Here is a 113,332-nt window from a genome sequence, read left to right as displayed (position 1 = left end):
GCCACGCCGGCGCCGGTAGCGACGAGGCTGCGCACCGCTTCGACCGAGCGGGTGCGGAAGGCGACATGCGGCTTGGCGCCGATTGCCGTCAGCAGCTTTCCGGTATTCTCCTCGATCTCGTCGACGGTCAGCATGATCAGCGGTTCCGAGGCGATGTCGCCGATGCCGATGATGTCGGCACCGGCCAAGGGGTGTCCGAGCGGCAGCCACAGCCGGTAGGCCGAGACTTCGAGGATTTCGGACTGCAGCGCGGTGCGGTCGCGCAGGTTCGAGGTGACCATGACGGCAATGTCAAGCTTGCCGCCGATCAACAGATGCTCGAGATAGTCGCCATTGTCCTCGATCGCCGAGACCTCGACACCCGGATAGGCGCGGCGGTAGCGGGCAAGAAGATCGGAAAGCACATAGCCAGCGACCAACGAGGTGACGCCAAGTTGCAGCCGCCCGCTTGCCGCGATCCGTTCGCCGAAGAAGGCGCGGCGCGCATCGGAAACGTCGGCCAGGATCTTCCTCGCATGGCGCAGGAACTGGTGGCCTTTGTGGGTGATGTTCAAGCCGCGCGGGTGGCGCTCGAACAGCTCGACGCCGAGATCGTGCTCCAACTCCTTGATCGCTTCGGTGACCGAGGATTGCGAGATCGACAGGTTCTGGGCGGCGCCCGACACTGTGCCCTGCTCGGCGACGGCGATGAAGAACTGCAATTGGCGGATGGTGAAAGCCATGGCCGGACTAAACACGGCAGAGGCGGCGCTGGGAAGTGGGTGCTGGTGCCGATCTGCCGATAGAGCTCAGCCCTCGCTTCCGCCGTCCGCAATGCTGAGCCGCGCGCCGGCCTGGACGAGGGCGGCGGCGATGTCGTGCGGCGGCGGCCGGTCGGTGGCGAGTTCGGAAAAGCCGCCGAAGCCGCAGACCTGAACAAGGCCCTGGCGGCCGAATTTGCTGTGGTCGGTGACGACAAGCGAACGCTGGCCGCGCGACAGCACCATGCGGGCGAATTCGGCCTCTTCCAGGTCATAGTCCATGACGCCGGTGACGGCATCGACCGCACCGGTCGATATCACTGTATGGTTGACGGAAAAGCGGCTGACGAATTCGATGGCCGAGACGCCGAAGGCAGCACCGGAATCGCTGCGCAGCTCGCCGCCGGCCATATAGACTTTGTTGCCGTTGACGGTGGCCAGTGTGCGGGCGATGTCGGAGGAGTTGGTGACGACCGTCAGCCGCCGGTGGCCGAGCAGTTCCCGGGCCAGGAAAGAGGTGGTGGTGCCGGTGTCGAGCATGATGGACTCGCCGTCGCGGATGGTGGCGGCGACCATGCGGGCAATAGCCCGCTTGGCATCGGCGTTCTCGCGCATGCGCCGCTCGAACGGCGCTTCGCCGGCAAACGACGGCAGGCTGATTGCGCCGTGCATCTTGAGGATGGAACCGTCGCTGGTCAGTGGCTTGACGTCGCGGCGTACCGTCTCCAGCGAGACGCCCAGCCGGTCGGCCAGGCTGGCAATGGTGACAGTGCCTTCCTCCTTGAGGAGGCGCAGGATTTCGCCATGCCGCTTCGAGTGGACCATCGGTTCCATCCGGTCGGATTGTTGCAGCGTTGACCGTTTCTACGGCAAAAACGCTACTAGCTTCAATAAATTTCGCAAAATTCGGGCAAAAACGCAGAGAACACCACAATTTCGCGTTGACAACGCCTCCAGCGTGGCGCGACATTATCGCTGTGACAGGCTCGGAACGGAGGACGACGGCTGAGCCGCACGAAAAATCGCCTGCCCGAACGCCCGGGAAAACTGTTGGGTGCAAGGGTGCCGAAATTCAGGATCCGCGGGGGCGGATGCCGGCGTCGAAGAAACCCGGCACAAAGGGGCTCGTCGGTGCGGTGCGGGATACCGATCCCGAGATCTGCACCGACGAGATCTTCGCGTTGCCGCCATTCCTCTGTCCGATTGTCATCCCCGGCCAGCCGTGACATGCGTGGAAAATTGACCCGATGTTGGACGAGATCGTGACTGTCGAAGACCGCATCCGCGCGCTGCCTTGCTGGACCGGCAGCATCGACATTGCGCCGCTGCCGGGTGGGCTGAGCAATGCCAATTATCTGGTCAAGGACGCGGCCGGGCGGCACGTCGTACGGCTCGGCCAGGACTATCCGTTCCACCATGTCTTTCGCGAGCGCGAGATGATGACCGCGCGGGCAGCGCACGCCGCAGGCTTCGCTCCGGCCGTCCACTACACCGGACCGGGCGTCATGGTGACGGAGTATCTCGGCGCCAAGGCCTACGTCGCGCAGGACGTGCGCGCCGATCTCGGCCGCGTTGCCGCGTTGCTGCGCGGCTTCCACCGGGAGATGCCCAGTCACATCTCCGGCGCCGGCTTCATGTTCTGGGTATTCCATGTCATTCGCGACTATGCGCGCACGCTGGAGGAAGGCCGCAGCCGCAAGCTGGGCGAATTGCCACGCCTTTTGACTCTGGCGGACGAGCTCGAGCGCGCGCAAAAACTGCTGCCGATCGTCTTCGGTCACAACGATCTTCTGCCGGCTAACATAATCGACGACGGTCACAGGCTGTGGCTCATCGACTTCGAATATGCCGGCTTCAACACCGCGATGTTCGACCTTGCCGGCGCGGCTTCGAACGCCGGCATGAGCGACGAGGAATCCTTCGCCTTCCTGACTGCCTATTTCATGAAGGAGCCGGACCCGGCGATACGGCGCTCGCACGCCGCCATGCAATGCGCGTCGCTGCTGCGCGAGGCGATGTGGGGCATGGTTTCCGAGCTCTACCTCGATGCGCCCGGTGTCGACTACGCCGCCTACGCGGACGAAAACCTGGCGCGGCTCGAAGCCGCCCTGGAAAACTACAGGACAAAATACGGGACGCGGACATGACCTTGCCCGCCCAGGCCGGGATCGTGGTCATCGGCGGTGGCATCATCGGCTGTTCGACGGCCTATCATCTGGCGCGCGACCACAAGGCCGAAATCGTGCTGCTCGAACAGGGCAAACTGACCTCGGGTTCGACCTGGCATGCTGCCGGGCTGGTCGGCCAGCTACGCTCGTCGGCGTCGATCACGCGCGTGCTCAAATATTCAGTCGATCTCTACAAGGGGCTGGAAGCCGAAACCGGCCTCGCCACCGGCTGGAAGATGACTGGCTGCCTGCGCCTCGCCACCAATGCCGACCGCTGGACGGAGTATAAGCGGCTGGCAACGACGGCCAAAAGCTTCGGCATGGACATGCATCTGCTGTCGCCGGCCGAGGTCAAGGAAATGTGGCCGCTGCTGGAAACCGGCGACCTCGTCGGCGCGTCCTGGCTGCCGACCGACGGTCAGGCAAGCCCTTCCGACATCACCCAGTCACTGGCCAAGGGCGCGCGCATGCATGGCGCAAAATTGTTCGAGGAGGTGCGGGTCACCGGCTTTGAACTGACCAACGGCCGGATCGTCAAGGTTAGGACGAACAGGGGCGATATCGCCTGCGACAAGGTGGTGAACTGCGCCGGGCAATGGGCGCGGCAGGTGGGTGCGTTGGCCGGCATCAACGTGCCGCTGCAGCCGGTGAAGCACCAGTACATCATCACCGAGAGGATCGTCGGCCTGGCGACCGACGCGCCGACAATTCGCGACCCCGATCGCCGCACCTATTTCAAGGAGGAGGTGGGCGGGTTGGTGATGGGCGGCTACGAGCCGAACCCGCAGGCGTGGACGACCGGCCTGCCCGGCGGCGATGTGCCGGACGATTGGGAGTTCCGGCTGTTCGACGATGATTACGATCATTTCGAGCAGCATATGAGCCAGGCCATCGAGCGCGTCCCGGCGCTTGCCAATGTCGGCGTCAAGCAGATGATCAACGGGCCGGAGAGCTTTACGCCGGACGGCAATTTCATCCTCGGCGTGGCGCCGGAATGCCCCAATATGTTCGTCGGCGCCGGCTTCAATGCCTTCGGCATCGCGTCCGGCGGCGGCGCCGGCTGGGCGCTGGCGCAATGGGTCGTCGACGGCGAGGCGCCGCTCGATTTGTGGGTGGTCGACATCCGCCGCTTCTCCGACCTGCACCGCGACCGGAAATGGGTCGGCGACCGCACGCTGGAAGCCTACGGCAAGCACTACACGATCGGCTTCCCGCATGAGGAATATGCCAGCGGACGGCCGCGCATCGTCTCACCTTTGTACGAGCGGCTGCAAAAACATCGCGCCGTGTTCGGCTCGAAACTTGGCTGGGAGCGGCCGAACTGGTTCGCGCCGGCAGGCATCGAGCCGAAGGACGTCTATTCGATGGGCCGGCAGAACTGGTTTTCACCCGTCGGCGACGAGCATCGCCATGTGCGCGAAAAGATCGGTATTTTCGACCAATCGTCGTTTGCCAAATACGAAATGACCGGAGCCGACGCGCTGAAGGCGCTGGACTGGATCTGCGCCAATGACGTCGCCAAGCCGGTCGGCCGGCTGACCTACACACAGCTCCTCAATACGCGCGGCGGCATCGAGGCCGAGTTGACCGTGGCGAGGCTCGGTGAGGAAAAATTCTACATCGTCACCGGCACCGGGTTCCGCACGCACGATTTCTCCTGGATTGCCGATCATATCGGCAGGGAGTTCGACGTGACGCTGACCGACGTCACCGAGGATTTTGGCACGTTGTCGCTGATGGGGCCGCGCGCACGTGACGTGCTGTCGGCGGTGACCGATGCTGACGTCTCGAATGCCGCCTTTCCGTTCGGCCATGTTCGCGAGATCGCCATTGCCGGCCACGCCGTGCGGGCACTGCGCGTCACCTATGTTGGCGAACTGGGCTGGGAATTGCATGCGCCGATCGCGGCGACAGGCGAGGTTTTCGACGCGCTGATGGCGGCGGGCGCTACCCACGACATCCGCCCGGTCGGCTACCGGGCGCTGGAATCGCTGCGGCTGGAAAAAGGCTACCGCGCCTGGGGCGCCGACATCACGCCCAACGACACGCCGCAGGAGGCCGGCCTCGGCTGGGCGGTGAAGCTCAGGAAGAACACCGATTTCCTCGGCCGACGGGCGCTTGAAAAGCTCGGTGGCTCGACGCTCAGGAAACGCTTTGCCGGCTTCACTGTCGACGATCCCGACGTCGTGCTGCTCGGGCGCGAGACCATCCTGCGCAACGGCGAGGCGGTCGGTTACCTCACCAGCGGCGGCTATGGCTACACCATCGGCAGGAACATCGGCTACGGCTATGTGCGCAATGCCTATGGCGTCAGCGATGATTTCCTCACCTCCGGCGACTACGAGCTGGTTGTGGCAATGGAACGGACGCCGGCGAAGATTCACCTCGAGCCGCTTTACGATCCGGCAGGAGTAAAGGTGAAGGCGTAGAGCGTTCCGATTTCAGCCTCAGTTCACGATGAGCACCAGCCCCCGGCTAGGCACCGTATCGGCCTCGCCTGGCATCGAGACATAGGGCGGCGTCTCCTCGGCGCGGGTGACGATGCCTTGCGCCTCGAGCTCGGCGATCCGCGCGGCAAAGCCCGTGTCCCACAGCGTGTTCTTCACCGTCAGTACGATCACTCCGCCCGGCCGGCAGATGCGGATCAGCTCGTCCAGCCCCTCGGCTCCGACATGGCCCGACGTGAAGACGCCGGCTGAGATGATCCCGGCATAGGCATCGTCCACGAAGGGCAGCGGCCCGCCAAGCGCCAGGCAGTGCAGCGCCGAATAGATACCTTTGCGCGCCGCTTGCGCCAGCATTCCTTCCGAGATGTCGAGCGCCTCGACCTGCGGATAACCGGTGATGGCGAGCCACTCGCCGATGAGCCCGGTGCCGGCGCCGGCATCGAGGAGAGGTGCGGCGCCGCGCGGCAGATGGCGGGCCAGCAAGGCAAGGCAGATGGTGGGATGGCGATAGCCGGCCGCCGACATGTCGGCGTCGTAAGTGCCGGCCCAGCTGTCGTAGAGCGCGGCTACGTCTTCCGGCCGCTTCGCCGCATAGGCTGCGGCGAGTGCGCTCTGCTGTTTGCTGTCCGTCATTGCTGTTTCGTCGCCCGGTATTGATCCGCTACGCGATGATAGCCAAACGGTGAAAACTGTGGAACCGTCGTCGCGACAATAAAGATGGGAAAAGGAGCGAAAGCCATGGCGGATGACCAGGCACGCGCCGCGCTTGCGGCAATTCCGATGCTGGCCGGCTATGACGGCCCGCTGGAACGGCTCGGCGGCCTGACCAACCTCGTCTTCAGAGGTAAGGATTTCTGCCTGCGTATCCCCGGCAAGGATACCGAGGAATACATCAACCGCGCCAACGAGGCAGTGGCGGCCCGGGAAGCGGCGAAGGCCGGCGTCAGCCCGGAAGTGCTGCATGTCGATGCCGAGACCGGCGTGCTGGTGACCCGCTTCATCGCCGGCGCCGAGACGATGTCGCCGGAAAAATTCAAGACCCGACCGGGCAGCCCGGCACGCGCCGGCAAGGCCTTTCGCAAGCTGCACACATCCGGCGCGGTGTTCCCCTTCCGCTTCGAGCTGTTCGCGATGATCGACGATTATCTGAAAGTGCTGTCAACCAAGGACGTCGCCCTGCCTGCCGGCTACCACGATGTGGTCCGCGAGGCGGAGGCAGTGCGCTCAGCACTTGCAGCTCAACCTCTGCCGATCGTCGCCTGCCACTGCGACCCGCTCTGCGAAAACTTTCTCGATACGGGCGACAGGATGTGGATCGTCGACTGGGAATATTCCGGCATGAACGATCCGCTCTGGGATCTCGGCGACCTCAGCGTCGAAGGGCAATTCGACGCCGCGCAGGACGAGGAAATGATGCTGGCCTATTTCGGCGGCGAGCCGAGACCGGCGGAGCGCGCCCGCATCGTCATCTACAAGGCGATGTGCGACCTTTTGTGGACGCTGTGGGGACTGATCCAGCTTGCCAACAAAAATCCGGCCGACGACTTTCGCGCCTATGCAGACGGCCGGTTTGCGCGCTGCAAGGCACTGATGGAGATGCCGGAATTTTCGCGGCATCTCGCAGCGGTGCGCCGGGGTTAATTCACACCCTTCGGCACGTTCTCGGGCGGCACCACGGTTTCGACCACCTTCTGGCGATGGAAAATGAACAGGCCGGCCAGCACGACGATGGCCGAGCCGATCAGGATGCGCGGCCCAGGCACATCGCCGAAGAAGGCGAGGCCGAAGACCACTGCCCACAACAGCAGGCTGTAATGCAGCGGCGCCAAGGTCGAGGCCGGCGCCAGCTTCAACGCCCTGGTGATCATCAGATGCGCACCGCAGGAGACGATGCCGAGAAGCAGCATGGCGCCGAAGTCGAGCGAGGACGGCGTCCTCCAGCTGCCGAGGGTCAGCGCAGCGCCGACCAGCAGCGTGCCGATGGTTTGCCAGGTGACCAGCGAAGTGTCGCTGGTGCCGCGGAGCCGCCGATTGAGGATGATGGCGAAGGCAAAGGAAATGCTGCCGGCGAGCGCGAACATCGAGGACAGCGAGAACGCGGCCGACGACGGCTTCAGCATGATCAGCACACCGCAGAAACCGAGCAGGATAGCCGCCCAGCGGCGCCAGCCGACCCTTTCGCCGAGCAAAAAGTGCGACAGCGCCGCGACGTAGATCGGCCCGGCCATGTAGAAGCTCATCACATCGGCGAGCGGCAGATAGACGACCGCCGCGTAGAACAGCGCCGTGTCAAGCGTCGTCATCACCACGCGCAGCAGCTGCAGCTCCGGCCGCTCCATGAGAAACAGCTTGGCCGCACCCTGATGGGCAATCATCGGCCCAAGTATGAAAAACGCGCCGATCGAGCGGATCAGCACGACCTGGCCGACGGAAAAACTGGCAACCAGCCACTTGCCCATCGCATCGTTCAGCGCAAACAGGAAATCGCCGGCGAGCATCAGCAGGATGCCGGCCAGCAGCACGTTCCTGATCGTCGAATTATGGGCTGCGGGCTGCGCCATTCCGTTACCGGTTCCTCGCCGTGGGGTACGGTGACCCGCGTCGTAGTCGCAAGCTGCGGCCGTGACGAGGCGAAAATCGAGAATTCGGTAAGACCAGCGCCGGAAATCGGCTGGACTAATGCATGTCGCGCAAAAGTGTGCAGCGGTTTTGCGACAACGACATGCATCAAAACAGGAACTTAAGCGCGTCGCATGAGGCCGGTCGAGCGCGACGCGCTTTAAGCGTGGCGCCGGTTCACCGTGCCCGGCCTTCCGGCGATCGAAAGCCGCGTGTCCTGCCGGCTGCGCTCGGCCACCACCTTGCCCCTGGCAATGACGCAGAGACGCTCTGGGCGCAGCCGCAGCGCCTCGACCGGGTTGCCGGCATCGAGAACGACCAGGCTGGCGCGCTTGCCGACCGCCAGGCCAAGGTGGTCGAGGCCCATGATGGCGGCATTGACGTTGGTGACCATGTCGAAGCAGCGCGCCATCTCTGCCGGGCTCGACATCTGGGCGACATGCAGGCCCATGAAGGCGACGTCGAGCATGTCTGCGGTGCCCAGCGAATACCAGGGGTCGAGCACGCAATCCTGGCCCCAGCCGACGCGGATGCCGTGCGCCAGCATCTCCTTGACCCGCGTCAGCCCGCGGCGCTTGGGAAAGGTGTCGTGGCGGCCCTGCAGCATGATGTTGATCAGCGGATTGGGGATCGCCGAAACGCCGGCCTCGGCAATCAGCGGCAACAGTTTCGAGACGTAGTAATTATCCATCGAATGCATCGATGTTAGGTGCGAGCCGGCCACTCTGCCCTGCAATCCAAGCCGCTGCGTCTCATAGGCAAGCTGCTCGATGTGGCGCGACAGCGGATCGTCGGTCTCGTCGCAATGCAGGTCGACCATCAGGCCGCGCTCGGCCGCGATCTCGCAGAGCTCGGTGACGGAGCGCGTGCCGTCGGCCATGGTGCGCTCGAAATGCGGAATGCCGCCGACGACATCGACGCCTATGTCGAGCGCCCGGATGGTGTTGCTGCGCGCCGTCGGCGAGCGATAGAAGCCGTCCTGCGGGAAGGCGACCAATTGCAGGTCGATATACGGCGCAACGGTCTTCTTCACGTCGAGCAGCGCTTCGACCGCCAGCAGGCGGTCGTCGCAAACATCGACATGGGTTCGGATCGCGAGCAGGCCCATCGACACCGCCCAGTCGCAATAGGCAAGCGCACGGTCGCGCACCGCCTCGTGGGTCAGAAGCGGCTTCAGCTCGCCCCACAGCGAAATGCCTTCGAGCAACGTGCCCGAGACATTGATGCGCGGAATGCCGAGCGAGAGCGTTGCGTCCATATGGAAATGCGGATCGACGAAAGGCGGCGAGACCAGATTGCCACGGGCATCGATCGCCGTGCCGGCGCTGACGTTCAGCTCGGGCTCAATCGCTGCGATCGTTTCGCCGACGATACCGATATCGGCGATCCTGCCGTCCGGCAGCGTGCCGCCGCGCACCACAAGGTCGAAATCCATCTATCGTTACCCCTTTGAAGAGTATGCCTATTCCGGCACGTACCGCACCGCCCCCTTGGCGGCACTTGTCGCCATCGCCGCATAGGCGCGCAAGGCGGTCGTCACCTTGCGCTTGCGCTTTTCCTCGGGCTTCCAGGCAGTTGGTCCCTTGGCCTCCATCGCCGCGCGACGGGCGGCGAGTTCGGCGTCGTCGACAGCAAGCCTGATGGTGCGGTTGGGGATGTCGATCTCGATCGTGTCGCCTTCCATGACCAGCCCGATCAGACCGCCTTCCGCGGCTTCCGGCGAGACGTGGCCGATCGACAGGCCGGAGGTGCCGCCGGAAAAACGACCGTCGGTGATCAGTGCGCAGGCTTTGCCGAGGCCCTTCGATTTGAGATAGCTGGTCGGATAGAGCATTTCCTGCATGCCGGGGCCGCCGCGCGGGCCTTCATAACGGATAACGACGACATCGCCGGCCTTGATCTCGTTCGACAGGATCGCCTTGACGCTGGCATCCTGGCTTTCGAACACTCTTGCCGGACCGGTGAATTTCAGGATCGATTCATCGACACCGGCCGTCTTCACTATGCAACCGTCGAGCGCGAGATTGCCTTTCAGCACGGCAAGGCCGCCGTCCCTTGAGAAAGGATGTTCGGCCGAGCGGATGACGCCCGTCTCGCGGTCGAGATCGAGATCGTCCCAGCGGCGGTCCTGGCTGAAAGCGACCTGCGTCGGCACGCCGCCGGGTGCCGCGAGGAAGAAGTCGCGGACGTTCTGGCTGCTCGTGCGCGAAATATCCCAGTGGTCGAGCGCTTCGCCGAGGCTGGCGGTGTGCACCGTCGGCAGGTCGCGCTTGATCAGCCCGGCGCTATCCAGCTGGCCGAGGATCGCCATTATGCCGCCGGCGCGGTGGACGTCCTCCATGTGGACGTCGGCCTTGGCCGGCGCCACCTTGCATAGCACCGGCACCCGCCGCGACAGCCGGTCGATGTCTTCCATGGTGAAGTCGACCTCGCCCTCATGTGCCGCGGCGAGGATGTGCAGCACGGTGTTGGTCGAGCCGCCCATGGCGATGTCGAGCGTCATGGCGTTCTCGAAGGCGCCCTTCGACGCGATGCTGCGCGGTAGCGCGGTGTCGTCGTCCTGCTCGTAATAGCGTTGGGCGAGATCGACGATCAGATGGCCGGCCTCGACGAACAGCCGCTTGCGGTCGGCATGCGTCGCCAGCGTCGAGCCGTTGCCGGGCAGCGACAGGCCGAGCGCCTCGGTCAGGCAGTTCATCGAATTGGCGGTGAACATGCCCGAGCACGAGCCGCAGGTCGGACAGGCCGATCGCTCGATGATCTTGACGTCCTCGTCGGACACCTTGTCGTCAGCGGCCGCGACCATGGCGTCGACCAGGTCAAGCGCCTGGCTCTTGCCGGCGAGCACCACTTTGCCGGCCTCCATCGGTCCGCCGGAGACGAAGACGGTCGGGATGTTGAGGCGCAGCGACGCCATCAGCATGCCCGGCGTGATCTTGTCGCAATTCGAGATGCAGACCATGGCGTCGGCGCAATGCGCGTTGACCATGTATTCGACCGAGTCGGCGATCAATTCTCGCGACGGCAGCGAATAGAGCATGCCGTCATGGCCCATGGCGATGCCGTCGTCGACGGCTATGGTGTTGAATTCCTTGGCGACGCCGCCGGCCTTTTCGATCTCGCGGGCAACCAGCTGGCCTAGGTCTTTCAGATGGACATGGCCGGGCACGAACTGGGTGAAGGAATTGACCACGGCGATGATCGGCTTGCCGAAGTCCGAATCCTTCATCCCGGTGGCGCGCCACAGGCCGCGGGCGCCGGCCATGTTGCGGCCATGGGTGGTGGTGCGGGAACGGTAGGCGGGCATTGAACTGTCCTTGCTGTCTGCTCGCGCCGCACAGGCGCGGAAAACCGGAATTGAGCCGCAGGCCTTATAGGCGCCAAGCTCTGGTCTGGCCACAATTTTGCGCTGCGCCAGGGCGCGGAACGAGCGCCAGCCAAAGACGCAGCCGGTCCAGACCGACCGAAAAAAAGTCAGAGGTGCTGTCGGATCCGGTTTTGCTCGAGCGTCCTTGGGCAGACGGCGGGGCTGGGCAACATTCGCCAGCCGGCCGTTTTGCCAGTAAAAACAAAGCCAAAACCAGTCCGAGGAGCAAGAGAATGCAAAAGATCACCCCCTGCCTGTGGTTCGACGACCAGGCCGAGGAGGCCATGAACCATTACATCTCCATCTTCAAGAATTCGAAGGTGCTGAGCGTGATGCGCTGGCCCAAGGGCAGCGGCGATAATGAGGGCAAGGTGCTGATGGTCTCATTCGAGCTCGACGGCGTTCAGTTCCAGGCGCTCAACGGCGGGCCGCAATTCAAGTTCACCCAGGCAGTCTCGCTCTCCATCGACTGCAAGACGCAGGAAGAGGTTGACTATTTCTGGGACAGGCTCATCGCGGGCGGTGGCGAGCCCAGCCAGTGCAGCTGGCTGAAGGACAAGTTCGGCCTCTCCTGGCAGGTCGTTCCCGAGCAGTTGCCCAAGCTGCTGCTGGACCCCGACAGGGAAAAGGCCGGCCGGGTGATGCAGGCGATGATGCAGATGAGCAAAATCGACATCGCCAAGATCGAAGAGGCAGCGAAAGGGTGAACGAACGCGATCTTTCCTTCTCCCCTGTGGGAGAAGGTGGATCGGCGCGAAGCGCCGAGACGGTTGAGGGGTGCTGGACGGAATGAGACGTTGGTGTTTCCTGGAACACCCCTCATCCGTCGCCCTCGGCGACACCTTCTCCCACAAGAAGGGGAGAAGGGAAGGGGCGCATCAGGCCGCTTTGTCGCGGACCTGATAATCCTTTACCGCCGCAAAGCGGATCGCCTTCCAGCTTTCAGCCTCGTAATTGAGCGAGAAGGCGTGCTGGGCGAGGAACACCGGGTCGTTGTCGAGGTCGCGGGCAATGTCGCCGCGATGCGCCTCGATGAAGCGCTGGAGCTCGGCCTTGTCGTCGGCCGAGATCCAGCGGCAGACCGAAAAGCGCGACATCTCGAAATCGACCGGCAGTGTGTATTCGAAGTTCAGCCGCTCTTTCAGGACATCGAGCTGCAGGGCGCCGACGACGCCGACGATGGCCGGCGAGCCGTCCTCCGGCGAGAACAATTGCACGACGCCTTCCTCGGCCATCTGGTGCAGCGCCTCCTTGAGCTTCTTGGCCTTCATCGCGTCGCCGAGGCGGACGCGGCGCAGGATTTCCGGCGCGAAATTCGGCACGCCGCGAAACAGGATCTCCTCGCCTTCGGTCAGCGTGTCGCCGATGCGCAGCGTGCCGTGATTGGGAATACCGACGACGTCGCCGGCAAACGCCTCGTCGGCGGTGACGCGGGTGCGGGCGAAGAAGAATTGCGGCGCCGACAGGCTCATCGGCTTGCCCGTGCGCACCAGCTTGGCCTTCATGCCGCGCTCGAGCTTGCCGGAGCAGACGCGGACGAAGGCGATGCGGTCGCGGTGGTTGGGGTCCATATTGGCCTGGATCTTGAAGACGAAGGAGGTCATCTTGTCCTCGGTCGCCTCGACCTTGCGCGTGTCGGCCTCCTGCGCGCGCGGCGGCGGCCCATAGGCACCGAGCGCCTCGATCAGGTCGCGCACGCCGTAATTGCGCAGCGCCGAGCCGAAATAGACCGGTGTCAGATGGCCTTCGCGAAAGGCTTCCAGATCGAGCGGGCGGCAGGCCTCGCGCGCCAGCTCCAGCTCCTCGATGAAAGCCTCCCGGTCGTTCTCCGGCAAGAGACCGGCGACACGGTTGGAATCGGGGCCGTTGACCGGCGTGCGCTCCTTTTCGGCGTCGCCCTTGCGAACCGCGTTCAGCGCCAGATGGTAGGTCCCGGAAAAGGTCTTGGCGCGGCCGATCGGCCAGGTGATCGGTGCGGTATCAAGCGCCAGCTTCTGCTCGATCTCATCGAGGATGTCGAACGGGTCGCGGCTTTCTCGGTCCATCTTATTGACGAAGGTGATGATCGGGATATCGCGCAGCCGGCAGACCTCGAACAGTTTCAACGTGCGCGGCTCGATGCCCTTGGCGGCGTCAATGACCATCACCGCGCTGTCGACCGCCGACAGCGTGCGATAAGTGTCGTCGGCGAAATCCTCGTGGCCGGGCGTGTCGAGCAGGTTGAAGACAGTGTCCTCATATTCGAAGGTCATCACCGAGGTGACCACCGAAATGCCGCGCTCGCGTTCGATCTTCATCCAGTCGGACCGGGTCTGGATGCGGTCCTTCTTGGCCTTGACCTCGCCGGCAAGCTGGATCGCACCGCCGAACAAAAGCAGCTTTTCGGTGAGCGTCGTCTTGCCGGCGTCGGGGTGAGCAATGATCGCGAAAGTGCGGCGGCGCGATACCGCATCTGTAATCGTTTCGGACATTTTCAGGATTTCCGTGTGAGGCCGGGCTTCTAGCAGCGGAGTGCAGAGCTGTCGACCTCTCCGGCGGAGTGGCCACGCTCCCGGCTTCACGCCGGTTCGGCGGCATGGCTCTCGAAGGCTATCTCGGGAATCCACTCGGCAATGGCGGTACCGATCCTGTCGGCATGGTCCTCCTGCAGATAATGCGCGCCGGGTCCGAGATCGATCAACCGGCAGTTCTTTAGGCCGGCTGCGAATTCCCGTGCCGCCTGCGGCGAGACGAGGGCGCCCGGATCGCCTGAGAAAAGCAGCTTCGGGTAGGAGGAAGCCCGGAGCGCCCGATGGTCGTGCTCACTGATGGCGGCGACATCGGCGGGCTGGCCTTCGATCGGCAGGTCGCGTGGCAGCCGCAGGATCGGCTTGCGTGATCGCGGTGTCGGGAACGGCGCCCGGTAGGCGGCCATTTCAGCATCGCTCATCGTGCGCAGAACCGAGGCCGGCAGCACCTTTTCGACGAAGACGTTGTCTTCCAGAACAAGCTTCTCACCGATGCCGGGCGTGCGCATTGCCTTGAACAATTCGCGCGCCTGCGAACGCTGGTGAAAATCGTCCCAGCTCTCGAAGGGGCGGATGAACTCCATGAAGGCGAGGCCGAGGATCCGCTGCGGCCGCCGTGCGGCGAGATGGAAGGCGACCGCGGTGCCCCAGTCCTGCGCGATGACCACCAGTTCGGTGATGCCAAGCGTCTCGATGAAGGCGTCGAGATAGCGGACGTGGTCGAAGAAGCGATAGTCGATGTCCGGCTTGCCGGATTGGCCATAGCCGATCAGGTCGGGCGCGATGCAGCGGCCGAATGGCGCCACATGCGGGATGATGTCGCGCCAGATGTAGGACGACGTCGGGTTGCCGTGCAGGAAGAGCACTGTCGGGCCAGCCGTGCCTGCCTCGACATAGGAGATGGTGGAATCGAGTACCGCGATTTGCGACCGTCGCAGCATTGTGCGGGATTGCTGCTTTTCGAATTTCGGGTTCATCGGATCAGCTCCTTTTTGCGAAGACTGTTTTGAAGACGATGTTCTTGAAGCGCTCGAGCGGTTCGGGACTGCGCTCCACCTTCATGCGCAGCATCGCGCCTTGCCAGGAACTCAAAAGGAAATCGGCGAGGTCCTCGGCATCGAATGCGTCGGTGATATCGCCGGCCGCCTGGCCCTCGGCGATGCATTCGGCGAAGGGCTTGCGCCAGCGTTCGAAAATGGCGACGAGTTGCAGCCTCAGCGCCTCACTGTGAGCCGCCGTCTCGAGGCTGAGATTACCGATCATGCAGCCCCGTGCCCAATCATGCGCCTCCAGTTTCGACGTGATGATTTCGAGATAGCGGCGCAAGCGCCCGACCGGAGGCGTGCCGTCCCGGGCGAGGGCCTGCTCCACCAAACCGCTCACATAGGCGAAATAGCGGTCCAGCACCTCGCCGGTGAACGCCTCCTTGGATGCAAAATGATTGGTGAAGGACCCCGGACGGGCATCGGCCGCGGCGACGATGTCGCGTACGCCGGCGGCCGAATAGCCGGAACTCCAGATGGTTTTGAAACCGGCGTCGAGAAGCTTTTCGCGAAGTGAGTGTCTAGCCATGGCGATACAATACGTACGTACGTATTAAAGTCAAGAGGCATATTTTATACCGCGCGCTCTTGGCAGAGCCCACGGGCAATGGCATCGCAGTGGTGGCGTTGGAACGAGGAGTGAAGCATGGCAGCGGCGAAACAAGTCATCGTCATCGGCGCCGGCATCATCGGCGCCTCCATCGCCTGGCACCTGACCAGAGCAGGAGCAAAGGTGACGGTCATTGCCGGCAGCGGCGCCGGCGGCGTCGCGACGCCGAATTCCTTTGCCTGGATCAACGCCAGCTGGGGTAATCTGCAGCCTTACTTCCGGCTACGGACTCGATCGATGGCCGAATGGACGCGGCTGGCGAACGAAGTGCCCGGCGTCCCGTTGCAATGGTGCGGCGGCCTGTGCTGGGACCTGCCCGCGGCCGAACTGGAAGCCTATGCCGCCGAACATTCCTCATGGGGCTATGGCATCGAGCGTGTCGACCGCGCCGCCGCAGCACGCATCGAGCCAAACCTGACCGAGCTTCCCGACTTCGCCCTTTATGTCGCCAAGGAAGGTGTCGCCGAACCGGTCGCTGCTACGCAAGCGCTGCTGACCGACGCTGAACGGCGCGACGCGCGGCTGCTGACGGGAGTTACCGCGACCGCGCTTGTGCAGGCCAACGGCAGGATTGCCGGCGTCGATACATCCGGCGGGCGGATTGCTGCCGACGAGGTGGTGATCGCGGCCGGAGCCAGCTCTCCGGCACTAGCGGCAACAGCCGGGATAGAACTGCCGATCGAGACGCCACCCGGCTTGATCGTGCACTCGCGCCCCTACGAAAAGCTGCTCAACGGGCTGGTGATCGGCGACCGCCTGCATATGCGCCAGACAGCGGAAGGCCGCGTCATCGCCGGCTCGGATTTCGGCGGCGCCGATCCCGGCATGGATGCCGCGGCCACCGCCCGCGACCTGTTTGCGGCGATGAAGGCGATGCTGCGCGGCGCGGATGGGCTGGAACTCGATTTCCACACCATTGGCTACCGGCCGACGCCGGTCGATGGCTTTCCCATCATAGGCCGCGCCGAAGGCACGGGCGGCGTCTACGTCGCCGTTATGCATTCCGGCATCACGCTGGCGCCGGCCGTCGGCCTGTTCGCCGCCCGCGAAATCCTCGACGGCGAGCGCGATCCGCTGCTTGATCCCTACGGACTGGCGCGGTTTACTCAATAACCGGGTGGGCGGCGAAAGCCGCCGGCCAGCGGCTCGATGGCCCTGGCGATCCCGAGCAGGCGCGACTCCGACCAGCGTTTGCCAACAAGCTGTAGTCCTACGGGCAAGCCGTCGCGATCCTGTCCGCAGGGCAGCGACAGTGCCGGATGGCCGCTGTAGTTGAACACCGCGCCATAGGCCGGCAGCATCCAGTAGCTTTGCTTCTCGCCGTCGACCTCGATCGGCGTTCCCGGCTCGCAATGCGGGAAGGCGGTGACCATGGCGACCGGGCACAGCAAGGCGTCGCAACGGTCGAAGAACCGTTCCCATGCCAGGATGGAGCGGTCGCGGCGGGCGAGCGCCTCGAACCAGCGCGAGACCGGCGTCGGATTCTCCGGCGGTTCGGGCTGCGCCGCCTCCAGCATCATGCCGATCAGGACGCCGCCCTGCTTCAGGTCGTCGTGCAGGTCGAGCTCCGGCAATTCGGCTTCCTCGACGATGGCGCCCGCAGCCTGAAGCTCTTTTGCCAGACTTTCGACCGCCGCGCTGATCTCGCCGGCCACTGGAAAGCCCGGAAAGGACGGCGCGACGGCAATGCGCAAATTTTTGAGGTCCAGCTCCGGCATGGTTTCGACCGGTACCGGCGCAAGGTCGGTATCGCTTCCATCCGGGCCGGCAATGAGGCCGTAGATGAGCGCCAGGTCCTCGACGCTGCGCGCCAGCGGTCCGAGGCAGGACATCAGCCGCACGCTGCGCGGCGCCCCGCCTGGATCGGGGAAGGCGCCGGCGAGCGAGACGCGGTGCTCGGTCGGCTTGAGGCCGTAGACGCCACAAAAGGCGGCCGGCAGCCGGATCGAATCCTGCATGTCGGTGCCGACCTCGAACGGCGTCATACCGGTGCTGAGCGCCGCCGCCGCACCGCCGCTGGAGCCGCCGGCGGTGCGCTGGAGATCCCAGGGATTGCCGGTGCGGCCGAATAGCGGATTGCTCGACTGCCAGTCACCGAGCATTGTCGCCACGTTCGTCTTGCCCACCAGTATGCCGCCTGCCGCCTTTAGCCGGGCAACGACCGAACTGTCTGCCCTCGGGGCATAGTCGGCGAAGGCCGGGAAGCCGACGGTGGTTCTCATGCCAGCGGTTTCGTGCGTGTCCTTCAGTGTGAACGGCAGGCCATGCAGCGGCCCAAGTGCCTCGCCGCGCGCCTGCGCTTCGTCGGCTTTCTGCGCTCGAGCGCGAGCCCCCTCCCTGTCGAGCGTGACGACAGCATTGGCCGCCTCATTGTGCCTGTCGATCTGCGCCAGATGCTCGTCCAGCACTTCTATTGCGGAAACCGTACGGTCGCGGATGGCCGCGGCCAGTTTGGTGGTCGAGGAAAAGACGATATCCATCATGACTGCTCCGGGCTATCGCGCCGCGCTCCTCAAAATGGCGGATTGCGGCGCGGCTTCAAGCCTGGCTCGGTATTTCGACGACGGCGGCGCTTGATCGGGATTGCGCTGCCGGGATCCGTTGAGCGTCGGCGCTGTCCAGCAGGCCTCGCCGCGATCGGCACCTCTACGGCTTACCGTCCTCTGTTATGCGTCCGTTCGTAGAGCTCACGGATGATGCCGCTTGCCGTGGTCTCGAACAGAAACGGCAAGAAAGCATGAATGAGCGCGGCAAAGGCCGCCATGAACAATCGCGACGAGAACCATGCGGCGAAAGCCATATGGCCGAAATAGCTCTCGCCGACCGCGGCCGGGTGAGAGGTGAAAAGTCTTGCGAGCCGTGTTGTCATGTCGATCCCTCCTGCCGGCATGAAGAGCCAGCGATCAATATCCTGCCACGGCTATCAGGTTCGTAGGTCTCAAATTGTCCTTGTCTAAAGCCACATTTTGGGACAAACATCCCACATGAGGGCGGAAATCGACGAAATAGACCGGAGATTGCTGGCCGAGCTGCAACGCGACGGCACGCTGTCCGTCGACCAGCTCTCGGCAAGAATATCGCTGTCGCGCAATGCCTGCTGGCGCCGGGTCAAGCGGCTGGAGGAAGACGGCATCATTACCGGTCGGGTGGCGCTGGTCGACGCCGACAAGCTCGGACTCGGCCTTTCGGTGTTCATCCTGATCCGCACCTCGAACCACGATCCCGACTGGCTGCAAAGATTCCGGGCGGCGGTGACCGGCTTTGCCGAGATCACCGGCGCCTACCGCATGTCCGGCGATCTCGACTATGTGCTGCGCGCCCGCGTCGCCGACGTGAAGGCCTATGACCGGCTCTACCAGCGGCTGATCGCCAAGGTGGCGCTGTCGGACGTTTCGGCCTCTTTCGTCATGGAGGAGATCAAGGAGACCACGGTCGTTCCGATGGAACTGCGCTGAGGCGGAACTGCGCTGAAAGAAAGCCGTTGATAGCATTGCCGCCGAGTTGACTGAACCAGCGTTCGCGACGATAGGATCAGCCTTATGCGCGCAGCACCTTATCCTACCTCCGTCATCGGTCCGGCTGTCGGTTTCGTCAGGCTGCCGCATGGCGAGGGCTTGCCGCTTCCCGCCTATGAGAGCTCGGGCGCCGCCGGCATGGACCTGCGCGCCGCCGTCCCCGACGACAGGCCGCTTTTGATCCTGCCGGGAAAGCGCGCGCTGGTGCCGACCGGGCTGGTCCTGGAAATTCCGGAGGGCGTCGAAGGCCAGGTCCGGCCGCGTTCGGGCCTCGCTTTCAAGCACGGGCTCACCTGCCTCAACACGCCGGGCACCATCGACAGCGACTATCGCGGCGAGGTCAAGGTGCTACTGATCAATCTCGGCGACGAAGATTTCGCGGTGACGCGCGGCATGCGGATCGCCCAGATCGTCTTCGCCCCGGTAACGCGGGCGACCGTCGAGGAGCGCACATTGGCCGGCGGCACGGCGCGCGGCTCGGGCGGCTTCGGATCGACCGGCACCGCTTGATGAAAATACCCAAACTCGTCATCTTCGATTGCGACGGGGTTCTGGTCGATACCGAGAACCTGGCCAATCGGCGCCTCGCCGAATGGTTGACTGCGGCAGGCTTTCCGGCCAGCTTCGAATATTGCCGCAAGAATTTCTCCGGCCGCAGCATGGTTTCGGTGCAGAAGGAAGTCGAGGCGACCGGCGTCAGCCTTGGCGCCGATTTTGTCGAGCGCTGGAACGCCGGCCTGCCGGACCTGTTCGCACATGGCGTTGAGGCCATCCCGTACGTTCGCGAGTTCATCGAAACCGTGCACGCCGCCGGCATCGCCACCTGCGTCGCCTCGTCGGCACGGGTACCGAAAATGCACATCACACTCGGCCAGACCGGGCTGCTGCCGCTGTTCGAGCATGCGCTGTTCAGCTCGACCATGGTCTCGCGCGGCAAGCCGTTCCCCGACCTCTTCCTGCATGCGGCAGCGACGATGGGCTTCGCGCCCGGCGACTGCATCGTCATTGAGGACAGCGTCGCCGGGACGACAGCCGGCATCGCCGCCGGCATGCGCGTCTATTCCTACCACGGCGACCCGCTTTCCGACCGCGATGGACTGATCGAAGCTGGCGGCATCCTGTTCGACGACATGCGTGAACTGGCCGGGCTGGTGCCGATCCACTGATCGCCTTTGCGCAAGCTGCATGCGCATCCGGTCTCAGACCGGGCGTGGGGCTCCAAGTACTCGGTCGACCGTGTCGCGTATGAGGCTGCGCAGATTGGCCGGCCTGTCGAGATGACTGACGACAAGGAGGCCGTCGGCCGCCACCGTTAGCGCGTCCGCTGTGCGGTCCGGATCGGGATTTGCGTCCGCGATCAGCAGATCCCTGAGGATACCCCACTTCCAGTGACGATGCTGATCGATCGCCTGGCGAACCGGGCTGCTGGGATCCGGATATTCAGCAGCGGCGTTCTGAAACGGGCAGCCGCGGTAGCCCGGCTGATCTGCCGCATCGGCGATGAGATCGAATATCGCAAGGATCATCTGGCGAGGTGGCCGCCGCCCAAGGCGCCCGATTGCCGCCCGTCCTCCCTTGCTGAGCTCCTCGATGTAGGCGCGGACCAGATCGTCCTTGGCCGCGAAGTGATGATAGAACGTCGCCTTGGCAACGCCGGCCTCGGCGATGATGCGGTCGATGCCGACTGCGCGCACCCCCTCCAGAGAAAACAGCGCGGTCGCCGTATCGAGGATGCGACGGCGCGCAAGACTTTCGGGACGATCGTTGATTCGGGCTGCGGACATGCCTTGACTATATAGCAGACAGGTCTGTATACATCCACATGTAGACAGACCGGTCTACCTACTAATGAAGGAAAGGCGGAACATGGCTTCGATAGTCAGGGAAATCATCGTAGATGCTTCACCGGAAAGCGTATGGGCGACGGTGGGCGACTTCGCCGGCGGCGCCCAACGGATAGCCCCAGGCGTTTTCGTCGACTGCAGGGTGGATGAGGACGACGTACGGGCCCTTACTTTCGCCGACGGCAAGATTGTGCGAGAGCGGCTCATCGCCCGCGACGAGCAGAGCCGGCGCATCGTGTGGGGATGGCTCGGCGATGAGGTCACCCACGATAACACCTCCATGCAGGTCTTTGCCGAGGGCGAGGGCCGGAGCCGCCTGGTCTGGATCCATGACACTCTGCCGGACGAACTCGGCGCGTGGCTCGCAGCCGCCATGGATCAGCTGGTGCCTGTTTTCCAGGAGACCCTGGCGACCGAAGCCAAACCAATATAGCGGGGTAACGCCAGGTGTTTCCTCTTGGCCGCAAAATGCTCTAGCTTGCGCGCGCCCGACATAACGAGCGCACGCATGGCCTTCTCCCTGTTTCGTTTCATCCTTGCCTGCCTGCTGCTGCCTTGTCTTTGGACGACGGCCAGCGCCGAGGCCGTCAGTTTCCCGGAGCTCGGCAGCGCTGTCCCCGGGCACGGCAATCTCACTTATCTCGACCTCGCCAGGATGGTCATTCCCGATCTGACCGCGGACAAGGACGGCTTTTTCCGGGGTTCGACGCCGATCGAGATGCGCCACATCGCTGGTCCGGACTACGACCGCTCCCCGCCGGCGACGTCGGGTCTTTCCAACGCCGGCGTGCTCGGCATCAAGGCCGGCGGTAAGGAGCGGCTGACCATGCTGTTCGACCTTGGCGACTCGCCTGACAGCGCCGAGGGCTATGCCGTGCTGGCACTCTACGACATCACCGGCAAGCCGGCGCTGCTCGACGCGGTCAATGTCGCCGTCGACCGCATCACCTATCTTCGCGATCCGGGCAAGCTGCCGATCGGGCCTGGTGACGACGCTATCATCAGCATGAGCATGCATTTCAATTCGAGCCAGGGCTATGGGATCACGCCGCTGATCATGATCCGCAACGACAGGTTCGAGCTGATCGACATGATCTACACGTTCGACGAAAACCTCTGCACTCATAGGGGGACACAGAATGCGGCGTTCCAGGTGATCGCCGACGGCCAGCCTTATGCAGCCATCAAGGTCACAGTGACCGACGCGACGCTACCGGGAGAAGAAAGCTGCGACGGCCAGCCGCCGCCAGAGGCGTCTTCGCGCGACATTTCCGTCACCTATCATTGGAACAAAAATGCTTCGCGCTACGTCAAGGATTCCGATGCGCTGGACCGATTGGCAGATGACAACGCCAAACGCTTCTGAGCCAACCGCATTTGTTTGCCCGGCGCCTTCCGCCGGGCTAGAATTTGCCTCACATTCTGCACTGGAGGGGAGCATCCATGGACAAGGGTAAGATTTTTCGCGACCTGCATGCCTCGATCTTCGTCATGGCCAATTCCTGGGACGTCGGGACGACCAAGCTCTTGGCTTCGTTCGGCTTCAAGGCGCTGGCCACGACCAGCGCCGGCTTTGCCTTTTCGCGCGGCCTGCCCGATGGTGCGGTGACGTTCGAGGCGATGATCCATCATTGCCGTGAAGTGTCGGCGGCGACCGGGCTGCCGGTTTCGGCCGATCTCGAAAAGGGCAAGGGCGACAGCGCAACAAGTGCCGGCGAGACCATCTTCGCCGCCGAGGCGGCTGGCCTCGCCGGCTGCTCGATCGAGGACCATACTGGCGAGCCCGACAAGCCGATCTATGATTTTGCGCATGCCGTCGAGCGCGTCGCGGCGGCGGCAGAATCGGCACGGGCACTGAAACGCGATTTCGTCTTCACCGCGCGGGCCGAGAATTTCCTGTGGGGCAAGCCCGATCTTGACGATACGATCAAGCGGCTGCAGGCCTTCGAGAAGGCCGGCGCCGACGTGCTCTATGCACCGGGGCTGGGCGATATCGAGATGGTGCGAACCGTCTGCTCGGCGCTGACCAAGCCGGTCAACGTCATGGCCAGGCCCGGCTTCACCATCGCCGACCTGGCCATGGCGGGGGTAAAGCGCGTCTCGCTCGGTCCATGGCTCACCAATTTCGCCTTCGGCATGCTGGAGACCGCGGCGCGCGAGATCCAGCAGGATGGCACCTTCGGCTTCACCCGCGCCGCCATGCCGTTCGGCAAGCTGCAGGCGCTGTTTGCCAAATCTTCAGCCTAGGTCGGGCCCGGCGAATGACCCTCACCGTCGTCGACATGCACACCGGCGGCGAGCCGCTGCGGATCGTCACCGGCGGCTACCCTGACATTCCCAAGGGCACGATCCTCGAAAAGCGTGCCTATGTGCGCGATCATCTCGATCATCTCAGAAAGATCCTGATGTTCGAGCCGCGCGGCCATTACGACATGTATGGCGCGCTGCTGGTGGAGCCCGACCTGCCGGGCGCCGACCTCGCGGTGCTGTTCATGCACAATGAGGGCTATTCGACGATGTGCGGCCACGCCATCGTCGCGCTCGGCCGCTACGCCGTCGACGAGCGGCTGGTGGCGCCACGCGAGCCGTTGACGACCGTAAACATAGAGGCGCCGTGCGGGCTGATCTCCGCTGCGGTCGAGGTGAGAGATGGCAAGGCCGGTGCGGTGTCCTTCGAAAGCGTGCCGGCGTTTCTGTTCGCCCGCGACCGGCGGATCGAGCTGCCGGGCTATGGTCCGGTCGGCTTTGACATCGCCTATGGCGGCGCCTTCTATGCGCTCGCCGACTGCCGCCAGTTCGGGCTGGAATTCGGCAGGAACCGGGTGCGCGATTTCGTCGATGCAGCGACCGCGCTGACCAATAAGCTCAAGGCCGAATTGCCGCTGTCGCATCCCGACCATGCCGATCTCGCCTTTCTCTACGGCACCATCCTGACCGACGGACAGGATGCGTTCTCCGATACGCCGACCAAAAACATCTGCGTTTTCGCCGAAGCCGAGGTCGACCGTTCGCCGACCGGCTCGGGCGTCACCGCGCGGCTGGCGGCCATGCACGCCAAGGGGCAAATCGAGATTGGCCGGGCGCGGCTGTTCGAGAGCATCGCCGGCTCGCGCTTTTCCGGCGCCGTCGCACGCACGGCCACAGCCGGGCCGCATGATGCCATCATCGCCCGCGTCGGCGGCCGCGCCTATTACTCAGGACGGGCCGAATTCATCGTCGAGGACGATGATGAACTGGGCAGGGGTTTCCTGCTGCGCTAGCTCGCTTCCCGCGCCGAGATCGCCTTGTGCAGATGCACCATCATGGCGGCGGCGAACAGCGGTGTCAAAAGATTGAGCAGCGGCACGGCCAGGAAAGCGGCGACGACCAGCCCGGCCAGGAATACGGTGACTGCGTGCTTTCTGCGCAGCGCCCTGGCCTCGGCCTCCGGGCGAAAGCGCATGGTGGCGAACTCGAAGAACTCGCGCCCGAGCAGATAACCGTTAACGATGAAAAAGGCGGCGATGTTGATGCCCGGCACCAGCAGAAGCAGCAGAGCGATGATGTTGCCGAGGATGACGACGCCGAAGAACCTGATCGCCAGCACCAGCGAGCGCAGCGCCGGCACGGCGCGGCCGGGCGGATCGTTGGGATAGTCGGTGCGCTCGACCACTTCGGCGACGTCGTCAAGGAACAGGCCGGCGATGATCGCCGTCACCGGCGCGATAAAAAGCGCCAGCCCCAGCGCAAGGCCGACGCCGGCGACGACGGCGCCCAGCCATCCGGCCCAAGAGGGAAGGGCGGGCAGCCATGCATCGATCCACGGCCAGGCCAGCCATTCGAACAGGCTCTTTATTCCGAACCACAGCGCCGCCAGTGCCAGCAAGGTCAGCCCCAGTGTCTTCACGAACACGGAACGGAATTCGGGCGAGAATAGCCGGCTCAAGGCGGCGCGGGCGGCATCGAGGATCACGGCGTTTCCAATTCCATGTCAAACATGCCCGTGGCTGATATCTCCGAATAGGCGGAGACCGCCCAAGTCGCAAGCGCGGCTTCCTAGCGCGCGACCTTCGCCTGGGGAATGGTCATCGCCGCCACGCCGACGACGACCAGAGCCATTCCCCACCACGCGCTCGGACCAAGGCTTTCGCCAAGGAACACGGCTCCGATAGCAACGCCGATCGGCACCCGCAGATAGGCTTGCGAGGTGGTGCCGACAGAGCCCAGCGTATGGAGGAGGCGGAAATAGATCGAGAAGGCCAGCGCGGTCGAAAACACCGAAAGCCCGAGCAGCGCAAGGACCGACGTTGTCGATGGCGCCAGGGTCCATGGCCGGTCGAACGCAAGGCTCAACGGGATCAGCATCGCGGCGCCGCAGAGCATCGAACCGGCGGCCGGCACCATCGGGTCGAGCCCCCTGAAGCCGCGGCCGAAAACGGCAGCGCCGGCGTAGCAGATCGTCGCCGCGACCACGGCAAGTTGCGGCAAAAATTGCTGTCCGAGGCCGCCAAGCGCCGGGGCGCCGACAACGAGGCATATTCCGGCGATTCCCGCCGCGACACCGAACAGCTTGCGCATGGTCGCCGGTTCATGGCGGGTGATCAGGGCGGTCAGCAAGAAGGTGAAGATCGGCGAGGTCGCATTCAGGATCGTGGCCAGCCCGGCATCCAGCGAGCGCTCGGCCCAAGCGATCAGCGTGAACGGCACGACGCTGTTCAGGCATGCCTGGAATGCAAACCGGCGCCAGCTTGCGGCATCACCCGGCAAGGCCAGCCCGCGCCAGCGGATCAGGGCGAACAGGATGCCCCCCGCGACCAGGGTTCGCGCGGCGATCAGCGTCACCGGCGGGATCGTCGCGACGCCGATCTTGATGAAGCTGTAGGATGCGCCCCACAGCAGCGCCAATACGACGAGCAGCACCAGCTCGATCCTCGTGTCGGTTTTCATGGACATGGCCGGCTGGAACCTCTGGGCATCGCTCATCTCAGCCATGCTTGTAAGCCAGGCACGCGGGAAATGCTTCGGCCGCCATCCAACGATGGTCGCTATGCTGACATTCGTCGGATCGCCGCTAGGCAAAGCCGCATCAAACCGCTAGACCCGCCCGCGCCCGGCGTGGCAGAAAGCCGGTGGCTTTTGGCGGAGACATGAATTGATGCCGGACTATGACGTGCTTTGTATCGGAAATGCCATCGTCGACATCATCGCCCAGTGCGACGAGGCGTTCCTGGAGACCAACGGCATCATCAAGGGCGCGATGAATTTGATCGACACGAGGCGCGCCGAACTGCTCTACAGCCGCATGGGCCCGGCCATTGAAGCCTCGGGCGGCAGCGCCGGCAACACGGCGGCGGGCGTTGCCTCCTTCGGCGGTCGTGCCGCCTTCTTCGGCAAGGTCTCCAACGACGCACTCGGCGAAATCTACGCGCATGACATCCATGCCCAGGGCGTCGCCTTCGACACCAAGCCGCTCAACGGCGAACCGCCGACGGCGCGCTCGATGATCTTCGTCACGCCGGACGGCGAGCGCTCGATGAATACCTATCTCGGCGCTTGCGTCGAACTCGGCCCGGAGGACGTCGAGGCCGACAAGGCGTCGGGCGCCGCGGTCACCTATTTCGAAGGCTATCTGTGGGACCCGCCGCGCGCCAAGGAAGCGATCCGGCAGACGGCGAAACTCGCCCATGCCGCCGGGCGCGAAGTGTCGATGACCCTGTCGGACTCGTTCTGCGTCGACCGCTACCGCGACGAGTTCCTCGATCTCATGCGCTCCGGCACCGTCGACATCGTCTTTGCCAACAGCCACGAGATCAAGTCGCTCTACCAGACCGCGTCCTTCGACGAGGCGCTGGCCCAGATCCGCAAGGATTGCAAGATCGCCGCCGTCACCCGCTCGGAAAAGGGCTCGGTGATCGTGCGCGGCGACGAGACCGTCACCATCGAGGCGACCAGGATCCGCGAGCTGGTCGACACAACCGGCGCCGGCGACCTCTATGCCGCCGGCTTCCTCTACGGCTACACGCAAGGCCGCGGCCTGAAGCAGTGCGGCGACCTCGGCTCGCTGGCCGCCGGGCTGGTCATCCAGCAGATCGGCCCAAGACCAAGGCAGAATTTGCGCCACGAGGCCGAGCAGGCGGGGTTGCTGTAGCGCGGCACCTCTTCCTTCTCCCCCTGCTACGTGCTCCTCAAGCTCCCGCGCTATACGCCGCGATCGCCGCCATATTGACGATGTCTGAGTCCTTGGCATTGAGCGAGACGATCTGAACCGGCTTGTTCAGGCCGACCAGCAGCGGGCCGATGACGGTCGAGCCGCCGAGCTCCTGCAGCATCTTGGTCGAGATCGAGGCCGAGTGGAAAGCCGGCATGATCAGCACATTGGCCGGGCCGGTCAGCCTGATGAACGGGTACTGCGCCATGGCGCGGGCGTTGAGCGCCACGTCGGCGGCCATTTCGCCGTCATACTCGAAATCGACGCGGCGCTTGTCGAGGATGCGCACCGCTTCCTGGACGCGCTCGGAGCGCTCGCCCTGCGGATGGCCGAAGGTCGAATAGGCGAGCATGGCGAGCCTCGGCTCGTAGCCCATGCGGCGGGCAAAGCCGGCGGCCTCCTCGGCGATGTCGGCGATCTGCTCAGCATTCGGCATGTCGTGCACCGCGGTGTCGGCAACGAGGACGGTGCGACCCCGCGCCAGCACGATCGACACGCCGATGACGCAATGGCCGGGCCTTGCGTCGATGACGCGGCGGATATCGTCGAGGGCCGTCGAATAGTTGCGGGTGACGCCGGTGACGATGCCGTCGGCATCGCCCAGCGCCACCATGCAGGCGGCGAAATGGTTGCGGTCGTTGTTGATCAGCCGCTGGCAGTCGCGGAACAGGAAGCCTTTGCGCTGCATGCGCTCGTAGAGATAGTCGGCGTAGACCGAGTTGCGCCGCGACAGCCGCGCATTGATGATCTCGATGCCTTGCTTGCCGAGGTCGATGCCGGCGTTCCTGGCGTTTTCCTTGATGATGTCGTCGCGGCCGAGCAGGATGGCGGTGCCGAGCCGCTGGTTCACATAGGAGACGGCGGCGCGCATCACCTGCTCCTCCTCGCCCTCGGCAAAGACGATGCGCTTGGGCTGGCGGCGCACCCGGTCGTAGATGCGCTGCAGCGTCGATGCGATCGGGTCGCGGCGGGCGGAAAGCTCCTGCGCGTAGCGGTCCAGATCGAGGATCGGCTTGCGGGCGACGCCGGAGTCCATCGCCGCCTTGGCGACCGCGATCGGGATCGCCGAGATCAGGCGCGGATCGAACGGCACCGGGATGATGTAGTTTGGACCGAATTTCGGCCGCATGCCCTGATAGGCGGCGGCGACGTCGTCGGGCACGTCCTGGCGCGCCAGTTCGGCGAGCGCTTTGGCTGCGGCGATCTTCATGTCGTCGTTGATGGTGGTCGCCCGCACGTCGAGCGCGCCGCGGAAGATGTAGGGGAAGCCAAGCACGTTGTTGACCTGGTTGGGATAGTCGGACCGCCCCGTCGCCATGATGGCGTCGGTGCGGATCTCGGCGACCTCCTCCGGCGTGATCTCGGGGTCGGGATTGGCCATGGCGAAGATGATCGGGTTCTTGGCCATCGACTGCACCATCCTGGTGGTCAGCGTGCCCTTGGCCGAGAGGCCGAGGAACACGTCGGCGCCGTCCAGCGCTTCGGCCAGCGAGCGCGCACCGGTTTTCACGGCGTGCGCCGATTTCCACTGGTTCATGCCTTCGGTGCGGCCCTGGAAGACCACGCCCTTGGTGTCGCACAGGATGATATTTTCTGGCGCAAAGCCCATCGCCTTCATCAGTTCGATGCAGGCGATGCCGGCAGCGCCGGCGCCGTTGCAGACCATTTTCGTGGTCTTCATGTCGCGGCCGGTGATTTCCAGCGCGTTGATCAGGCCGGCGGCCGAAATGATGGCGGTGCCGTGCTGGTCGTCATGGAAGACCGGTATGTCCATCAGCTCGCGCAGCCGCTGCTCGATGATGAAACACTCCGGCGCTTTGATGTCCTCGAGGTTGATGCCGCCGAAGGAGGGGCCGAGAAAACGCACGCAGTTGATGAATTCGTCGGCATCCTCGGTGTCGACCTCGAGATCGATGGAATCGACGTCGGCGAAGCGCTTGAACAGCACCGCCTTGCCTTCCATCACTGGCTTCGAAGCAAGCGCGCCGAGATTGCCGAGGCCAAGGATGGCGGTACCGTTGGAGATGACGGCGACCATGTTGCCGCGAACTGTATAGTCGAAGGCGCGGCTCGGATCCTCGGCGATGGCGAGAACCGGCACGGCGACGCCCGGCGAATAGGCGAGGCTGAGATCGCGCTGCGTCGCCATCGGTTTTGTTGCGACGATCTCCAGCTTGCCCGGACGTCCCATGGCATGGAATTCCAATGCCTCCTGGGCGCTGACGGAGGGCCCGTTGCTTTCGGATTTCTTGGCCATGATGCTTTCGGTTCCTCGCCCGTACGGCACCGCTTGAGATGGGTGCGCATGCTTTCTTTTGTGGAAGGTTCGGGATTAAGGCTACACTTCGCCGCTGTAAACCGCCAAGCATGGCCTGCAAAATTTTGGAAGCAGCTTCTTGAACGACGAGACGCCCATTCGAAGCGACAACGCCACGCCGGCCTTCGCGCCGGCGACGCCGATGATGGAGCAGTATATCGAGATCAAGGCGGCGAACCCGGATTCGCTGCTGTTCTACCGCATGGGCGATTTCTACGAGCTGTTCTTCGACGACGCCGAGAAAGCAAGCCGGGCGCTCGGTATCGTGCTGACCAAGCGCGGCAAGCACCAGGGGCTCGACATCCCGATGTGCGGCGTGCCGGTGCATGCCGCCGACGATTATCTGCAGAAGCTGATCGGACAGGGGTTCCGCGTCGCCGTCTGCGAGCAGATCGAGGATCCGGCGGAGGCCAAGAAGCGCGGCGGCAAATCGGTGGTGCGCCGCGACGTGGTGCGGCTGGTAACGCCCGGCACCATCACCGAAGACAAATTGCTGGCGCCGTCGGAATCGAGTTTTCTGATGGCGCTGGGACGGGTCAAGGGCGGGGCCGAGCATTCCTTTGCCTTGGCCTGGATCGAGATCTCGACCGGTGTCTTCCGCGTCGCCGAGACCACCGCCGACCGGCTGCTCGCCGATGTCTTCCGCGTCGACCCGCGCGAGCTGATCGTCGCCGAGCCGGTGTTTTACGACCCGGAGCTGAAACCGGTCTTCGACGTGCTCGGCCGCGTCGCCAGCCCGCAGCCGCCGTCGCTGTTCGATTCGGCTTCGGCCGTCGGCCGCATCGCCCGCTTCTTCGAGGTGGCGACCCCTGACAGTTTCGGCTCGTTTTCGCGCGCCGAGCTGTCGGCGATCTCAGGCGTCATCGCCTATGTCGAAAAGACGCAGAAAGCCGAGCGGCCGCCGCTGTCGCGGCCGGAGCGCGAGGAGCAGGGCTCGACGCTGTTCATCGACCCGGCGACGCGCGCCAACCTGGAACTGCTGCGCACGCTGTCCGGCAGTCGCGACGGATCGCTGTTCAAGGCGATCGACCGCACGGTGACCGGCGGCGGTGCAAGGCTGCTCGCCGACCGGCTGATGGCGCCGCTGACCGATCCGGCGGCAATCGCTGCAAGGCTGGACTCGGTGTCGTTCTTCCGCTCCGAGACGCGCCTTTGCCAGGCGGTGCGGGCAAGCCTGAAGAGCGTTGCCGACATGCCGCGCGCGCTGTCCAGGCTGGCGCTCAACCGCGGCGGCCCGCGCGACCTCGGCGCGCTGCGCGCCGGTTTCGAAGCGGCCGGCGCCATCGCCGAACTGTTCGGCCAAATCGCCTTGCCGGGCGAACTGGCCGCGGCATTGGGAGCTATCAAGGCGCTGCCCAATGAACTGGCGGCGCATCTGGCGCAGGCGCTGAGCGACGAGCTGCCGTTGCTCAAGCGTGACGGCGGCTTCGTCCGCGGCGGCTACCACGCCGAACTCGACGAGATGCGGGCGTTGCGCGACGAGTCGCGAAAAGTGATCGCCGGGCTGGAGCGCTCGCTGATCGACGAGACCGGCATCCGCTCGCTGAAGATCAGGCACAACAATGTGCTGGGCTATTATATCGAAGTCACCGCCAATCATCATGCGCTGATGACCGGCAGCGACGGCGCCAGGGCGCGCTTCATCCATCGCCAGACCATGGCCAACGCCATGCGCTTCACCACCACCGAACTCGCCGAACTGGAAACCAAGATCGCCAACGCCGCCGACCGGGCGCTGGCGATCGAGCTTGCCGCTTTCGAGGCGCTGACGGCGCAAGTGGTCAGCCACGCCGACAGGATCCGTGCCGGCGCCGAAGCGCTCGCCGTGCTCGACGTTTCAGCCGCACTTGCCTTGCTTTCCGAGAGCGAGGCCTGGTGCCGGCCACTGGTCGATGCGAGCCTTGCCTTCGAGATTTCGGGCGGACGCCACCCGGTGGTCGAACAGGCGCTGCGGCGTTCCGGCGAAGGCCCGTTCGTCGCCAATGATTGCGATCTGTCGCCGCAAGGCGATGCCAAGACCGGCGCGATCTGGCTGCTGACCGGCCCCAATATGGGCGGCAAGTCGACCTTTCTCAGGCAAAACGCGCTGATTGCCATCCTTGCCCAGACCGGCTCCTTCGTGCCCGCGGCATCAGCCCATATCGGCGTCGTCGATCGGTTGTTTTCGCGGGTCGGCGCCTCCGACGACCTGGCGCGCGGCCGCTCGACTTTCATGGTCGAGATGGTCGAGACGGCGGCGATCCTCAACCAGGCAGGCGAGCGCGCACTGGTCATCCTCGACGAGATCGGCCGCGGCACCGCCACTTTCGACGGCCTGTCGATTGCCTGGGCGGCGGTCGAATATCTGCACGAGAAGAACCGCTGCCGGGCGATCTTCGCCACGCATTTCCACGAAATGACGGCGCTGGCCAGGAAACTTACACGGCTCCACAACGTCACCATGCGGGTCAAGGAATGGGAAGGCGACGTGGTCTTCCTGCACGAGGTCGGCAAGGGTGCGGCCGACCGTTCCTACGGCGTCCAGGTAGCGCGGCTGGCCGGCCTGCCGGAAGCCGTCGTCGGCCGGGCCAAGGAAGTGCTGCACCAGCTCGAAGCGGGCGAGGTCTCGGGCAAGGCCAACCGTCTGGTCGACGACCTGCCGCTGTTTTCGGTGGCGGCGCAGCGGGTAGCGTCGAAGCCGGCGAAGAGTGATGGGCTGGGTTTGGCGCTAGCGGAGATCAATCCCGACGAGATGACGCCAAGGGAGGCGCTGGAGGCGCTGTACAGATTGAAGGGGATGCTGGCGAAGTAGGGCTTCTGCAATCGGAGCGGCGTCGCCGAAACCGCCAATCTCCCCCACGAGGGACCCACGAGGGGGAGATTGGCAGCTTCACCCTCAAATCATCGCCAAGCCCGACTTCCGCCTCGGCGGTGGGAAGGCGCGGTCAATTTCGGCGAAATCTTCGCTCGTGAGCTCGATGTCCAACGCCGCGGCATTCTGCCGGATATGCTCCGGGCGGCTGGCCTTCGGAATGGCGATCACGCCCTCCTGCGCCATCACCCATGCAAGTGCGATCTGCGCCGGCGTCGCACCGTGGCGGGCGGCGATGGCATCTAACCTGGCGTTGCGCGCCAATACCCCCTGATCGACCGGCGAATAGGCCATCAGCGGCATGCCACATTGCCGGCTCCACGGGGCGAGGTTGAACTCGACCCCGCGCTGCGACAGATTGTAGAGCACCTGGTTGGTCTGGACGTTGCCGCCGGCCGGCAACCGAACCAGCTCTTCCATCTCATCGGTATCGAAATTGCTGACGCCCCAATGGCGGATCTTGCCGGCCGCCTTCAACGCTTCGAACGCCTCTACCGTTTCCATCAAAGGAACGCTGCCCGGCCAATGCAGGAGATAGAGATCGATGCGGTCGGTGGCGAGATGCCTCAGGCTGTTCTCGCAGGCCCGTTTCACGCCGGCGCGCGAGGCATTGGACGGCAGCACTTTGGAGACCAGGAAAACCTCGTCGCGGTGCCCGGCGATGGCCTCCGCCACCACCTGCTCGGCACCGCCGCTGGCATACATTTCGGCGGTGTCGATCAGCGTCATGCCGAGATCCAGCCCGAGCTTCAGGGCATTGGCCTCGTCGGCGCGGCGGCGGCCGTCCTCGCCCATCTTCCAGGTGCCCTGGCCGAGCACCGGCACGGCTTCGCCGCAGGGCAGGGTAGTCGTTCTTATCGTCGATGCCATGGCATGCTCCAGTCCGAGGCCCGGGTAGCAACATAGCCGCCAAGGGAAATCCAGGTGAAGCAGAAATCCAGGTGAAGCTTCTCGCCCGGATTCCGCGACAGCGTGACGCCTACTTCACCGGATGGGCGGCGAGCCAGTCCTGCATCTGCTTGATCTCGGCTTGCTGCGCGGCGATCACTGCTTCCGCCAGCTTGCGGATTTCCGGATCCTTGCCATTGGCGAGCTCGATCTTGGCCATATCGATGGCCGCCTGGTGATGCGGGATCATGCCGCGGGCGAAATCGACATCGGCATTGCCGGAATATTCGATTGCCATCATGTCGGTATGCATCTTGTCCATCGCCGCCTTGTAGCCCTCGGTCGAGGGGCTCTGCGCGCCCATTGCGCCCATGTCGTGCTTCATCTCCTCGGCTTGTGCCGGAACGCTTTCGAGGAAAACAGCAAGCAGCATTCCCGCCGCCATCATCAGCAGCACGATCTTCTTGGCCAAGGTCATTCATCGTCTCCTTTGAACAGGGTCTATCTGGAAGTTTTACTCAGAGTTTCAACGTCCTGAGCCGCAATGCGTTGGCGATGACCGAAACCGAAGACAGGCTCATCGCCGCCGCCGCGAGCATCGGCGACAACAGCGTGCCGGTGAGCGGATAGAGCACGCCGGCAGCGACCGGCACGCCAAGCACATTGTAGAGGAAAGCGAAAAACAGGTTCTGGCGGATGTTGCGGATCGTCGCGCGGGCCAGCGTCCTGGCCCTGACGATGCCGTTGAGATCGCCCTTGACCAGCGTTATTCCTGCACTTTCGACCGCAACATCGGCGCCTGTGCCCATCGCGATGCCGACATCGGCGGCGGCAAGTGCGGGCGCATCGTTGACGCCATCGCCGGCCATGGCGACGCCGGCGCCGTTTGCACGCAATTCCTCGACCAGCGCGTTCTTCTCTTCGGGCAAAAGTCCGGCACGCACCGCGTCGATGCCGAGCTTGGCTGCGATGGCCTTGGCGGTGCGCTCATTGTCGCCGGTCGCCATGACGATCTTCAGCCCGCTGTCATGCAGCGCCTTGATCGCCTCGGCGGTGGTCGCCTTGATCGGGTCGGCAACGGCGACGAGGCCGGCGAGCTTGCCTGCGACAGCGACGAACATCGCGGTCTTGCCGTCGGCCTGCAGCGCCTCGGCGCTGGCCAGGACCGACGCCGTGTCGATGCCGAGATCGGCCATCATCGCGGCATTGCCGAGCGCGACCTTCTGCCCCGAAACCGTGCCGGAAACGCCCTTGCCGGTGACGGCCTCGAAACCGCCGGCATCGGGAATATTCACGCCGCGTTCGCGGGCGCCTTCGACGATCGCCTCGGCCAGCGGATGCTCCGAGCCTTTTTCGAGACCGGCGGCGAGCGCCAGCAGCTCGTCCTGCGCCATGCCTTCGACGGCAACGACATCGGTCAGTCGCGGCCGGCCTTCGGTCAGCGTTCCGGTCTTGTCGACGATCAGCGTATCGACCGAGGCAAAGCGCTCGAGCGCCGCCGCTTCCTTGATCAGCACGCCGGCATGCGCGCCGCGCCCGGTGGCGGTCATGATCGACATTGGCGTGGCAAGGCCGAGCGCACACGGACAGGCGATGATCAGCACCGAGACCGCCGAGACGATGGCAAAGACCAGGCTGGGTTCCGGTCCGACGATCGCCCAGGCGACGAACGCTATGATCGCGACCAGCACGACGGCCGGGACGAAGTAGAACGAGACGCGGTCGGCCAACCCCTGGATCGGCGCGCGTGAACGCTGAGCCTTGGCGACAAGCTCGACGATCCGCGCCAGCGTCGTCTCGGCGCCGATCTTTTCGGCGCGCATGATCAGCGAGCCGTTCTTGTTGAGCGTGCCGCCGGTGAGGTTGTCGCCGTCGGTCTTTTCGACCGGCAGCGGCTCGCCTGTGATCATCGATTCATCGATGGAAGAGCGTCCTTCGAGCACAATGCCGTCGACCGGCACGGCATCGCCTGGGCGGATGCGCAAGCGGTCGCCGGCCTTGACGGTTTCGAGCGGCACGTCGTTTTCGGAACCGTCCGCGCCGATCAGCCGCGCCGTCTTCGGCGCCAGGTCGAGCAGCGCACGGATCGCCGAGCCGGTTTTCTCGCGGGCGCGCAATTCCAGCACCTGGCCAAGGAACACCAGCGCGACGATCACCGCCGCCGCCTCGAAATAGACCGGTACGGTGCCGTCATGGCCGCGGAACTGGTGCGGAAAGAGGCCCGGAAACAGCGTGGCGACGACGCTGTAGAGATAGGCGGCACCGACGCCGAGCGAAATCAGCGTCCACATATTGGGGCTGCGGTTGAGGATCGAATCCCAGCCGCGGTGGAAGAACGGGAATGCCGCCCACAGCACCACCGGGCTGGCCAGCGCCAGCTCCAGCCAGACGTTCGCGCGGTCGTCGATGAAGGCCTGAAACGTCAGGCCGAGCATCGGCGTCATCGCGATGACCAGCAACGGCACGGACAGCACCGCGCTCACCCAAAAGCGCCTGGTGAAGTCGACCAGTTCCGGGTTAGGCCCCTCGTCGCCGGTCGGCACGCCCATCGGTTCCAGCGCCATGCCGCAGATCGGGCAGGAGCCGGGCTTGTCGCGGATGATTTCCGGATGCATCGGGCAGGTGTATTGCGTGCCTTTCGGCATCGCCTGCGGCGCCGGCCTGTCGCCGAGATACTTTGCCGGCTCGGCTTCGAACTTCGCCTGGCAAGCGGCGGAGCAGAAATAGAAGCCCCGGCCCTCGTGCCGCAAAAAGTGCTTGGCCGTGGCGCGATCGACGCTCATGCCGCAGACGGGATCGCTAGCGGTCAGGTATTTTTCCGGCTCGGCGATGAATTTGGAGCGGCAGCTTTCGCTGCAGAAATGATAGCGATGGCCGCCATGCTCGGCGGTCGGCTTGCCGGCAGCCGGATCGACGGTCATGCCGCAGACCGGATCGCGGACGGCGGCGTCCGCAGCAGAGGAGGCGCCTTTTGCCGAGCAGCAGCTGCCATGGGCGTGATGATGGTGATCAGAATGCGTCATGCCGAAAGCCCCTGTATTTCGATGTTGCGGCGGAGGTAGTGCTTCCAGTAACTGGAAGGTCAAGGGCTGATTTCGATTTTTCGTGGCCAGGCCCCAAACTGCACCGGCCGCGGGCATGAGACGATCGTGCCGTTCCACGGCTGCGGAGAACGCGTCCGTCCGCCCCATACCCAGCGCCGCGAAAACGCGCTATAGACGCCGCCGAAACGGCGAGGCCGAACGGCATTTATGGCAAGAATATCCCTGAAGCTCGAGGAACTGATCGACGGCGAAGCCTTGCGCCGCGGGATGACCGAACTGACCGCGGCCACGGCAGGCGACGGCTCCGGCAAGGCGGCGCGCAGCGGCGTCCTCAAGCTTCTCAAAAGCCGGCTCGCCGACGGCCGCACGGTCGCCGAACGCATGCTGATGGACGATGGCAGCGGCACCGCCTGCGCCGCCCGGCTGTCGCATCTGATGGATGAGATCATCAGCGCGCTCTACGATTTCGCCGCCAGCCATGTCTATCGCGTCAAAAACCCGTCATCGGCCGAGCGCATGGCGGTCGTGGCCGTCGGCGGCTATGGCCGCGGCACGCTGGCGCCCGGGTCCGACATCGACCTGCTGTTCCTGCTGCCCTACAAGCAGACGCCCTGGGGCGAGCAGATCGTCGAATACATGCTCTACATGCTGTGGGACCTCGGGCTGAAGGTCGGCCACGCCACCCGCAACATCGACGAGTGCCTCAGGCTGTCGCGCACCGACATCACCATCCGCACCTCGATCCTGGAGGCGCGCTTCCTGTGGGGCGAGCAAAAGCTCTATGACGAGCTTTTGCAGCGCTTCGACCACGAGGTGGTGCGCACCACCGGCCCCGAATATGTCCAGGCCAAGCTCGCCGAACGCGACGAGCGCCACGCCAAGGCCGGCGAGAGCCGTTACCTGGTCGAACCTAACGTCAAGGACGGCAAGGGCGGCCTGCGCGACCTGCAGACGCTGTTCTGGATCGCCAAATATTTCTACCGCGTGCGCACCGGCGAGGAACTGGTCGACAAGGGCGTCTTCACCGACGCCGAATACAGGGAATTCCAGAAGGCCGAGGATTTTCTATGGGCGGTGCGCTGCCACATGCATTTCCTCACCGGCAAGGCCGAGGAGCGGCTGCATTTCGATATCCAGCGCGATATTGCCGAGCGGCTGGGCTACACCACCCATCCCGGCCTGTCGGCGGTCGAGCGATTCATGAAGCACTACTTCCTCGTCGCCAAGGATGTCGGCGACCTGACCCGCATTTTCTGCGCCGCGCTGGAAGAAGAGCAGGCCAAGCATGTGCCGGGCTTCAACCGCATCTTCCTCACCTTTTCGCGCCGCAAGCGCAAGCTCGCCGGCACGGCCGATTTCATCGTCGACAACCACCGCATCAACATTGCCGACGACGAGGTGTTCGAGCGCGATCCGGTTAACCTGCTCAGGCTGTTCTGGTTTGCCGACAAGCATGGCCTGGAATTCCACCCCGATGCGCTGAAGCTTTTGACCCGCTCTCTCGGCCTCGTCGGCAAGGCGCTCAGGCGCGACGAGGAGGCCAACCGGCTGTTCCTCGATGTGTTGACCTCGGACCGCAACGCCGAGCTCAATCTGCGGCGCATGAACGAGGCCGGACTGCTTGCCAAGCTGATCCCGGACTTCGGCAAGATCGTCGCCATGATGCAGTTCTCGATGTACCACCACTACACGGTGGACGAGCACCTCATCCGCTGCATCGGGGTGCTGGCCGAGATCGAGCGCGGCGACGGGGAAAAGATCCATCCACTCGCCCACTCGCTGATGCCGGGGCTGAAGAAGAGCCGCGAGGCGCTCTATGTCGCCGTGCTGCTGCACGACATCGCCAAGGGCAGGCCGGAGGACCATTCGCAAGCCGGCGCCAGGATCGCCCGGCGCATCTGCCCGCATATGGGGCTGTCGCCGGCCGACACCGAAACGGTCGCCTGGCTGGTCGAGAACCACCTCGTCATGTCGATGACGGCGCAGACCCGCGATCTCAACGACCGCAAGACGATCGAAGATTTTGCCGCCATCGTGCAGTCGGTCGAACGGCTGAAGATGCTGCTTGTGCTTACCGTCTGCGATATCCGCGGCGTCGGGCCTGGGGTCTGGAACGGCTGGAAGGGCCAGTTGCTGCGTACGCTCTATTACGAGACCGAGCTTTTGTTGACCGGCGGGTTTTCGGAGGTGTCGCGCGCCAAACGGACGGCGGCGGCGCGCGAACAACTGGCCGAGGCGCTTGCCGACTGGCCGGAAAAGGCCCGCAAGCGTTATGTCGGCCAGCACTACGAGAACTATCTGCTGGCGGTCGATCTTCCCGACCAGCTCCGCCATGCCGAATTCATCCGCGAGGCCGATCACGCCGGCAAGAAGCTCGCCACCATGGTGAAAACCCACCAGTTCGAGGCGGTGACCGAGATCACCGTGCTGGCGCAGGACCATCCGCGCCTGCTCTCGGTGATTGCAGGCGCCTGTGCCGCGGCCGGCGGCAACATCGTCGACGCGCAGATCTTCACCACCTCGGACGGCCGCGCGCTCGACACCATCCTGATCTCGAGGGAGTTCGACCGCGACGAGGACGAGCGCCGCCGCGCCGAGCGCGTCGGCCGGCTGATCGAGGACGTGCTGTCGGGCAAGAGCTGGCTGCCCGAAATGATCGAGAAGCGCACCAAGCCGCGGCGCGGCGCCAAGGTTTTCCGCATCCCGCCGCGCGCCGAGATCCGCAACACGCTGTCGAACCGGTTCTCGGTGATCGAGGTCGAGGGGCTGGACAGGCCGGGCCTTCTGTCGGAGATCACCGGCATGTTGTCGGACCTGTCGCTCGACATCGCCTCGGCCCACATCACCACCTTCGGCGAAAAGGTCATCGACACGTTCTACGTCACCGATCTCACCGGCCAGAAGATCGACAGCCCGTCGCGCACCGCGACCATCCGCAACAGGCTGATCGCGGTGCTCGAGGGCACGGCGTCCGAGCGCGGCAAGACCAAAACGGCCGCCGAGTGACTGTTACCTTCCATTTGCCCCAATCGCACAGGCAGTCTTCAAGCGCATGAGCCTTGTCAAGAAATTCGCCACGGTCGCTTCCGGCACGCTGATGAGCCGCGCCCTCGGTTTCGGCCGCGAGATGCTGATGGCTGCCGCACTCGGCACCGGGCCGATCGCCGACGCCTTCAACGCCGCCTTCCAGTTTCCCAACACCTTTCGCCGGCTGTTCGCCGAAGGCGCCTTCAATGCCGCCTTCGTGCCGCTGTTCGCCAAGGAGATCGAGACACACGGCACCGACGGCGCCAAGCGTTTTTCCGAAGAGGTGTTCGGCGTCTTGTTCACGGCGCTTCTGGCGCTGACCATTGCCATGGAACTGGCGATGCCGCTGATCGTGCGCTACCTGGTGGCGCCGGGCTTTGCCGATACGCCGGGAAAATTCGAAACGACGGTGGCGCTGGCGACCGTCATGTTCCCCTACCTGATCTGCATGTCGCTCGGCGCCATGATGGCCGGCATGCTGAACTCGCTGCGCCGCTACTTCGCCGCCGCGGTGGCACCGGTGTTCCTCAACGTCATCCTTATCGCCGTGCTCGCCTATGCCTGGTACAAGGGTTCGGACGCCCGCACCGTTGGTTTCGGCCTGGCCTGGGGTGTGCTGGCGGCCGGCCTGGTGCAACTGGCGATCGTCTGGGCGGCGGTGCGCCATGCCGGCATCTCGATCGGCTTCCGCCGGCCGAAGATGACGCCGAACGTCAAGCGGCTGCTGATCCTGGCGCTGCCGGCGGCGATCACCGGCGGCATCACCCAGATCAACCAGCTGATCGGCACGGCGATCGCATCGGCGCAGGACAGCGCTGTGTCGTCGCTGGCCTATGCCGACCGCGTTTACCAGCTGCCGTTGGGCGTCGTCGGCGTCGCCGTCGCCATCGTGCTTCTGCCGGAACTGTCGCGGGCGCTGAAATCGGGCAATCTGGTCGAGGCCGCCAATCTGCAGAACCGCTCGGTCGAGTTCACTCTGTTCATGACGTTGCCGGCGGCGGCCGCGCTGCTGGTCATGTCCGAGCCGATCGTGCGGCTGGTCTATGAGCGCGGCGCCTTCGCCGCCAACAATTCGACGCCGACGGTCGCGGCAATCCTGGCGATCTTCGGCCTCGGCCTGCCGGCCTTCGTGCTGATCAAGGCGTTCACCCCAGGTTATTTCGCCCGCGAGGACACGCGCACGCCGATGATTTTTGCCGCCATCTCGGTGGCGGTTAACATTACGACGGCGCTGACGCTGTTTCCGACCATGGGCGCGCCCGGCATTGCCGTTGCCTCCGCTGTCGCCGGCTGGGTCAATGCGGCGATGCTGCTCGCCGTGCTGATCCGGCGCGGCCATTGGGGCCGCGACGTGCCGCTCATGAAACGCATCCCGCGGCTGGTGCTGTCGGCGGCGGTGATGGCCGCGGCGCTCTATTTTGCTGAACGCTGGTTCGCCGCAAGTCTCGGCTCCGGCTCGCCGCTGGTGATCAAGGCGGTAACCCTGCTTGCGCTCATCGCCGGCGGGGCGCTGCTTTACTTCGTCACCGCCTTCGCCACCGGCGGCGCCGATTTCGGCATGATCCGCCGCAATATCGGGCGGAAGGCGTCCCAGCCGGTCAAGGAGCAATCTCCGGATCCGTGAGGGGGAAAATTCATCAGCGCCAATTTGTTCTTGCTTTGTGCCGGCAGCTATGCTACTAATCTCGGTATGGTGCTAATTGGCTCCAACGACCCGCCCACCGAGGCGGGTTTTTATTTCTGGTCGGCGCCATCCCTCAAACAGCCTTCTGTTCGGCCGACGTCAAAGCCTGCGCGCCCTGGCCAACGCCCCTCTTGATCGTCTCCTCGCTCTCGTCCATAAGCGCGCCGTCGCAAGACTTTCGCCGCGCGCGAAACGGCCCTCCACAAGCCAGGGAAACACCATGACCGATCAGCCCGCCTTCAAACCGCTCGTCTTTTCCGGCGTCCAGCCAACCGGCAATCTGCATCTCGGCAATTATCTCGGCGCCATTAAGAAATTCGTCGCCCTGCAGGACACCTCCGACTGCATCTACTGCGTCGTCGACCTGCATTCGCTGACCGCACAGCTCGTCCATGAGGATCTGCAGGACCAGACGCGTTCGATCACCGCGGCGTTTCTCGCCTCCGGCATCGATCCGACCAAGCACATCGTCTTCAACCAGTCGCGGGTGATGCAGCACGCCGAGCTTGCCTGGATCTTCAACTGCGTGGCGCGCATCGGTTGGATGAACCGCATGACGCAGTTCAAGGACAAGGCCGGCAAGGACCGCGAGAACGCCTCGCTCGGCCTGCTCGCCTATCCCTCCCTGATGGCCGCCGACATCCTCGTCTACCGCGCCACCCACGTGCCGGTCGGCGACGACCAGAAGCAGCATCTGGAGCTGACCCGCGACATCGCGCAGAAATTCAACAACGACTTTTCGGACCGCATCGCAGCGCTTGGCGTCGGCGTCGAGATGCAGGTCGGCGAAGAGACGGTGAACGGCTATTTCCCGCTGACCGAGCCGGTCATCGGCGGCCCGGCGGCGCGCATCATGTCGCTGCGCGACGGTTCGAAGAAGATGTCGAAATCCGATCCGTCGGACCTGTCGCGCATCAACCTGACTGACGATGCCGACGCCATCTCGAAGAAGATCCGCAAGGCCAAGACCGACCCGGAGGCTTTGCCCGGCGAACTGGACGGCCTTGCCGGCCGGCCGGAAGCGGAGAACCTCGTCGGCATCTATGCCGGCCTCGCCGAAATATCGAAAGAGGCGGTGCTGCAAGAGTTCGGCGGCCAGCAGTTTTCGGTGTTCAAGCCGGCGCTTGCCGATCTCGCCGTGGAAAAGCTGGCGCCGATCGCCGGTGAGATGCGCCGCATCTCCGGCGACCGCGCCTATGTCGACGCGGTGCTGCGGGATGGCGGCGAGCGTGCCGGCACATTGGCCGAAGCGACCATGAAGACCGTGCGCGACATTATCGGCCTGCTGCAAGGCTGATGCATGTCGCGCAAAGTGTGTAGCGGTTTGCGATAACGACATGCATAAAACAAGAACCTGAAGCGCGTCGCTGGTCGAACGCGACGCGCTTCAAGCCGCACCAATATCGCCACCGCCGCCTGTCGCTTGCGGGCGGGCTGTGGCGGTGGCAGATTGCGACCGAAACCATCGAACAGGGTGAATATGGTCTCCAAACGCCTCAGCCGCGAAGCCGGTCATCGCCGTAAGTTCCTGGCGATCATCGACGACACGCCGGAATGCGAGCGCGCCGTCGCCTATGCCTCGAAGCGGGCGCAAAGCACGGGCGGCGTGCTGGTGCTGCTCTATGTCATCGAGCCGGATGATTTCCAGCACTGGCTGGGCGTCGAGAAGATCATGCGCGAGGAGGCGACCGCCACGGCGCGTGCCGCACTCGACAGCTATGCCAACAAGGTGCGCCAGAAGCTCGGCATCGAGCCGGAACTGGTGGTGCGCGAAGGCAAGCCGACCGAAGAGATTCACAAGCTGATCGAGGAAGACCAGGACATCGCCATCCTGGTGCTGGCGGCAGGCGCCGGCAAGGAGGGGCCGGGGCCGCTGGTCGGCGCGGTCGCCGGCAAGGGCGCCGCCTTTCCGATTCCCGTCACGGTGGTGCCGCAGAACCTGTCGGACGAAGAGATCGACAGCCTCGCCTGAGATGCGCTGATATTCAGGTGAGGCCGGCCTGCAATTGGCGGCTTCCTGCGCTTCCGGTGCTCACGTACCAAAAGTACGCTCCGCTCCGGTTCTCGGAACCCACCATTTTCGGCTCGGCCTGACCTGAATCTCAACACATCTCCAAGCGTTTCAGGGCGCTAGCAAAACATTCCGCCAGCCAGCCGTTCCCCGCGATGCCTTTCGCTTGAATGTCGGGCGGATAAAGCCTAATTAGAACTATTCCAAACTAGTTGCCCGAAATGGGCACGGAGACGGCCATGTTCATCCAGACCGAGTCGACGCCAAACCCGGCGACGCTGAAATTCCTGCCCGGCAAGGAAGTGCTGCAAGAAGGCACCGCCGATTTCCGCGATGCCGATAGCGCCGCGACGGCTTCGCCGCTCGCCGGCCGGCTGTTCGAAATCCCCGGCGTCACCGGCGTCTTCTTCGGCTATGATTTCATCACCGTGACCAAGGACGGCCCCGACTGGCAGCATCTGAAGCCGGCTATCCTCGGCGCCATCATGGAGCATTTCATGTCCGGCGCCCCGGTGATGGCCAAGGCCGGCCCCGCCGCCGAGACCAGCCAGACCGGCGAATTCTACGACAAGGCCGACGAGGAGTTGGTCGTCACCATCAAGGAGCTGCTCGACACGCGGGTGCGCCCAGCGGTGGCCCAGGATGGCGGCGACATCACCTTCCGCGGCTTTGAGAACGGCACCGTGTTCCTGCACATGAAGGGCGCCTGCGCCGGCTGTCCGTCGTCGACGGCGACGCTGAAGCACGGCATCCAGAACCTGCTCCGGCACTTTGTGCCGGAAGTGCAGCACGTCGAACAGGTCTCCTGACGCACCGTTCCATCGTCAACGTCGATAGACAACAAAAAACCGGGCCAAAGTGCCCGGTTTTCTGTTTGCGACGTCTGTGTTGTTGCCTAGACGGTCCGCGTATAAGGGTTTTATATCACAATGACCTTGGCGCCGACCGAGGTGCGGTCGTAGAGGTCGATAATGTCCTGGTTCATCAGCCGGATGCAGCCCGACGACATCGCCTTGCCGATCGAATTCCATTCGGGGCTGCCATGCAGGCGATAACCCATGTCGCCGCCCTTGTTGAACAGGTACATGGCGCGCGCACCGAGCGGGTTCTTCAACCCCGGCTCCATGCCACCGGCAAACTTGGCCAACTCCGGCTGGCGCTTGATCATCTGCGAAGGCGGTGTCCAGGTCGGCCATTCGCGCTTCAGCGCGATATGGGCGGTGCCGTGCCATTCGAAACCCTCACGGCCGACGCCGATGCCGTAGCGCATCGCTTCGCCGTCGCCCATGACGAAATACAGGAACTTGTTCTGCGTATCGACGATAATGGTGCCCGGCTTTTCCCTGGTGTCGTAGTCGACGATCTGCCGGCGGTATTTGAACGGCACCTTTTCGATCGGAACGCGCGGCAGGTGATAGCCGGCATCGGTCACCGCGCCGTAATTGTTGGTGAAGATCTGCGAGCCGATGGTGCTGCAACCGGCGACAGCCGTCGACAGCGCCAGGGCCGCGACGATTGCAAGTGACTTCATGCGCATGAAAAGGTCCGATGCCCCGCCTAATAACAGCGGCTCGAGTCGGCCGCTTTTTTCATCTTCATTCATGCTGGCATTTGCTTTGCTTGCCAAGCGGGCGATGCCTATATCCTTGGGCTTGCATGCTGGTAAACCTGCGACTATGGTATTTCGGCAACAGCCCCCGCAGGATTATGCTGCAAAATCAATGGGGCCAAGAACAAGAACCAGGAGACGAGGACATCACCGTGAATGTCGGTAACGCTGCCCAGCGCTCCGGCCTGCGGCCAAGACCATCCGTTGCTACGAGGAGATCGGCCTGAAACGCGGCCGCTGCGGGGGAAAGCCCAGACGGGTCGAGTTCAATAAAGGACGCCGCGAAGCACGGTCCAAGCCAGAAGCCCGAACGTGCCGATCACCACCAATGCACCAAGGACCGTGCCGATCTTTTCAGGCAGTCCATCGGGGCGACCAGGATCGTCGGCCATTCAACTGTCGATCATGACGTAGGCGGCACCAAACACGGCAACGATGATTGCCCCAAGCACCGCCCATCCTCTAACGGCCGAGCGGATTTCCTCCGGCGTCGCTGATTTCCGGACGTCATCTTCCGTCATCTAATGCTCCTCGTAAAACACCGTAGCCGACATTGAAAGCGCAAGCTGCCGGCGCTGCCAAGAGCCGCAGCGGATTTTGCGCAAAAGTTTAGCGACGGGCGCCGTTCGCGAGCAAGCGTTACCTAGCCTTCCACACTCCGCAAAGCGCGGGCGGCGGTCACGATCCCGGTGGGCGATACCGGATCGACTTGGCTTTCCCAAGGGCTTCCATCGTCTCTTCGACACTTAACAGGACGGTGGTCTCGTATGAGCTGAGCGCGCCTCCCGCACCAATGGCGAGCATGACAGAGGCCATCGACACGTTGTCCGGCGCCTCCCATAGGTTCCAGCCATCGTACTCTCCGAAGGCATACCAGAACCCGTGCAGCTTTCCGCCGACCGACTCGATGTAGGAACGGGCAGCCTCGCGTCTATCCTCGGGATTATCCATCAAGCGCGCCCAGGTTTCGGGCCTGTAGCTGAATCGTGTGAGATACATCGGCATGGTTCGTCTCCTCCCAGAGCTGCCCCCACGAAGACAGTTAAGCGCCCCAATTCGGGAGAACGCGAGTCGTTTCCGAGGCGTAGTACCGCTGGCTTAGTTGCGGGGCCGCTAATAGACCTGTTTCAATTGCCTTCCCAAGGGGAGTAAGGTCAATGGCCGCATATCTCATTGCTGATGTAGATATAACCGACGCCGCCGTTTTCGAGGAATACCGCCGGGATGTGCCGGCAACCGAAGCCCGCTATGGGGGGAGGTACATCGCTCGCGGCGGCGCCACCAAAGTTCTGGAAGGCGATTGGGAACCTCATCGCCTCGTCATTGTCGAATTCCCCGACATGGCTTCCCTCCTGGCATGGTACGACTCTCCGGAATACGGCCGCCTCAAAGCCATCCGCGAACGCTGCGCAAAGACGAGAATTATTGCTCTGGAGGGCTTGATGCCGGTCAGTTAAGGCCGGGCTTGCCAGTCGGATAAATCACCCTGAAAAACCGGGTTCAAACCGTGAACAAAATCTGGCATGGTGCGGCCATGCCGATCATCTCACCGATTCCCCTCAACCCGCTCATCGACGGCCGCCAGTCGGAGCGCGCCATGCTGGTGAGGCGTGGTGTGCAGCGGCTGCTCAAGGACATGGGCGCGCATGTCTTGCCCGAACTGTCGCTGGCCACCGGGCGGCGCGCCGATCTCGTGGCTCTGACCCGCCAGGGCGACATCTGGATCATCGAGATCAAATCCTCGGTCGAGGATTTCAGGGTCGACCGCAAATGGCCGGACTACCGGCTGCATTCCGACCGCTTGTTCTTCGCCACCCATCCCGGCGTACCCCAGGAAATCTTTCCGGAAGAGTGCGGCTTCATTCTCTCCGACGGCTATGGTGCCGAGATTTTGCGCGATGCGCCCGAGCACCGCATGGCGGCGGCAACACGCAAGGCGCTGATGTTGAGGATCGCGCGCGCCGGTGCCGCGCGGCTGCTGGCGGCGGAGCTTGCCGGTGTGTCGGTGCCGGCGCTGGAGGGTGAAAGCGAGTAGGATTTCGCTCGGCGTAATGGAGGGTTGCGCTACCCGGCTGCCGCCACCTGCTCCCGTGCACCGCAGCGGATTCTTGCGAAGAAGACCCCCACCCCTAGCCCCTCCCACAAGGGGGAGGGGAACTTCGCAGCGGCAGCGCCACTTAGCATTAACTTCGACGTCTCCCTCCCCCTTGTGGGGAGGGGCTATGGGTGGGGTACACGGCCTGGCAAATGCCCATCTGGTACCGAACATGGCCGCCTCATTCGTCCCATGCCTGCACGACGGTCTGCCGCGCGATCTGGCCGTTCTTCAGCTCCAGCATCGCCGCGCAGAACACCTTGGTCCCGTCCGGATAGGCACACGCCTGGGTGAAGGCGAGATTGTTGCCGTCGGCGATGGTGGTGTCGACCTTGTGGGTCATCGCGCGGCTGCAGATGTCGTCCCAGAACGTGCTGATTGCCGCGCGCCCGCGGATTTCGCGCGGCTTGCTCGGCGGGTTGTTGCGGTCGATCACCCGCACCAATGCGTCGTCGGCATAGAAGCTCGCCAGCAATTTTCCATCACGGCCCTCGATCGCCTTCTTGATCGCCGCGCCGTCTACCGCCTGTGTCTTGGTCAGCATTTTGTCCTCCATGGGCCCGTCTTGACGATCGGGCGGTTGCTTGATCAGCCGCTGCCCGGCGCTCGCCGCCGGGCAGCGGTTCTTCACTGCGACTTCGCCTTGACGGCCGCGAACACCTCATCGGACTGCTTCTTGAAGGTGGCGAGATCGACCTGGCTGCCGTTGAGCATCGTCGACCAGTGGCGCACGATCGCGGCCATCGCCACCGCCTCCTTGATTTCCTCGTCGCTGGCGCCATTGAGCTTGGCCGCCTGCGTGTGGAAATAGATGCAGTACTGGCAGGGGATCTGCGAGGCGACGGCGAGGCCCATCAATTCCTTGGTCTTGCCGTCGAGAGCGGTGTTCGGGTTGAGCTGCACGCCCTTGATCTCGGCCCAGGCGCCGGCGACAGCGACGTCCGGCAGCGTCTTGAACATGTCCGGCACGGAGCCGAGCGTTGCCTGGATATCCTTGTAGGCGGCCGTCGCCGAGGCGTCCTCGGCCTTGGCAGGAACTATCGCCAGCAGCGCGCCAACGCCTGCCGCCAGCACCAGCGATTTGAGTGTCGACTTCAGCATTTTATTTCTCCCTTCGCAGCGCCTTTCCCGGCGATATCCGCCTGGCCTGCATGGAACGAAGTGATAGCGCTGAGGCATGCCCAGCCGCTTCGCCCGAAAGCGCCATGGCTGCTATGGCCCGTGCGGGCCAGCGTGCCGGGCCGAGAACGCCGCCGCCGCCGCCCGCGACGGCAGGTCCAGCTTGAGCAGAATATTGGCGACGTGGCGCTTGACCGTGTGTTCGCTCAGCCCCAGTTCGGCGGCGATCGCGGCATTGCTCTTGCCGTCGGCAATGAGGTTCACCACCTCGCTTTCGCGCGCCGTCAGTGCGGCCGGCTCGGCAGCCTTGGCCTTCGGCCGAAAGGCCGGCTCCAGATGCTGTTCCGAGGTCGCCTGCACCAACGCCAGCGGCTCATCCAGCTCGTCAAGCGCGATGCGCCCGGCGTCATTGAAATGAAGACCTGAACCGGCGGCGAGGTCGGCGACCAGCCGCGATGCGATTATGTCGCCGCGCCCGGCATGCGCGGCAAGCTGCATCGTCACGCGCGCCGTCAATCCCGTCGGCGGCCCACGCAACTCGACCTCGCCGACATGCACGCCCTGCGCGCTGGCGACGCCGATCTCCTGCGCCGCATCGCGCAGCGCCGCCGCGCAGCGGACGGCCCGCGCCGGGCCGTCGAAGCGCGCCATCATCAGTTCGCCATGCTGGCCGGCCGCGCGGCCGCCATGGCGCCCGACCAGCAGGCGCCAAGTTTCCTGAAAACGCTGGCTGCGCTCGCTCCACAGGCGGTCGCCAAGCCGCGCCGTGTCGTAGATCCGGGTGACCAGAAGTGCTGCCAGCACGCGTTCCACCTCGGCAACGGCGCGCGCTCCGGTCAGGAATTCCTCGATCACATCGGCCACCCGGTCGACATCGCCGGTCCAGATCGGGTGGTCGCGCCCGGGCACCTCGACCAATCGCGAATTCGGGATCTTCCTTGCCAGGAAGCGGCTGGCCTCCGGGTCGACGCGTGCATCGTTTCGGCGGTGGACCAGCAGCGTCGGCGCGCTGATCGCCGCCAGCACGCCGCGCACGTCGATTGCTGCATTCATGCGGGCCAGGGCGATAGCCGCCGTCGGGCTCGCCGACAGCCGCTCGAAGCGCGCCCACCATGTGGCGAAACGCGGATCGTCGACGCGACCGGGCGCGAAATGCGGCAGGGTGGCGCCGGTGCCCCATGCGGTCTCCGCCGTCGCGATGAAGGCCTCGAGGCGTTCCGGCGGCATCACCCATCTGTGGAAATGCGCATAGCCGCCATAAAGCGCCAGCGCCCGCGTCCGCTCCGGGTAGGTGGCGGCGAACAGCATTGCCATCGGCGCGCCTTCCGAAGCGCCGAGCAAGGCGGCGCGGCCGCTGCCGGTCGCATCCATCACGGCGCGCACATCGTCCATGCGGGTTTCGAGGCTGGGCAGGTGGTGGACATCGACGCGGTCGGACAGGCCGGTGCCGCGCTTGTCGAACAGGATCAGCCGTGAGAACGCGGAAAGCCGCTTCAACAGCCGGCTATAGCCCTCGTCTTCCCAGTGCAGGTCGAGATTGGAAATGAAACCCGGCACGAAGACGAGATCGAGCGACCCCTGGCCGACCACCTGATAGGCGATCCGCACGTCGCCACTGAGCGCGTATCGAGTTTCGATCGGCCTCACGAGTTGTCCGCCCGACCCGACGACTTCTTATCGCCGGATCATAGCAGAGCCGCGCAGCTTGCGGCAGATGAAACTTTAGCGCGAGTGAATGTGGGCCCGCGACGCCTACTTCTGTGACGCGGCGGTCTCGGTGTTCGCTCCGCCGACGCTAAAACCTGCGCCCTCCGGCGCGCCCGGCCGCTTGATGTGTGGCGCGGCCGCGACGACAAGCTCGTTGAAACCTTCGCCGCCGCTGTCAAGCATCTCGAACAATTGCCGGCGCATTCTCGGCTCCCAGAACTTGTTGATGTGCTCGGCGACGCCGGCAATGCCTTGCTCGCGCGGCTTGGAGTGGAAAAAGGCGGCGATCTGGTTGGCCATGCGAACCAGCTTTTCGCTGGTGCTCATGAGGTGGCCTTCGTCATGCGACATGCTTGGCAACTCCGGAAACCACGCGGTCAGGATGGGTGAAAATATCGAAATCGTCGCCGCGCACCAGCGCCACCAGCGTCATGCCGGAATCGTTCGCGGTGCGGATGGCAAGTGCCGTCGGCGCCGAGACGGCAATGATGACGGCCGAGCCGATCGCCGCGGTCTTCTGCACCATCTCGACCGAAACGCGCGACGTGACGACGACGGCCCCCGACCTGCCGTCGATACCGGCTTTGGCCAGCGCGCCAGCCAGCTTGTCCAGTGCGTTATGGCGGCCGACATCCTCGCGCGCCATGACGATGCCCTTGCCGGGAAGGTAAAAACCGGCGGCGTGGACGGCACCGGTCTCGGCGTGCAGCGGCTGCAGCTTCGACAAAAGCTTGACCGAGCGGACGATGTCATTGGCCTGAAGTGTAAGTTGCGACGCACCGACCGGGTTTACCGAGCGCATCGCCTCCTCGATCGATTCGATGCCGCACAACCCGCAGCCGACCGGGCCGGCCAGGCGTCTGCGACGCGCTTCGAAGCGGGTGTTGGCCTGGTCCTTCAGCCGGATCTGGATATCGATGCCGGCGCCGTGATCCTCGACTTCGATCGCTTCGATTTCGTCCGGCGAGGCAATGATGCCTTCGGTCAGCGAGAAGCCGAGCGCGAAATCCTCGAAATCAGCCGGGCTTGCCATCATCACCGCATGCGTGGTGCCGGCAAAGGAGAACGCCACCGGCGTCTCTTCCGGCACCATGCGGTTGGCGGCCGCAGTGCCGCCGGCGCGGCGCGCGAGCCGCGAGATCTGCGCAATGGCTTTGCGGCGCGCGGTCAAGGACTACTCCGCCGCTTCCAACTTCGCGATGCGGCGGCTTTGCTTTGCCTGCTCGTCATAGTCGCGCTGCCATTCCGACGGGCCGTTGGATGCACCCACCTGCACCGCGGTCACCTTGTATTCCGGGCAGTTGGTCGCCCAGTCGGAGAAGTCGGTGGTGATGACGTTAGCCTGGGTGTCTGGATGGTGGAAGGTCGTATAGACGACGCCCGGCGACACCCGCTCGGTGATCAGCGCGCGCAGCGTCGTCTCGCCGGAGCGGCTGGTCAGCCGCACCCAGTCGCCGTCGCGCAGGCCGCGATTTTCGGCATCGTGCGGATGGATCTCCAGCCGGTCCTCGCTATGCCAGACCACATTGTCGGTGCGCCGGGTCTGCGCGCCGACATTGTATTGCGACAGGATGCGGCCGGTGGTCAGCAGCAGCGGGAAGCGCGGTCCGGTCCTTTCGTCGGTCGCGACATATTCGGTGCGGATGAACTTGCCCTTGCCGCGCACGAAGCCGCCGATATGCATGATCGGCGTGCCTTCCGGCGACTTCTCGTTGCAGGGCCACTGCACCGAGCCCACCCGGTCGAGAAGGTCGAGGGAAACGCCGGCGAAACTTGGGGTTGTCTTGGCGATCTCGTCCATGATCTGGGACGGATGCGTGTAGTTCCAGCCGAGGCCGAGCGCCTTGGCGAGCTCCTGCGTCGCTTCCCAGTCGGCATAGCCGCATTTCGGCTCCATTACCTTGCGCACCATGTTGATGCGGCGCTCGGCATTGGTGAAGGTGCCGTCCTTCTCGAGGAACGTCGAGCCGGGCAGGAACACATGCGCGTAGTTGGCCGTCTCGTTGAGGAAGAGGTCGTGCACGACGACGCATTCCATCGCCGCCAGTCCGGCGGCGACATGCTTGGTGTCGGGGTCCGACTGCAGGATGTCCTCGCCCTGCACATACAGTCCCTTGAACGAGCCGTCGACGGCCGCATCCAGCATATTGGGGATGCGCAGGCCGGGCTCGTCGTCGAGCTTGACGCCCCACAGGCTCTCATAGATGGCGCGCACCGCGTCGCCTGAAATGTGGCGATAGCCGGGAAGCTCGTGCGGGAACGAGCCCATGTCGCAGGAGCCCTGCACATTGTTCTGGCCGCGCAGCGGGTTCACGCCGACGCCCGGCCGGCCGATATTGCCGGTCGCCATGGCGAGGTTGGCAATGGCGATGACGGTGGTCGAGCCCTGGCTGTGCTCGGTCACGCCGAGGCCGTAATAGATCGCGCCGTTGCCGCCGCGAGCATAGAGCCGCGCCGCGCCGCGTATGTCGTCGGGATCGACATTTGCAAGCTGGCCGACCACTTCCGGGCTATTTTCCGGCAGCGCCACGAACGATGCCCAGTCCTGGAACTCGTCCCAGTCGCAGCGCTCGCGGATGAAGGCCTCGTCGAACAGGCCCTCGGTGACGATGACATGGGCAAGTGCGGTCAGCATGGCGACGTTGGTGCCCGGCTTCAGCGGCAGATGGAACTGCGCCTCGACGTGGGCCGAGCGCACGATGTCGGTGCGGCGCGGATCGAGCACGATCAGCTTGGCGCCCTCGCGCATGCGCTTCTTCATGCGCGAGGCGAACACCGGATGCGCGTCGGTCGGATTGGCGCCGATCAGCAGGATGACGTCCGTCTGCTCGATCGAATCGAAATCCTGCGTACCGGCGGAGGTGCCGAAGGTCTGGCCGAGGCCATAGCCGGTCGGAGAATGGCAGACACGGGCGCAGGTATCGACATTGTTGTTGCGGAAGCCCTGCCGGACCAGCTTCTGGACGAGGTAGGTCTCCTCGTTGGTGCAGCGCGACGAGGTGATGCCGCCGATCGAGGTGCGGCCGTACTGGTACTGGATGCGGCGGAACTCATTCGCCGTATGGGTGAGCGCCTCTTCCCACGACACTTCGCGCCACGGATCGCTGACCTTTTCGCGGATCATCGGTTTCAGGATCCGGTCCTTGTGCGTCGCATAGCCATAGGCGAAGCGGCCCTTGACGCAGGAGTGGCCGTGGTTGGCCTTGCCTGCCTTGTAGGGCATCATGCGGATGACCTCGTCGCCCTTGACCTCGGCCTTGAACGAGCAGCCGACGCCGCAATAGGCGCAGGTGGTGACGGTCGAGCGCTCGGGCAGGCCTTTCGCCAGCACGGTCTTCTCCCTCAGCGCATCGGTCGGGCAGGCCTGCACGCAGGCCCCGCAAGAGACGCACTCGGAATCGACGAACGCCTCGTGCATGCCGGCCGAGACCCTGGATTCGAAGCCGCGGCCCTCGATGGTCAGCGCGAACGTGCCCTGCACCTCCTCGCAGGCGCGCACGCAGCGCGAGCAGACGATGCATTGCGCCGGATCGTAGGTAAAATAGGGGTTGGATTCATCGCGGGCGATATAGTCGATGGTCAGCGAGCCATGGCCGGGCGCCACGCCGTTTTCTTGCTTGACGTGGTTGCGCCCGTCGACGCCATAGCGGTTCTCGGTCAGGCCGACCGTCCTGACGACCTTGTCGAACTCGCTGGCGCCGGTGCCGGCCTTTTCGCCCCACGCCACCGGGTGGTCAGACACGTAGAGTTCCATCACGCCGCGGCGAATGGCGTTCAGCCGGTCGCTCTGTGTGTGCACGACCATGCCCTCGCCGACCGGCGTCGTGCACGAGGCCGGCGTGCCGCCGCGCCCGTCGATCTCGACGAGGCAGACCCGGCAGGAGCCAAACGAATCCAGCATGTCGGTCGCGCAGAGCTTCGGGATTTCAACGCCCGCTTCCATCGAAGCGCGCATGATCGAGGTGCCCGCCGGCACCGTTACCGACTTGCCGTCGACTGTAAGCGTTACCTGCTGTTCGGCTTCGGAGGCGGGTGTGCCGTAGTCGATTTCCTGGACCAGCGATTTGATGTCGAATGCCGCGTTCATGCCTGTCCGCTCCTATTCCGCTGCTTCGGCGACCGGCGTCGGCCGAAAGTCGTCCGGGAAATGGTTGAGTGCACTCATCACTGGATATGGGGTGAAGCCGCCGAGAGCGCAAAGCGAGCCGAACTTCATCGTGTTGCAAAGGTCGGTGACCAGTGCGATCTGCTTTTCCGGTTCGATGTTCTGGGCGAGCCGGTCCAGCACCTCGACGCCACGCGTCGAGCCGATGCGGCACGGCGTGCACTTGCCGCAGCTTTCGATAGCGCAGAATTCCATAGCAAAGCGTGCCTGCTTCAGCATGTCGGCGCTGTCGTCGAAAACGACGATGCCGGCATGGCCGATCAGCCCGTCCTTGGCGGCAAACGCCTCGTAGTCGAATGGCGTGTCGAACAGGGCGCGCGGGAAATAGGCGCCGAGCGGGCCACCCACTTGCACAGCCTTGACCGGACGCCCGGTCGCCGTGCCGCCGCCGATATCGTCGACGATCTCACCCAACGTCATGCCGAACGCCGCCTCATAGAGACCGGGATATTTGACGTTGCCGGCAATCTGGATCGGGATGGTGCCGCGCGAACGGCCCATGCCGAAATCCTTGTAGAAGGCGGCGCCCTTGTCCATGATCACCGGCACCGAGGCCAGCGAGATGACGTTGTTGATCACCGTCGGCTTGCCGAACAGGCCCTTGTGCGCCGGCAGTGGCGGTTTGGCCCGCACCTGTCCGCGCTTGCCTTCGAGGCTGTCGAGCAGCGCCGTCTCCTCGCCGCAAACATAGGCGCCGGCGCCGATGCGGACTTCCATGTCGAATGAATTGGCCGAGCCGAGCACGTTGACGCCGAGCACGCCGGCCTTGCGGGCGATCTCGACGGCCTTCTGCATCACCGCCACCGCATGCGGATATTCGGAGCGGATGTAGATGAACCCCTTCGTCGCACCGGTGGCGATGCCGGCGATCGCCATGCCTTCGATCAGCACGAAAGGGTCGCCTTCCATGATCATGCGGTCGGCGAACGTGCCGGAATCGCCTTCATCGGCATTGCAGACGATGTATTTGCGCTCGGCCGACGTATCGAGCACCGTCTTCCATTTGATGCCGGTCGGGAAGCCGGCGCCGCCACGACCGCGCAGCCCGGACTCGGTCACCTGCTTGACGATGTCGGCCGGCGTCATCGCCACTGCATTCTGCAGGCCGTTCAGCCCGCCATGCGCCTTGTAGTGATCGAGCGACAGCGGATCGGTGACGCCGCAGCGCGCAAAGGTCAGCCGCGTCTGCCTGGCCAGGAATGGGATCTTGTCGGGAGCGCCGAGCCAGCGCTTGTGGTGACCGCCCGTGAGGAAGCCGCAGTCGAACAGGCTTTTGACGTCGGATGGCTTCACCGGCCCATAGGCGATACGGCCATTGGCCGTTGCCACCTCGACCATCGGCTCGAGGAAATAGGCACCGCGCGAGCCGTTGCGCACGATCTTGGCCTCGATGCCGCGCTCGGCCAATTCCGCCCGAACCGCTTTGGCGACCTTTTCCGCGCCCAGCGCCAGCGCGCCGGAATCGCCGGGAATATAGATACGCGGGATCATGAGCGCACCTCGGCAACGATTTCATTGAGCTTTTCGTCGTCGAGCCGCCCGATCACCTCGCCGTCCAGCATCGCCGACGGCGAGCAGGCGCAAAGGCCGAGGCAATAGACCGGCTCCAGCGTCACCGAACCGTCGCGGGTTGTCTCGTGGAAGCCTATGCCCAGCAAGGATTTGAGCCTGGCGGCAATCGCATCCGAACCCATCGACTGGCAGGCTTCCGCCTGGCAGAGCTTCAGCACATGCCGGCCGGCCGGCTGGCTGCGATAATCGTGATAGAAGGTGACGACGCCATGCACCTCGGCCCTGGAGATGTTCAGCGCCTCGGCGATGACCGGCAGCGCATCCTGCGGCACATAGCCGAACTCTTCCTGTATGCCGTGCAGGATCGGCAACAGCGGGCCTTCGAGGCCTTTCAGCTCGTGGATGATCGCCGCGGTGCGCGATGCGATCTCGGTACTTGCAGGCTGCATCGTCATGCAGCGCCCTCCCTGGTCGTGGCGGTCTTCCGCTAAGTGCTTAGGAAATCAGAGGAAACCCGCTAAATCAATAAAGCCGATCCGTTGCTCGATAGAAATTTTCTATCGTTCGCGATCACCAACATTGTCTAGCCTAGCGACGGGTGCGGAAATCGTCCGCCAGCGCCATTGCCTCGTCCAACAGCGCCGAGACCAGCGGCGTGTGCGGTTCGCGCGGCGCCGCCACCAGCCCGACGGTGTGGCTGGCATCCGGCTCGACGATCGGGATAGCCCGGATCGGCTCGGAAAAGCCGAACGTTTCCGCAAGGTTAAGCGGCATGATGGACGACCATTTGCCGGTGCGGATATGCGAGAACAGCACGATCATCGAGTTGGATTCCAATGTCGGCCGCACCTGCACGCCGGCTTCGGCCAGATGCTGGTCGATGATGCGGCGGTTCTGCATGTCCGGCGTCAGCAGGCAGAGCGGCAGCTGACTGAGCTCGGCCCATGTCACTTTGTCGCGGTCGAAATACGGGTTCCCGACGGCGGTGATCAGCTGATAGCGCTCGTCATAGAGCGGCACGCTGGTGACGCGTCCGAGCGGCTCGTTGTCGAGATAGGTGATGCCGGCGTCGATATCGAAATTGCCGAGCAGCGACAGCACCTCGATCGAGGTCCGCGACAGCACCGAGAAGGTGACGCCGGGGTGTTTTGCCCGAAACGGCGTCGTCAATCGCGCCACCATGGCCAGCGCCGTCGGGATCGCCGCGATGCGGATACGCCCTGACAGGCCGTGACGCGCCGCCCGCATCTCCTCGCGCATGGTCCTGCTGTCGCCGACGATGCGGCGCGCCCACACCAGCACCTGTTTGCCTTCCGGCGTCAGCCCCTGGAAGCGCGAGCCGCGCAGCACCAGCATCACGCCGAGCTGGCCCTCCAGCTGCTTGATGCCGGCCGAAAGTGTCGGCTGGGTGACGCCGCATACTTCGGCCGCCCGGCCGAAATGCTCTTCCTTGGCAAGTGCTATGAAGAATTCCAGCTTGTCGATCATGCCGTCGGGAGCCTGTCACGGACGATATGTCCTGTCGTAGCGCGCAAGGTCGTGGAAATCGCCTTCGGCCGCAAGCCGCCTGTGTAAATCGTCCGCATCCACATCTTTCAGCCGGCTTACTGTTTCCCGCAATGGAATGCGGCGCTATGTGGATCAGACGGGGTCGTGGACTGGACACGACGGGAGACCGAACATGCTGGGCTGGTTCCGCAAGCTTTTGCCGCGCGAAGATCGCTTCTTCGACCTGTTCGAGCGGCATTCCCGCACCGTGGTCGGTGGCGCCGAGGCACTGCAGCAGCTTCTGCAGGGCAACGACATCGACCGCTGGTGTCAGACGATCATCGATCTCGAGGACGAAGCCGATCAGATCACCGCGGAGGTGCTGCTTGCGGTGCGGCGCTCCTTCATCACGCCCTTCGATCGCGGCGACATCAAGGACCTGATCCAGTCGATGGATGATGCCATCGACATGATGCACAAGACCGTCAAGACCGTAAGGCTGTTCGAGAAGAAGGAATTCGACCCGCTGATGCAGGAAATGGGAGGCGTCATCGTCGAGGCCGCCAAGTTGGTGGCCGAGGCGATCCCGCTGCTCGGCAAGGTCGGGGCGCACACGGTGCGCCTCAATGCCATCGCCGAGGAAGTCATGCGCGCCGAAGGCCGGGCCGACGACCTGCACGAGCAAGGCCTGAAGGACCTGTTCAAGCGGCATGGCCGCAGCGACCCGATGGCCTATCTGATCGGCAGCGAGATCTACGGCCAGCTGGAGAAGGTGGTCGACCGCTTCGAGGACGTTGCCAACGAAATCAGCGGCATCGTCATCGAGAACGTATAGTGGAAGCCGCGATAGCCTTTCCCGTGCTGGTCGGCCTTGTCGTCGTCGCGCTGTTCTTCGATTTCCTCAACGGCCTGCACGATGCCGCCAACTCCATCGCCACCATCGTCTCCACCCGGGTGCTGCGGCCGCATTATGCGGTGTTCTGGGCGGCCTTCTTCAATTTCATCGCCTTCATGTTCTTCGGTCTCCACGTGGCGGAGACGCTGGGAACCGGCATCATCGACGCCAGCATCGTCACGCCGGCAGTGATCTTCACAGCACTTGTCGGCGCCATCGTCTGGAATATCGTCACCTGGCTCGTCGGCATCCCGTCCAGCAGTTCGCACGCGCTGATCGGCGGTCTGGTCGGCGCCGGCGTCGCCAAGGCAGGCACCGGCGCCATCGTCTGGGCCGGGTTGGGCAAGACCACGGCGGCCATCGTGCTATCGCCGGCGGCAGGCTTTCTGCTGGCGCTCGTCCTGATCCTCGCGGTCTCCTGGCTGTTCCTGCGGCAGACACCGTTTGCCGTCGACAGCACCTTCCGCGTCATGCAGTTCTTTTCCGCCTCGCTCTATTCGCTCGGCCATGGCGGCAACGACGCGCAGAAGACCATGGGCATCATCGCCGTGCTCCTCTATTCGCAAGGCATGCTCGGCGCGAATTTTTACGTGCCGCTGTGGGTCGTCATCACCTGTCAGTCGGCGCTGGCGCTGGGCACATTGTTCGGCGGCTGGCGCATCGTCCACACCATGGGCTCCAAGATCACCCGGCTGAACCCGATGCAGGGTTTCTGCGCCGAGACCGGCGGTGCGATTACCCTGTTCGCCGCCACCTGGCTCGGTATTCCTGTATCGACCACGCACACGATCACCGGCGCCATCATCGGCGTCGGCGCCGCCCGCCGCGTCTCCGCCGTTCGCTGGGGCATTGCCGGCAACATCGTGGTGGCATGGATCGTCACCTTGCCGGCAACCGCGGCCATCGCGGCTCTCACCTACCTCGCGGTCGGCCTGGCATGGTGACAGCACCGTAGCACTGCGCGGCTTGCGATGCGCCGTATCTACCTATCCACAAGGTTCAGGATGTTGCCGTCCGGATCCTTGAACCATGCGACCTTCATGCCCTGGCCGACATGGACATCGCCCTCAAGCGTCAGGCCTGGCATGTCGTAATGCTCGAAGGCGACGCCCTTCGATTTCAATGCCTCAACGATTTTGCCGAGTTCATCGCCGACCGTCCAGGTCACAGCCGTGGCCTTGTTGGTCCCAGCGAAGTTCGAACGGTACACGTTGATGGCGGTATCGCCGCTTTTATAGACGATCAGTTCACCACCCTCATTGTTCACTTCTTTCAGGCCGAGGACCCCTTCGTAGAATGCCCTGGCCTTGGCCAGGTCCTTCACAGCGAGATTGGCCGTTGCGTTGCTGTTTGCGAGCATGATTCGTCTCCTTCCCTGGCGGTCATTCCATGTCCACTGAAATAGGTTGCGTTGACGATTTGGCGACGGCCACTCCCGCTGGAAATGCTGTCGTATGGTCGCTTCCTCCCCGATACGCCGCTGCAACTGTTGGTCCATCGCTTGGTTCTGTTCCGGAACTGCATTATCTGGAGCGGAAAAGTAGAGGAAAAACTCATGCCCGCCGCCCATGAAAACGTGACCAAGGAAATGGTTATCGAGCGCCTGAAGACGGTCAATGGGCCGGATTTCACCGGCAATATCGTCGACCTCGGCATGGTTTCCGAGATTTTCATTGCCGATGCCAAGGTGTTCTTCTCGATCACCGTTCCCGCTGCCCGTGCCCAGGAGATGGAGCCGCTGCGTGCGGCGGCCGAACGTGTCGTCAAGGCGATCCCCGGTGTCGCCGGCGCCGTGGTCGCGCTGACGGCGGAAAAGAAGGGCGGCGGCATGGAGGCGCCGGTTCCGCAAAGACCGGCTCAGAGGCCCGCTCCATCGGCTGCACCTGCGCGTCCCGCCCCGCAGGCGCCTGCCTCGCACAGCCAGGGCAAGCGCGGCGTACCCGGCATCGAGGCCATCATCGCCGTCGCTTCCGGCAAGGGCGGCGTCGGCAAGTCGACCACCGCCGTCAATATCGCCCTTGGGCTTGCCGCCAACGGGCTGCGGGTCGGCGTGCTCGATGCCGATATTTATGGCCCTTCCATGCCGCGTCTGCTCAACATTCGAGGCAGGCCGCAGACCGTCGACGGCAAGATCCTGAAACCGATGCAAAATTATGGCCTCAAGGTCATGTCGATGGGCTTTCTCGTCGATGAGGAGACGCCGATGATCTGGCGCGGGCCGATGGTGATGTCGGCATTGACGCAGATGCTGCGCGAGGTCGAATGGGGACCGCTCGATGTGCTCGTCGTCGACATGCCGCCCGGCACCGGCGACGCCCAGCTGACCATGGCCCAACAGGTGCCGCTGGCCGGCGCCGTCATCGTCTCGACGCCACAGGACCTGGCCCTGATCGATGCGCGCAAAGGCCTCAACATGTTCAGAAAGGTCGACGTGCCGCTATTGGGTATCGTCGAAAATATGAGCTATTTTCTCGCCCCCGATACGGGAAAACGCTACGACATCTTCGGCCATGGCGGCGCGCGCCGCGAGGCCGAGCGTCTCGGGGTCACCTTCCTTGGCGAAGTGCCGCTCGAGATGGGCATCCGCGAAAGCTCGGATGCTGGCACGCCGGTGGTGGTCTCGAAACCCGATGGCGCCGAGGCGAAAATCTACCGCGACATCGCCGCCAAGGTTTGGGACCGCGTCAATGAAGAGCGCGGCGCGGCCGAGGCTGCAGTGCCGAGCATCGTGTTCGAGTGATGCGGATGTCCTCCCCCAAGTGGGACCTTGAGGGGAGGGCGGCCGGAAGGGCCGGGTAGGTCCGCGGCGACACGTTCCAGCTTTTCCGGGATAGCGGGCTGACAAACCACGATCCCGTCTAGCGCGGAGGCAGATGTGTGTCTATCGCACCAAAGTGCGGATTCGGATTGCGCGTGCCCCTTGCCTGCTCCCGCGCGTTGTCATATCGATTTGTCATACAAATACGGAGACCACGATGGCAGGCGCCCCCACCAGCAAGAAAAAATTTCGCTCGCAGGAGTGGTTCGACAATCCCGACAATCCGGGCATGACGGCACTCTATCTGGAACGTTACCTGAATTACGGGCTGACGCGGGCCGAACTGATGTCCGGCAAGCCGCTGATCGGCATCGCGCAGACCGGCTCGGACCTGTCGCCCTGCAACCGCCACCACATCGAACTGGCCAAGCGCGTGCGCGAAGGCATTGTCTCGATGGGTGGCATCCCTTTCGAGTTCCCTTGCCACCCGATCCAGGAGACCGGCAAACGGCCGACTGCTGCACTTGATCGCAATCTTGCCTATCTCAGCCTGGTGGAGGTGCTCTACGGCTATCCGCTCGACGGTGTGGTGCTCACCATCGGCTGCGACAAGACGACGCCGGCCATGCTGATGGCCGCGGCCACCGTCAACATCCCGGCCATCGCGCTTTCGGTCGGGCCGATGCTCAACGGCTGGCACAAGGGCAAGCGCACGGGCTCCGGCACTATCGTCTGGGAATCGCGCCAGCGCCTGTCGGCCGGCGAGATTGGCTATGACGAGTTCATGGATATCGTTGCCTCCTCGGCCCCGTCGACCGGCTATTGCAACACGATGGGCACCGCCACCACGATGAATTCGCTGGCCGAGGCGCTCGGCATGCAATTGCCGGGCTCGGCCGCTATCCCCGCCCCCTATCGCGAACGCGGCCAGATCGCCTACGAGACCGGAAAGCGCATCGTCGACATGGTGCATGAGGATCTGAAGCCCTCCGACATCATGACCCGTAAGGCCTTCGAGAACGCCATCGTCGTCAACTCGGCGATCGGCGGCTCGACCAATGCGCCGATCCACCTCAACGCCATCGCCCGCCATCTCGGCGTGCCGCTCGACAATGACGATTGGCAGAAGGTCGGCCTCAACATACCGCTCATCGTCAATCTGCAGCCGACGGGCGAATATCTCGGCGAGGACTATCACCATGCCGGCGGCGTGCCGGCCGTGATCGCCGAACTGATGAAGGGCGGTCTGCTGCCCTATCCGGAAGCCACGACCGCTAACGGCAAGACCATCGGCGACAATTGCCGCGGCGCCGTTAACGAGAACCTCGACGTCATCCGCACGGTTGCCGAGCCGCTGAAAGCCAATGCCGGCTTCATCAATCTCAAGGGCAATCTGTTCGATTCGGCGATCATGAAGACCAGCGGCATCTCGCCCGAGTTCCGCGAGCGGTATCTGTCGAACCCGAAGGACCCCGAAGCCTTCGAGGGCAACGCCATGGTCTTCGACGGCCCCGAGGACTATCACGCCCGCATCGACGACCCGGCACAGGGCATCGACGAGCACACCATCCTGTTCATGCGCGGCGCCGGTCCGATCGGCTATCCCGGCGGCGCCGAAGTCGTCAACATGCAGCCGCCTGCCTATCTGATCAAAAAGGGCATCCACGCGCTGGCCTGTATCGGCGACGGTCGTCAGTCGGGCACGTCGGGCTCGCCATCGATCCTCAACGCCTCGCCGGAAGCCGCCATCGGCGGCGGCTTAGCACTACTGAAGACGGGCGACCGCGTCCGCATCGACCTGCGCAAGGGCACCGCCGACATCCTCGTCAGCGACGACGAGATCACGCGGCGCCGCGCCGAGCTGCAGAACAATGGCGGCTATCACTATCCGAAGCACCAGACGCCCTGGCAGGAAATCCAGCGCGGCATGGTCGACCAGTTTTCCGAGGGCATGGTGCTGAAGCCGGCGGTGAAATACCAGGATGTGGCTCATACAAGCGGCGTGCCGAGGGACAATCACTGACCAGGGTCCATCGCACGGGCCAGCCGTCAGGTCGCCGGTGTTGCGGTCACCTCATTTCTCCCCGTTAACAGCCCGCTAACGGGGAGAAATGTCCGGCACAGAGTTGGACGCGATCGTTTGTCAAAAACGATTGTCCTGCGACAGCAGGGACAAATGCTTGACAAGCGAGCGTGACAAATCCACGATCATCGCAAGGGGTGCATCGCGACGACCCCGTGAGGCGTCAGCCCAACGTTCGCGTCCAAGCTTCTCTTTCAGGAGGTGGACGCCATGCCGTCAACAACCGCTATCACCGTATCGCAACTATCCCGTCTGATTGGGCTGCCGGGTGCGCCCGCAGTCATCGACGTCCGCATCGATGATGACTACAACGCCGATCCGCGCCTGCTGCCGGGGTCGGATCGGCGTGATTTCAGGACTGTCTCGAACTGGGCTGCCGACTTCGCCGGCAGGCAAGTGACACTTGTCTGCCAGCAGGGGAAAAAGCTCTCGCAAGGCGTGGCCGCATGGCTGCGGCACGAGGGCATAGCCGCCGAATCGCTCGACGGCGGGTTTGAAGCATGGCGCGATGCCAAGGGCCTTCTCGTTCACGCCGACAAGATACCGCCCGCCGACGCCAAGGGCCGCACCGTTTGGGTGACGCGTACGCGCCCGAAGGTCGACCGCATCGCCTGCCCCTGGCTGATCCGGCGCTTCATCGATCCTCACGCGGTCTTTCTCTTCGTCGAGCCGGCCGAAGTGGCAGCCGTCGCCGATCGCTTTCAGGCCGTGCCTTTCGACATCGAGAACGTGTTATGGAGCCACCGCGGCGAACGCTGCACCTTCGACACCATGATCGAGGAGTTCGGGCTTAAATCGGAAGCGCTCGATCGCCTGGCCACGATCATACGCGCTGCCGATACTGCGAGCCTCGATCTTGTTCCACAGGCGGCCGGGTTCCTGGCCGCCTCGCTTGGCCTGTCACGGATGTTTCGCGACGATCTGGAGCAGCTCGAGGCCGGCATGCTGCTCTACGATGCGTTCTTCCGCTGGTGCCGCGATGCCACCGAGGAGACGCATAACTGGCCGGCCGCCGGCGCAGTCAGCGCGGGCAAACCATCGTGAGCGCCGTCCTTTCGAAAAAGCCGGCGGAGATCCGGGAGTCCGCTGTGCCGAGCTTCCGGCAGGCCGTGAAGGTCTGGGCGAAAATCGGGGTGCTCAGCTTCGGCGGCCCGGCCGGGCAGATCGCGCTCATGCACAAGGAACTGGTCGAGGAACGGCGCTGGATCGGCGAACAGCGCTTCCTGCATGCGTTGAACTACTGCATGCTGCTGCCTGGCCCCGAGGCCCAGCAGCTCGCCATCTATATCGGCTGGTTGCTGCACAAAACGGTCGGTGGCCTTGTTGCCGGCATTCTCTTCGTTGTGCCGGGCGCGCTTGTAATGCTCGTCCTGAGCAGCCTCTATGCGCTCTATGGCGATGTACCACTCGTCGCGGCGCTGTTTTTCGGGGTCAAGGCAACCGTGCTCGCCATTGTCATCGAGGCGGTGATCCGGATCGGCAGACGCGCGCTGAAAAACCCGGTCATGGTGTCGATCGCACTCGCCGCCTTCATCGCCATCTACGCGTTGAACGTGCCGTTTCCGCTGATCGTGCTGCTTGCCGGCCTGGCAGGCTGGGTCGGCAACCGTAGTGCGCCGGCATTTTTTTCCGGGGCACCACAGGGCAAGGGCGATGTTCCCGACATCAAGGGCGCGGTCGATCTGATGTTCGAGCGCGGCGAACTGACCCACGTCAGGCCGACGCGATGGCATGCGCCGCGCACTTTGGCGATCTGGCTGCCGATCTGGCTGGGGCCGGTTCTGCTCGTCTGGGCTGTCACCGGCCCTGCCAGCGTTTGGACGCAAATCGGTGGCTTCTTCAGTGTCATGGCGGTCGTCACCTTTGGTGGCGCCTACGCCGTGCTTGCCTATGTCGCGCAGGCAGCGGTCGAGTCCTTCGGCTGGCTGGCACCCGGTGAAATGGTCGACGGCCTTGGGCTTGCCGAAACCACGCCCGGCCCGTTGATCCTGGTCTTGCAGTTTGTCGGCTTCGTCGCCGCCTTCCGCCACTCCGGCGCGCTCGCGCCGCTTCTTGCCGGATTGTTTGGAGCGCTGCTTACGCTGTGGGCGACGTTTACCCCATGTTTCCTGTGGATATTCCTTGGCGCGCCCTACATCGAAGCGCTGCGCGGCAACAAGGCACTGTCGGCGGCGCTCGGTGCGATCACCGCCGCCGTCGTCGGCGTCATCATGAACCTCGCTCTATGGTTCGGCTTGCACGTCATCTTCGGCGAAGTGCGCAATGTCGGGCTTGGAATGGACGTGCCGGTGCTTTCATCGATAGACTGGCGCGCGGCGCTGCTTTCCTGTGCCTCGATGATCGCCATCCTGAAGCTGAAGATCGGCATGCTGCCGACGCTCGCCGGATCGGCACTGGCCGGTGTCTTGTTGCTGGCTGCGAGCGGGTAACGCTCAGCCGCCCATTCTGTCGCGCGGCAGCTTGATCATATCGCCGAAGCGGGCGCGCAATTTGTCGTCGACCGGTTTTGGCACATGGCGCGGGAAGCGTTCGGCAAGCACGCGTTTCTTCTCGATGATCGCCCGTTGCAGGATATCGGGCCTGCCTTTCTCATTCCATTCCTTCGGCGAAAAGCGGTCGCCGACGGCCGGATAGAAATATTCGGTCTGCATCAGCCGCAGCGTCTGCTCGTTGCCGAGATAATGGCCCGGCCCTTTCAGGCAGACATCGGCAATGGTGTCGATCGACAGCGACTCGTCCGTCACTTCGATGCCGCGCACGCAGCGCAGGCAGTGGCCGAGCATGTCATTGTCGATGATCAGGCTCTCCAGGCAGAAGCCGAGCAGCGAGGCATGCATGCCGGCCGACTCATAGACCAGGTTGAGGCCGGCGAGACCGGCCATCACGTCGGTTATGCCCTTTTCGTAGCCGGACTGAATGTCAGGCAGTTTCGAATCTGTCATGCCGGCGGCCGAACCGCCCGGCAGGTCGTAGAATTGCGCCATCTGCGCGCAGGCCGCGGTCAGCACCGCCTGCTCGGCCGAACCGCCCGACATGGCGCCGGTCCTGAGATCCGAGACAAACGGCCAGGTGCCGAAGATCGCTGGATGGCCGGGCTTGATGGCGTTGACGTAGATGAGGCCGACGAGCACTTCGGCGACCGCCTGCACCACGGCGCCGGCAATCGCCGCCGGTGCCGTCGCACCCGCCTGTCCTGCCGACAGCAGCAGGATCGGAATGCCGCCCTCGACACAGGCTTCGAGAACGCCGCAGGCGTCCTCGGCAAATTTCATCGGCGGCACGACGAAGCAGTTCGAATTGGAGACGAAAGGCCGGGCGCGAAAATTCGCTTCGCCGCCCGCGATCGCATAGAGCATGTCGAGCGCCGGCTTGACGTTCTCGCGCACGGTAAACGAGGTCCCGACATGCTTCGACGTGCCCATGACGCAGGCGTAGAGCGTGTTGAAATCCATATCGAGCGGGTCGGGAATGTCGCGCGGCACCATTGGCCGCTGGAAGAAATGGATGTTGTCGAGCCCTTCGACCAGGCGCGCGGCATCGTAAATGTCCTGCAGCAGCGACTCGCGATACTCACGCTTTTCGACATCGACAAGATGCACCGCAGCACCAGCCGTGCCGTAATGCACACGCTTGCCCTGGATCACCATGTCGTGCTTCGGATCCTGGCCGTGCAGGGTGAAATGCCGCGCCGCTTTCTTGATGGTCTCGAGCACAAGGCCGCGAGGAAAGCGCAGGCGGCCGTCCTCACCGAGGGTCGCGCCCGCCTTGGTCAGCGCCTCGATGCAGGAGGGGATGGCATTGGCGAAGCCGACCGTCTCCAGAAGGGTAAGCACGGCCTCGTGGATACGTTCGCAATCGCTGCCGCTGAGCGGGCTGTAGCTTCCGCCTTCGAGGCCGGCGCGCACCGGCTTGACGTCGTCGGCAAGCGGCGCCGCCCGCATGGCGCGGCGCGCCTCGCGCCCGCCGGACCGCCGCGAACGCTGGTCTGCGGACACGTCCTGCTTCTCATGGGCCATTGGCATGAAGGCACTCCAACTTTAGCTGCGGAGCGGGCGCGGCGGTTGGTCCACCATCTGCCTGCTTCGTCCCCTATACTCCGACTATGCCGCCGGCATTGGCACAGCCTATGTGCCAGCCGATCCCGTCGCATATGCCAAGGAGCTAAAGAACCGGAGCCGCACTACATGCGCCAGGCTCCGGTCGGGGAAGGGAGATCAGGCCGCTGCCGGCCTGCGTCCAGCTGCCGTCGCCAGTTCGCGGATGCCGGGTTCGATGTGCTGCAACGCGATCGAGGAAATGCCCAAGCGCATGAAACGCGATGGCTTTTCGGTACGATCGAAGAAGCGGTCGCCGGGCTCGATGATGACGCTGCGCGAGGCTGCGGCCTCCGCCAGTCCGCGCGAATCGGTGCCGCGCGGCCCCTCGAGCCAGAGCGACGTACCGCCGGCCGAATCGGTCGAGCGCCATTCAGGCAGGAAGGCGGAAATCGCATGGACCAGACGCTTGCGCCTCTCGTCGAAGGCGCTCGACAGCCGCCGCACCAGCGCCTCGTGATGGCCGAGCGACAGGAAGAGCGCCACGGCGCGCTGGTTGTTGGCCGGCGGATGGCGCAGCATGAAGCGGCGCAGCGCCCGAAGCTCGGAGATCAGCCCGGCCGAGGCGACGATGTAGCCGAGCCTGAGGCCGGGAGCCAGCGTCTTCGACATCGAGCCGACGTAGACGACGCGGCCGGACCGATCGAGGCTCTTCAGCGCCTGCTGCGGCGCCTCGTCCAGGAGCTGGCTGTCATAGCCGTCCTCGATGATGATCTGGTTGTGCCGGTTGGCGCGCGCCAGAAGATCCTGCCGCCGCTCCGCCGACAGCGGCACCATGGTCGGGCAATGGTGGCTGGGCGTGACGAAGACGAAGCCGGAATCACTGGGAATGGCAGAGGTTACGATGCCGGAGGGGTCGACTGGAACCGGCTGGATATCGGCGCCGGCCAGCCGGAAGATCGAGCGTGCATCGGGATAGCCGGGGTCTTCCATCGCCACCTTGGAGCCCTTCGTCATCAAAAGCGTGGCCAGCATGTAAAGCGCGTTCTGCGCGCCCAGCGTCACGATGATCTCGTCCGGATTGGCGAAGATGCCGCGCCGCGGCAGCAGCCGGGCCTGGATCTGCTCGATCAGGAGCGGATCGTCGCGGTCGACCATGTCGGATGCCCAGTTGCGGATTTCGAGCACCGCCAGCGCCATGCGGTTGCACTCGCGCCATTCGGCGGTCGGGAACAGCGCCGGGTCGAACTGGCCGTAGACGAAGGGGTAGGACGACTTGATCCAGTTGTCGTGCTTGGCCGGCGGCGGCATGTCGCTCGCCGCGATCTGCCGGCGCGCCTTCCAGTCGATCTCGTTGGCCTGGTCGGGCGCCTTCTGGTGCGGCTTGGCCGGCGTCGCCAGCACCTCGGGATTGACAAAATGGCCGCGGCGCTCGCGCGCCACCAGGAAGCCCTGGTCGACCAGCTGCTGGAAGGCCAGCACCACGGTGCCCCGCGCCACGCCGAGTTTTTCGGCAAGAATCCGGCAGGACGGAAGCGGCATCGAAGCCGCGATCTGCCGGTCGAGGATGGCGGCGACGATCGCCTGGCGGATCTGCGCCTGCAGGGTCTGACCGGAGTCCGCCGAAATCCGGAACAGGCCGGACCATATGGCCGTGTCGTTTCGCTGTGGCATGGGAGATGTTCCTCGATGGCCAGCTTTTTTCACTTGGCTGGACCAGTCGAATGTACCGGTGGCACAAGGTGTTGCGCCAATCAATTTTTCTGATCGCTGGGATTTATGCCAGTGATCCTTTGCGCCGGCCCGCGCTGCGCTGCGGCATCGCTGCGCATTGAAACAGATGGAATTCGACCCGATAGTTTGCCGCGACGACACGCGCCGGAAACATCCGGCCTGATAAGATGCACCTCAAGAACCGGAGCGAGGCAGTGGATCAACCGTCCTTTCAAAAGCAGCTCGGCGCGTTGCGCGATCATCGTGCGGCCAAATCGGGCTCGATGCGCGAGGCTTTCGCCGCCGATCCGCAGCGCTTCGCGAAATTCTCCGCCAGCGGCGGCGACGTGCTGCTCGACTGGTCGAAATGTGCGGTCGATGCGCGGACGATGGAGTTGCTGGAGAAGCTGGCTGAGGCCGCCGACCTCGAAGGCCGGCGCGACGCGATGTTTGCCGGCAAGAAGATCAATGTCACCGAAGGCCGCGCCGTGCTGCACACGGCGCTGCGCAACCTGACCGGCAAAGGCATCGTGCTCGACGGCCAGGACGTGAAGGCGGAAGTCCTTGCCGTACTCGACGCGATGGGTGCCTTCGCCGACGCGGTGCGTTCCGGCAAGGCGGCCGGCGCGACCGGCAAGAAGATCACCGACATCGTCAACATCGGCATCGGCGGCTCCGATCTCGGCCCTGCCATGGCGACGCTGGCGCTGGCGCCCTATCATGACGGGCCGCGCGCGCATTACGTATCCAATATCGACGGTGCCCATATCCACGACACGCTGAAGGGTCTTTCCGCCGAAACCACCCTGTTCATCATCGCCTCCAAGACCTTCACCACGGTCGAAACTATGACCAATGCCGAGACCGCGCGCGGATGGGTTGAGAAGGCGCTCGGCAAGGAAGCGGTCGGCAAGCATTTCGCCGCCGTCTCGACGGCGCTCGACCTGGTCGACAAGTTCGGCATCGCGCCCGATCGCGTCTTCGGCTTCTGGGACTGGGTTGGCGGCCGCTATTCCGTCTGGGGTGCGATCGGCCTGCCGGTGATGATCGCCATCGGCCCGAAGGATTTTCGCGCCTTTCTCGACGGCGCCCATGAGATGGACGAGCATTTCCGCACCGCGCCGCTGGCGAAGAACCTGCCGGCGCTGATGGGGCTGATCGGCTGGTGGCACCGCGTGATCTGCAAATACCCCGCTCGCGCCGTCATCCCTTACGATCAGCGTCTGTCCAGGCTCCCGGCCTATCTGCAGCAGCTCGACATGGAATCGAACGGCAAGAGCGTCACCCTGGACGGCGGCGCTGTGACGACGCCGACCGGCCCGCTGGTCTGGGGTGAGCCCGGCACCAATGGCCAGCACGCCTTCTTCCAGCTTCTGCATCAGGGCACCGATTTCATTCCGGTCGAATTCCTCGCCGCTGCCGTCGGCCACGAGCCGGAACTGAAGCATCACCACGACCTTCTGCTCGCCAATTGCCTGGCGCAGTCGGAAGCCTTCATGAAGGGCCGCACACTGGAGGAAGCCCGCGCACAGATGCTGGCGAAAGGCATGAAGCCGGCTGATGTCGACAGGATTGCTCCGCACCGCGTCTTCTCCGGCGACCGCCCCTCGGTGACGATCCTCTACAGAAAGCTCGACCCCCACACGTTCGGACGGCTGATTGCGCTCTACGAGCACCGCGTCTTCGTCGAAGGCACGCTGTTCAACATCAACTCCTTCGATCAATGGGGCGTCGAACTCGGCAAGGAACTGGCGACCGGGCTGCTGCCCGTCGTTGAAGGCAAGGAGAACGCCGCAAAGCGGGACGCCTCGACTGCCGGACTGGTGGAATACATTCACCGCTTGCGCGGCCCGGAGTGAAAAGCTTGGCGGACATCAAGGGAATATTGTTCGACAAGGACGGCACGCTCGTAGATTTCAACGCGACATGGCTGGGCATCGCCGACTTCATGGCGATGGATGCGGCCGAAGGCGATCGCTGGAAAGCAGACAGGCTGCTTGCGGCGGCGGGCTTCGACTTCGCCAGCAAGCGCTTCAAGCCGGATTCGATTTTTGCCTCGGGGACCAACATGGACGTCGTCGAGCTGTGGTTTCCACGGCTGTCAGACGAGGACCAGATGCTTGCCGTCGCCCGCTTCAACGCCATCACTTCGGCGCAGGGATCGGCAATGGCGGTGGCGCTGCCGGGTGTGGTCGAGACGCTTGGCCTGCTTCACAGAAAATCCTACCGGCTTGGCGTCGCCACCAACGACTCGACCAGCGGCGCGGAAAAGACCTTGGTCACTCTCGGCGTCGCGCAGCTTTTCGACGCCGCCTATGGTTACGATGCGGTGGCCAATCCAAAACCGGCGCCGGATACGATCCTTGCCTTCTCGGATCTGACAGGGCTCAGGCCGGCGACGATCGCAATGGTCGGCGACAATCGCCACGATCTGGAGATGGCGCGGGCCGGCGGCTGTGGCCTGGCGATCGGCGTGCTGTCCGGCACCGGCACGCGGGAATCGCTGTCGCAGATCGCCGACGTCATCCTCGATTCAGTTGCCGATCTGCCTGATTTTCTTGCGGCCCGAGTCAGCGAGACGGTCTTGACTCGCAGCTAAACTGTCCGAACGAGAACACGCCGCTCGGTTTCATCGCCGCATTCCTGCCTTCGCCGACATCCGGCACCTCGTATTCGGCAAGCAGGCGAAGCCGCGAGCGGGGCAGATAGGCGCGGCCCGGATCGCCGACCAGCACCTCCATGCCGGCAGCGAGGCAGCGGTCGAGGAAGGGGACGACCCGGCCGGCAAGATCATGGGCGTAAAACAGGTCGCCGACCACCACGACATCCACCGGTGGCGGCGGACCGCCGGTGATGTCCTCGCCGATCGTCGCAATCGCAACGCCGTTCGCCGCGGCATTGAGGCCGAGCGCAACCACACCGTTGCGGTCGATCTCGGCCGCGATCACCGCGCTTGCGCCGGCTTTTGCCGCTGCGATGCCGACGAGGCCCGAGCCGGCGCCGAGGTCGAGCACGCGACGGCCGGCCACGGTCTCCGGCCGGTCGAATATATAGCGGGCGAGCACCGCGCCGCCGGCCCAGATATAGGCCCAATACGGTGGCTCCGGTTCAGGTCCGTCCTCTTCGGTCGCGTGTTGGTTCCACTCGACAAGCCGCCTGAGCCCGCTTCCCGGATGGGCGGTGTAAAGCCGAATTTCGGGAATCGCAGGTACTGCCGCGATCCGCATGTTCGCCCGGATGAACTCTGCCGGGTCTGGGCGCGAACCTATGCCCACCACGTTGGTGCCGGCGATGCAATCGCTCAAGCTGCGCCTTAGCCCCGCAACGCCCGTCGCAGGATCTTGCCGACCGGTGTCTTGGGCAGCTCGGTACGGAACTCGATATGCCTTGGGCGTTTGTAGCCGGTCAGGTTCTCTTTGCAATAAGCCGCCAGCGCTTCGGCGGTCAGCCCCGGGTCCTTCCTGACGACGAACAGCTTCGGCACTTCACCCGAATGCTCGTCCGGCACGCCGATCGCCGCCACTTCGAGTACCCCCGGATGCTGCGCCACCACTTCCTCGAGTTCGTTCGGATAGACGTTGAAGCCGGAAACCAGGATCATGTCCTTCTTGCGGTCGACGATCTTGGTGTAGCCGCCCTCGTTCATGAAGCCCATGTCGCCCGATTTGAAGAAGCCGTCCTCTGTCATCACCTTGGCGGTCTCGTCCGGCCGGTTCCAGTAGCCGGCCATCACCTGCGGTCCGCGGATGCAGATTTCGCCGACTTCGCCGAGCGGCAAATTGTTGCCGTCGTCGTCGCGGATGGCGATCTCGGTCGAGGGCAGCGGCAGGCCGATCGTGCCGGTGTAGACGCCGTCGCTGAATTTGTTGATGGTTGTCCCCGGCGAGGTTTCGGTAAGCCCGTAGGCCTCGCTGATCGGGCAGCCGGTCAGCGCCTTCCAGCGTTCGGCGATCGGCCTCTGCACCGGCATGCCGCCACCCAGCGTCAGGATCAGCGGCTTGAAGTCGAGCTTGCGAAAATCCTCATTGTTGAGCAGCGCATTGAACAGCGTGTTGAGGCCCGGAAAGATGTGGATAGGGTATTTCTGCAGCTCTTTGACGAAGCCGGGAATGTCGCGCGGATTAGGGATGAGGACATTCTGCGCGCCTTGCTGCATGCCTACCAGCACGTTCGCCGTCAGCGCAAAAATGTGATAGAGCGGCAGCGCGCAGAGGAAGTTCAGATGCGCCGGCTTAGGCTTGACGGTAAAGGCGTCTTCAGCCCACAGCGCGTTCTGCGCGACATTCGCCAAAATGTTGCTGTGCAAAAGCATCGCGCCCTTGGAGATGCCGGTCGTGCCGCCTGTGTATTGCAGGAAGGCGATGTCGTCGGCCGCGACCTTTGCGGGCCTGAAGGCCATGCCGGCGCCTGCCTTCAGCGCGGCGCTGAATTTGACATGGCCGGGCAGCGACCATGCCGGCACCATCTTCTTGACGCGGCGTACAACGAAGTTGACGATTGGTCCCTTGAGCCCGCCTAGCATGTCGCCCATCGAGGCGACCACGATATGCGTGACTGCGGTCCTGGCGATCACCGTCTGCAGGGTACAGGCGAAATTTTCGAGGATGACAATGGCTTGAGCGCCGGAATCCTTGAGCTGGTGCTCCAGCTCGCGCGGCGTGTAGAGCGGATTGATGTTGACCACGACATAGCCGGCGCGAAGCACTGCCATGATCGCCACCGGATATTGCAGCACATTCGGCATCATCAGTGCGACGCGCGCGCCCTTCTGCAGCCCCGTTGATTGCAGATAGGCGCCGAAGGCGGCCGACTGTCGCTCGAGGTCGGCATAGGTGATCGATTTGCCCATGCAGACGAAGGCCGGCCGATTCGCAAATTGCTTGCACACGGTGACGAGAAAGTCGCCGATCGAGCTGGAGGGCAGAGCGCCGATCTCGGCCGGCACGATCTTTGGATAACTCTTGAGCCACGGTTTTTCCGGCAGGCCGGCGGCCAGCGACGTGATCGCCTTTGGTAATCTCTTGGCCGGACCTGCCGACGGTCGGGGCGCTGTCGGCACTGCCTTCGCCGCCGGCTTGGCGGCAGACTTTGCAGCAGGCGCCGTCTTGCGGGTTGCCGGTTTAGCAGCCGTTCCAGCCGTGGTCTTCGCCGCCGGCTTCGCGCTTGCCTTCGCGGTAGCCGCCGGCTTGGCGTCGGCCGCTTTTGACTTGACTGCTTTCGATGTTGCCTCGGCCTTTGCTTTCGCCGCGCTGGTTGTCTTTGCCGGTTTTGCCACCTGTCGCTCCCTCAATCGTTCTTATTGTTTCGGCATGCTTGCGCGCCACCACCGCCCTGATCAACAAAGATATCCCAACGCTTGCCGCAATGCCCGAAACCCGGGAAAATTCGGCACGCTGCCCATCTATCTATGTATTGCCACAAGCGGCGGCCATGCAAGCCTTCGCCACCAGGAGTGCGGTAAGACTTGCCGTCAAACCTCTCGGCCGCGACCGGTTTTCGGACGCGGGTCTCTTGAACCGAAAGGCTCGATTCCCACAATTGGCGGCATCGCCGATCAACAAAAAATTGAAGTCGCTAATAATGTCGTGATCTGCGGATTCGGCTCGTTTTTTCCACAATTTGCCGCGTGCCGGAATTTTTTTCTGCTTCCCGTGGGTTAGGCAAACAAGCAGTTCCAAAGCTAGAAAAACGGTGCTTATATGCGGCCTTCGCGAGCCTGATAGAGGGGCTTGGAAGAACATCAGGGAGTGCTCAATGAAAAAGAAACTGACTTTTGCAGCCGCGTTGCTGGCTGCAAGCGTCCTCGGCGGCATGGCCAATGCAAAACAACTGGTCTATTGCTCGGAGGCTTCGCCGGCCGGCTTCGACCCGTCGCCATGGAGCGGCGGCAACGACTTCGACGCCTCATCGCGCACCATCTATTCGCGCCTGGTCGAGTTCGAGCATGGCAAGACCACCATCTCGCCCGGCCTGGCAGAGAGCTGGACGGTTTCCGACGACGGTCTCGAATACACCTTCAAGCTTCGCCCGGGTGTGAAATTCCAGACGACCGATTATTTCACACCGACGCGCGACCTCAACGCCGACGACGTGATCTTTTCCTTCGAACGCCAGTGGAAGAAAGAAAGCCCGTGGTACAGCTATCTGGAAGGCACCGGCTGGGAATATTTCACCGGCATGGGCTTCCCCGATCTCCTGAAGGAAATCGTCAAGGTCGACGACCTGACGGTGAAATTCGTGCTGAACAAGCCTGAAGTAGCGTTCCTGCCGGACCTCGGCATGGATTTCGCCTCGATCGTTTCCAAGGAATATGCCGACCAGCTCGACAAGGCCGGCACCAGGCAGCAGTTCACCCAGAAGCCGGTCGGCACCGGTCCGTTCCAGTTCGTCGACTACCAGGTCGACGCGGTCATCCGCTACGCGGCATGGGACGGCTACTATGGCGGCCGCCAGAAGATCGACGATCTGATCTTCGCCATCACGCCCGATCCCGCCGTGCGCGCGCAGAAGCTGAAGGCGGGCGAATGCGATATCATGTCGTACCCGGCGCCAGCCGACATTGCCGGACTGCAGGCCGACACGAACCTCAAGGTCGATGAGCAAGAAGGCCTGAATATCGGCTACATGGCCTATAACACAACGCAGCCGCCCTTCGATAAGGTCGAGGTCCGCAAGGCCCTCAACATGGCGGTGAACAAGAAGGCAATCATCGACGCGGTCTATCAGGGTGCCGGCACGCCGGCCATCAACCCGATCCCGCCGACCATGTGGTCCTATAACAAGGACATCAAGGACGATCCCTATGATCCAGAGGCGGCCAAGAAAATGCTGGCCGACGCCGGCGTCAAGGATCTGTCGATGAAGATCTGGGCTATGCCAGTCAGCCGCCCCTACAACCCGAACGCCCAGCGCGTTGCCGAGTTGATCCAGGCCGACTATGCCGCCGTCGGCGTCAAGGCGGAGATCGTCAGCTACGAATGGACCGAGTATCGCCAGCGCGGCAAGGCCAAGGATCGCGATGGCGCCTTCCAACTGGGCTGGACCGGTGACAATGGCGATCCGGACAACTTCTTTTTCCTGCTCGGTTGCGATGCCATCGGCCAGTCCAATTATGCGATCTGGTGCAACCAGGAATTTGAAGCCTTGCTGAAAAAAGGCAAGGCAACGACGGACGTCGCCGAGCGCACCAAGATCTACGAGGAAGCTCAGGTGGTATTCAAGCGTGAGGCTCCGTGGCTGACCATCGCCCACTCCAAGGTCTTCATGCCGATGAACAAGAAGGTGTCGGGCTTCGTTATGGACCCGCTCGGCATTCATCGGTTTGACGGCGTCGACGTCACCGAATAAGTCCTGAGAAATTGAACGGCGGCGCTGGACTTCCCGCGCCGCCGTTCTATGAAGCAAGATGCTCCGTTATCTCCTCCACAAGCTCGCTTTGATCATCCCGACCGTTTTCGGCATATCGCTGGCGGCGTTCGCTTTCGTCCGGCTTCTGCCCGGCGATCCCATCCTGGCCCTGGCCGGCGAGCGCGGCGTCAGCCCCGAACGCTACGCCCAGCTCATCGAGCAGTTTGGCTACAACCGGCCCTATGTCATCCAGTACCTGGAATATATCGGCAGGGTCCTCACCGGCGATTTCGGCATATCCATTGCCACCAAGCGGCCAGTGCTCGGCGAATTCCAGGCGCTGTTTCCGGCCACGCTGGAACTGGCGACGGTGGCGTTGCTCATCGCCATCCTGCTTGGCATCCCCGCCGGCATTTTCGCCGCGGTCAAGCGCGGCTCCTGGTTCGACCAGGCGACGATGGGTGTCGCGCTGACCGGCTATTCGATGCCGATCTTCTGGTGGGGGCTGCTGCTCATTATCTTCTTCTCCGGCTATCTCGGCTGGACGCCGGTTTCCGGCCGTATCGGCCTGCAGTATTTCTTCAGGCCCACGACCGGGTTCATGCTCATCGACAGCCTGATCTCCGGCAGGAGCGGCGCCTTCAAATCCGCCGTCAGCCATCTGATCCTGCCATCGATCGTACTGGCGACGATCCCGCTCGCCGTCATAGCGCGCCAGACGCGCTCGGCGATGCTTGAGGTGCTGGGCGAGGACTATGTCCGCACCGCGCGTGCCAAGGGCCTGGCGCCGCGCCGTGTCATCGGGCTGCATGCTTTTCGCAACGCGCTGATCCCGGTGGTCACCACCATTGGACTGCAGGTCGGCACGTTGATGGCAGGCGCCATTCTGACCGAAACCATTTTTTCCTGGCCAGGCATCGGCAAATGGATGATCGACGCCATCGGCAAGCGCGACTATGTCGTCGTGCAGAGCGGATTGCTGATCATCGCGCTGATCGTCATGGCGGTGAACCTGATCGTCGACGTGCTCTACGCGGTCATCAATCCGCGCATCCGGGTGCAGTGAGATGACCGACGAATCCGCCGCCGAAGCCACCGCTGCCTCCATCCCGACAGGCGGCAGGCAAAGGGCGTTTGCCGAGTTCTGGCATTACTTCTCGATGAACACCGGGGCCGTCATCGGTCTTGTCGTGTTTTCGGCGCTGGTGCTGGTCGCGATCTTTGCGCCGTTCGTCGCCCCGCATTCGCCCGACGAGCAGTTTCGCGATGCACTGCTGGCGCCTCCTGCCTGGCAGGAAGGCGGCAAATCGATGTTCCTGCTCGGCACCGATGCCGTCGGCCGCGACATGCTTTCGCGGTTGATCTTCGGGGCACGTTTTTCTCTTTTCATCGGCCTGGTGGTCGTCGTCTTCTCACTCACCAGCGGCATCGTGCTTGGCGTGCTCGCAGGCTATTTCCGCGGCTGGGTCGACACGCTGATCATGCGCATCATGGATATCATCCTGGCCTTCCCGTCGCTGCTTCTGGCGCTGGTGCTGGTGGCGATCCTCGGCCCGGGCCTGTTCAATGCCATGTTGGCGATCGCACTGGTGCTGCAGCCGCATTTCGCACGCCTCACCCGCGCCGCCGTGATGGCCGAAAAGAACCGCGAATATGTGATCTCCGCCAAGGTGGCCGGCGCCGGTCATCTTCGCTTGATGGTGAGGACGATCTTGCCGAACTGCCTGGCACCGCTGATCGTGCAGGCCACGCTGTCCTTCTCCAACGCTATTCTTGAGGCTGCGGCGCTCGGCTTCCTCGGTGTCGGTGCGCAGCCGCCGACGCCGGAATGGGGCACGATGCTCGCTTCGGCGCGCGAATTCATCCTGCGCGCGCCTTGGGTGGTGACCTTCCCCGGCCTTGCCATCCTGATCACTGTGCTTGCAATCAATCTGATCGGCGACGGCCTGCGCGATGCCTTCGACCCCAAGCTGAAGAGGTCATGATCCAATGCCTCTTCTCGAGATCAAGAACCTGACCGTTTCCTTCGACACCGCCGCCGGACCATTCATGGCGGTACAAGGCATCGACCTGTCGGTCGAACCGCGCGAGGTGCTGGCGATCGTCGGCGAATCCGGTTCCGGAAAATCGGTGGCGATGCTGGCGGTGATGGGGCTCTTGCCCAACACGGCGACGGTGAGGGCCGACCGCATGGCCTTCGACGGCATCGACCTGCTAAAGCTCGGCCCATCCGAGCGGCGCAAGATCGTCGGCAAGGACATTTCGATGATCTTCCAGGAACCGGTCGCCAGCCTCAACCCATGCTTCACCGTCGGCTTCCAGATCGAGGAGGTGCTGCGCTTTCATATGGGCATGGACCGTGCTCAGCGCCGGGCGCGCGCCATTGAACTGATGAAGCTCGTTGGCATCGCCGACCCCGAGGAACGGCTGGGCTCGTTCCCGCATCAGATGTCGGGCGGCCAGTGCCAGCGCGTCATGATTGCCATCGCCATCGCCTGTAATCCGAAGCTTTTGATAGCCGACGAGCCAACCACGGCACTCGACGTCACCATCCAGAAGCAGATCCTCGATCTGCTGGTCGGCCTGCAGGCCAAATACGGCATGGGCCTGATCATGATCACCCACAATATGGGGGTGGTTGCCGAGACCGCCGACCGTGTCATCGTCCAGTACAAGGGCCGCAAGATGGAAGAGGCCGACGTGCTGTCGCTGTTCGAATCCCCCAGGAGCAATTACACGCGCGCGCTCCTGTCGGCGCTGCCGGAAAACGCCGTCGGCGACCGGTTGCCGACTGTTTCCGACATGCTGTTCGAGCCGGCCCCATCTGTAGTCGCAGCCCGATCCGCAGGAGGAACCGCCTCATGAGCGTGACGGTAGTCGAAGGCAAGAACATCGTGCGCGACTATCATGTCGGCGGCGGGCTTTTCCGCCCTTCCCGTACGGTTCATGCGGTCAAGGGTGTTTCGTTCAGCGTCGACAAGGGCAAGACGCTGGCCATCGTCGGCGAGAGCGGCTGCGGCAAGTCAACACTCGCCCGCATCATCACCCTGATCGACCCGGCGACCTCCGGCGAGCTTTTCATCGACGGCAAGAACGTCGACATCGCGAGGGATGGTCTGTCGAAGGAAATGCGCCGCAAGGTGCAGATCGTCTTCCAGAACCCCTATGGTTCGCTCAATCCACGCCAGAAGATCGGCGACGTGCTTGGCGAGCCGCTGCTCATCAACACCGACAGCACGGCCGACGAACGGCGCGATCTCGCCATGAAGATGCTGAAGAAGGTCGGTCTTGGCCCCGAGCACTATAATCGCTACCCGCATATGTTTTCGGGCGGCCAGCGCCAGCGGATCGCCATTGCCCGCGCGCTGATGCTCAACCCCAGCCTTCTGGTGCTGGACGAGCCCGTCTCGGCACTTGATCTTTCGGTGCAGGCGCAGGTGCTGAACCTGCTCGCCGACCTGCAGGATGAGTTTCAGCTGACCTATGTTTTCATCAGCCACGACCTGTCGGTGGTACGCTATATCGCCGACGACGTGATGGTGATGTATTTCGGCGAGGCGGTCGAATACGGCTCGCGCGACGAGGTCTTCGCCGACCCCAAGCACAGCTACACCAGGACGCTGTTCGCGGCGACGCCGCGTGCCGACGTCGCCAGCATCAAGGCAAGGTTGGCGAAAAAGAAGGCCGCCTGATCCGGCGAGGTTTGCCGGCCGGCTACGGCTTCTCGATCCCCGGAATGCTGGAGATCTGCTCGACGAGAAAGTCGACCAGCAGCCGCACCCGGGCAATGCCGGCGCGTTCCGGGACGATCAGCATGCTCAGCGGGACGGGGGGCGGAAAACAGCCCGGCAGGACCACTTCCAGCCGGCCGGCCGTCAGGAGATCGTCGACAAGCCAATGGTGGGCGGGTGCGATGCCGCGTCCGGCGACAAGGGCTTCGCGCGCGGCAAGCCCATGGTCGACTCGAAATCGACCGCCAAAGGGCACCGCAAAGGTCTCGCCGCCTGGCCCCTGCAAGGTGAGTGTGTCGCTTCCCGCGATGTTCGACATCCGGATGCCTTCATGGCCAGGCAGACCCTGCGGGACAGCCGGTCTGCCCCGCGCCGCCAGATAGGCCGGCGCCGCCACCAGCAGACGCCGGGATTGCCCGAGCGCCCGCAGTTTCATCGAGCTGTCGGTGAGCGGACCCAGGCGAAGCGCAATGTCGACGCCCTCCCGCACAAGGTCGATGCGCTCGTCGGTGAGGCTAAGATCGATGCCGATATCGGGATAGCGGTCCTGAAAGGCGAAGATCAACCGGCTGACGTGCAAGACCCCGAGCGCCGCCGTGCAGGATATCCGGATCGTGCCGGCCGACGCGCCGCGCGTGCCCCGCGCCTCATCGCCGGCCTGCTCAACGAGGCGCAGGATCTGGACGCTGTCGGCATAGTAACGGCTGCCTTCATCGGTCATCGTCACACGCCGGGTGGTCCTGCTGAGCAAGGGCACGCCGACGGCCTCCTCGAGTTCTCGCAAATGCCGTGTGACCGTCGACTGCCCAACTCCGAGCTCGCGCGCCACCGCCGAGAGGCTGCCGCGCTCGGCGACGCGAACGAAGGTGCGCATGCGCTCGAGAGTGACGTCCGATCTATCCATTATTCGGCATAATCTTATACATTTCCTACATATAGTGGATCCGCCCGCGGCTGGCTATCTTTGGTGTCTATCGTCCTTCTTCGGAGTAGACCCATGAAAGTCCTGCTTGTTTTTGCTCATCCTGAGCCGCGTTCGCTCAACGGCGCGCTGCGTGACGTCGCCATCAGGGAACTCCAGGCCCAGGGCCACGAGGTGCGGGTGTCCGACCTCTATGCCGATGGCTGGAAATCCGAGGTGGACCGTGCCGACTTTCCGTCGTGGCCGCCGGAAGCACGTTTCCTGCCGGCCGGCGCCTCCAAAAAAGCTTTTGCGAGCGGCACTCTGACCGATGACGTCAAAGCCGAGATCGACAAGCTGCTATGGGCCGACACCCTGATCCTCCAGTTCCCGCTGTGGTGGTACGCCATGCCGGCGATCCTCAAGGGCTGGGTCGATCGCGTGTACGCCTACGGCTTCGCCTATGGCGTTGGCGAGCACAGCGACAAGCGGTGGGGTGACCGCTTTGGTGAGGGAACGCTCGCCGGCAAGCGCGCAATGCTGATCGTGACCACCGGCGGCTGGGAGGAGCATTATTCTGCCCGCGGCGTCAACGGCCCGATCGACGACGTGCTGTTCCCGATCAATCACGGAATTCTCTATTATCCGGGCTACGACGTGCTTCCGCCGTTCGTGGTTTACAGGGTGGACCGTTTTGGGGAAGCCGATTTCGAGCCTGTCGCGGAGCGGCTGCGCGAGAGGATGCGGACGCTCGAGACAATCCGGCCCATTCCTTATCGGCAGCAGAATGGCGGCGATTACCTGATCCCAAGCATGCAGTTGCGCCCCGGCCTGGAGAGCCCGGGTGCAACCGCTTTCGCGCTCCACCAGAACGGCGCAAGCGCAGCCGGACAGCCCGATCAGGACAGCCGGGCGATGACGGTACGCAGCGCCTCGCCGAAACGCCGAACTTCCTCAATCGTATTGTAATGCACCAGCGAGGCGCGGACGGCGCCGCTGTCCATGCTTAAGTTGAGCCGCTTCATCAGGCGCGGCGCATACATATGGCCGTCGCGAATGCCGATCTGCATCTCGGCCATTTCCTCGACGATCCTCTGCGGCGACAGCGTGCCGATGTTGAAACAGAAAGTCGGCACGCGCTCGCTGAGGCGTGCTTCGTCGGCGACACCATAGATCGTCGCGCCGCAACCCTTGAGCACCGCCAGCATTTCGCGCGCCAGCACCTGCTCGTAATCGCGGATGGCATTCATGCCGGCGACGATGTTGTCGCGACGCGACCGGTTATTCTCGGACAAGAAATTGCGGCCGATCGACTCGAGATAGCGCACCGCGGCATCCATGCCGGAGACGTTCTCGTAAATGAAGGTACCGGCCTCGATCTTGTAAGGCGGCTCGTCGGGGATGAAATCCTCGCGGAAGGTCGGCAAGCGCTTCAGTGTTTCGAAGCGGCCCCACAGGAAGCCCATATGCGGCGAGAAATTCTTGTAGCCGGAGCAGACCAGATAATCGCAATCCCAGGCCTGCACATCGATCAACCCGTGCGGGCCGTAATGCACGCAGTCTAGGAACACTTCGGCGCCTGCCGCATGCGCAATCCTAGCCACGGAAGCAACGTCGACAATCGAGCCGATCGAATGCGCCGTCACCGTGCAGGCGACGAGCCGGGTGCGCTCTGAGACCAGCGGGCGCAAATCGTCGACATGCAGATTGCCGTCCTCGCGCATCCGCCACCATTTGAACTTGGCGCCGGCGGGCGCCAGCGCCAGCCACGTCGCGATATTAGCGTCGTGATCCATGTCGGTGATGACGATCTCGTCACGCTCCCCGTTTGGGCGCTCGGAAAGCATCTGGCCGATGCCGAGGCTGACCAGGCGGATGAACGAAGTGGCGTTCATGCCGAAGCAGATCTCCGCCGGGTTGGTAGCGTTGATCAGCAAGGCCACGCTTTCGCGCGCGCCGGCCACTGCTTGATCGACGGTGACGCTGCGGCCATAGCGGCCGCCGCGCTGCACATTATGCGCGACCAAATGGTTGGTGACCGCATCGAGCACGCTTTGCGGGATCTGCGCGCCGGCGGCATTGTCCATGAAGACGAAGTCTCCGGCTTGCTGCAAGGCGGGAAACATGGCGCGGATCGTCTCGACCGGGAAAGCTGCGGCATCGCCGGTTTTCGAAATCTGATGCTGGTTCAAGCTCGTCTCCTGCGAAGTGCCTAACGGAAGTTGATATTCGGGGAATTGGCGGACGGAAATCGTTGGCGACCTCAGCGGGTCTTTTCGGTCTGGAAGCGGCGTTCCAGGAGGCTGACGAGTCGGACCATCGGCCAGAGAAAGATCAGATAGACCAGCGCCGCGCCGATCAGCGGTGAGGGATTGGCATAGAGCGATTGCGCGTTGGTCGCTTCCTTCAGCAGTTCAGGCAATGCTACCGTGGAGGCGAGCGAGGTGTCCTTGAACATCGACACGCAATTGCTGGTCATTGGCGGAATGACGACGCGGATCGCCTGCGGCAGCACTACCTTGCGCAAGGTCAGCAAGAACGGCAGGCCGAGCGCCTGCGCCGCCTCGAACTGGCCGCGCGGAATGCTCTCTATGCCGGAGCGGAACACCTCGGCCGAATAGGCCGCCATGATGATGGCGAAGGCCATCACCGCGGAAGTCCACGATGACAGGCGAATGCCGAGGAACGGCAGCGCATAGTAGATCAGGATCAGCACCACCAGCACCGGCATCGCCCGGAAAATGTCGATGTAGCCGACAGCCAGCAGCCGAAGCGGCTTTGGCGCATAGAGCCGCACTAGGCTGATCGCGAGGCCGACGGGAATACCGATGCCGATGCTCATGATTCCAAGCAGCAGGGTGTTCAGGAAACCGCGCAGCAGCGCCGGCAGGCTGGAGACCATGACGTCGGCGTTGAAGAAGGTGTCCAGCAGCGACATCGCAGCATTCCCGAAACGTTTGGCGTCCCGCGACGCTCGAGCCCGAGCCCGAAATCCGAAATCGTGCCGGCACGAAAGCCGGCACGACATTTAAGCGCGAACTGCCGCTCAGGCCTTCGGCATAGGCATGTCCTTGACGGTCGAGGAATCGGCCGGTGCGTCGCTGCCGAACCACTTCTTGTGGATCGCGGCCAGCGTGCCGTCCTTCTTCATCGCGGTCAGCGCGTCGTTCAGCTTGCCGAGCAGCGGGTGGTCCTTGGTCATCATCAGACCGTACTGCTCGCCGGTCTTGATGCGCTCTTTTACGGCGAGATCCTTCATCCTGGTGAAAGAATATTCCAGGCCCGGAATATCGCTGACCGCCGCATCGACGCGGCCGGAGCTGAGGTCGAGCAGCAAATTCTGCTGCGTGTCGTAGCCTTTGACGTCACTGAACCCGTCCGCTTCCTGGTGGGCCTTGACCCAGGCTTCGCCGGTCGAGCCGGACAGCACGCCGACGATCTTGCCCTTGAGGTCGGCCTCGGCTTTGATTGGGCTGTCGGCCTTCGCGGCGATGCCCATGTCGGAATCATAGTAGGGCTGCGTGAACGACTGCGACTTCAGCCGCTCCGGCGTGATGGTGATCGACGAGATGGCGACGTCGATGCGCTTCGAGGTGGTGGCGGCGAACAGCGCCTGGAAACCGAGGTCGGCGATATCAGTGGTCATGCCGATACGCTTTGCCGCCTCATTGATGATGTCGACTTCGAAACCCTCGAACGTGCCGCTCTCGTTCTTGTATTCAAAAGGCGGATTGGTCGGATAGGCGCCGACATTCAGCGTGCCTTCGGCATAGGCCGGGCCGCCGGCGATGCCGATGGCGGCAGCAAGAAGCAGCAGGTTGCGACGGGTGAAGTTCATTTTCGTTCCCTCTGGTTGTGATCGGACGGGTTGGCCCCGCACGGCTTTGATACGCCAAGTGACCGGACTGCCGGAAAGCCCTCCCGGCACGGCAGTCGTAAGATCGGATGCTATCCAAAGTACCGCGCTTTTCAAGGCGAAAGTTTTAAGCTTAAAAAATTTGCCGCGTGTTGCCGTCACTCCGGAATAACCGCCGTGGCCTGGATCTCAACCTTGGCGCGGTCCTCGACAAGCGCCATCACCTGGATAGCGGCCATCGCCGGAAAATGCCGGCCGATCACCTCGCGATAGGCCTCGCCGATCCCCTTGAGATTGGCCAGATATTCCGCCTTGTCGGTAAAGTACCAGGTCATCGAGGTGATATGCTCAGGCGTGGCGCCGGCCTCGGCGAGCACGGCGACAATATTGGCCAGCGTCTGCCGCACCTGGCCGACAAGATCATCCGTCTCGAAGCGGCCCTGTCCGTTCCAGCCGACCTGCCCGCCGACGAAGACAAGCTGTCCACGCGCGGCGACGCCATTGGCGTAGCCGACGGGTTTCGCCCAGCCTTCCGGCTGCAGGATGGTGTGCATGTCAAAACCTCCCAATGCTCAAATCCGGTCGCTTAAAACTCAAAGACAATCAATTCTTCCACACAACTCCGTCTCAGGCCGCCCCCATCACCTGCCGTGCAATCACCACCTTCTGCACGTCGGACGCTCCCTCGTAGATGCGCAGTGCCCGGATCTCGCGATACAGTCTTTCGACGATATGGCCCTTGCGGACGCCGTCGCCGCCATGCAGCTGTACAGCCTTGTCGATCACCTCCTGCGCTTTGTCGGTAGCGAACAGCTTGGCCATGGCGGCTTCGCGGGTAACCCGGGCCGCGCCCATGTCCTTGGTCCAGGCGGCGCGGTAGACCAGCAAGGCGGCGGCATCGACATCCAGCGCCATGTCGGCGATATGGCCCTGCACCATCTGCAGCTCGGCCATCGGTGCACCGAACAGCTTGCGCTCGGCCACTCTTGTGATGCTTTCGTCCAGCGCGCGCCGGGCAAGGCCGAGCGCCGCTGCGCCGACGGTCGAACGGAACACGTCGAGCACGGACATGGCGATGCGAAAACCGTCACCGGGTTTGCCGATCAGCGCCGAGGCTGGAATGCGTGCATTGTCGAAGGACAGCCGGGCGAGCGGGTGCGGCGCGATCACCTCCAGCCGCTCGGCAACGATCAGCCCCTCGGTGTCGGAAGGCACGACAAAGGCGGAAAGCCCCTTGGCGCCGGGCGCTTCGCCGGTGCGGGCAAAGACAGCATAAAAGTCAGCGATACCGCCGTTGGAGATCCAGGTCTTTTCGCCGGATAGGAGATAGCTGTCGCCGTCACGCATGGCCGTCATTTCCATATTGGCGACGTCCGAGCCCGAGCGCGGCTCCGACAGCGCGAAAGCCGAAATCGCCTTGCCGGCCCGTGTCTTCGCCAGCCAGCTCTGCTGGTCGGGCGAGCCGAACAGGCTGAGCGCGCCAGTGCCGAGCCCTTGCATGGCGAAGGCGAAATCGGCCAGCCCATCATGCCGGGCCAGCGTCTCGCGCGTGAGGCAGAGCGTGCGCACGTCGAGCGGCGAGGGGTTTTCGGTGTCGAGCGCCGTCGGCTTCAGCCAGCCGTCCCGGCCGAGCTTGGCCACCAGCTCGCGGCAAGCGGCGTCGACATCGTCATGGGCGACCGGCAGGGTCTTGGAGCACCATGCGTCCAGCCGCTCGGCCAGTTCACGATGGCGGTCCTCGAAGAACGGCCAGTTGAGGAAAGAGCGGTCAGGCATTTCTGCCTCCGCTATGCTTCGGGCCTCGCGCTCTACGGCGCCCCCCTCTGGCCTGCCGGCCGTCTCCCCCTCTAGGGGGGAGATTGGCAGCTCCGGCGTCCGCCCGCATCTTGCGGCGGTTGCGATTGGCTAAGGTGGGAACCAAAGTCGATCTCCCCCCTTGAGGGGGAGATGTCCGGCAGGACAGAGGGGGGCGCTGTCCCGCGAACCTGTCGGTCTTTATCGAAGAAAACATCCTCAATTCCCCTCGAACACCGGCTTTTCCTTGGCGACGAAAGCCTCGTACGCCCGTTCGAAATCGCGTGTCTGCATGCAGATCGCCTGCGCCTGCGCTTCCGATTCGATAGCCTGGTCAAGCCCCATCGACCATTCCTGATTCAGCTGCGTCTTGGTCATGCCGTGGGCGAAGGTCGGGCCGGAAACGACGCGCGCGGCCATGTCGAGCGCGTCGGCCTCAAGCGTTGCGGTATCGACCAGCCGGTTGTAGAAGCCCCAGCGCTCGCCTTCCTCGGCACTCATCGTGCGGCCGGTATAGAGCAGCTCGGCGGCGCGGCCCTGGCCAATGATGCGCGGCAGGATCGCGCAGGCCCCCATGTCGCAGCCGGCAAGGCCGACGCGGGTGAACAGGAATGCTGTCTTGGCCTGGGGCGTGGCGATGCGAATATCGGAGGCCATGGCGATAATCGCGCCGGCGCCGACCGCCACGCCATCGACCGCCGCAATAATCGGCTTGCCGCAATTCAGCATCGCCTTGACGAAATCGCCGGTCATGCGGGTGAAGGCGAGCAGCGCCTTCATGTCCATCTTGACCAGTGGGCCGATGATTTCGTGGACATCGCCGCCCGAGCAGAAATTGCCGCCATTGGGCAGGAACACCACAGCATCGACATCATCGGCGTAGACAAGGTCGCGAAATATGTCGCGCAATTCGGCATAGCCGTCGAAGGTCAGCGGGTTCTTGCGCTCCGGTCGATCGAGCCGGATCTTTGCGATCTTGCCTTCGACCTGCCAGAGGAAATGCTTCGGCTTGCGGCCGGCCAGCTTCGTCATTCCCGTCCCTCCCAATTGCTGCGGAAGGAGGTCAGCATGCCGGTCAGCCGGCGCGCCTCGTCCTCGCTCACATTGCCCAGCAACTCGCCGACCCATTTTTCATGCGCGGCGGCGATCACGGCGAAAGTCTTCGATCCCTCTTCCGTCAGCCGCACCATCGAAGTGCGGCGGTCGCCATTGCGTCGGGCCCGCATCACCAGCCCTTCCGAGACCAGCCGGTCGATGATGCCGGTGACATTGCCGTTGGACACCAGCAGGAAGCGCGAAAGATCGCTCATCAGCATGCCCTCCGGCGCGCGGTAGAGCGCGGCCATCACGTCGAAGCGTGGCAGCGTTGTGTTGAACTCTTGCCGCAGTCGTTCGCGCAGTTCGGCCTCGATGGTGCGCGAGGCGCGCAGCAGGCGAATCCACAGCCGCAGGCGGTCCTTGCCGGGTCCGGACGGGGCGGGTAGGGGACCGGCTACCATGTCTCACCTCCGGAGATCGAAATCGTCTGCCCGGTAATCGACCGGGCGGCGTCGCCACACAGATAAAGTACCGCGGCCGCAATTTCCTCCGGCTGGATGAAGCGGTCTTGCGGGTTGGTCGCGGCTAGGCTTGTCCGTGCCTGCTCGGACGAGCGGCCGGTCGTTTGGACGATGCGCTGGACGGTGCTCTCCAGCATCTCGGTTTCGACAAACCCTGGGCACACGGCATTCACTGTTATGCCGGACTTGGCGGTCTCGACGGCGAGTGCCCGCATCAGGCCGACGACGCCATGCTTGGCGGCAACGTAAGCTGCGACATAGGGATAGCCTTTCAGTCCGGCGGTGGAAGCGACGAAGATGATACGGCCAGTCTTGCGCACTGCCATGCCGGCCAGCGCCGGCTTCACCGTCAGGAACGCACCGGTCAAGTTGACGTCGAGCGTGCGCTGCCAGTCTGCCAGCGAGGTCCGCTGCGCCGGAGCACTGCCGGACATTCCGGCATTGGCAACGACGATGTCGAACGCTCCGTGTGCCGCTTCCGCGGCCTCGTAGAGTGCCGTCATCGATGCCTCGTCGGTGACGTCGGCGGCAACTGCGAAGATGCGCTTGTTCTCGGCGGCAACCTCGGCAAGCGGCTCCACGCGCCGGCCGCAGATGGTCACGTTAATGCCCGCGCCGGCCAGCGCCAGCGCGATCGCGCGGCCGACGCCGGAGCCGCCGCCGGTGACCAGCGCATGACGTCCCGAAATCATCGCCACGGCACTCATACTTTCAACCCCGCTGCCGCTTCGCGCTCGGCCAGCCGGTAGAGCTGGTCGCGGCCGGGCAGATAGGGATCCGGCCATTTGACGCCGCGGTCGCCAAGCGTGACGGCCGCGTGCAGTGTCCAGTACGGATCGGCAAGATGCGGCCTAGCCAGTGCGACGAGATCGGCGCGGCCCGCCATCAGGATCGAGTTGACGTGGTCCGGCTCATAGATATTGCCGACCGCCATCGTCGCCATGCCGACCTCGTTGCGGATGCGATCGGAAAACGGCGTCTGGAACATGCGGCCATAGACCGGTCTTGCCACGGCCGAAGTCTGGCCGGCCGATACGTCGCAGATGTCTACGCCGGCCTCATGCAGCAGCCGCGCGATCTCTACGGCGTCGGCCGGCGTCACGCCTTCGATACCCAGCCAGTCATTGGCGGATATGCGCATCGAGATCGGCTTCTCGGCCGGCCATGCGGCGCGCACCGCATGAAAGATTTCCAAGGGATAGCGCATGCGGTTTTCCAGCGAGCCGCCATAGGAGTCGGTGCGCCGGTTGGTCAAGGGCGTGATGAAGGAGGACAGGAGATAGCCGTGCGCGGCGTGGATTTCGAGCATGTCGAAGCCGCACCGCGCCGCCATCTCGGCCGAAGCGACAAACTGGTCGCGCACCATATCCATGTCGGCGCGGTCCATCGCCTTCGGCACCTGGTTTTCCGGCGACCACGGCACGGAAGAGGCTGCCATGACCGGCCAATTGCCTGAGGGCAGCGGCACGTCGGTTCCCTGCCAGCCGAGCCTGGTCGACCCTTTGGCACCGGAATGGCCGATCTGGGCGCAGATCTTGGCCTCGGTTTCGGCATGGACGAACTCGACCAGCCGCTTCCAGGCGACCTCATGCTCGGGCGCATAGAAACCGGGGCAGCCAGGCGTGATGCGGCCCTCCGCGCTGACGCAGGTCATCTCGATGTAGAGGAGACCGGCGCCGCCCTTGGCCCGTTCGGCGTAATGGGCGAAATGCCAGTCAGTCGGACAGCCGTCGACCGCTTTGTACTGCGCCATCGGCGAGACGACGACGCGGTTCTGCAGCGCCATGCCGCGCAGCCGGAACGGCGCGAACATCGGCGCGCGACGCAGATTGTTGCCGCCGGCGCCGGCCTGACGCTGGAACCATTCCTCGGCGCCGGCCAGCCATTCGGCATCGCGCAGCCGCAAATTCTCGTGACTGATGCGCTGCGAACGCGTCAAAAGCGAATAGTTGAACTGCACCGGATCGAGGCCGAGATAGCGCTCGACCTCTTCGAACCATTCGAGCGAATTGCGCGCCGCCGACTGCAGCTTCAGCACTTCGGTGCGGCGGGCGTCCTCATATTTGCGGAAGGCTGCTTCGAGGTCCGGTTCGGACTCGACATAGTCGGCCAGCGCCACCGCGCTTTCCAGCGCCAGCTTGGTGCCGGAACCGATCGAGAAATGCGCGCTCGCCGCCGCGTCGCCCATCAGCGCCAGGTTCTTGTAGGACCAGCGTTCGCACAAGACGCGCGGGAAATTGATCCACGCCGAGCCGCGGATATGATTGGCGTTGGTCATCAGCGCGTGGCCGCCGAGATGACGGGCAAAGATGCGCTCGCAGACGGCGATTGATTCCTGCTGCGACATCGCGCCGAAGCCGAAGCGCTGCCAGGTCTGCTCGCTGCATTCTACGATGAAGGTCGCGGTATCGCTGTCGAACTGGTAGGCATGCGCCCACACCCAACCATGCTCGGTTTTCTCGAAGATGAACGTGAAGGCGTCGTCGAATTTCTGGTGGGTGCCGAGCCAAACGAACTTGCATTTACGGATGTCGATATCGGGCTTGAACACGTCGACGAAGGTGCCCCGCGCTTTCGAGTTCAGCCCGTCGGCGGCGACAACCAGGTCGTGCGTCTCCATAAACGGCTTTGGATCGGCGATGTCGGTTTCGAAGACCAGCTTGACGCCGAGCTCGCGCGCCCGCCGTTGCAGCAGGGTGAGCAGCCGCTTGCGGCCGATGCCGCAAAAGCCATGACCGGTCGAGACCGTTCGCACGCGGTCATGGATGACGGCGATGTCGTCCCAATAGGCGAAATGCTTGCGGATCCAGACGGCGCTGACCGGGTCGTTTTTGGTCAGGTTCTCCAGCGTTTCGGCCGACAGCACGACGCCCCAGCCGAACGTATCATCGGCACGGTTGCGCTCGAATACCGTGACCTCATGCGCGGCATCCCTGAGCTTCAGCGAGATTGCAAAGTAGAGCCCGGCTGGTCCGCCACCGAGAACCGCAACTTTCATCGTGCGATCTCCTCTTCGCTTCTGTTTGTCGAGTTTACGCCTGAAGCAGATTAATTCAACCTTGAAGTTTCAGGATTGAAACAATCCGCCTCAGAAACCAAGCTTGCCGGCAGTCGGCTTGCGCTGGCCAGGGAAGCTCCGGGCTATTTCTCCGGGTTCTTCGGGCTCCACAGCACCGTCTCCGCATCTTTTTCATAGGCCATGCCATTGGGATAGCTGATCGCTTCCAACTGCAAGCCCCAGGGCGCCTGGAAGTAGAGGATGGTCTGGCCGGCGGCCGGGCCTTCGGTAACCGGCAGCGGCCCCATCCGCGTCTTGACGCCTTTGCCGTCAAGATAGGCTTTTGCGGCGGCGATATCGTCGACATAGAAGGCGATGTGGAAGCCGCCTATGTCGCTGTTGCGAGGCGTCAGGTCCTTCTGGTCCGGCGCGGTGTATTTGAACAGCTCGATGTTCGACCCGTGTCCGCAGCGGACCAGGGTGATCTCCTCGATCACTGCCCTAGGATCGACGCCCAGCAGATCCTGCATGAACGTGCCCTTGTCGTCGGCGAACGGGCCGAACGACATCGCCTTCTTGCAGCCGACCACCTTGATAAAAAACTCGACGGCCTGCTGCATGTCGGGGACGGTGACGCCGGTGTGGTCGTGGCCACGCATGCCGGGTATCGAATCAGCCGAGGCTGCTCCCATCGAGCCGGCCAGAGCGGCCGCAAGCATCGTGTTTCTGATTGCGTATTTCATTCCAGTTCTCCTCCGTTTCGCGAGCTGACTTGTCGGCGCACGTCGGGGGCCCGCTCTTCGGCGTGCGAGTAGGAATGTGTTCATGCCGGCGCCTTTGCGGCGGGAAGCAGCCAGGCGTCATCGATCTCGGGCAGCGGAATGGCGGCGAGGAGGTCGCGCGTGTAAGCCTGCTGCGGCTTCTCGAACAAAGTATCCGTCGCACTGGCTTCGACGATCGCGCCTTCGCGCATGACGATCACTTGCCGGCAGAGCCGCCGGATCACTGACAGGTCATGGCTGATGAACGCAACGGTCAGGCCCATCTCGGCGGCGAGTTTTTCCAGCAGCGTCAGGATCTGTGCCTGCGTCGACACGTCGAGGCCTGAGACGATTTCGTCGGCCAGCACGAATTTCGGCGACAGCGCCAGCGCGCGGGCAATGCCGACGCGCTGGCGCTGGCCGCCCGACAATTCATGACGATAGCGGCTGGCGAAGCCTTGAGGCAGGCCGACGCGCTGAAGCGCTTCAGCAACTCGGGCTTTCAGATTGTCGCCGAGGCCATTCTGTTTGAGTGGTGCGGCGATGATGCTGGCGATGGTGCGGCGTGGGTTAAGCGACGACATCGGGTCCTGGAAGATCATCTGCAGATCGCGGCGGACGGGCCGTAGCTCCGCCTCAGGCAGATGCGTGATGTCGCGGCCGTCGAAGCTGACGCTGCCGGCGCTGGGCTCCAGCAGACGCACCAGCGCGCGGCCGAGCGTCGATTTCCCCGACCCGGATTCGCCGACGATGCCGGTCACCGATCCCCTGGGCAGATCGAAGTCCAGGCCTTTCAGGATCTCGGCCAGCGGAGCGCGGCCAAACAACGGCTTGCGCGTCATGTCGGGTAAGGCAACCTTCAGCCCACGCACGGAAAACAGCGGCTCAGCCATGCGGGTGCCTCCAGGCCTGATCGGCGGCGGCGATCTCCGCGGCTAGCCCGGCCAGTACCGCCTCGTCCACGGGTTTCAGCGAAGCGAGGGGATCGGTGTAGCGCGGCGTCGCGGCCATCAGCGCCCGCGTATAGGGGTGCTGCGGGGCAGCGAAGAGAGCAGCCGTCTCGGCCTCCTCCACCACCTTGCCGGCGTAGAGCACTGAAACTTTCTGGCTTATCTTGGCGACGACGCCGAGATCGTGGGTAACGAACAGGATCGCCGTACCATGCTCGCGCTGCAATTGCGCGATCAGCCGCAAGATCTGCTTCTGCACGGTCACGTCGAGCGCCGTGGTCGGCTCGTCGGCGACGATCAGCCTTGGTTCGGCTGCGAACGCCGCGGCGATCAGCACGCGCTGGCGCATGCCGCCGGACAGCTCGTGCGGATAGCATTTGAGGACACGCTCGGGGTCGCGGATCTGCACCTCGTCCAGCAATTGGCGGATGCGTGTATCGGCCTTCTCACCGCTCCAGCCGAGGATGCGCACCAGCCGGTCGGTCATCTGTGGGCCGATTCGCCGTGACGGATTGAGCGCGGTCAGCGGGTCCTGCGGGATCAGCGCGGTGCGCGCGCCGATCAACGGGCGCCTTGCCTTCGGCTGAAGCTTGCCGAGGTCCTCGCCCTCGAGCAGCATGTCGCCTTCGACAATGCGCACGCTGGGTGGCAGCACGCCGAGCACCGCCTTGCCGATCATCGTCTTGCCGGCGCCGCTCTCGCCGACCAGCGCGCGGACCTCGCCGGGTTGAACGGAAAGCGATACCGAGCGCAACACGCGCAAGCCATTAGGCAGCACCGCGCTAAGGTCGCGTATGTCGAGGCAGGATTTCGCCAGCGCGTTCATCGCAGCACCGGATCGAAACGTGCCCTGAGACCTTCGCCGAACTGGCTGAACGACAGCACCGTAAGGATCAGGGTGACCAGCGGGAACACCAGCACCCACCAGGCCTGATGGACCGACAAGCGACCCTCTGCGATGATGCCGCCCCAGGTCGGGTCGTCGGTCGAGATCGACAGATTGACGAAGGACAGGATCGCCTCAACGATGACGGCAATGCCCATCTCCAGCGACAGCAGCGCCACGATCGACGGCACCACATTGGGCAGCACTTCGCGCAGCATGATGCCGATGCGGCCGTAACCGGCGATGCGGGCGTTCTCGACATAGTCCATGCGCGACTGGCCCATCGTCTCGGCGCGGATCACCCGGCAGAAGCGCGTCCAGTCGATGACGGCAATGGCAATGATAACCGAGCTCAAGCCGGTGCCGAGCACTGCGACCAGAAGGATGGCAAACAGCACCGGGGGAAACGCCATCCAGACATCGACGATACGCGAGATGATGCGGTCGGCCCAGCCGCCGAAATAGCCGGCGATCAGCCCCAGCGTCGAGCCGACCAGGCAGGCGGCAAGGGCTGCCGCGAAGGCGACGATGAAGGCGATGCGGGCACCGAAGATCAGCCGTGACAGAAGATCGCGGCCGAGGCTGTCGGTGCCGAGCCAGTAGCCGGGCTCAGCATCGCTCAGCCAGAACGGCGGCAGCCGCTCCAGCATCAAATCCTGCGCCAGTGGGTCCTGCGGCGCGACCAACGGCGCAAAAATCGCGGCCAGCAGCGCAATCAGCAGCCAACCGCCGGCCAGCCACAGGCGTGCCCGCGAGCCATGTCTTGAAATGCGGGCCTCATCCACGGCGCAGCCTCGGATTAAGCAGCGCATATATCATGTCCACGCTGAGGTTGATCAGCACGAACAACAGCGCGAACACCAGCACGATGCCCTGGATCAGCGGCAGGTCGCGGTTGATGACGGCATCGATCGCCATGTTGCCGAGACCCTCATAGGAAAATAGCCGCTCGACGATGACCGTGCCGCCGATCAGGAAGGTGAACTGCACGCCGACCAGAGTGAGCGTCGGCAGGGCGGCGTTCTTCAACGCCTCGCGCAGGATGACCTGCGTTTCCGAAAAGCCCTTTACCCGCGCCAACACGACATAGTCGAGGTCGAGCACTTCCTTCAACGACTGTTTCAGCAGCTGCGAGATGATTGCGGCGAGTGGCAGCGCCAAAGCCACGGCCGGCATCAGCATATGCGCCAGCAGGTCCTTGGTCAGGTCGAAGCGCAGCCGCACGATGCTCTCGAACAAATAGAACTGCGTGACGAAGGGCAGATCGAGCTGCGGCGACACCCGGCCGGAAATGTCGAAAACCGGCACCAGCACGCCGAACAGAAGGATCAGCACCAAACCCCACAGGAAATCGGGAATCGAGAGCGCCGCACCGCTGGCGATGTCGATGCCAGCCTCGACTGCGGTGCCGCGTTCGCGCGCGCCGAGGATCGCCGTCGTGCCGCCGATTGCCAGCGCCATCAAGAGCGCGACGATCGCGAGTTCCAGCGTCGCCGGCAGGCGGTTGAGGACCAGGCCCAGAACATCCTGCCGGAGCGAAATCGAGGTGCCGAAATCGCCCCTGACGACACCTGCCAGCCAGATGAAAAATTGCTGGACGATGGTCTTGTCCAGCCCGTAAAGCGCGCGCAGACGCGCGATGTCGGCATCGGTTGCACCGGGCGGCAGCATCATCGCGATCGGATCGCCTGGCGCGACACGGATGACGACGAAGACGACGACGGCCACGCCGAACAGCGTGATCGCCATCGTCAGAAGACGGATCAGGAATCTTTGCAGCAGCATGGTCGCCCGTGACAGAAAATGCGCGCCGTCATTCCGGACGGCGCGCGGCAAGCCGAAGACTGTCTCAGGCCGGGCTCATCAGCGCCGGCAACAGCGCGCCCGACACATGCTGCACGACATTGACGCCCTTGGCATGCACGATCGGCTGCGCATACTGGATCAGCGGCAGGACATAGGCCTGCTCGGCAATGTACTTGTCGACGGCCTTCCAGCCGGCAATGCGCTTGGCCTCGTCCTTCTCGCCCCACAGCGGGTTGATCATGTCGATCAGATCCTGACTGTCCCACACCGAATGCGGGCTCGGGCCATACATGGCAAAGCCGGTCGAGGTGGTCGGGTCGCCGATGGCGTTGCCCCAATTGTAGAAGGCGGCCGGCGCCAGCTTGTCGGCGGCGCGCAACTCATAGTGCTTGGCGATCTCGTAGACCTCGATCGTCGCCTCGATGCCGACCTTGCGCCACATGCCTACGATCGCCTGGATCATCTCGTAGTCCTTGGGCTTGAAGCCCTTGGTCGTCTGTATCGTGAACTTGACCGGCTTTTCCGGCGAATAGCCGGAGGCGGCCAGCAATTCCTTGGCCTTTTCCGGGTTATGCTCGGCTTTGATCGACGCATCGTAGGCGGCGTATTCCGGCGTCTCCAGCGTATCGATGGGCTGGCCGTAACCGCGCAGCAGCCGGTCGACCAAAAGCTTTTTATCGACCGCCATCACCGCTGCCTGGCGCACGTTCTTGTCCAGCATCACGTCGATGTCGTTGAAGAAGATCATGCCGATGTCGGAAACATTCTTGCATGAGCCGGTAAGTCCGTCCTTGGCGATCAGGCGGTCATATTCCTCATAGGGGATTTCGAGAGTCACCTGCGAGGAGCCGGACTCGATCTCGGCGACGCGGCTCGCCGCATCGGTGACGAACTTGATGGTTACGTTTTCGAAGGCCGGCTTGCCGCCCCAGTAGTTCGGGTTGGCCTTGAGCCGCAGGAAGGCGTTGCGCTCGAATTTGTTGACCATATAGGGCCCGGTGCCGATCGGGGCTTTCTCAAAACCCTCGGCGCCGACCTTTTCGTAATAGGCCTTCGGCATGATGTAGCCGGTGAGGAACGACATCCATTTGAAATACACCGGGTCGAATTGCACGACGTCGCCGGTGATCTTGTTGCCGTCGATCTTGAAGTTGTTGACGTTCTTCCAGACGAACTGGATCGGGTTGCCGGTCTTTTCATCGCCCGCCCGCTGCAGCGACCAGACCACGTCTTCGGCCGTGAATGGCGAACCGTCATGCCAGGTGACGCCCTCGCGCACCGTCATCATGATCTTGCTGCGATCCTCGTTCCAGCCCCATTCGGTGAGCAGGCCGGGCGCGAAAGAAAGGTCCGGCTTCTGCGGGATGAACTGGTCGAACACCGATTGGTAGAGACCCTGGATGGTCGGGTTGACCGCCGAAGGCCCGGTGGTCGGGTCCCAGGACGGTAGGTTGACGTTGTAGGCGATAGTCAGTTCGCCGGCAGCCTTGGCGATTTGCGGCAGGCCGAGCGCCGTGGCGCCAAGCGCGGCCGCGCCATATCCGAGCAATTCTCGTCTGTTGATTGTCATGGTCGTTCCCCTGTTGCTTTTATGCGCGGTGTCGTTGTCGTTTCGTGGGTTCAGGCTCCTTGGGCAACCGCGCCTTGTCCTCCTTCACCCTAGTTGAAAATTACGGCTTTACCTCCCGCCAAGTTGTTGCGCGAGCATGAAACCTGAGCCTGCACCGGTGCCGGCGCCCGGCCATGTTGCCGCCCCGGTCAGGTGCAGATTGCCGATCGGCGTGTTCCAGCCGGCGTAACCGCGCGCCGGCCGGAACAGGAAATTCTGCGCCAGATGATGGCTGCCGCAGACCTGGTCGCCGCCGACCAGGTTGGGATTCTCGCGTTCGAGGTCGATGGGCGAGAACACGGCGCGGCCGAGGATCTTCCGGCGAAGGCCGGGCGCATAGCGCTCTATAATGTCGAGGACGCGCTCGCCGTAGTGCTCCCTAGCCTCGTCCCAGTGGGCCGGCGCGATCATGCCCGCCGCATCGCCCACAATCTCGGCCGGCAGCATGCGCACCTGCACCCAGAGCACATGCTTGCCGTCCGGCGCGCGCGACGGATCGACCGCGGTCGGCTGGCCGACGACCAGCACCGGCTCTTCCGGCAGCATGCCTGCCATCGCCTGCTGATAGGTTCGCGACATGGCGTCGAGCGACGGCGAGAGATGCACATAGGCGAACTGCCGAAGCTCGGCGCCGGCGCGCCAGTCCGGCAAATCGTCGAGTGCCAGATGGATCATCATCGTGCCCGGCGCGTGGCGGAATTTTTTCATGGCCGTGTCGAAGCCGGCGTCGCCCGATCCATTGGGCAACAGTTTCCCGGTCAGCGCCTTGGGTGCGACACCGGCGATGACGGCCCTGGTGGCGGTGTGAGTCTCGCCGGAAGCGAGCCGCACGCCGGTCGCCTTGCCGGCCGAAACCGTGATCTCGGCGACATCAGCCCCAGTGACGATCTTGCCGCCGGCTGCCGTGAGCATGCCCGACAAAGCGCGGATGATCGTGTCGGCGCCGCCTCTGCCGAGCAGCATGCCGAAGCACTGGTTGGCCATCGATTCGAGGTAAGGAAATACCGCGCCGCCAGCGATGTCAGGCGCGAAATCGAGATGCATGCCCCAGGTGGCCAGCGTCGCCCTGACATGCGGTGACTCGAAAGTCTGCTCGAGCCACGCGCGGGGTGAGGAAAGCAGTAATCGGCCGGTATCGAGCGCGCCGCCAATACCCTTCTTGCGCCAGAGCTTCCAGGCCGTGCCGGCGAGCGCACGCCCACTCATCGGCGAGCCCAGCAGCCGGAACAGATGCTCGGCCTCCGCCGGGAATGCCGCAACCAGACGGCGCCATGTGGCTGCGTCGGTCGCGGAGAAGGCGGTCATCCGTCCAGTGGTCTTCTCCAGGTCGCTGCTGACGCCGAACCAGCGACCGTCGGGGAAGGCGCTGGCAAAACAGTCGGCCACCGGCACGAATTCCAGCCCGTGGGTTTTCAATTCATTTGCATATTTCCTGTGAAAGGCCGAGCCGGCGAACAGGCCCAGATTCATTGCGCCGAAATCGTGCCGGAAGCCTGGAAGCGTGAATTCACGCGTCTGGACGGCGCCGCCGATCGTTGGATTGCGGTCGAAAACCGCTGTTTTCCAGCCTTTGAACGCCAGATGCGCGGCGCATGCCAGACTGTTGTGGCCTGCCCCGACAAATATGGCGTCGAACTCGCTCACGCCCCGTCCCATTTCCTTTATGCTTAAAGATAATTGCAGATGCATATGTTTTCGTCTAGTAGGATATTAAGGGCCGCGAGAGCCTTCAGCACCATTGAGAAAGAGGGAACAGAGACCATGGACACACAACAACTCCTCGGCGACGTCGCCGGCCAGCTTCTTTCAGGCGCCATCCAGGTGGTCGACCTGACGGCGCCGCTCGGACCCAACACGCCGCTGATCAAGCTGCCGCCGGAGCTGGCGGTGGACACGCCGAAGGTCGAGATCCACGCCATCTCCCACTATGACAAGAACGGTCCGTGGTGGGCCTGGAACTGGCTGAAGCTCGGCGAACACTCGGGCACGCATTTCGACGCGCCGCAGCACTGGATCACCGGCAAGGATTATCCGGACGGTGCCACCGACACCATTCCGGTTCAGAATTTCGTCGGCCCGGTCAATGTCATCGACTGCTCGAAGCAAGCCGCCGCCGATCACGACTTCCTGCTCACCGTCGACCACATCAAGGCCTGGGAAGCCGAACATGGCGCTATCAACGCGGGCGAATGGGTGGTGATGCGCACCGACTGGTACAAGCGCAACGGCTCGGAAGCCGAGTTCCTCAACGCCAATGAGACCGGACCGCACACGCCCGGACCGACGGCCGAGGCCATCCAGTATCTGATCAGCAAGGACATCAAGGGCTGGGGCAGCGAGACGATCGGCACGGATGCTGGCAAAGCAGGGGGAATGGAGCCGCCATTCCCGGCGCACAGCCTGATGCACAAGGCCAACCGCTATGGGCTCGCCAGCCTGTGCAACCTCGACCGGCTGCCGCCGAAGGGCGCGATCCTGATCGCCGCACCGCTCAAGATCGAGCACGGCACCGGCAGCCCGATCCGCGCACTGGCGCTCGTGCCGAGACAATAGGGCAACTGGCGGTCTTCGGGAGAAGATCATGCTTGCAGGCAATGCTGTGGTGACGGGTTGGGAGCGGCAGTCTTGCAAGGCTGCGACTCTACGGCGCCCTCCCCTGTCCTGCCGGACATCTCCCTCATTTGGGGGGAGATTGGCAGTTTCGGCGCCTCGCTCATTCCTGCGGCGTTGGAGAGTGGCGAAGGCCGCGGTGACAGCCGATCTCCCCCCAAGTGGGGGAGATGTCCGGCAGGACAGAGGGGGGCGCCGTAGAGCGCCAATCTCTGCAATTGGACTCCTGCCGGTTAGGAGCAACCCTCGATGAGCGATATCGATCACATCATCGTCGGAAGCGGCATCAACGCGCTGGTTTGCGCGGCGATGCTTGGCGGCAAGGGGGCGAAGGTGCTGGTGCTCGAGCGCAACGACCGCATCGGCGGCTGCATGCGCACCGAAGAAATCACCGCGCCCGGCTTCATCCACGACGTGATGGCGACGACCTTCGTCCTGTTCATCACCTCACCGGCCTATGCGGCATTGGGCAAGGATCTGGCGCGGCACGGCCTGGAGTTTTGCAACACCTCCACGCCGACCGGCGTGCTGCGCCCGGACGGCAGCCACGCCGTCCTGCGCACCGATCGTATCGCCAATGTCACGGCGGCCAATGCGCTTGCCGCGGGCGACGGCGACCGGCACCGCAGCGATGTCGGCGAGATCGAGCGCAATGCTGGCCTGCTGTTCGGTCTGCTCGGCGGAAGCCTGTGGTCTTACCCGACGGCAAAGCTGCTCGCGGGCGAAGCCTGGCGGCGCGGCCCGCGTGGCCTTGCCGCCTTTCTCGGCAGCGCGCTGGTGCCAGCGCGCGGTTGGTTGGAAAGCACTTACCAGTCGGAAACCATGCGCGCGCTGTGGGCGCCCTGGGTGCTGCATGCCGGCCTCGGGCCTGAGGACGCGTTCTCCGGCCAGATCGCCAAGGTCATCGCCTTCGCGCTTGAGGCGGCCGGCGCGCCGATCGTCAAGGGCGGTGCCAGGCATCTGCTGTCCGCGTTCGAAGCGCTGATCAGGGAACGTGGCGGCGAAATCCGCACTGGCGCCGACGTCGCGGCCATCGTCCAAAGCGGCGGCCGCGCCGCCGGCGTGCGGCTGGCTTCGGGCGAAACGATCAGCGTGAACAAGAGCGTCATCTGCTCGGTCACGCCGACCCAGCTCTACGAGCGGCTGCTCGGCGACGCGGCGCCGAAAGCCGACGTCGAGGCAGCGCAAAAATACCGCTATGGCAAGGGCGATTTCCAGATCCACTACGCCTTGGACAAGCCGCCGGCATGGCGCGGCGAGGGCCTGGACAAGGTCGCGCTGCTGCATCTGACACCGGGGCTCGACGGCGTCTCGAAGGCCTGCAACGAAGCCGTGCGCGGCATGCTGCCGGAGGTGCCGACCATCTGCGTCGGCCAGCCGCACGCGCTCGACCCATCGCGCTGCCCGGACGGCAAGGCGATCCTGTGGCTGCAACTGCCCGAGGCGCCACGCCATATCAAGGGCGATGCCGCCGGCAAACTGCAAACACCGGCAGACGGTCGCTGGACCGAGGCGCTGCGCGAAGCCTACGCCGACCGTGCCGAAGCGATCCTCGCCAGCCATATCGATGGGTTCAAGAACAGCGTCATCGCGCGCCGCGCCTGTTCGCCGGCTGACCTGGAAGCGATGAACATCAATCTGGTCGGCGGCGACCCCTATGGCGGTTCCTCGACCATCGACCAGTCGTTTCTGTGGCGGCCGCTCAAGACGAGCCGCAATCACGAAACCGGGGTCAGGGGTCTCTACCACATCGGCGCCTCGACCCATCCGGGTGCTGGCTTGGGCGGCGGCTCCGGCTTTCTCGTGGCGGGGAGGCTGTGATGGAACAGAAGGTTGAAAAACGCCAGCGCATCTCGACTTTGGGCCAGATCGGCCTGCAGCAGTTCGCGCCCTATCTGATGAACCGCATCATGGGCCGCTACAACGCCACGCTGCGCGACAATTTCCGCAAGCAAGGCCTGACCATTCCGCAGGTGCGCACGCTCGCCGTGTTGTCGGTCACCGATGGCGTCACCGTCAACGATCTCTCGGTCTATACCGTCATCGAGCAGTCGACCTTGAGCCGCACGCTCGACACGCTGGAGGGGCAAGGGTTTGTTCGGCGCGAGCAGGGGGTCACCGACAGCCGTATCCGCCATGTGTTCCTGACCGACGATGGCCGCGCCGAGTTCGCGCGCGCCTGGCCGGCCATGCACGATGCTTTCGAGGCAATGTTCGACGATGTCGACGATGCCGAATACGCGGCGCTGATCGCGACATTGCAGAAGATGCTGAAGAACATTCGCAAGCACGACATCTAAGCTTACGCGCCGCCGGATCCCGGCGGCAACGGAAGGAGTCCAAAATGGCCGAACGGTCTTTTGCCAAGGAAGTCGAAAAGCTCAGGCTCGGCGCCGGCGAGGAGTTTTCCGGCGAAGGCATTCTCGCCCTCACCAAGGCGCTGCTGCAATGCGGCGTCGGCTATGTCGGCGGCTATCAGGGTGCACCGATCAGCCATTTGATGGACGTGCTGGCCGACGCGCAGGATATTCTGGGCGAGCTCGGCGTGCATTTCGAGGCGAGCGCCTCGGAAGCCACCGCCACCGCCATGCTGGCGGCATCGGTGCACTATCCGATCCGTGGCGCGGCCACCTTCAAGTCTACGGTCGGCACCAATGTCGCCTCCGACGCGCTCGCCAATCTCGCTTCCGGCGGCGTCACCGGCGGTGCATTGATCATCGTCGGCGAGGATTACGGCGAAGGCTCCTCGATCATGCAGGAGCGCAGCCACGCCTTCGCCATGAAGAGTCAGGTCTGGCTGCTCGACCCGCGCCCGAACCTGCCGTCGATCGTCAAGACGGTGGAGGACGGCTTCGAGCTGTCCGAGGTTTCCAACACGCCGGTCATGCTGCAGGTCCGCATTCGCTGCTGCCATGTCCACGGCCATTTCATCGCCAAGGACAACAAGCGCCCGGCGATGACGGTGGCCGATGCGCTCGAGGCGCCGCGCCGCGACACCGGCCGCATCGTGCTGCCGCCCGCGTCCTTCCTGCACGAGAAAGAAAAGGTGCAGAAACGCTGGCCGGCGGCGGTCGATTTCATCCGTACCAATAAGGTCAACGAGTTTTTCGGCCCGGAGCACGGCTCGGTCGGCATCGTCATGCAGGGCGGCATGTACAATTCGGTCATCCGGGCGCTGCAGCGGCTCGGCCTCGCCGACACCTATGGCGACACCGACGTGCCGCTCTATGTGCTGAACGCCGTCTACCCGCTGGTCGATGACGAATTCCTGTCCTTCTGCGAAGGCAAGGACGCCGTGCTCGTCGTCGAGGAAGGCCAGCCCAACTACATCGAACAGGCCTTTGCCGCGATGCTGCACAAGGCCGGCCGCGGCACCAAGCTCGTTGGCAAGGAACATCTGCCTATGGCCGGCGAATATACCGGCCAGGTGATGCTCGACGGCATCGGATCGTTCCTGCGTGCCACCATCCCGCATCTGCTGCCAAGCGAGGTCCGCGCGCCCAACAAGATCGGCGACGGGCTCGACACCGCCGACCTGATCAACGTCGTCCCGGGCCGGCCGCCCGGCTTCTGCGTCGGCTGCCCGGAGCGGCCGATCTTCGCCGCCACCAAGCTGGTCGAGCAGGAGCTGGGCAAGCACCACATCGCCTCCGACATCGGCTGTCATTTGTTCTCGATCATGCCGCCTTTCGAGCTCGGTGCCACCACCATGGGCTACGGGCTGGGGCCGGCCTCGGCCTCGGCGTTCAACTCGCCCGATGCCAAGCGCCGCTCGATCTCCTTCGTCGGCGACGGCGGCTTCTGGCACAACGGCCTGACGTCCTCGATCGGCAATGCCGTGTTCAACAAGAACGATGGCGTCATCGTCATCGTCGATAATTTCTATTCGGCGGCGACGGGAGGGCAGGATATCCTTTCCTCCCGCGCCGGCAACAAGACGAAGTCGACCAAGCATCCGATCACCGAGGCGGTGAAAGGCATGGGCGTCAAATGGCTGCGCCACATCGACCGCACCTATGATGTGACCAGGATGCAGGACACGCTGCGCGAGGCGCTGACGACGGACGAGAAGGGCCCGAAAGTCATCGTCGCCTCGTCCGAATGCATGCTCAACCGCCAGCGTCGCGAGAAGCCTTTGGTCGACAAGGCGATCAAGGGCGGTGAGCGGGTCGTCAAGCCGAAATTCGGCGTCGACGAGGACATCTGCACCGGCGACCATGCCTGCATGCGGCTCTCCGGCTGTCCGTCGCTGTCGGTGAAGTCGCTCGATGACCCGCTGCGCGACGATCCGGTGGCGCATATCGACCAGAGCTGCGTCGGCTGCGGCAATTGTGGCGAGGTTGCCGATGCGGCGGTGCTGTGCCCATCCTTCTACAGAGCCGACGTGGTGCATAATCCAAGCCGCTGGGACCGTTTGCTTGAAGCCGCGCGGCGCGCCACGATCCGCCTCTTGCAGCGCCGCCGCGAAAGCCGGCGGCTGATATTCGCCGATGCTTGACGCTGTCCCATCAACCCGTTCCAAGGCCGGCGCGCTGGACGACGGGCGCATCATAAAGCTTGCCGTGCTGGCGGTTGGCGGCCAGGGCGGCGGCGTTTTGGCCGACTGGATCACCGACGTCGCCGAGCGCAACGGCTACGTCGCCCAATCGACCTCGGTTGCCGGCGTCGCCCAGCGCACCGGCGCCACCATCTACTATGTCGAAATGTGCCGCGACACCGGCCGGCTGCCGGTCTTCGCGCTGTCGCCGTCGCAGGGCGACGTCGATATATTGATCGCCGCCGAACTGATGGAAGCCGGCCGCGCCATCATCCGCGGGTTCGTCACGCCGGAGCGCACCACGCTGATCGCCTCGTCGCACCGCATCGCAGCGGTCTCCGAGAAGATCGAACCCGGCGACGGCCGCGCATCGTCCTCGAAGGTGCACGCCACGGCTGAAGCCGCGGCCAAGCGCTTCATCGCCTTCGACATGGAGAAGATCGCCGTCGATAACGGCTCGATGATCTCGGCCAGCCTGCTCGGTGCGCTGGCCGGGTCCGATGCCTTGCCGTTCACACGCGAGAGCTATGAGCAGGCCATCGGCGCCGGCGGCCGCGGCGTCAAGGCAAGCCTCGCCGCCTTCGCCGCCGCCTACGATCGGGCGCGCGCCATCGCGAGTGCGCCTTCGGGCGACAAGACTGCACAGCCGGCGGCCGCTGAAACCCGCTCGGCCGCGGCGACAAATGTCAGCGGGCCGGAAAGCCTGTTGAAGGGCTGGCAACAACTGGCGGCGCGCGTCGCTGCTTTGCCTTTACCCGTGCACGACATGGCGCTTCGCGGCCTGAAAAAAGTCGTCGACTACCAGGACGTCGCCTATGGCGGCGAGTATCTCGACCGGCTCGACCGGGCGGTCGTCCTGGACAATGCCGAACATGACTACGTGCTGTCGATCGCCGCGGCCAAGCATCTGGCCAACGCCATGTGCTACGACGACATGATCCGCGTCGCCGATCTGAAGACACGCTCGACGCGCGACCAGCGCGTACGCCGCGAAGTCGGTGTCAAGCAAGGCTCAGTCCTGCAGGTGACCGAATATTTCCATCCGCGCATCGAGGAATTCTGCGGCACGCTGCCGGCCGGGCTCGGCAGCTACATCGAGGACCGGCCGAAGCTCGCCGCCTTTCTCGACCGCCGCATCAATCGCGGCCGCCACATCCGCACCGACAGTTTCGCCGGCTTTGCCGCTTTGTGGTTCATCGGCGGCTTGCGCCGCTGGCGCCGCCGCCTGCTGCGTCACAAGGTCGAGACCGCGCATCTCGATCGCTGGTATGCGCTGGCGCTGGGCCAAGTCGGCCAAGACTACGCGCTTGGTACGGAGATCCTCAACTGCCGCCGGCTGATCAAGGGTTACAGCGACACCCACGCCCGCGCGCAGTCGAAATTCGACCGGGTGCTGTCGGCGCTCGACTTGGTCAAGGGCCACCCGGACGCCGCCGACTGGATCCGGCGCCTGCGCGAAGCGGCGCTGAAGGACGAGAAGGGCGACATGCTCGACGGCGCGCTGAAGACCGTGGCGTCGCTGGGCGACAATCCGGTGAGGTGAGGCGCTCCTTCGACCCGGCTGCAACTCAGTCTGTCGTCCATGTCGCCTTCGACGCGGCAGTCTACGAAGGGCACCCTGGAAATCCGGACTGCCCGACGTGTCGGTTACGGACATGGATTTCGCTTATTTGGGCTTGCGTCCAAATAACTTTCTAACAGACAGGCTAAATTTGCCGGCAATTCCAAGGATAACTGGTGCCGCTTGCGTGACTCGAACACGCGACCCCATCATTACGAATGATGTGCTCTACCAACTGAGCTAAAGCGGCCCGGGAAGCCGTGCTTCCAAGATGGGCTGGGTGATAGACGCAACCGGCCGCGAATTCAAGATGGCTGCGCGAATTCAGGACGAGCAATTCGTCTCCGTCCCAGGCCGGGCGCAAGGGCAGCCGCCGCGCCGATGCGATGCCGTATCGGCAGGCCGCCCCGTCCGTCACGTCGGGGCCGTGACGGAAAAATCAGCGAAAAAGGTTGATTTCTTTACCGAAAACCGCCGAAATGAGCTTTGTATCCCTCGGCAAGGCAGAATGCAGCCGCTCGCTTGTTGATTGATTGGTCGCCTGCGGCTAACGATCATGACAATGTGAGTGGAATTGCAGAGGGAATTCGTTTGGACGCGATCGAAAAAGCGATCCGCAACGCCTTTGAGAAAGGCAATGCCGACGACCGGGCGTTTCGCGAGCGGGTCTACCGATCGGCTTTCGCGGCACTCGACCGTGCCCTGCAGGCCAATCCAAACGTCACCGTGGAAGTCGCCATCAAGCGCCGCAAGGCGGTCCAGGCGAAGATCACCGAAATCGAATCGGAATTCCTGCCGGCGGTTACCGACGTCGCCGCGCCGACCGACAGTTTGGAGGCAGCACCGGAGGTGGAGCCTCCGGCCGAAGCCGAGCCCGCGCCGTCGCCCGATGTCGTCGTTGACGGTCCGCCGCAGCCGCCCGAATCCGATGCGCCCCGGTCGCGCGTCCTGCCGGTCGTCCCGGACATAATGCCCGATGCGCCTGTTCCCGAGGCGCCGGTGATCGACATGGGGGCCTCGGCTCCGACCGAAGCCGAAACCGACGACGCGGAAGTGACGCCCGACCGCGACGACCGGCGGGCGAGGCGGCGGCGCCTGCCTTTGACCGCGATCTTCTTCGGCGTGACGCTGCTCGCAGCCGCCGGCATCGGCCTTTATTTCGCCAACCAGACCGGCGTCTTCAAATCGGCGACCGAACTCGACACGGCGCCGCCGGAAGCGCCGCCAACGGTCGACGGCGATGATTTCACGCCGGACAACACCGCTTCGCCGCCAAAGCAGGGCGAGGCGGACCAGGCGCGCGACTGGATCAACGTGTTTTCGCCGGGTGACCCGACGCAGGTCAATGCACCGTCGGACGCCAAGGCCGACGTTATCCAGGACGAAAGCGGTTCCTTCCTGCGCATCCGCTCGGGTGCATCCGGTTCGGCCATCAGCTTCGACGTCGGGCAAGGCGTGCTGGAAAAACTCGCCGGCAAGCATGCCACATTCGACATCATCGCGCGCTCCGAGGAGGGCCAGGAGACGCAGATTTCCGTCGATTGCAATTTCGGCGAACTCGGCGACTGCGGCCGCAAGCGCTATGCCGTCGGTCGCGAGCGCAATGAATATCTGTTCGACGTGCGCTTTCCCGACAAGCATCCGGGTGCTGCCGGCACCATCGCCATCAATTCCGACTTCGACAAGCAGGGCAAGTCGGTCGACATCTACGAGATTCGCGTCTCGGTCGTTCCGTAAAGCACGTCGCGTTCGGACGGGCCTCATGCGACGCAGTTTAGGTTCTTGTTTTGATGCATGTCGTTACCGCAAAACCGCTGCACGCTTTTGCGCGACATGCATTAACTATCGAGCAGCGCCTGCAGCGTCTCGATGCGGTCGGCTTCCGCCGCCGGCTTGTCCCAGCGCAGCCGCGAAATGCGCGGAAAGCGCATGGCGACGCCGGATTTGTGCCGCGTCGAACGGTTGAGCCCTTCGAACGCCACCTCCAGCACCAGGCCCTGTCTGCGATCGGCCCGTACCGAGCGCACCGGGCCAAAGCGCTCAATCGTATTGTCGCGGACATATTTGTCGATTTGCCTCAGTTCCTCGTCGGTGAAGCCGAAATAGGCTTTTCCCACCGGCACCAGCTCCTCCGATCCTTCCGGCCCGGACCAGACGCCGAATGTGTAGTCGGAATAGAAGCTCGAGCGTTTGCCGTGGCCGCGCTGGGCGTACATCAGCACGGCGTCGACCGTGTGCGGATCGCGCTTCCATTTGAACCACGGCCCCTTCGGCCGCCCGGCCACATAGGGCGAATCCCAGCGCTTCAGCATGACGCCTTCGATGACCGGATGCAGCGGCTTGCGGCGCAATTCCTCCAGCGCCTGCCAGGTGGTGAATGCGACCAGCGGCGACAGATCGAAGCGACTCGGATCGAGTGTCTTCACGAAGGCCTCGAGCCGGCCGCGTCGTTCGCGGAAGGGCAATCCCCGCACATCCTCGTCACCAATCTGCAGCGCATCGTAGCAGCGCATGAAGGCGGGGTATTGCTGCTGGATCTTGGGTGACACGCTCTTGCGGTTCAGCCGCTGCTGCAGGTCCGAGAACGTGCCCGTCGCCTGCCTGGGGTCACCGACCAGAAGCTCGCCGTCGAGGGAGCCTGAAAAATCCATCGCCTCGGCAAGATCCGGAAAAGCGCCGGAGACATCATCACCGGTGCGCGAATAGAGCCGGCGAATGCCGCCTTCGCAAACCGCCTGGACGCGGATGCCGTCCCATTTCCATTCGGCCGCGTAGTCGGCCGGGTCGAGCTTTTCGAGGTCGCCGTCGCCGACGGCGTTCGACAGCATCACTGGCCTGAACAGCGCCAGCGCCGTCTTCCTGGGTTTTTCCGCCTTGCCCTCCAGCCAGGCGAACAGAGCCGCATAAGGCGGCGTCAGCCCGTGCCAGAGTTCCTCGATCTCGGCGATATCGACCTTGCCGAAATCGGCCAGCGCCTGCTTGGCGAGCCGCGCCGAGACACCGATGCGCAGGCCGCCGGTGACCAGCTTTATGATGGCAAAGCGCGCGGACGTGCTGGCGCTGTCGAGCAGCCGGGCCAGCACCTGCGGCCCGTCGGAACGGCTTGCCGCCTGCAGCTTGGCCACCACCTCGGCCAGCGTCGGCGCGTGGTTCGCAATATCGAGAGGCGATTGCGGCCAGACCAGCGACACGGTCTCGGCCAGGTCGCCGACATAGTCGTAGGAATAGCCGAACAGCACGGGATCCATGCGCTCGATCACCAGCGTGCGCAGCATTGCCGGCTTGACCGCGGCGATGGAAAGATCGCCGGTAATGGCCGCCAGCGCCAGCCCGCGATCCGGATCCTCGACGCTGCGGAAATAGTCGGTCAAAAGCGTCAGCTTGCCGTTGCGCGACGGCGTCAGCACCAGCCGGTCGAGAAGCTCGGCGAAGCGGTTCATCAGCGGAGCGCCAAGGGGGGAAGTTTGCGATCCTTCGCGCCCCCCTCTGTCCTGCCGGACATCTCCCCCACGAGGGGGGAGATCGGATGTCGCGACTGGTTTCGCCAATCTCGAACGTCGCTGGAATGAGCGCGGCGGCGAAGAAGCCAATCTCCCCCCTTGCGGGGGAGATGGCCGGCAGGCCAGAGGGGGGTGTGAAGGATCGCGGCGCCCGCGATTGGTGGTTCAACAATTGCCATCAATCGCCCTCGTCCTCATAGCCGACGAGATGCAGCGGCCTGGCGGCGATGCCTTCGAGTTCGCACCAGCGCACCAGCGCCTCCTCGCGGCCATGCGTCACCCAGATTTCTTCCGCGCCGGTCTCCTTGATCGTTGCTGTCAGCTCGTCCCAGTCGGAGTGATCGGAGATAATCAGCGGCAGCTCGACGCCGCCCTGCTTGGCGCGCTGGCGGATGCGCATCCAGCCTGAGGCGAAGCACGACATCGGATCGGGAAAGCGCCGCGCCCAGCGATCGGCGAAGGCGGATGGCGGGCCGATGACGATGGCGCCGGCAAAGTCGCTTTTTTGGCCGGTCTCGACGGTCGCCGGTTCCAATGTGCCGAGATCTATGTCCTGGCTCTGGTAATATTCGCTGAGCTTGGCCAGCGCACCATGGATGTAGATCGGCTTTTCGTAGCCGGCATGGCGCAGCAGCCGCATGACACGCTGCGCCTTGCCCAGCGCATAAGCGCCGACCAGATGCGTGCGCTCGGGAAACTGTTCGGTCGATTTCAGCAGCCGGGCGATCTCTTCGGAATCGGGTGGATGGTGAAACACCGGCAGGCCGAACGTCGCCTCGGTGATGAAGACGTCGCACTGGAGCGGCTCGAACGGCTCGCAGGTCGCGTCGTTCTGGCGTTTATAGTCGCCGGACGCGACGATGCATGTGCCCTGATGCGCGACCTTGATCTGCGCCGAGCCCAGCACATGGCCGGCCGGGTGAAAGCTGACGGCCACACCGCCAAGCGCAATCGTCTCGCCGAGCACGGCGGCTTGCGTCGTTCCGGCAAAACCTTCGCCGTAACGCAGACCCATAATATCGAGCGTCTGCTGCGTCGCCATTACCGAGCGGTGGCCGGAGCGGGCATGGTCGGAATGGCCATGCGTGATCAGCGCCCGGTTGACCGGCCGCACCGGGTCGATGAAGAAATCGCCGGGCGGGCAATACAACCCTTCCGGCCGGGGATGAAGCAGGTCGCTGGCGCGCATGGCCCCAAGATAGGCGCTAATTCCGGCGCGGGAAGCCTGTTGTAAGTCACTGCTGACTCCAGCATAGAGCGCAAGCCGGGCTGCAAACACCCGGCGGAACTCGATCACGATGAAACCGCTCCAGACCTCGTCCGGCGATTTGACCGCCGACCGCCGCGCCGACTATGCCGAAATGCTCTATGCATCCGGCGATCATGCGGCAGCCGCGGAATTGCTGCTCGGCGCGCTCGAACTGGCGCCGCAATGGCCAGCCGGCTGGTTCCGCCTCGGCGAGATGCAGGAAGCGGCGGGCGCGCCCGATCGTGCCGCGCAGGCCTGGACGACGGCACTGCGGCTCGACCCGGCGGACAGGCTCGGCGCGGTGCTCAAGCTGCAATTGATCGGCAGGGCAGCGGCTGCCCAGGCGCCGCCCAGCGCCTTTGTCGAGACGCTTTACGACCACTATGCCGAAAGCTTCGAGGGTGAGCTGGTCGACAGGCTCGGCTACCGTCTGCCCGAATGCCTCGACCGCGCCATCCGGGCAGCACGGCCGGGCCGGTTTTCGCTGGCGCTCGATCTCGGCTGCGGCACCGGCCTCATGGGCCAGAAGCTGCGGCCAATCGCCGATCGGCTGGAGGGTTACGACATCTCGGCCGGCATGCTGAGGCAGGCGCGCGCCAAAGGCCTCTACGATCTGCTCGTCAAGACGGACCTGCAGGATTTTTGCTATTCTGGCCCGAAAGCCGATCTGGTGACGGCGGCCGATGTGTTTATCTATGTCGGCGCACTCGACAGGGTGGTGAACAAGATTGCCGGAATGCTTGCCGGCGGCGGTCTGTTTGCGTTCTCCGTCGAGACGCTCCCGGGCGGAGAATCGTCTGACAGTGCCGGCTTCGCCCTGCAGCCGTCGCGCCGCTACGCGCATTCGCGAGGCTATATAGAGCGGGTTCTGGATGCCGACGGCTTTTCGGTCCTGTCGCTGCAGGCAACGATCATCCGGCAGGATCGCCGCGAACCGGTCGAAGGGCTGGCCGTAGTGGCAAGCTTGCTTTCCGGCAGCGTAAAATCTGGCTAAGACTTCTGCCGCTGCGCATGAGAAGCCGCAGCGGCGAAAGACAAGGAGCACGTTCATGCGCTGGAACATGACGGTCTTGGCATCTTGCCTGGCGATGGCCGGCTGCGTCGGCAATTCGATGTCCGAACGGCAGGACGAAAACGTCCAGTCCTCGCTGCTGTATGACAAGGTGCCTTGCGATCAATTGCTGGCGCAACGAAACGGCCTGGCGCAGCAATATCATCTGCCGGTGGACGCCAAGCCGTCCTTCTCCAACCCGGCGACGGGCTTTGGCCCGTTCACGCCGGATATTCGCTCAAAAGCCAAGCGCGACGCCGACCAGGCAAGCGGCAAGATCGACGCCATGAACCGGTCGATTGCCCGCCGCGAATGCGGCAAGCCGGCCAAAAGGAACAAGCTCGGCCTGACCTGACCGGATCCTAATCCGCCACCTTCCACTGCTCGCGCGAGGCGCTGGCGGGATAGACGCCGAGAATGCGCATTTCGCGCGAGAAAAAGCGCAACTCGTCGAGTGCCAGCTTCACCAGCGGATCGTCGGGATGGCCCTCTATGTCGGCGTAGAACAGCGTCGCTGTAAACGCGCCGAGCTGGTAGCTTTCCAGCTTGGTCATGTTGATGCCGTTGGTGGCAAACCCGCCCATCGCCTTGTAGAGCGCCGCCGGCACGTTTCGGACGCGGAAGATGAAGGTCGTCATCATCTTGGCGTCGGCCGAGGGACGTTCGGCCCATTGCTTGTTCTTGGTCAGCACCACGAAGCGGGTGACGTTGCTGTCGGTGTCCTCGACATTCTCCTCGATGATGTCGAGTCCGTAGAGGGTCGAGGCCAGCGCCGGCGCCAGCGCGGCCATGGTGCGGTCCTTCATCGCGGCGACCATCTTGGCGGCGCCCGCGGTATCGCCGGCAACCGCCGCCTTCCAGCCGTTCTTGCGGATGTATTTGCGGCATTGGCCGAGCGCGTGGATGTGGCTGTGCACGGTCCTGATCTCGTCGCGCCTGACGCCCGGCAGCACCATCAGCTGGAAGTGGATCGGCAGAAAGTATTCGCCGATGATGTGCAGCTTCGATTCCGGCAAGAGGTGATGGATGTCGGCGACGCGGCCGGCAATGGTGTTCTCGATCGGGATCATGGCCAGATCGGCCTTGCCGGTCTCGACGGCGTTGAAGGCGTCCTCGAAGGTCGGGCACGGCAACGGCTCCATCGAAGGGAACATGTTGCGGCAGGCGGTGTCGGAATTGGCGCCCGGCTCGCCCTGGAAGGATATTTTGTTGGTCTTTTCAGGCATGCGCGGAGTCTCGGGAATTGGGGGAAGAATTTCTTAGTTGGAAAGGAGCGCCCTGGCGCGTTCGAGATCGTCCGGCGTATCGACGCCAAGCGGCACCGACTGCACGATCTCCGCATCGATGCGCATGCCAGCCTCCAGCGCCCGCAACTGCTCGAGCCGCTCGCGGCGCTCCAGAGGCGACGGCCTTAGCGCAACGAAGCGTTCGAGTGCGGCGCGGCGATAGGCATAGAGGCCGATATGATGGTAGAGCGGGCCTTCGCCCCAAGGGGCGGTGGCGCGGGTGAAATAGAGCGCCCTGAGCCGCGTCGTCGAGAGTGGCGAGCCGACCAGCTTGACGACGTTCGGATTGGTCTTTTCCTCATCGCGGACGATCTCGACGCAGAGCGTGGCGATATCCACCGCCGCGTTCTCGAAAGGCTTCAGCGCGGCACCGATAACAAGGGGGTCGATGGTCGGCAGATCGCCCTGCACATTGACGATGGTCTCGACGCTGTTGCCAGGGTCGAGAATGGTCAGCCCTTCAAAGATGCGGTCGGAGCCGGTTTCGTGGTCCGCCCGCGTCATCACCGCCTCGAAACCATGCGCGCGCACCGCCTCCGCAACGCCTTGCGTATCGGTAGCGACGACCACCCGGCCGAGCCCCGCCTCGGCAGCACGGCGGGCGACGTGGACGATCATCGGAGTGCCGGCAATGTCGGCCAGCGGTTTGCCCGGCAGGCGGGTCGAGGCCATGCGGGCCGGGATCAGGATGAGCGTGGACATGAGGCGGGCAGAGGCTCGAAAAAGAGGGGGACAAAAGTGGCAAAAGGTCTCACTGGCAGCGCCCTTATAGGTGTTGCAACGCCGGAGCAAAAGACCTAGTTTCCGCGCGATTTGACCGCCTCGCAGGGTGGTTCACGATACCGACGGACGGAGTGGACGGATCGGTCCGCCGGAAAAGGGAGCCTGGGGCGTATGGATTCCAACGAAGTCAACAAGCTGCTCGCCGGTTTCCTCGGCACGGTGTTCATTGTCTTTTCCGTTGGCATCGTATCCGACGCGCTGTTTGCCTCGCCGACGCCGGAAAAGCCCGGCTTCGCCATCGAGGCGACCGAGCCCGCCGAAGGCGGCCCGGCCGCTCCCGCCGCGGAGGCCAAGCCGATCGCCGAGCTGCTGGCCACCGCCAACGCCGAAGCGGGTGCCGCCATCTTCAAGAAATGCCAGGCCTGCCACTCCGGCGAAAAAGGCGGCCCCAACAAGGTTGGCCCCGATCTGTGGGACATCATCGACCGTCCGGTCGCCGAGCATGAGGGCTTTGCCTATTCGGCCGGCATGAAGGAGTTCTCCAAGGGCGGCAGCGAGAAGTGGACCTAC

104 protein-coding genes and 1 tRNA gene (2 of these 105 running past the window's edge) are annotated in these 113,332 nt (G+C 64.0%); 47 read left to right on the top strand and 58 right to left on the bottom strand.

The genetic code is table 11. The features are described 5' to 3' along the window. Together NKJ12_RS10085 and NKJ12_RS10080 are read right to left on the bottom strand one after the other, a co-directional pair. Nucleotides 1-722, bottom strand: the 5' portion of a protein-coding gene (locus NKJ12_RS10085) for a LysR family transcriptional regulator (RefSeq protein ID WP_254816127.1). It extends 205 nt beyond the left edge of the window; the window shows 722 of its 927 coding nt (coding positions 1-722); its start codon is at nt 720-722; the stop codon falls past the left edge of the window. A gap of 66 nt (nt 723-788) precedes the next feature. After that, nucleotides 789-1,565, bottom strand: a complete 777-nt coding sequence (locus NKJ12_RS10080) for a DeoR/GlpR family DNA-binding transcription regulator (protein WP_352686951.1) — start codon at nt 1,563-1,565, stop codon at nt 789-791. A 266-nt stretch (nt 1,566-1,831) separates the two neighbouring features. On the opposite strand from NKJ12_RS10080, the gene NKJ12_RS10075 reads away from it, so the two are divergent. Genes NKJ12_RS10075 through NKJ12_RS10065 form a run of 3 tightly spaced genes read left to right on the top strand, consistent with a single transcriptional unit; the run spans nt 1,832 to nt 5,337 of the window. Further along, nucleotides 1,832-1,966, top strand: a complete 135-nt coding sequence (locus NKJ12_RS10075; protein WP_352506952.1) for a hypothetical protein — start codon at nt 1,832-1,834, stop codon at nt 1,964-1,966. A 36-nt stretch (nt 1,967-2,002) separates the two neighbouring features. After that, the gene (locus NKJ12_RS10070; protein ID WP_254816390.1) at nt 2,003-2,887 is read left to right on the top strand and encodes a phosphotransferase; all 885 of its coding nucleotides are present in this window, start codon (nt 2,003-2,005) and stop codon (nt 2,885-2,887) included. Next, nucleotides 2,884-5,337, top strand: a complete 2,454-nt coding sequence (locus NKJ12_RS10065; protein ID WP_352702465.1) for a GcvT family protein — start codon at nt 2,884-2,886, stop codon at nt 5,335-5,337. Before NKJ12_RS10070 ends, NKJ12_RS10065 begins: the two co-directional genes overlap by 4 nt. 18 nt (nt 5,338-5,355) lie before the next feature. Here the strand turns inward: NKJ12_RS10065 and NKJ12_RS10060 are convergent, their stop codons facing one another. Beyond that, on the bottom strand, nt 5,356-5,988 hold the full coding sequence (locus NKJ12_RS10060) for a class I SAM-dependent DNA methyltransferase (protein WP_352506950.1): 633 nt from the start codon (nt 5,986-5,988) through the stop codon (nt 5,356-5,358). A 105-nt stretch (nt 5,989-6,093) separates the two neighbouring features. On the opposite strand from NKJ12_RS10060, the gene NKJ12_RS10055 reads away from it, so the two are divergent. Continuing rightward, entirely contained in the window at nt 6,094-6,996 is a 903-nt protein-coding gene (locus tag NKJ12_RS10055; protein WP_352506949.1) for a phosphotransferase, read from the top strand. Here NKJ12_RS10055 and NKJ12_RS10050 read toward each other — a convergent pair. The 3 genes from NKJ12_RS10050 to ilvD form a co-directional block, all read right to left on the bottom strand. Continuing rightward, nucleotides 6,993-7,916, bottom strand: a complete 924-nt coding sequence (locus NKJ12_RS10050; protein WP_352506948.1) for a DMT family transporter — start codon at nt 7,914-7,916, stop codon at nt 6,993-6,995. The genes NKJ12_RS10055 and NKJ12_RS10050 overlap by 4 nt on opposite strands. Before the next feature lie 218 nt (nt 7,917-8,134). Next, nucleotides 8,135-9,409, bottom strand: a complete 1,275-nt coding sequence (locus NKJ12_RS10045; RefSeq protein WP_352506947.1) for an amidohydrolase family protein — start codon at nt 9,407-9,409, stop codon at nt 8,135-8,137. A 27-nt stretch (nt 9,410-9,436) separates the two neighbouring features. Then, nucleotides 9,437-11,281, bottom strand: coding sequence for a dihydroxy-acid dehydratase (gene ilvD, locus NKJ12_RS10040; protein ID WP_352702463.1), 1,845 nt, complete (start codon nt 11,279-11,281; stop codon nt 9,437-9,439). A gap of 293 nt (nt 11,282-11,574) precedes the next feature. On the opposite strand from ilvD, the gene NKJ12_RS10035 reads away from it, so the two are divergent. Further along, entirely contained in the window at nt 11,575-12,048 is a 474-nt protein-coding gene (locus NKJ12_RS10035; protein WP_352702460.1) for a VOC family protein, read from the top strand. Nucleotides 12,049-12,219: 171 nt separating this feature from the next. Here the strand turns inward: NKJ12_RS10035 and NKJ12_RS10030 are convergent, their stop codons facing one another. The 3 genes from NKJ12_RS10030 to NKJ12_RS10020 form a co-directional block, all read right to left on the bottom strand. Next, the gene (locus NKJ12_RS10030; RefSeq protein ID WP_352702458.1) at nt 12,220-13,812 is read right to left on the bottom strand and encodes a peptide chain release factor 3; all 1,593 of its coding nucleotides are present in this window, start codon (nt 13,810-13,812) and stop codon (nt 12,220-12,222) included. 86 nt (nt 13,813-13,898) lie between these two features. Next, entirely contained in the window at nt 13,899-14,825 is a 927-nt protein-coding gene (locus NKJ12_RS10025) for a haloalkane dehalogenase (RefSeq protein ID WP_352702456.1), read from the bottom strand. A 4-nt stretch (nt 14,826-14,829) separates the two neighbouring features. After that, complete coding sequence (locus tag NKJ12_RS10020; RefSeq protein ID WP_352702454.1) at nt 14,830-15,420, bottom strand: TetR/AcrR family transcriptional regulator; 591 nt, start codon at nt 15,418-15,420, stop codon at nt 14,830-14,832. Nucleotides 15,421-15,537: 117 nt separating this feature from the next. Here NKJ12_RS10020 and NKJ12_RS10015 point away from each other — a divergent pair, with 117 nt between their 5' ends. Further along, nucleotides 15,538-16,614 (top strand): NAD(P)/FAD-dependent oxidoreductase, encoded by a 1,077-nt coding sequence (locus NKJ12_RS10015; RefSeq protein ID WP_352702452.1) that lies wholly within the window; start codon nt 15,538-15,540, stop codon nt 16,612-16,614. Here NKJ12_RS10015 and NKJ12_RS10010 read toward each other — a convergent pair. Together NKJ12_RS10010 and NKJ12_RS10005 are read right to left on the bottom strand one after the other, a co-directional pair. Then, entirely contained in the window at nt 16,608-17,981 is a 1,374-nt protein-coding gene (locus NKJ12_RS10010) for an amidase (RefSeq protein WP_352644576.1), read from the bottom strand. The two genes, NKJ12_RS10015 and NKJ12_RS10010, sit on opposite strands and share 7 nt — an antisense overlap. Nucleotides 17,982-18,154: 173 nt before the next feature. Next, a complete protein-coding gene (locus tag NKJ12_RS10005) occupies nt 18,155-18,370 on the bottom strand; it encodes a DUF6356 family protein (RefSeq protein ID WP_352702450.1) in 216 nt (71 codons plus the stop codon). A gap of 115 nt (nt 18,371-18,485) precedes the next feature. On the opposite strand from NKJ12_RS10005, the gene NKJ12_RS10000 reads away from it, so the two are divergent. The 3 genes from NKJ12_RS10000 (at nt 18,486) to NKJ12_RS09990 (ending at nt 20,182) form a co-directional block, all read left to right on the top strand. Continuing rightward, nucleotides 18,486-18,956, top strand: a complete 471-nt coding sequence (locus tag NKJ12_RS10000; protein ID WP_352644540.1) for an Lrp/AsnC family transcriptional regulator — start codon at nt 18,486-18,488, stop codon at nt 18,954-18,956. An 84-nt stretch (nt 18,957-19,040) separates the two neighbouring features. After that, on the top strand, nt 19,041-19,526 hold the full coding sequence (dut, locus tag NKJ12_RS09995; protein WP_352644538.1) for a dUTP diphosphatase: 486 nt from the start codon (nt 19,041-19,043) through the stop codon (nt 19,524-19,526). Next, a complete protein-coding gene (locus NKJ12_RS09990; RefSeq protein WP_352644535.1) occupies nt 19,526-20,182 on the top strand; it encodes an HAD family hydrolase in 657 nt (218 codons plus the stop codon). The genes dut and NKJ12_RS09990 overlap by 1 nt, the downstream gene beginning before the upstream one ends. A gap of 33 nt (nt 20,183-20,215) precedes the next feature. Here NKJ12_RS09990 and NKJ12_RS09985 read toward each other — a convergent pair whose 3' ends face one another. After that, on the bottom strand, nt 20,216-20,800 hold the full coding sequence (locus tag NKJ12_RS09985) for a TetR/AcrR family transcriptional regulator (protein WP_352702448.1): 585 nt from the start codon (nt 20,798-20,800) through the stop codon (nt 20,216-20,218). A gap of 82 nt (nt 20,801-20,882) precedes the next feature. Here NKJ12_RS09985 and NKJ12_RS09980 point away from each other — a divergent pair, with 82 nt between their 5' ends. The 4 genes from NKJ12_RS09980 to NKJ12_RS09965 all read left to right on the top strand — a co-directional run bounded on the left by NKJ12_RS09980 (nt 20,883) and on the right by NKJ12_RS09965 (nt 24,120). Further along, complete coding sequence (locus tag NKJ12_RS09980) at nt 20,883-21,293, top strand: SRPBCC family protein (RefSeq protein WP_352702447.1); 411 nt, start codon at nt 20,883-20,885, stop codon at nt 21,291-21,293. 75 nt (nt 21,294-21,368) lie between these two features. Then, on the top strand, nt 21,369-22,226 hold the full coding sequence (locus NKJ12_RS09975) for a hypothetical protein (protein ID WP_352702445.1): 858 nt from the start codon (nt 21,369-21,371) through the stop codon (nt 22,224-22,226). A 77-nt stretch (nt 22,227-22,303) separates the two neighbouring features. After that, nucleotides 22,304-23,107: an isocitrate lyase/PEP mutase family protein gene (locus NKJ12_RS09970; protein ID WP_352702443.1), complete on the top strand. Its 804-nt coding sequence runs from the start codon at nt 22,304-22,306 to the stop codon at nt 23,105-23,107. A gap of 14 nt (nt 23,108-23,121) precedes the next feature. Beyond that, on the top strand, nt 23,122-24,120 hold the full coding sequence (locus NKJ12_RS09965; protein WP_352702440.1) for a proline racemase family protein: 999 nt from the start codon (nt 23,122-23,124) through the stop codon (nt 24,118-24,120). Here the strand turns inward: NKJ12_RS09965 and NKJ12_RS09960 are convergent. Together NKJ12_RS09960 and NKJ12_RS09955 are read right to left on the bottom strand one after the other, a co-directional pair. Continuing rightward, nucleotides 24,117-24,812, bottom strand: a complete 696-nt coding sequence (locus NKJ12_RS09960) for a sulfate transporter family protein (protein ID WP_352479881.1) — start codon at nt 24,810-24,812, stop codon at nt 24,117-24,119. The genes NKJ12_RS09965 and NKJ12_RS09960 overlap by 4 nt on opposite strands. An 83-nt stretch (nt 24,813-24,895) precedes the next feature. Next, the gene (locus tag NKJ12_RS09955; protein ID WP_502905704.1) at nt 24,896-25,786 is read right to left on the bottom strand and encodes a DMT family transporter; all 891 of its coding nucleotides are present in this window, start codon (nt 25,784-25,786) and stop codon (nt 24,896-24,898) included. 208 nt (nt 25,787-25,994) lie between these two features. On the opposite strand from NKJ12_RS09955, the gene NKJ12_RS09950 reads away from it, so the two are divergent. Then, the gene (locus NKJ12_RS09950; RefSeq protein WP_352702435.1) at nt 25,995-26,987 is read left to right on the top strand and encodes an adenosine kinase; all 993 of its coding nucleotides are present in this window, start codon (nt 25,995-25,997) and stop codon (nt 26,985-26,987) included. Between the two features lie 37 nt (nt 26,988-27,024). On the opposite strand, the gene NKJ12_RS09945 is transcribed toward NKJ12_RS09950, so the two are convergent. Then, nucleotides 27,025-29,304: an NADP-dependent malic enzyme gene (locus tag NKJ12_RS09945; RefSeq protein ID WP_352476062.1), complete on the bottom strand. Its 2,280-nt coding sequence runs from the start codon at nt 29,302-29,304 to the stop codon at nt 27,025-27,027. 202 nt (nt 29,305-29,506) lie between these two features. Between NKJ12_RS09945 and mutS the strand changes: the two genes are divergently transcribed. Beyond that, complete coding sequence (gene mutS / locus NKJ12_RS09940; protein ID WP_352702553.1) at nt 29,507-32,155, top strand: DNA mismatch repair protein MutS; 2,649 nt, start codon at nt 29,507-29,509, stop codon at nt 32,153-32,155. An 84-nt stretch (nt 32,156-32,239) separates the two neighbouring features. Here the strand turns inward: mutS and NKJ12_RS09935 are convergent, their stop codons facing one another. The 3 genes from NKJ12_RS09935 to NKJ12_RS09925 all read right to left on the bottom strand — a co-directional run bounded on the left by NKJ12_RS09935 (nt 32,240) and on the right by NKJ12_RS09925 (nt 36,126). Further along, nucleotides 32,240-33,085, bottom strand: a complete 846-nt coding sequence (locus NKJ12_RS09935; RefSeq protein ID WP_352702433.1) for an aldo/keto reductase — start codon at nt 33,083-33,085, stop codon at nt 32,240-32,242. 109 nt (nt 33,086-33,194) lie between these two features. Next, nucleotides 33,195-33,581 carry a CopM family metallochaperone gene (copM, locus tag NKJ12_RS09930; protein WP_352455040.1) on the bottom strand — a complete coding sequence of 129 codons (387 nt, stop codon included), beginning with the start codon at nt 33,579-33,581 and terminating at the stop codon, nt 33,195-33,197. A 40-nt stretch (nt 33,582-33,621) separates the two neighbouring features. Next, nucleotides 33,622-36,126, bottom strand: coding sequence for a heavy metal translocating P-type ATPase (locus tag NKJ12_RS09925; protein ID WP_352702431.1), 2,505 nt, complete (start codon nt 36,124-36,126; stop codon nt 33,622-33,624). Between the two features lie 228 nt (nt 36,127-36,354). Between NKJ12_RS09925 and NKJ12_RS09920 the strand changes: the two genes are divergently transcribed. The 5 genes from NKJ12_RS09920 to NKJ12_RS09900 all read left to right on the top strand — a co-directional run bounded on the left by NKJ12_RS09920 (nt 36,355) and on the right by NKJ12_RS09900 (nt 43,678). Continuing rightward, entirely contained in the window at nt 36,355-39,153 is a 2,799-nt protein-coding gene (locus NKJ12_RS09920; protein ID WP_352702429.1) for a [protein-PII] uridylyltransferase, read from the top strand. A 46-nt stretch (nt 39,154-39,199) separates the two neighbouring features. Continuing rightward, nucleotides 39,200-40,798, top strand: coding sequence for a murein biosynthesis integral membrane protein MurJ (gene murJ / locus NKJ12_RS09915; protein ID WP_352702427.1), 1,599 nt, complete (start codon nt 39,200-39,202; stop codon nt 40,796-40,798). A 280-nt stretch (nt 40,799-41,078) separates the two neighbouring features. Then, nucleotides 41,079-42,155, top strand: coding sequence for a tryptophan--tRNA ligase (gene trpS / locus NKJ12_RS09910; RefSeq protein WP_352476057.1), 1,077 nt, complete (start codon nt 41,079-41,081; stop codon nt 42,153-42,155). 183 nt (nt 42,156-42,338) lie between these two features. After that, nucleotides 42,339-42,830, top strand: coding sequence for a universal stress protein (locus NKJ12_RS09905; protein WP_023717912.1), 492 nt, complete (start codon nt 42,339-42,341; stop codon nt 42,828-42,830). 278 nt (nt 42,831-43,108) lie between these two features. Next, nucleotides 43,109-43,678: a NifU family protein gene (locus tag NKJ12_RS09900; RefSeq protein ID WP_023676386.1), complete on the top strand. Its 570-nt coding sequence runs from the start codon at nt 43,109-43,111 to the stop codon at nt 43,676-43,678. 110 nt (nt 43,679-43,788) lie between these two features. On the opposite strand, the gene NKJ12_RS09895 is transcribed toward NKJ12_RS09900, so the two are convergent. The 4 genes from NKJ12_RS09895 to NKJ12_RS09880 all read right to left on the bottom strand — a co-directional run bounded on the left by NKJ12_RS09895 (nt 43,789) and on the right by NKJ12_RS09880 (nt 45,483). After that, complete coding sequence (locus NKJ12_RS09895) at nt 43,789-44,406, bottom strand: L,D-transpeptidase (RefSeq protein ID WP_352448678.1); 618 nt, start codon at nt 44,404-44,406, stop codon at nt 43,789-43,791. Between the two features lie 338 nt (nt 44,407-44,744). Beyond that, entirely contained in the window at nt 44,745-44,870 is a 126-nt protein-coding gene (locus NKJ12_RS09890; protein WP_352467528.1) for a hypothetical protein, read from the bottom strand. Next, nucleotides 44,871-44,999, bottom strand: coding sequence for a hypothetical protein (locus tag NKJ12_RS09885; protein ID WP_352702424.1), 129 nt, complete (start codon nt 44,997-44,999; stop codon nt 44,871-44,873). Between the two features lie 157 nt (nt 45,000-45,156). Then, on the bottom strand, nt 45,157-45,483 hold the full coding sequence (locus NKJ12_RS09880; RefSeq protein ID WP_352476054.1) for a GYD domain-containing protein: 327 nt from the start codon (nt 45,481-45,483) through the stop codon (nt 45,157-45,159). A gap of 152 nt (nt 45,484-45,635) precedes the next feature. Between NKJ12_RS09880 and NKJ12_RS09875 the strand changes: the two genes are divergently transcribed. Continuing rightward, nucleotides 45,636-45,935: a DUF1330 domain-containing protein gene (locus tag NKJ12_RS09875; protein ID WP_352476053.1), complete on the top strand. Its 300-nt coding sequence runs from the start codon at nt 45,636-45,638 to the stop codon at nt 45,933-45,935. 77 nt (nt 45,936-46,012) lie between these two features. Then, on the top strand, nt 46,013-46,513 hold the full coding sequence (locus tag NKJ12_RS09870; RefSeq protein ID WP_352702552.1) for an MmcB family DNA repair protein: 501 nt from the start codon (nt 46,013-46,015) through the stop codon (nt 46,511-46,513). Between the two features lie 241 nt (nt 46,514-46,754). On the opposite strand, the gene NKJ12_RS09865 is transcribed toward NKJ12_RS09870, so the two are convergent. The 9 genes from NKJ12_RS09865 to NKJ12_RS09825 form a co-directional block, all read right to left on the bottom strand. Then, a complete protein-coding gene (locus NKJ12_RS09865; RefSeq protein WP_352702422.1) occupies nt 46,755-47,117 on the bottom strand; it encodes a nuclear transport factor 2 family protein in 363 nt (120 codons plus the stop codon). A gap of 83 nt (nt 47,118-47,200) precedes the next feature. Continuing rightward, the gene (locus NKJ12_RS09860; RefSeq protein ID WP_352448517.1) at nt 47,201-47,674 is read right to left on the bottom strand and encodes a carboxymuconolactone decarboxylase family protein; all 474 of its coding nucleotides are present in this window, start codon (nt 47,672-47,674) and stop codon (nt 47,201-47,203) included. Nucleotides 47,675-47,785: 111 nt separating this feature from the next. Next, nucleotides 47,786-49,339 (bottom strand): alpha/beta fold hydrolase, encoded by a 1,554-nt coding sequence (locus NKJ12_RS09855; protein ID WP_352702420.1) that lies wholly within the window; start codon nt 49,337-49,339, stop codon nt 47,786-47,788. A gap of 105 nt (nt 49,340-49,444) precedes the next feature. Further along, on the bottom strand, nt 49,445-49,750 hold the full coding sequence (locus tag NKJ12_RS09850) for a formate dehydrogenase subunit delta (protein WP_352488059.1): 306 nt from the start codon (nt 49,748-49,750) through the stop codon (nt 49,445-49,447). After that, nucleotides 49,740-50,570 carry a formate dehydrogenase accessory sulfurtransferase FdhD gene (fdhD, locus tag NKJ12_RS09845; RefSeq protein ID WP_352702418.1) on the bottom strand — a complete coding sequence of 277 codons (831 nt, stop codon included), beginning with the start codon at nt 50,568-50,570 and terminating at the stop codon, nt 49,740-49,742. Before fdhD ends, NKJ12_RS09850 begins: the two co-directional genes overlap by 11 nt. A gap of 3 nt (nt 50,571-50,573) precedes the next feature. Next, entirely contained in the window at nt 50,574-53,486 is a 2,913-nt protein-coding gene (gene fdhF / locus NKJ12_RS09840; protein WP_352702416.1) for a formate dehydrogenase subunit alpha, read from the bottom strand. Between the two features lie 12 nt (nt 53,487-53,498). Then, entirely contained in the window at nt 53,499-55,055 is a 1,557-nt protein-coding gene (locus NKJ12_RS09835) for a formate dehydrogenase beta subunit (protein WP_352702413.1), read from the bottom strand. Further along, nucleotides 55,052-55,531 carry a formate dehydrogenase subunit gamma gene (locus NKJ12_RS09830; protein ID WP_352702411.1) on the bottom strand — a complete coding sequence of 160 codons (480 nt, stop codon included), beginning with the start codon at nt 55,529-55,531 and terminating at the stop codon, nt 55,052-55,054. Before NKJ12_RS09830 ends, NKJ12_RS09835 begins: the two co-directional genes overlap by 4 nt. 133 nt (nt 55,532-55,664) lie before the next feature. Continuing rightward, nucleotides 55,665-56,564, bottom strand: coding sequence for a LysR family transcriptional regulator (locus NKJ12_RS09825; protein ID WP_254816176.1), 900 nt, complete (start codon nt 56,562-56,564; stop codon nt 55,665-55,667). Nucleotides 56,565-56,757: 193 nt separating this feature from the next. Here NKJ12_RS09825 and NKJ12_RS09820 point away from each other — a divergent pair, with 193 nt between their 5' ends. Both NKJ12_RS09820 and NKJ12_RS09815 read left to right on the top strand, forming a co-directional pair. Then, a complete protein-coding gene (locus tag NKJ12_RS09820; protein ID WP_254816177.1) occupies nt 56,758-57,399 on the top strand; it encodes a DUF47 domain-containing protein in 642 nt (213 codons plus the stop codon). Then, complete coding sequence (locus NKJ12_RS09815) at nt 57,399-58,403, top strand: inorganic phosphate transporter (protein WP_352702409.1); 1,005 nt, start codon at nt 57,399-57,401, stop codon at nt 58,401-58,403. Before NKJ12_RS09820 ends, NKJ12_RS09815 begins: the two co-directional genes overlap by 1 nt. A gap of 38 nt (nt 58,404-58,441) precedes the next feature. On the opposite strand, the gene NKJ12_RS09810 is transcribed toward NKJ12_RS09815, so the two are convergent. After that, on the bottom strand, nt 58,442-58,819 hold the full coding sequence (locus tag NKJ12_RS09810; RefSeq protein ID WP_352702550.1) for a VOC family protein: 378 nt from the start codon (nt 58,817-58,819) through the stop codon (nt 58,442-58,444). A 195-nt stretch (nt 58,820-59,014) separates the two neighbouring features. Here NKJ12_RS09810 and NKJ12_RS09805 point away from each other — a divergent pair, with 195 nt between their 5' ends. From NKJ12_RS09805 to chrA, 4 genes are all read left to right on the top strand, one after another. Further along, complete coding sequence (locus NKJ12_RS09805; RefSeq protein WP_254816180.1) at nt 59,015-60,199, top strand: Mrp/NBP35 family ATP-binding protein; 1,185 nt, start codon at nt 59,015-59,017, stop codon at nt 60,197-60,199. 235 nt (nt 60,200-60,434) lie between these two features. Next, entirely contained in the window at nt 60,435-62,240 is a 1,806-nt protein-coding gene (locus NKJ12_RS09800; RefSeq protein WP_352702407.1) for an IlvD/Edd family dehydratase, read from the top strand. A gap of 270 nt (nt 62,241-62,510) precedes the next feature. Further along, on the top strand, nt 62,511-63,344 hold the full coding sequence (locus tag NKJ12_RS09795) for a chromate resistance protein ChrB domain-containing protein (RefSeq protein WP_352702406.1): 834 nt from the start codon (nt 62,511-62,513) through the stop codon (nt 63,342-63,344). Next, a complete protein-coding gene (gene chrA / locus NKJ12_RS09790) occupies nt 63,341-64,729 on the top strand; it encodes a chromate efflux transporter (RefSeq protein ID WP_352702404.1) in 1,389 nt (462 codons plus the stop codon). Before NKJ12_RS09795 ends, chrA begins: the two co-directional genes overlap by 4 nt. Before the next feature lie 3 nt (nt 64,730-64,732). Here chrA and NKJ12_RS09785 read toward each other — a convergent pair whose 3' ends face one another. Together NKJ12_RS09785 and pdxR are read right to left on the bottom strand one after the other, a co-directional pair. Further along, on the bottom strand, nt 64,733-66,322 hold the full coding sequence (locus NKJ12_RS09785; protein ID WP_352702402.1) for a trimethylamine methyltransferase family protein: 1,590 nt from the start codon (nt 66,320-66,322) through the stop codon (nt 64,733-64,735). A gap of 192 nt (nt 66,323-66,514) precedes the next feature. Further along, complete coding sequence (gene pdxR, locus NKJ12_RS09780; protein ID WP_352702400.1) at nt 66,515-68,008, bottom strand: MocR-like pyridoxine biosynthesis transcription factor PdxR; 1,494 nt, start codon at nt 68,006-68,008, stop codon at nt 66,515-66,517. 5 nt (nt 68,009-68,013) lie between these two features. Here pdxR and NKJ12_RS09775 point away from each other — a divergent pair, with 5 nt between their 5' ends. From NKJ12_RS09775 to NKJ12_RS09765, 3 genes are all read left to right on the top strand, one after another. Further along, entirely contained in the window at nt 68,014-68,169 is a 156-nt protein-coding gene (locus NKJ12_RS09775) for a hypothetical protein (protein WP_254816186.1), read from the top strand. Nucleotides 68,170-68,262: 93 nt separating this feature from the next. Beyond that, nucleotides 68,263-69,906: a glucose-6-phosphate isomerase gene (pgi, locus tag NKJ12_RS09770; protein ID WP_352702398.1), complete on the top strand. Its 1,644-nt coding sequence runs from the start codon at nt 68,263-68,265 to the stop codon at nt 69,904-69,906. A gap of 5 nt (nt 69,907-69,911) precedes the next feature. After that, on the top strand, nt 69,912-70,646 hold the full coding sequence (locus NKJ12_RS09765; protein ID WP_352702396.1) for an HAD family hydrolase: 735 nt from the start codon (nt 69,912-69,914) through the stop codon (nt 70,644-70,646). Here NKJ12_RS09765 and NKJ12_RS09760 read toward each other — a convergent pair. Together NKJ12_RS09760 and NKJ12_RS09755 are read right to left on the bottom strand one after the other, a co-directional pair. Beyond that, nucleotides 70,618-71,274: a class I SAM-dependent methyltransferase gene (locus NKJ12_RS09760; protein ID WP_352702548.1), complete on the bottom strand. Its 657-nt coding sequence runs from the start codon at nt 71,272-71,274 to the stop codon at nt 70,618-70,620. The genes NKJ12_RS09765 and NKJ12_RS09760 overlap by 29 nt on opposite strands. 86 nt (nt 71,275-71,360) lie before the next feature. Continuing rightward, nucleotides 71,361-72,992 (bottom strand): long-chain-fatty-acid--CoA ligase, encoded by a 1,632-nt coding sequence (locus NKJ12_RS09755; protein ID WP_352702394.1) that lies wholly within the window; start codon nt 72,990-72,992, stop codon nt 71,361-71,363. A gap of 16 nt (nt 72,993-73,008) precedes the next feature. Between NKJ12_RS09755 and NKJ12_RS09750 the strand changes: the two genes are divergently transcribed. The 6 genes from NKJ12_RS09750 to NKJ12_RS09725 all read left to right on the top strand — a co-directional run bounded on the left by NKJ12_RS09750 (nt 73,009) and on the right by NKJ12_RS09725 (nt 79,086). Beyond that, nucleotides 73,009-73,707, top strand: coding sequence for a hypothetical protein (locus tag NKJ12_RS09750; protein ID WP_352702392.1), 699 nt, complete (start codon nt 73,009-73,011; stop codon nt 73,705-73,707). Nucleotides 73,708-73,801: 94 nt separating this feature from the next. Next, on the top strand, nt 73,802-75,394 hold the full coding sequence (locus NKJ12_RS09745) for an ABC transporter substrate-binding protein (protein ID WP_254816244.1): 1,593 nt from the start codon (nt 73,802-73,804) through the stop codon (nt 75,392-75,394). A 58-nt stretch (nt 75,395-75,452) separates the two neighbouring features. Then, entirely contained in the window at nt 75,453-76,460 is a 1,008-nt protein-coding gene (locus NKJ12_RS09740) for an ABC transporter permease subunit (RefSeq protein ID WP_352506081.1), read from the top strand. Between the two features lies 1 nt (nt 76,461). After that, the gene (locus tag NKJ12_RS09735) at nt 76,462-77,379 is read left to right on the top strand and encodes an ABC transporter permease subunit (protein ID WP_023676823.1); all 918 of its coding nucleotides are present in this window, start codon (nt 76,462-76,464) and stop codon (nt 77,377-77,379) included. 4 nt (nt 77,380-77,383) lie between these two features. Continuing rightward, the gene (locus NKJ12_RS09730; RefSeq protein ID WP_352506082.1) at nt 77,384-78,259 is read left to right on the top strand and encodes an ABC transporter ATP-binding protein; all 876 of its coding nucleotides are present in this window, start codon (nt 77,384-77,386) and stop codon (nt 78,257-78,259) included. Then, a complete protein-coding gene (locus tag NKJ12_RS09725; protein ID WP_352506083.1) occupies nt 78,256-79,086 on the top strand; it encodes a dipeptide ABC transporter ATP-binding protein in 831 nt (276 codons plus the stop codon). The genes NKJ12_RS09730 and NKJ12_RS09725 overlap by 4 nt, the downstream gene beginning before the upstream one ends. A 22-nt stretch (nt 79,087-79,108) precedes the next feature. Here NKJ12_RS09725 and NKJ12_RS09720 read toward each other — a convergent pair whose 3' ends face one another. Then, complete coding sequence (locus NKJ12_RS09720; protein WP_352506084.1) at nt 79,109-80,029, bottom strand: LysR family transcriptional regulator; 921 nt, start codon at nt 80,027-80,029, stop codon at nt 79,109-79,111. Between the two features lie 93 nt (nt 80,030-80,122). Between NKJ12_RS09720 and NKJ12_RS09715 the strand changes: the two genes are divergently transcribed. Continuing rightward, entirely contained in the window at nt 80,123-80,995 is an 873-nt protein-coding gene (locus tag NKJ12_RS09715) for an NAD(P)H-dependent oxidoreductase (protein WP_352506085.1), read from the top strand. Here the strand turns inward: NKJ12_RS09715 and NKJ12_RS09710 are convergent. The 16 genes from NKJ12_RS09710 to NKJ12_RS09635 all read right to left on the bottom strand — a co-directional run bounded on the left by NKJ12_RS09710 (nt 80,926) and on the right by NKJ12_RS09635 (nt 97,889). Then, nucleotides 80,926-82,218 (bottom strand): cysteine desulfurase-like protein, encoded by a 1,293-nt coding sequence (locus NKJ12_RS09710; RefSeq protein ID WP_352506086.1) that lies wholly within the window; start codon nt 82,216-82,218, stop codon nt 80,926-80,928. The genes NKJ12_RS09715 and NKJ12_RS09710 overlap by 70 nt on opposite strands. Before the next feature lie 71 nt (nt 82,219-82,289). Continuing rightward, nucleotides 82,290-82,964: an amino acid ABC transporter permease gene (locus tag NKJ12_RS09705; RefSeq protein WP_292656040.1), complete on the bottom strand. Its 675-nt coding sequence runs from the start codon at nt 82,962-82,964 to the stop codon at nt 82,290-82,292. Between the two features lie 108 nt (nt 82,965-83,072). Beyond that, on the bottom strand, nt 83,073-83,864 hold the full coding sequence (locus tag NKJ12_RS09700; protein ID WP_352506087.1) for an ABC transporter substrate-binding protein: 792 nt from the start codon (nt 83,862-83,864) through the stop codon (nt 83,073-83,075). 176 nt (nt 83,865-84,040) lie between these two features. Beyond that, entirely contained in the window at nt 84,041-84,436 is a 396-nt protein-coding gene (locus tag NKJ12_RS09695; protein ID WP_352506088.1) for a RidA family protein, read from the bottom strand. Nucleotides 84,437-84,509: 73 nt separating this feature from the next. Continuing rightward, nucleotides 84,510-85,658 carry an acyl-CoA dehydrogenase family protein gene (locus NKJ12_RS09690; protein WP_352506089.1) on the bottom strand — a complete coding sequence of 383 codons (1,149 nt, stop codon included), beginning with the start codon at nt 85,656-85,658 and terminating at the stop codon, nt 84,510-84,512. 237 nt (nt 85,659-85,895) lie between these two features. After that, nucleotides 85,896-86,708, bottom strand: a complete 813-nt coding sequence (locus NKJ12_RS09685) for an enoyl-CoA hydratase family protein (RefSeq protein ID WP_352506090.1) — start codon at nt 86,706-86,708, stop codon at nt 85,896-85,898. Next, on the bottom strand, nt 86,705-87,175 hold the full coding sequence (locus NKJ12_RS09680) for a MarR family winged helix-turn-helix transcriptional regulator (protein ID WP_254816232.1): 471 nt from the start codon (nt 87,173-87,175) through the stop codon (nt 86,705-86,707). Before NKJ12_RS09680 ends, NKJ12_RS09685 begins: the two co-directional genes overlap by 4 nt. Beyond that, complete coding sequence (locus NKJ12_RS09675; RefSeq protein ID WP_352506091.1) at nt 87,169-87,942, bottom strand: SDR family NAD(P)-dependent oxidoreductase; 774 nt, start codon at nt 87,940-87,942, stop codon at nt 87,169-87,171. Before NKJ12_RS09675 ends, NKJ12_RS09680 begins: the two co-directional genes overlap by 7 nt. Next, nucleotides 87,939-90,233: a bifunctional salicylyl-CoA 5-hydroxylase/oxidoreductase gene (locus NKJ12_RS09670; RefSeq protein ID WP_352506092.1), complete on the bottom strand. Its 2,295-nt coding sequence runs from the start codon at nt 90,231-90,233 to the stop codon at nt 87,939-87,941. The genes NKJ12_RS09675 and NKJ12_RS09670 overlap by 4 nt, the downstream gene beginning before the upstream one ends. A 143-nt stretch (nt 90,234-90,376) precedes the next feature. Beyond that, nucleotides 90,377-90,976, bottom strand: coding sequence for a VOC family protein (locus NKJ12_RS09665; RefSeq protein WP_352506093.1), 600 nt, complete (start codon nt 90,974-90,976; stop codon nt 90,377-90,379). An 80-nt stretch (nt 90,977-91,056) separates the two neighbouring features. After that, the gene (locus NKJ12_RS09660) at nt 91,057-91,887 is read right to left on the bottom strand and encodes an ATP-binding cassette domain-containing protein (protein WP_352506094.1); all 831 of its coding nucleotides are present in this window, start codon (nt 91,885-91,887) and stop codon (nt 91,057-91,059) included. After that, nucleotides 91,880-92,770 carry an ABC transporter ATP-binding protein gene (locus tag NKJ12_RS09655; RefSeq protein ID WP_352506095.1) on the bottom strand — a complete coding sequence of 297 codons (891 nt, stop codon included), beginning with the start codon at nt 92,768-92,770 and terminating at the stop codon, nt 91,880-91,882. Before NKJ12_RS09655 ends, NKJ12_RS09660 begins: the two co-directional genes overlap by 8 nt. Continuing rightward, entirely contained in the window at nt 92,767-93,615 is an 849-nt protein-coding gene (locus NKJ12_RS09650; RefSeq protein ID WP_352506096.1) for an ABC transporter permease, read from the bottom strand. The genes NKJ12_RS09655 and NKJ12_RS09650 overlap by 4 nt, the downstream gene beginning before the upstream one ends. Further along, nucleotides 93,608-94,615, bottom strand: coding sequence for an ABC transporter permease (locus NKJ12_RS09645; RefSeq protein WP_352506097.1), 1,008 nt, complete (start codon nt 94,613-94,615; stop codon nt 93,608-93,610). The genes NKJ12_RS09650 and NKJ12_RS09645 overlap by 8 nt, the downstream gene beginning before the upstream one ends. A gap of 64 nt (nt 94,616-94,679) precedes the next feature. Next, nucleotides 94,680-96,206: an ABC transporter substrate-binding protein gene (locus NKJ12_RS09640; RefSeq protein WP_352702389.1), complete on the bottom strand. Its 1,527-nt coding sequence runs from the start codon at nt 96,204-96,206 to the stop codon at nt 94,680-94,682. A gap of 108 nt (nt 96,207-96,314) precedes the next feature. Continuing rightward, nucleotides 96,315-97,889, bottom strand: coding sequence for a phytoene desaturase family protein (locus NKJ12_RS09635; protein ID WP_352702387.1), 1,575 nt, complete (start codon nt 97,887-97,889; stop codon nt 96,315-96,317). 117 nt (nt 97,890-98,006) lie between these two features. Here NKJ12_RS09635 and NKJ12_RS09630 point away from each other — a divergent pair, with 117 nt between their 5' ends. The 5 genes from NKJ12_RS09630 to NKJ12_RS09610 all read left to right on the top strand — a co-directional run bounded on the left by NKJ12_RS09630 (nt 98,007) and on the right by NKJ12_RS09610 (nt 104,935). Further along, complete coding sequence (locus NKJ12_RS09630; protein ID WP_254816222.1) at nt 98,007-98,798, top strand: cyclase family protein; 792 nt, start codon at nt 98,007-98,009, stop codon at nt 98,796-98,798. Between the two features lie 306 nt (nt 98,799-99,104). Next, the gene (locus NKJ12_RS09625; RefSeq protein ID WP_352702386.1) at nt 99,105-100,676 is read left to right on the top strand and encodes a phytoene desaturase family protein; all 1,572 of its coding nucleotides are present in this window, start codon (nt 99,105-99,107) and stop codon (nt 100,674-100,676) included. Next, nucleotides 100,676-101,155 (top strand): MarR family winged helix-turn-helix transcriptional regulator, encoded by a 480-nt coding sequence (locus NKJ12_RS09620; RefSeq protein WP_352455076.1) that lies wholly within the window; start codon nt 100,676-100,678, stop codon nt 101,153-101,155. The genes NKJ12_RS09625 and NKJ12_RS09620 overlap by 1 nt, the downstream gene beginning before the upstream one ends. Before the next feature lie 44 nt (nt 101,156-101,199). After that, entirely contained in the window at nt 101,200-103,353 is a 2,154-nt protein-coding gene (locus NKJ12_RS09615; protein ID WP_352702384.1) for a thiamine pyrophosphate-dependent enzyme, read from the top strand. After that, a complete protein-coding gene (locus tag NKJ12_RS09610; protein WP_352702381.1) occupies nt 103,346-104,935 on the top strand; it encodes an indolepyruvate oxidoreductase subunit beta family protein in 1,590 nt (529 codons plus the stop codon). The genes NKJ12_RS09615 and NKJ12_RS09610 overlap by 8 nt, the downstream gene beginning before the upstream one ends. Nucleotides 104,936-105,127: 192 nt before the next feature. On the opposite strand, the gene NKJ12_RS09605 is transcribed toward NKJ12_RS09610, so the two are convergent. Further along, nucleotides 105,128-105,203: transfer RNA gene (locus NKJ12_RS09605), tRNA-Thr, on the bottom strand. Between the two features lie 341 nt (nt 105,204-105,544). Here NKJ12_RS09605 and NKJ12_RS09600 point away from each other — a divergent pair. Continuing rightward, nucleotides 105,545-106,690, top strand: coding sequence for a hypothetical protein (locus NKJ12_RS09600; RefSeq protein ID WP_352686879.1), 1,146 nt, complete (start codon nt 105,545-105,547; stop codon nt 106,688-106,690). A 101-nt stretch (nt 106,691-106,791) separates the two neighbouring features. On the opposite strand, the gene NKJ12_RS09595 is transcribed toward NKJ12_RS09600, so the two are convergent. Both NKJ12_RS09595 and NKJ12_RS09590 read right to left on the bottom strand, forming a co-directional pair. Next, entirely contained in the window at nt 106,792-108,393 is a 1,602-nt protein-coding gene (locus NKJ12_RS09595; protein WP_352702379.1) for a cisplatin damage response ATP-dependent DNA ligase, read from the bottom strand. 238 nt (nt 108,394-108,631) lie between these two features. Next, nucleotides 108,632-109,642, bottom strand: coding sequence for a ligase-associated DNA damage response exonuclease (locus NKJ12_RS09590; protein WP_352702546.1), 1,011 nt, complete (start codon nt 109,640-109,642; stop codon nt 108,632-108,634). A gap of 109 nt (nt 109,643-109,751) precedes the next feature. On the opposite strand from NKJ12_RS09590, the gene NKJ12_RS09585 reads away from it, so the two are divergent. Beyond that, on the top strand, nt 109,752-110,696 hold the full coding sequence (locus NKJ12_RS09585; RefSeq protein ID WP_352506110.1) for a methyltransferase domain-containing protein: 945 nt from the start codon (nt 109,752-109,754) through the stop codon (nt 110,694-110,696). 55 nt (nt 110,697-110,751) lie between these two features. Beyond that, nucleotides 110,752-111,108 carry a hypothetical protein gene (locus tag NKJ12_RS09580; protein WP_352702377.1) on the top strand — a complete coding sequence of 119 codons (357 nt, stop codon included), beginning with the start codon at nt 110,752-110,754 and terminating at the stop codon, nt 111,106-111,108. Nucleotides 111,109-111,115: 7 nt separating this feature from the next. On the opposite strand, the gene NKJ12_RS09575 is transcribed toward NKJ12_RS09580, so the two are convergent. Then, entirely contained in the window at nt 111,116-111,979 is an 864-nt protein-coding gene (locus NKJ12_RS09575) for a prephenate dehydratase (protein WP_254816209.1), read from the bottom strand. Between the two features lie 33 nt (nt 111,980-112,012). Continuing rightward, the gene (locus NKJ12_RS09570; protein WP_352702374.1) at nt 112,013-112,741 is read right to left on the bottom strand and encodes a 3-deoxy-manno-octulosonate cytidylyltransferase; all 729 of its coding nucleotides are present in this window, start codon (nt 112,739-112,741) and stop codon (nt 112,013-112,015) included. A gap of 192 nt (nt 112,742-112,933) precedes the next feature. Between NKJ12_RS09570 and NKJ12_RS09565 the strand changes: the two genes are divergently transcribed. Then, nucleotides 112,934-113,332: the 5' portion of a c-type cytochrome gene (locus NKJ12_RS09565; RefSeq protein WP_352476004.1), read on the top strand. 255 nt of this gene lie beyond the right edge of the window; only the first 399 of its 654 coding nucleotides appear in the window; it begins with the start codon at nt 112,934-112,936; its stop codon lies beyond the right edge, outside the window.

This window comes from Mesorhizobium sp. M0195 (genome assembly GCF_040322115.1).
GTDB lineage: Bacteria > Pseudomonadota > Alphaproteobacteria > Rhizobiales > Rhizobiaceae > Mesorhizobium.
The sequence above is the reverse complement of the archived record's forward strand: the minus strand, read 5'-3'. Positions and strand labels throughout refer to the sequence as shown.

Excerpts from the sequence above, each read along its gene's own strand:
- NKJ12_RS09735 (WP_023676823.1), top strand. The coding sequence starts at position 76,462 with ATGACCGACGAATCCGCCGCCGAAGCCACCGCTGCCTCCATCCCGACA.
- NKJ12_RS09625 (WP_352702386.1), top strand. The coding sequence starts at position 99,105 with ATGAGCGATATCGATCACATCATCGTCGGAAGCGGCATCAACGCGCTG.
- NKJ12_RS09870 (WP_352702552.1), top strand. The coding sequence starts at position 46,013 with ATGCCGATCATCTCACCGATTCCCCTCAACCCGCTCATCGACGGCCGC.
- NKJ12_RS09580 (WP_352702377.1), top strand. The coding sequence starts at position 110,752 with ATGCGCTGGAACATGACGGTCTTGGCATCTTGCCTGGCGATGGCCGGC.
- NKJ12_RS09705 (WP_292656040.1), bottom strand. The coding sequence starts at position 82,964 with ATGTCGCTGCTGGACACCTTCTTCAACGCCGACGTCATGGTCTCCAGC.
- NKJ12_RS10030 (WP_352702458.1), bottom strand. The coding sequence starts at position 13,812 with ATGTCCGAAACGATTACAGATGCGGTATCGCGCCGCCGCACTTTCGCG.
- NKJ12_RS09720 (WP_352506084.1), bottom strand. The coding sequence starts at position 80,029 with ATGGATAGATCGGACGTCACTCTCGAGCGCATGCGCACCTTCGTTCGC.
- murJ (WP_352702427.1), top strand. The coding sequence starts at position 39,200 with ATGAGCCTTGTCAAGAAATTCGCCACGGTCGCTTCCGGCACGCTGATG.
- NKJ12_RS10075 (WP_352506952.1), top strand. The coding sequence starts at position 1,832 with ATGCCGGCGTCGAAGAAACCCGGCACAAAGGGGCTCGTCGGTGCGGTG.
- NKJ12_RS09645 (WP_352506097.1), bottom strand. The coding sequence starts at position 94,615 with ATGCTGCTGCAAAGATTCCTGATCCGTCTTCTGACGATGGCGATCACG.
- fdhF (WP_352702416.1), bottom strand. The coding sequence starts at position 53,486 with ATGAACGCGGCATTCGACATCAAATCGCTGGTCCAGGAAATCGACTAC.
- NKJ12_RS09665 (WP_352506093.1), bottom strand. The coding sequence starts at position 90,976 with ATGAAATACGCAATCAGAAACACGATGCTTGCGGCCGCTCTGGCCGGC.
- NKJ12_RS09700 (WP_352506087.1), bottom strand. The coding sequence starts at position 83,864 with ATGAACTTCACCCGTCGCAACCTGCTGCTTCTTGCTGCCGCCATCGGC.
- NKJ12_RS09945 (WP_352476062.1), bottom strand. The coding sequence starts at position 29,304 with ATGGCCAAGAAATCCGAAAGCAACGGGCCCTCCGTCAGCGCCCAGGAG.
- NKJ12_RS09655 (WP_352506095.1), bottom strand. The coding sequence starts at position 92,770 with ATGAACGCGCTGGCGAAATCCTGCCTCGACATACGCGACCTTAGCGCG.
- NKJ12_RS09835 (WP_352702413.1), bottom strand. The coding sequence starts at position 55,055 with ATGATCCCGCGTATCTATATTCCCGGCGATTCCGGCGCGCTGGCGCTG.
- NKJ12_RS09865 (WP_352702422.1), bottom strand. The coding sequence starts at position 47,117 with ATGCTGACCAAGACACAGGCGGTAGACGGCGCGGCGATCAAGAAGGCG.
- trpS (WP_352476057.1), top strand. The coding sequence starts at position 41,079 with ATGACCGATCAGCCCGCCTTCAAACCGCTCGTCTTTTCCGGCGTCCAG.
- NKJ12_RS09850 (WP_352488059.1), bottom strand. The coding sequence starts at position 49,750 with ATGTCGCATGACGAAGGCCACCTCATGAGCACCAGCGAAAAGCTGGTT.
- NKJ12_RS09725 (WP_352506083.1), top strand. The coding sequence starts at position 78,256 with ATGAGCGTGACGGTAGTCGAAGGCAAGAACATCGTGCGCGACTATCAT.
- NKJ12_RS09905 (WP_023717912.1), top strand. The coding sequence starts at position 42,339 with ATGGTCTCCAAACGCCTCAGCCGCGAAGCCGGTCATCGCCGTAAGTTC.
- NKJ12_RS09975 (WP_352702445.1), top strand. The coding sequence starts at position 21,369 with ATGGCCTTCTCCCTGTTTCGTTTCATCCTTGCCTGCCTGCTGCTGCCT.
- NKJ12_RS09860 (WP_352448517.1), bottom strand. The coding sequence starts at position 47,674 with ATGCTGAAGTCGACACTCAAATCGCTGGTGCTGGCGGCAGGCGTTGGC.
- NKJ12_RS09570 (WP_352702374.1), bottom strand. The coding sequence starts at position 112,741 with ATGTCCACGCTCATCCTGATCCCGGCCCGCATGGCCTCGACCCGCCTG.
- NKJ12_RS09640 (WP_352702389.1), bottom strand. The coding sequence starts at position 96,206 with ATGACAATCAACAGACGAGAATTGCTCGGATATGGCGCGGCCGCGCTT.
- NKJ12_RS09950 (WP_352702435.1), top strand. The coding sequence starts at position 25,995 with ATGCCGGACTATGACGTGCTTTGTATCGGAAATGCCATCGTCGACATC.
- NKJ12_RS09610 (WP_352702381.1), top strand. The coding sequence starts at position 103,346 with ATGCTTGACGCTGTCCCATCAACCCGTTCCAAGGCCGGCGCGCTGGAC.
- NKJ12_RS09895 (WP_352448678.1), bottom strand. The coding sequence starts at position 44,406 with ATGCGCATGAAGTCACTTGCAATCGTCGCGGCCCTGGCGCTGTCGACG.
- NKJ12_RS09680 (WP_254816232.1), bottom strand. The coding sequence starts at position 87,175 with ATGGTAGCCGGTCCCCTACCCGCCCCGTCCGGACCCGGCAAGGACCGC.
- NKJ12_RS09920 (WP_352702429.1), top strand. The coding sequence starts at position 36,355 with ATGGCAAGAATATCCCTGAAGCTCGAGGAACTGATCGACGGCGAAGCC.
- NKJ12_RS09805 (WP_254816180.1), top strand. The coding sequence starts at position 59,015 with ATGCCCGCCGCCCATGAAAACGTGACCAAGGAAATGGTTATCGAGCGC.
- ilvD (WP_352702463.1), bottom strand. The coding sequence starts at position 11,281 with ATGCCCGCCTACCGTTCCCGCACCACCACCCATGGCCGCAACATGGCC.
- NKJ12_RS09785 (WP_352702402.1), bottom strand. The coding sequence starts at position 66,322 with ATGCCAATGGCCCATGAGAAGCAGGACGTGTCCGCAGACCAGCGTTCG.
- NKJ12_RS09775 (WP_254816186.1), top strand. The coding sequence starts at position 68,014 with ATGTTCCTCGATGGCCAGCTTTTTTCACTTGGCTGGACCAGTCGAATG.
- NKJ12_RS09670 (WP_352506092.1), bottom strand. The coding sequence starts at position 90,233 with ATGAAAGTTGCGGTTCTCGGTGGCGGACCAGCCGGGCTCTACTTTGCA.
- NKJ12_RS09970 (WP_352702443.1), top strand. The coding sequence starts at position 22,304 with ATGGACAAGGGTAAGATTTTTCGCGACCTGCATGCCTCGATCTTCGTC.
- NKJ12_RS09740 (WP_352506081.1), top strand. The coding sequence starts at position 75,453 with ATGCTCCGTTATCTCCTCCACAAGCTCGCTTTGATCATCCCGACCGTT.
- NKJ12_RS09695 (WP_352506088.1), bottom strand. The coding sequence starts at position 84,436 with ATGCACACCATCCTGCAGCCGGAAGGCTGGGCGAAACCCGTCGGCTAC.
- NKJ12_RS09660 (WP_352506094.1), bottom strand. The coding sequence starts at position 91,887 with ATGGCTGAGCCGCTGTTTTCCGTGCGTGGGCTGAAGGTTGCCTTACCC.
- NKJ12_RS09985 (WP_352702448.1), bottom strand. The coding sequence starts at position 20,800 with ATGTCCGCAGCCCGAATCAACGATCGTCCCGAAAGTCTTGCGCGCCGT.
- NKJ12_RS10020 (WP_352702454.1), bottom strand. The coding sequence starts at position 15,420 with ATGGCTAGACACTCACTTCGCGAAAAGCTTCTCGACGCCGGTTTCAAA.
- NKJ12_RS09675 (WP_352506091.1), bottom strand. The coding sequence starts at position 87,942 with ATGAGTGCCGTGGCGATGATTTCGGGACGTCATGCGCTGGTCACCGGC.
- NKJ12_RS09875 (WP_352476053.1), top strand. The coding sequence starts at position 45,636 with ATGGCCGCATATCTCATTGCTGATGTAGATATAACCGACGCCGCCGTT.
- NKJ12_RS10035 (WP_352702460.1), top strand. The coding sequence starts at position 11,575 with ATGCAAAAGATCACCCCCTGCCTGTGGTTCGACGACCAGGCCGAGGAG.
- NKJ12_RS09690 (WP_352506089.1), bottom strand. The coding sequence starts at position 85,658 with ATGCCTGACCGCTCTTTCCTCAACTGGCCGTTCTTCGAGGACCGCCAT.
- NKJ12_RS09980 (WP_352702447.1), top strand. The coding sequence starts at position 20,883 with ATGGCTTCGATAGTCAGGGAAATCATCGTAGATGCTTCACCGGAAAGC.
- NKJ12_RS09955 (WP_502905704.1), bottom strand. The coding sequence starts at position 25,786 with ATGAAAACCGACACGAGGATCGAGCTGGTGCTGCTCGTCGTATTGGCG.
- NKJ12_RS09795 (WP_352702406.1), top strand. The coding sequence starts at position 62,511 with ATGCCGTCAACAACCGCTATCACCGTATCGCAACTATCCCGTCTGATT.
- NKJ12_RS09935 (WP_352702433.1), bottom strand. The coding sequence starts at position 33,085 with ATGGCATCGACGATAAGAACGACTACCCTGCCCTGCGGCGAAGCCGTG.
- NKJ12_RS09965 (WP_352702440.1), top strand. The coding sequence starts at position 23,122 with ATGACCCTCACCGTCGTCGACATGCACACCGGCGGCGAGCCGCTGCGG.
- NKJ12_RS09825 (WP_254816176.1), bottom strand. The coding sequence starts at position 56,564 with ATGATCGACAAGCTGGAATTCTTCATAGCACTTGCCAAGGAAGAGCAT.
- NKJ12_RS10010 (WP_352644576.1), bottom strand. The coding sequence starts at position 17,981 with ATGGATATCGTCTTTTCCTCGACCACCAAACTGGCCGCGGCCATCCGC.
- NKJ12_RS09810 (WP_352702550.1), bottom strand. The coding sequence starts at position 58,819 with ATGCTCGCAAACAGCAACGCAACGGCCAATCTCGCTGTGAAGGACCTG.
- NKJ12_RS10050 (WP_352506948.1), bottom strand. The coding sequence starts at position 7,916 with ATGGCGCAGCCCGCAGCCCATAATTCGACGATCAGGAACGTGCTGCTG.
- copM (WP_352455040.1), bottom strand. The coding sequence starts at position 33,581 with ATGACCTTGGCCAAGAAGATCGTGCTGCTGATGATGGCGGCGGGAATG.
- NKJ12_RS10080 (WP_352686951.1), bottom strand. The coding sequence starts at position 1,565 with ATGGTCCACTCGAAGCGGCATGGCGAAATCCTGCGCCTCCTCAAGGAG.
- NKJ12_RS10005 (WP_352702450.1), bottom strand. The coding sequence starts at position 18,370 with ATGACAACACGGCTCGCAAGACTTTTCACCTCTCACCCGGCCGCGGTC.
- NKJ12_RS09890 (WP_352467528.1), bottom strand. The coding sequence starts at position 44,870 with ATGGCCGACGATCCTGGTCGCCCCGATGGACTGCCTGAAAAGATCGGC.
- NKJ12_RS09830 (WP_352702411.1), bottom strand. The coding sequence starts at position 55,531 with ATGACGATGCAGCCTGCAAGTACCGAGATCGCATCGCGCACCGCGGCG.
- NKJ12_RS09925 (WP_352702431.1), bottom strand. The coding sequence starts at position 36,126 with ATGACGCATTCTGATCACCATCATCACGCCCATGGCAGCTGCTGCTCG.
- mutS (WP_352702553.1), top strand. The coding sequence starts at position 29,507 with ATGATGGAGCAGTATATCGAGATCAAGGCGGCGAACCCGGATTCGCTG.
- NKJ12_RS09575 (WP_254816209.1), bottom strand. The coding sequence starts at position 111,979 with ATGCCTGAAAAGACCAACAAAATATCCTTCCAGGGCGAGCCGGGCGCC.
- NKJ12_RS09990 (WP_352644535.1), top strand. The coding sequence starts at position 19,526 with ATGAAAATACCCAAACTCGTCATCTTCGATTGCGACGGGGTTCTGGTC.
- NKJ12_RS09760 (WP_352702548.1), bottom strand. The coding sequence starts at position 71,274 with ATGCGGATCGCGGCAGTACCTGCGATTCCCGAAATTCGGCTTTACACC.
- NKJ12_RS10045 (WP_352506947.1), bottom strand. The coding sequence starts at position 9,409 with ATGGATTTCGACCTTGTGGTGCGCGGCGGCACGCTGCCGGACGGCAGG.
- NKJ12_RS10060 (WP_352506950.1), bottom strand. The coding sequence starts at position 5,988 with ATGACGGACAGCAAACAGCAGAGCGCACTCGCCGCAGCCTATGCGGCG.
- NKJ12_RS09730 (WP_352506082.1), top strand. The coding sequence starts at position 77,384 with ATGCCTCTTCTCGAGATCAAGAACCTGACCGTTTCCTTCGACACCGCC.
- NKJ12_RS10025 (WP_352702456.1), bottom strand. The coding sequence starts at position 14,825 with ATGAACCCGAAATTCGAAAAGCAGCAATCCCGCACAATGCTGCGACGG.
- NKJ12_RS09615 (WP_352702384.1), top strand. The coding sequence starts at position 101,200 with ATGGCCGAACGGTCTTTTGCCAAGGAAGTCGAAAAGCTCAGGCTCGGC.
- NKJ12_RS09685 (WP_352506090.1), bottom strand. The coding sequence starts at position 86,708 with ATGACGAAGCTGGCCGGCCGCAAGCCGAAGCATTTCCTCTGGCAGGTC.
- NKJ12_RS09595 (WP_352702379.1), bottom strand. The coding sequence starts at position 108,393 with ATGAACCGCTTCGCCGAGCTTCTCGACCGGCTGGTGCTGACGCCGTCG.
- NKJ12_RS09820 (WP_254816177.1), top strand. The coding sequence starts at position 56,758 with ATGCTGGGCTGGTTCCGCAAGCTTTTGCCGCGCGAAGATCGCTTCTTC.
- NKJ12_RS10015 (WP_352702452.1), top strand. The coding sequence starts at position 15,538 with ATGGCAGCGGCGAAACAAGTCATCGTCATCGGCGCCGGCATCATCGGC.
- pdxR (WP_352702400.1), bottom strand. The coding sequence starts at position 68,008 with ATGCCACAGCGAAACGACACGGCCATATGGTCCGGCCTGTTCCGGATT.
- NKJ12_RS09880 (WP_352476054.1), bottom strand. The coding sequence starts at position 45,483 with ATGCCGATGTATCTCACACGATTCAGCTACAGGCCCGAAACCTGGGCG.
- NKJ12_RS09715 (WP_352506085.1), top strand. The coding sequence starts at position 80,123 with ATGAAAGTCCTGCTTGTTTTTGCTCATCCTGAGCCGCGTTCGCTCAAC.
- NKJ12_RS09590 (WP_352702546.1), bottom strand. The coding sequence starts at position 109,642 with ATGCGCGCCAGCGACCTGCTTCATCCCCGGCCGGAAGGGTTGTATTGC.
- NKJ12_RS09885 (WP_352702424.1), bottom strand. The coding sequence starts at position 44,999 with ATGACGGAAGATGACGTCCGGAAATCAGCGACGCCGGAGGAAATCCGC.
- NKJ12_RS09620 (WP_352455076.1), top strand. The coding sequence starts at position 100,676 with ATGGAACAGAAGGTTGAAAAACGCCAGCGCATCTCGACTTTGGGCCAG.
- NKJ12_RS10055 (WP_352506949.1), top strand. The coding sequence starts at position 6,094 with ATGGCGGATGACCAGGCACGCGCCGCGCTTGCGGCAATTCCGATGCTG.
- NKJ12_RS09745 (WP_254816244.1), top strand. The coding sequence starts at position 73,802 with ATGAAAAAGAAACTGACTTTTGCAGCCGCGTTGCTGGCTGCAAGCGTC.
- NKJ12_RS09630 (WP_254816222.1), top strand. The coding sequence starts at position 98,007 with ATGGACACACAACAACTCCTCGGCGACGTCGCCGGCCAGCTTCTTTCA.
- NKJ12_RS09900 (WP_023676386.1), top strand. The coding sequence starts at position 43,109 with ATGTTCATCCAGACCGAGTCGACGCCAAACCCGGCGACGCTGAAATTC.
- NKJ12_RS10065 (WP_352702465.1), top strand. The coding sequence starts at position 2,884 with ATGACCTTGCCCGCCCAGGCCGGGATCGTGGTCATCGGCGGTGGCATC.
- NKJ12_RS09585 (WP_352506110.1), top strand. The coding sequence starts at position 109,752 with ATGAAACCGCTCCAGACCTCGTCCGGCGATTTGACCGCCGACCGCCGC.
- NKJ12_RS09800 (WP_352702407.1), top strand. The coding sequence starts at position 60,435 with ATGGCAGGCGCCCCCACCAGCAAGAAAAAATTTCGCTCGCAGGAGTGG.
- dut (WP_352644538.1), top strand. The coding sequence starts at position 19,041 with ATGCGCGCAGCACCTTATCCTACCTCCGTCATCGGTCCGGCTGTCGGT.
- NKJ12_RS10000 (WP_352644540.1), top strand. The coding sequence starts at position 18,486 with ATGAGGGCGGAAATCGACGAAATAGACCGGAGATTGCTGGCCGAGCTG.